Source organism: Tautonia sociabilis, from assembly GCF_003977685.1.
GTDB lineage: Bacteria > Planctomycetota > Planctomycetia > Isosphaerales > Isosphaeraceae > Tautonia > Tautonia sociabilis.
The window spans coordinates 1-114945 of the sequence record NZ_RYZH01000003.1 but is presented as its reverse complement, the minus strand read 5'-3'; the positions used below and the strand labels follow the sequence as shown (position 1 = coordinate 114945).

Here is a 114945-nt window from a genome sequence, read left to right as displayed (position 1 = left end):
CGGCCTGGAGGTCCTCGACACACTGATCATGCGGTCGCTCATCGACCAGGCGATCAAGACCCGCGGCATCTCCGTCACCGCCGCCGAGATCGACTCGGAGATCGACCGCGACGCCGCCCGGGCCGGCATCGACCGCGAAAACTTCCTCCGCGCCCTGGCCCGGGAGCGGAACCTCAGCCCCAGACAGTACGCCGAGTACATCGCCTTCCCCGGCGTCGCCCTGCGCAAACTGGCGGAGCCCAGCGTCCAGGTCACCGAGGAAGACCTCGAGCGTGCCTTCGAGGCCTACTTCGGCCCCAAGCTGGTCGTCCGGATGATCATGGTCGACTCGCTGGCCAAGGCCAAGGACGTCTGGAACCAGGTGAAGGCCAACCCCGGCGGCTTCGCCACGATCGCCCGAAACCTGTCGCTGGACAAAGACTCCGCCCCGCTCGGCGGCCTGCTCTCCCAGCCGATCTCCCGATACTCCGAACCGCTGCAGGTCTCCGACGCGGCCTTCGCCCAGCTCGTCGACGGCGACCCCGACGACAAGGACCCCTCGCACAAGCCCAAGGACGGCGACTTCACCGGCCCAATCCAGGTGAACGAAACCGCCTGGGTGATCTTCCAGCGCGAGCGGCTGGAGCCCGGCCAGGACGTCGACCGGCAGGATCCGAAGCTGATCGAGCAGATGACCGCCTCGATCTTCGAGGCCAAGCTCCAGGAGCGGATGAAGACCGTCATGGAGGACCTCTTCCTCCAGGCGGCCGTCGAGAATCACCTCACCGGCCAGATCAAGCTCTCCGGCCAGGAGCAGTCGCAAGCCGCGGTGAAGGACGAGGAAGTCAACCGCGTCCGCATGTCGAAGCCCGAGCAGGAGATCCCCCCCTCCCGCGCCGAGGAGAAGCTCCGGGCCATCCAGCAGGCCCAGGACGATCCCGCGGGCACCGGCATCGAGCGCCCCGTCGGCGCCCCCGAGCCCCCCAAGCTCCCGTCGCGCGGCGAACAGCCCAAGGAGTCCGATTCCCCCAAGTGATCGTCGGCGACTTCTCCGGACTCGATCCCCGGGAGGCCGGAGCGGGCATCCGCCCCGCTCCGGCCTCCTCGCATTTCCCCCCGCCTCGGCCCGGCCCGCTCCCCCCTCCTCGATCGTCGGGCCTGTGTCATCCCGGAGGGCGGCGACGGAGTCGGACACGACCGACCACGACGCGACCTGGCCCCGATCCGAGCCAGCTCGGCGCGAGGGGGACCGGGGGACCATCGGACGCCAGGGCAAGAGATCAGATCAGCGGGTCCGAACCATGGCGGCCGAGGTCGCCATGTCCTCCAGCGAGAGCCTCGAGGAGGGCGGCCGATAGGCCGGCAGGGCGACCAATCGGGCCGAGTCGTCATCGGCTCGGCCACGGTCGAGGAGCGGGAGCAGGGCGTCGGCAAGAGATTCCGAGAGCGAGGAGGCGCCGAGGCCGTCCAGGTGCGTCGGGTCGCGGAACGCGGCATCGGGGAAGCCGGCGGAGCGTCCGTCGACGACGACGACGTTGGGGTGGGCGTCGAGCACCTCGGCAACGAACGCGTCGAACGCTTCAGTCAGCCCGAGCGAGCGGCGGCGATCGGTCCAGTCGGCCCGGCTCGGCGGCAGGAGCCAGGCGACCGTGATCCCAAGGCGATCGGCCAGCGAGCAGAGCCGATGGACCGCCTGAGCATTGATCGGATGCGGCCGCCACCCTCGGGATCGAGGGGTGGCCCCAGAGTCGATGAAAGCCGTCGAGGAGGGAACTCGTTCCCCGGGCGTCGCGACCTGCGCGCCGAGGTTGCGCCGCCAGTTGCGGTCGAGGGCCCGGAGCTCGGGCAGAATCGGCCGCTCACGGCCTCCAAGAGCGGCGACGATCCGCTCTCGGATCGCCTCGCGGTCCCTCCAGGAGGGGAGAATCATCCCCAGGCCGACCCGGAGGACGAAATCAAGGTCGCCGCTGCGGCGGGCCAGGCCAAGCCAGTCGCCGGGCCCGAGCAGCTCCGGCCACTCGGAGACGCGCTCGCGGGGGGAGACGGCCAGCAGATTCTCGTCGAAGTTGACGACCAGGAGGCTCGGCTTTGCCCCTGCCCGGAGGGCCTTCTCCAGCAGAATGACCGTGGCCGAGGCTGGCGCCCCGGGGACCGCCAGGTTGTACGCCGGAAGGCCGATCCGATCCTCGAGCACCACCGGCAGGACCCCGAGCTTCATTCGGCTGTCGCCCAGACAGAGCACCCTCGCCCCGATCACCGCGGGCTCCGCCGCCGCCTCGGCGCCGAACTGCCAGGCCAGACCCGTCTTGGTCTGCCGGTCGATCGGCCGATCGGCCCGGCTCGCCTCAATCGCCACCACGAGGATGAGCGCGCCAAGCAGCCCCAGAGGGATCGTCGATCGAGTCTGGTCGGGGGCCATCCTGAGGTCCTCCAATCGACGGCGGGCGGACCGCAATCGCGGCTCAGAACTGGAAATAGATGAACTGGCCCCCGCCGAACTCGCCTCCCAGCACGATTCCGTAGAAGAGGGCCGTGTAGGCGACGCTCCTCACATACCAAGGGGCCCGGAGCAGGATCTCCGGATCCCCCGAGGCATACTGGACCGCCTGCACCAGAAGCAGGGGCAGCACGCAGGCCAGCACCGGGGCGAGGTACGTCGCGGGGGGCAGCGACGGGCCGGAGAGAATCGCACCGAGCATCCCGGCCGCCTGGGCGGTCGAGTCGGCTCGGAACAGCAGCCAACCGAGACAGACAAGGTGGAACGTCCCGACGATACAGGCGGCCTTCCAGCAGTTCCGGGCGAACGGATCGGCCGGCCGCAGCCGCTCCAGCGTCGGATCGAGCAACCGCTGGCCGACGAGCAAGATCCCCTGGTATGCCCCCCAGGCCACGAAGGTCCACGCCGCGCCGTGCCAGAGCCCGCCGAGCATCATCGTGAGCATCAGGTTCCGGCACGTCAGCGCGACCGTCCCCCGGATTGTCAGGATCGCCGAACACGCGATCAGGAGGCCGACTCCCATCGCGATCCCCAGGACGGAGAACCCTTCGACGGAGGGCCCCGACGCCTCCCCAATCGCCAGGATCACCCCGCCCCCAAGGCACGCGACCAGGCCAGCGAGCAGAGCGTTCCCGATCGCGACGGCCCGTCCTCCCCGGCTGCCGCCGAGGGGAATGTACAGGTAATCCCGCAACCACTGGGAGAGGCTGATGTGCCAGCGCCTCCAGAACTCCCCAGGGCTGGCGGAGAAATACGGTAGGTTGAAATTCAAGGCGAGCTCGAACCCGAGACAGCGGGCGACACCGCGGGCGATGTCGGTGTATCCCGAGAAGTCGCCGTAGATCTGGAACGCGAAGGCGTAGACCGCCAGCAAGGCCAGGCCCCCGTCGATCGTCTCCCAGCGACCGAACAGGTCATCGACAATCGGCGCCAGGTTGTCGGCGATCACCACCTTCTTCGCCAGGCCCCAGGCAATGAGGTAGGCCCCTCGGTAGAGTTGCTCCAGGTCGAACCGCCTCGGCCGGGAAACCTGCGGCAACAGCGTCCTCGGCTGCATGATCGGCCCGGCGACGAGGTGGGGGAAGAAGGAGACGAAAACGGCGAAGCTGAGGAAGTCTCGGGTCGGCTCGATCTCCCGGCGGTAGACGTCGATGACGTAGGCCATCGACTGAAAGGTGTAAAAGGAGATCCCGATCGGCAGCAGCACGCCGAGCGTGGGCGGCGAGGCCTCGATCCCCAGCCGATCGAGGAGCAGCGCCAGGCTCCCGACAAAGAAGTCGCAGTACTTGAAGAAGCCGAGCATGCCGAGGTTGGCGATCATGCTCAGCGCGAGCAGCATCCTCCGCGTCCTGGGAACCTTGACGCGATGGACCAGCAGGCCGCATCCATAGTCGACGACCGTCGACAGCACCAGCAGGCCGAGGAACCGCCAGTCCCAGCAGGCGTAGAAGACATACCCGGCCCCCAGCAGCAACGCGTTCTGGGCCCGGAGCCGACGCCGAAGCACCCAGTAGAGGACGAAGACGACGGCGAAGAACTCGGCAAATGCCAGCGAGTTGAAGACCATCGGCTCCCCCGCCGTCTCGCGATCGCAGGCCCATCGCCGCGCCGGGGCCCGGTCGCATCAGGCGGGATTCTCGGGGCGGAGAGGCTCGCGGCGGCCCGGTCCTTCGGGCCGGCGATGGGGCCTCGACGTTGTGTCAGATCCGCCCGGGATGGTCAAGGCAAAGCGATCGGCCATCCCGGCCGCGGCTTCGACTTGAGAAATTGGACTTGCCGGCGAAATCCCGGTAGTCTCGTGGAGACCTCGTCAAGGCCGGGACCCGATCCCATCCAACCGGATCGGCGGCCTGGCTCGATCCGACTCGATCTCGCCCCCCGCCGGAGGAACGACCGACCATGCTGCCGCTGCTCGCCCAGGAGGTCTCGGGAGGCCTCGGGGGCACGGCGATCGCCCTGCTTGTCATCGGGGCCATCGTCGTCGTCCTGATCTTCCTGGCCGTCGGGACGTATAACAAGCTTGTCCAGCTGCGCAACCGGTACAAGAATGCCTACGCCCAGATCGACGTCCAGTTGAAGCGGCGTTACGACCTGATCCCCAATCTCGTCGAGACCGCCAAGGGCTACATGAGCCACGAGCGCGAGACGCTCGAGGCCGTCATCAACGCCCGAAACGCTGCCGTGACCGCCAGCAACCAGGTGGCCGCCAACCCCGGCGACCCCGACGCGATGAAGCGGCTCAACAGCGCCGAGTCGGAGCTGGGCTCCGTCTCCGCCGGCACCGGCGTCCTCGGCCGCCTGTTCGCGCTGTCGGAGGCGTATCCCGACCTGAAGGCCAACACGAACATGCTGGCGTTGCAGGAGGAGCTGACCAGCACCGAGAACAAGGTCGCCTTCTCCCGGCAGGCGTACAATGACGCGGTGATGACCTACAATACCGCCCGGGAGGTCTTCCCCGCCGTCATCTTCGCCGGCATGTTCGGCTTCGGACCGGCCCAGTTCTTTGAACTCGAATCCCCCAAGGAGCGCGAGGCGCCCCGCGTGTCGTTCTCCTGACCTCGATCCGGTCGGCGAACGTCGGCCGGCGACCGGCCCGAGGGCGTCGCCGGCCGTCCCCATCCTCATTACTCTCCTGACCCGCCGATCTCCGACCGCATTCGGCCGAATCTCTCCCATGGATTTCTTCGAGCATCAGGAGGTCGCCCGACGCAAGACGGGCCTCCTCGTCTTCTACTTCATCCTGGCGGTGATCGCGATCATCGCGGCCGTCTACCTGGCCATCGCCGGCATTCTGCTCGGCCTCGGCGGCGAGGAGAGCGGGGTGGCCCCGTCATCGGGTCCGGTGCTCTGGGACCCGGGGTTGTTCGGGATCGTGGCCGTCGGCGTCTCGGCGCTAGTGGGGGGCGGGAGCCTGTTCAAGATCGCCTCGCTCTCCAGGGGAGGGCACACGGTGGCCGAGCTCCTCGGCGGCCGGCTCGTCCACCCCGACACCCGGGACCCAGACGAGCGCCGCCTGCTCAACGTCGTCGAGGAGATGGCGATCGCCTCGGGGACTCCCGTGCCTCCGGTCTACCTGCTCGACAAGGAGCGAGGGATCAACGCCTTCGCCGCGGGATTCTCCCCGGAGGACGCGGTGATCGGCGTCACCCGGGGCTGCGTCCGCACCCTCTCCCGGGACGAGCTGCAGGGCGTGATGGCGCACGAGTTCAGCCACATCCTCAACGGGGACATGCGCCTGAACATCCGGCTCATGGGCGTCCTGTTCGGCATCCTGCTGATCGGGATCACCGGCTGGATCATCTTCCGGTCGACCCTCTATAGCGGCATGCGCGCCTCGGACGACCGCAAGGGGGGGAACCCCCTCCCGCTGATCGGCCTGGCCCTGTACGTCATCGGGTACGTCGGCGTCTTCTTCGGAAGGCTGATCCAGGCCGCCGTCTCCCGGCAGCGCGAGTACCTGGCCGACGCCTCCGCGGTGCAGTTCACCCGGAACCCCGAGGGAATCGCCGGAGCCTTGAAGAAAATCGGCGCCCTGGCCGAAGGATCGAAGCTCGAGGATCCCGAGGCCGGCGAGGCCGCCCACATGTACTTCGGCGACGGCGTCGGTGGCGCCTGGTTGAGCCTGCTCGCCACCCACCCTCCGCTGACCGACCGCATCCGTCGGATCGACCCGCAGTTCGACGGCGATTTCTCCAAGGTTTCGCTCGAGCCTCCCTCGCAGGCGAGGGTCGATCGGGCTGGGTTCTCGCCCCCGAACGCTCCCGCCCAGGAGCGAATGCGATTCGATCCGGTGGAGGCGATCACCCGGATCGGCACCGTCGACCCGCAGCGGCTCGCCTACGCCGCCGGGCTGCTCGAATCGCTCCCGGATCCCGTCCAGCGGCTGACCCGGGACCCGTACAGCGCTCGGGCCCTGGTCTACGCGCTGCTGCTCGACCCGAACGATCGCATCCGGGAGGCACAGCTCCGCTCCCTGGCCGAGCACGCCGACCCGAAGGTCTTCGAGGAGACGCGCAAGGCCATTCCGAAGGTCGCCGGCATCGACCCGGCCGCCCGGCTCCCCCTGGTGGAGCTGGCGATCCCAAGCCTCCGTCAGTTGTCGGCGGACCAGTTTCGCGATTTCCAGCGGAACATTCGAGCGCTGATGGAAGCCGACCGGTCGATCAGCCTCTTCGAGTTCGCCCTGCTCCGGCTGCTGATGCGACACCTTGGCTCCCAGTTCGGCGGCAAGGCGGCCCCGAGCATCCGGTACCGATCTCCCGAGGCGATCGCCCGGCCGACGGCCGTGCTGCTCTCGGCGATCTCGCGGGTCGGCCAGGTCGAAGGAGCGCCCAACGGCGAAGTCCGATCGGCCTTCAACGTTGGAGCCCGAGCCCTCAAGTGGGAGGGGATCCGGCTCTCCCCCGAGCCGGACGCCGGGCTGGAGGAGATCGGCCAGGCACTGGACGTCCTCGCCCAGGCGAGCCCGACACTCAAGCGCGACGTCCTGCGGGGATGCGCGTCGGCCGTGGCCGCCGACGGACGGATCACGGTCCAGGAAGGGGAATTGCTCCGAGCGATCGCCGACTCGCTCGGCAGCCCGATGCCGCCGATCCTGGGTGACTCCTCCTGAGCCGGGACGGATCCGGGACGGTCCTTGCGCCCAGACCGATCGCCGATCATGCTGGCGGCATCGAACCGCGCCGGGCTGGACCTCGAAGCCCGAAGCCGCCTTTCGAGAGTCACCTCCTCCCGAGTCGACGGCATGGACCCGATCCCCCGGCTTCCTTCGTCTCCCGGTCCCCCGGGAATCGACGGGGGGGCGCCTTCGCCCGCCTCGCATGCGCCGTCCCGGGGGGAGACGAGGCTGGGAGGAGCCGAGGCCGATCGCGACCTGCTCTTCGGCATCCTCGCCGCCCGAGAGGGGTACGTCGACCAGATGGAGCTGCTCGACGCCTTCGAGTGCTGGATCGCCGATCCGAGACGGTCGATCGCCGAGATCCTCCATGATCGGGGCCGGATCGACGACCGGCAGCGGGAGGCGATCGAGGCCCTCGTCAACGGCCTCGGCGACGATCTGGTTTCGGTCGTCGACCGTTGGATCGCCGACCCGGAGCGGTCGATCACCCGGGTATTCGAGGGGCGCCTGCAGCCCTCCCCGGGAGGCGAGACGACGGCCCTGCCCGTCGCCGACCGGGTCGACACCGCCCCCGAGCGCGACCCCGACCCGACTCCCGCGATCCCCTCCGATGCCGGCCAGGACGGCTCGACAACTCGGCCAGACGACCAGCCGCTCCCGGCTTCCTTGGATCGGCGGGGCCTGGGCTCTCGGGAGCTGGAGCTAGCCCAGCGCTACATCATCATCTGCCCGCTGGCCCGGGGGGGGCTGGGGATGATCTGGGTGGCAATCGACCTGGAACTGGACCGGGCGGTCGCCCTCAAGGAGATCCGGGCCGAGGCGAGCGAGGGGGCGTCGGCCCGGGCTCGGTTCCTCCGAGAAGCGGCGATCACCGGGACGCTCGAACACCCGGGAATCGTGCCAATCTACGGCGTCGGCCTGGCCGACGACGGCCGCCCCTTCTACGCGATGCGACTGGTCCGGGGCGAGAGCCTGCGGGATGCGATCGCCGCCGATCGCAAGGGGGACCGGCGCAAGAGCTGGGCCGCCGCGACCCGGGGCCGGGAGCTCATCCGGCGGTTCACCCTCGCCTGCGAGGCGGTCGCCTACGCCCACAGCCGGGGGATCGTCCACCGCGACCTCAAGCCGGCCAACATCATGCTCGGGGCCTTCGGCGAGACGCTGGTAGTCGACTGGGGACTGGCCAAGCCCTGGCGGGACCGATCGCGGCTCCTCACCCCCGACCCGGCCGACCGCGACCGCCGCCCGCCATCGAAGGATCACCCGACGCTGACCGCGGTCGGCTCCGCGCTCGGGACTCCGGGCTTTATGAGCCCTGAGCAGGCAAGCGGGCGGTCGGGGGTGGTCGGGCCGAGAAGCGATGTGTATAGCCTGGGGGCGACGCTCTTCACCATTCTCACCGGAACGCCCCCGCCGGGAGCCAGCGACGCCCCCGCTGGCACCTCCCCGGCTGGAGTAGGCGGCCCCCCCCTCCCCCGGGACTGGACCCCCGACGTGCCCCGGAAACTCGAGGCGATCTGCCAGAAGGCGATGGCCCAGGCTCCGGCGGACCGCTACGAGTCAGCCGAGGCGATGGCCAGGGACCTCCGGCGATGGCTCGACGACGAGCCGGTCTCGGCCCTTCCCGAGTCCTGGGCGGACCGGATCGCCCGAGGGGCCCGCCGCCATCGCCCGGCGGTGCTGGCCTCCGTCACGGCACTGGTGCTGGTTGCCCTGGTGTCGGTGCTCTCGGCGGTCGCCATCGGCCGAAGCCTGAGGGAAACGCGCCTGCTGTCCGCCCGCCTGGCCCTCGACGGGGCGATCGACCGATGCCGGGCCGGAGAGGTCCAGGCCGGCCTGTTCGAGCTGACCCGGGCCCTGGAACTCGCCCGGGAGGCCCGGGATCGTCCCCTGCAGCTCGCCTGCCGGGCAAACCTGTCGAGCTGGCTGCCCCGCTCCGGCCGCCTCCGAGGGGACCTGGGGCATCCTCGTCCCGGCGGCGAGATCCGGTCGCTCGCCTACAGCCCCGACGGCCGATCGCTCGCGACCGCCAGCCTCGACGGCTCGGCACGGCTCTGGGACACCCGGACCGGCGCGCCGAGGGCGAACCTGGAGCACCCGGCCGCGGTCGGGGCGATCGCCTTCGCCCCCGACGGGACGCTCGTGGTCACCGCCTGCGACGACGGCTTCGCCCGGCTCTGGAGCGTCTCCGACGGTTCGCCGGTTGGCAAGCCCATGCCGGCTCCCGGGGGCATCTCGGCGACTCGGGCGGCCTTCAGCCCCGACGGCGAGACGATCGCCGTGGCGGGAGCCGGGGGCATCGTCCTCTTCGACGCGGAAACCGGCTCGGCGCTCGGCGAGCCCTCCTCGGTCGGCGTCGCGGTCGACGCGCTGGCGTTCTCCCCCGACGGGCTCCGGGTCGCCACCGGGGGAGCCGACGGGGTGGTCCGGGTCTGGGACTCCTCGAACGGCCTCCCGCTCGGGGCGGTGGCCGGGCACTCCGATCACATCGCCTCCCTGTCCTACTCTCCCGACGGTCGGCTGTTGCTCTCGGCCAGCTGGGACGGCTCGGCGCGGCTCTGGGACGCCGGGACGCTCTCCCCGACCTGCCCACCGATCACCCATCCGCAGGGGATCCTCTCCGCCTGCTTCTCCCCCGACGGGCGGACGGTGCTGACCGGCAGTATCGATACGACGGCCCGGCTCTGGCACGCCGAGACCGGACGAGCTCGCTCCGGCCCGCTCCGGCACGGGGGCTGGGTGTTCGCCGTGGCCTTCCACCCGACCGAACCCCTGGCCTTCACCGCGTCGGCCGACGGGAACGTAAGGAGCTGGGAGACCGCCTCCGGTCGGCAGCTCCCGTCGGCCTTGCCCCACGACGACGTGATCGTCTCCATGGCGATCGCCCCCGACGGCCGGTCCCTGGCTTCCGGCGGGACCGACAATCGCGCCCGGCTCTGGGAGCTGCCGGATCCGGGCCCGCCCCCCGCCGTCTTCTCCCCTGGTGGGAATCGGGGTCCTCGGGCCTTTGCCCTCGGGGGAACCGTCTTGATGGTCGGGGTCGGTGAGGAACTCCAGCGGCGAGACTCCCGGACAGGCCTGCCGCTCGAACCCTCGATCGTCCTGCCGGACAGGGTGACGTCCCTGGCCGTCTCCGAGGACGGCAGCCGGTTCGTGGTCGGCGACGCCTCCGGGACCATCCTCACCGGCAACGCGAGGACCGGCCTCCTGAGCGACTGGTCGGCGTCCCAGTCGGGCCGAGTCACGGCCCTGGCGTTCTCCGAGCGCGCCCGGCTGGTGCTCTCGGGGGACGATCGGGGAGGGGCGACCCTCTGGTCCCTCGACGACGAGGGAGGCGCCACGGGACGTCGGATCGAGGCCCACACCGAGACGATCCTCTCGGCGGCGATCAGTCCAGACGGCCGGATTCTGCTGACGACCAGTCGGGACAAGACCGCCCGCCGCTGGAACATCCAGACGCTGGAAGAGGTCGGCCCCCGCCTGACGCACCACGGCTGGATCCGGGACGCGGCCTTCAGCCCCGACGGCCTCCTGATCGCCACCGCGGGAGGAGAGCGGATCGTCCGCCTCTGGGACGCCCGGACCGGTGAGCCCGCCGGCGCGCCGATGCCCAACGCCGGGGTGCCAATGACCCTGGCCTTCTCCCCCGACGGTCAAACCCTGCTCGTCGGCTGCGAGAACGCGGAGGCCGAGGTCTGGCACGTCGCCACCAGCACCCCCGTGGGCCCCCCACTGCTTGGAGAGCTCGCCGTCACGGCCGTCGCCTACTCCCCCGACGGCCGGTCAATTCTCGTCGCCTCGAACGCCGACCGGATCGATCGGGGCGCCCTCCCCCCTCCCCTGTCCGGGGCTCCCGATGCGATCCGCCGCCTGCTCGCGAGGCGGACCGGGAAACCCGACGCAACCCCCCCGTGAGGCAATCGCTCCGGCCGCAGGAGCCAAGGTGCGGGCAAGGGGCGATGCGGGCAGGACGATCGGTGATCCGGAAACCAACCGCGCTCCAGGGGCACTGGATCCTCGGTCGATCGCCCTGCCCCGCACCATCGCCCCGAGGTCCTCAGCGGCCCAGGACCAGGCGGCCCGCCTTAAGGACGCCGCCCTGAAGCACGGCCAGGAACCGGGAGCGGTCCTGGAGAATGGCAATATCGGCGAGGACGTCGCCGTCGACGACGAGCACATCTCCCAGCTTGCCGGCCTGCAGGGTGCCGAACTCGTCACCCCGGCCCATGAGTTCGGCGCCGGTCTTTGTCGAACATTTGATTACGTCGAGGGGCCGAAGTCCGACATGGAGACGAAGAACTCTAGCTCCCAGGGGCCGCCCGTCTTGCCTCTTGATCGATCCCCGCCCCGGTCGTCGTCTCTGAAGCCCCCAGCCGATCCCTTCCGTCGGAGCCGACTCTCACCAAAGGGCCGAGCCATCCGGGTTGGGATCGGGGGAGTCCGAACCCGGACGGCTCATTCGGCGGCGATCGAGGAGCAGACGTCCACCGGGAGCCCGGCCGGAGGAGCGATCGCGTCGAGATCCCAGAGCCGGACGGTGTGATCAAGGCTCCCGGAAACGAGCGATCGGCCGTCCGGCATCGCCTGGAGCGAGGTCACCGTCGCGGAGTGCTCCCGGACACTCCCCGAGGGGAGGAGCGTCCGGGCATCGGCGATCGTGATGGAGCCGCAGGAGTCCCCCATTGCCAGCTCTCCCCGGCCCGGCAGAGCCACGAGGGAGTAGATCGTGTGCGACCGCTCCACCTCGGCGCGGGGAGAGTCCAGGGACGAGCGATCCCAGCGGCGGATCAGACGGTCGGAGCCGGCGGTGTAGAGTGAGGTCCCGTCCTCCGAGAATGCCAGGGCCGTCACGGCGATCCGGTGGGCTCGCTCCCGCAGCAGAGACTCGCCAGTGCGGCGGTCCCACACGCCGATCCCCCCCGCGTCGTTGTCCGGCCAGGTGGCGAAGGCGATGTACCTGCCGTCGGGGGATGATGCGAGCAGGCACGCCGAGTCCCGCAGCGCCAGGCGATCGAGCACGGCGCCCGAGTCCGGGTCGGCCAGGACCAGTTCCCGATCCGAGGTCCCGATCGCGAGCCGGCCGTCGGCGAGGAATTCCAGGCGGTCGCCTCGGACGCCGTCAAGGATCGCCGGAGGAGCCTCGTCGGCAGTCCCCCAGAACCAGATCGGGCCGCCGGGACGGTCGCAGATCGCCAGTATCGCACCGCTGGGGGACCAATCCATCGCCAGCGGGCTCGCCCCAAGCTCGACATCCATCGGGAGGGTCCGAAGCCTCCCGGACTCGGAGACGATCACCTGGTCGGCGGAGGCCGCCGCCAGGTTGGTGCCGTCGAGAGAAACCCGGACAAGCCGAACCGGTTCCCGGGCGCCAACCAGCATCCGGGACCTCGACTTCGAGGGCTCCGAGGGATCGGACGCCACGACCCAGATCAGCACGCATCCCGCCGCGCCGAGCACCAGCACCGGATTCGTCCAGCAACGGCCGATCCAGCCCGCCTCGCTGCCCCTCCCAGCCGGAGCGCTCCCCCTCGATCGATTCGCCATTGCAAAACTCCCCGGTTCGGCACCATCGCGCAGGCGCAACAGCCTCTCCTCAAGCGTTGCGCCGGGGGCACACCGGCCCCGGGGCCAGCGGCGACCCAGGGCTCCGATCGCCTCTGCCCGAGATGAGACGGCCTGGCACCCAGGCCGGGTCAGGCGATCGGGAGGGCCATCCGGCCGCTTCGGAAACCGAGACACCTCTTGCCTGGATGTCACACTCCGGGCGAACCGAAGACCGTGGTTGTCGTCCCTGGCCGGTTGGGAAGTCGGGCCAGATCGGGGACGGTTCGGATGCTCCGGGTGGCCTCTCGAGGACCGCCTTCGAGATCAATCTCGGGGGGGCCGGCGGAGCCGAGCCGCCCTCGATCGAGGAGGTCGAGGGAGGGCCTCGTTCCCCCTATAGACGCAGATCCTCTCGGTTTTCACAAGAATTCTTTCCCGAATCTTCACAATCTCGAGGCGAACTCATCGGGCCGATCGGCCCGTCGGATCACTCGGCGAGCACGCAACCCCCAGATCGGCCAGGGGAACCGGACCCGGGGACCTGCACTCGCCCGATTCCGAACGAGCCAGGTCGAGCGTCCGGATCCCGCAGCATGAGGATCGCGGGGTGGCCGAGCGGCGAGTCGTGGGAGGGCGGTCAGTACGAGTCGGCCGAAACGATCTCCCCGCCGTTCCGAGTCCCGAGAGGGCGCCAGATCTGGACCGAGATCGAGTCCTTGATAAAGCGGACCGAGCCGTCGGCAAAAAGGACGTGGACGCCTCCGGGGTGGAAGCTGCGGGCGGCGCCGTCCAGGGCCAGGAGGTCCCAGATGGCGTTGGTGCGGTCTCCGAACGGGCTTCCGGTGCGGCAGTCGGGCAAAAGGTCGTTGGGCACGCGATGGTGCGAGTACATCGTGTGGTTCGGCGCCCCGTAGATCCAGCGGTTCCCCCGAGCCCGGGGCACGCCGGGATGCAGCGGGGCGCACGTCTGCTCGTAGCTGACCAGCGGGACGTCGGTCAACTCGATCACCCAGTTGGTGCGGAAGCCCTGGCCCCGGGACAGTTCGCTGAGCAGCGCGGTCTGCGAGGTGCCGTCTCGGATATCGGCGAACCGGACGCGGGAGTTCTCGAAGAGCAGGCCGGAGTTGTCCCGCACGGAATGGCGGGTACCGGCATTCATCTGGTAATTGATGGGGGCCTGGGCCTCTTCATCGAAGTCGGACGTGGTGTCGCTCGGGCAGAGGAAGGTGGCCACCCGGGTGCGCCGGGCGGTGTCATTCTCCAGCAGCCCAATCCCCCGATCGGCGTTCAGGTTGAAGTTGATCGAGTCGAAGAGCGGCCCCTGATCCAGCTGGGGCAAGACCTGGGCGAACGCCGAGTAGACCAGGCCCAGGCCCTCGACCCGGCTTCGGACGCGGCCCGGAGGAAGGGTCTGGTGCAGGTCGTGGTAATTGTGCATCGCCAGGCCGAGCTGCTTCAGGTTGTTGACACACCCCGTGCGCCGGGCGGCCTCCCGGGCGCTCTGCACGGCCGGCAGCAGCAGGGCGATCAGCACCCCGATGATGGCGATCACCACGAGCAATTCGATCAGCGTGAAGCCTCGGCGCCTCATGAATCCCACTCCAGGGGCTGTCGCGTCGTTGGTCCGTTGAGGGTGCCGGGTTGCAGAGGAGAGGGGTGGCGGGGGATCACGAGGGAGCCATCAGCCATGCGCACAAGGAAGCCACTCCACTTTACCTGACCAGCACGGATTTTCCAATCGCGTTTCGAACCGAGGAGTGAACCGAGTCCGGTGGTCGCGATTGACAGGCCCGGGCCAGTCGCCTAGATTCCGCCGGTCCCCGGTTCCCCCCGCGACGACGAGCGGAAAGGACGCCGCCGATGCCCATGCATCGCCTTTCGAGGGCCCTGGCCTGTGTGTCGATCGCCGCGGTTCTGGCCGTCGGTTGCTCGCTGGTCAAGCCGGGTGCCGAGCCCGACGCCGCCCTCTCCTCGATCGGCACGGGCATGGACAAGGAGCAGTTGGCCGAGCTGCTGGCGCCCCCCCGGATCGCGCTCAAGGTGATGATCGCCACCCGGCCGATCGATGAGCCAGCGCTGCGGGACCTGGCCTGGTCGGTGGCCGATGAGCACGTGATCGACCCCGATCGCCGGCTCCGACTGGAGGCCAACGGCCTGCGCGTCGCGGTCGTCGACGGCACGCTGCCTCCGGAAGTCGAGGAGATCCTCAGCCCCGACGCCCCCCAGGGGGAGCGGATCGACCCGATCTACATCGCGGTCCCCGAGGGGCACGCGACGCCGATCCAGCTCGGCCCCGACGAGCCAGTCGAGCGCAAGACCCTCTTCCTGAGCCTTGGCGGTGGCGCCGTGGGCCGAGATTATGAGAACCCGAGGCCCGCGATCCGAGTCTCGGCCTCCCGATCCGGCGGCTCGGTTTCGCTGCGGATCGTCCCGGAGATCCACCACGGAGCCGAGCAGATCCGCTTCGCCCCGGCGGAGAACGTCGGCCCGTTCGAGCCCGAGCAGTTCGTCATGCGGGAGGGCCAACAGGAAGAGAGCTTCCGGGACCTCGCCGCCTCGATCTCGCTCTCCCCGGGGCAGATCCTGATGATTGGCTGCTGGCCCGACCGTCCCGGGAGCCTCGGCCACTTCCTCTTCACCAAGAACGAGCCCAAGAGCGACCGCCAGCTCCAGAGCGTCGTCTTCCTGTGGGCCTCCCCCACCGGAGCCACCGAGATCCCCTGGGTCGGGCCGATCGCTCCGCCGAACTCCCTGCGCGAGGTCGAGCCCAGCGAGCTGGGCGTCGATCGCCCCTGACCGGAGCCGGGGCCCGGTTGTTCCGAGCGGGGATCTCGCCGCATCTGGTCGGGAACGACTCCCGGTCTGGCGGAGCATCGCGTCCCTCGCCTCGGACGGGCACCGGCCCTCGTCCCCTGCATCGTCTTCGGTCCCCAGTCTCCCGATCACTGGCCGGCTGGCCGACCGGCACTCCTCTTGCGAACCCGATTCCCGGAAACCTCCTCCATGGAATGGACCTCCAGCCCGACACCATCCGGACCGGACGACCTGGTGTTTCACCCTCGTCGTTGGCGGCTGCATGGCGCGCACGGGAGGGGGATCGGCCCGCACCGGAAGGTCCCCGGCTCTCCTCCCGGATCGACCTCGAGCCCGAGGAGCTTCCCGATGGACGACGCCCCGCCCCCTCGGGCCGACTCGACTCGGTTCGCGATCGGATCGGTCTCCTCTCAATTCGTCGAGCTTGATGGCTCGGAGGGCGAGGGAGGAGGGCAGATCCTCCGGACGGCGCTGAGCCTGTCGATGCTCACCGGAAGGCCATTCCGGATCGTCCGGATCCGGGCCAACCGGGACCGGCCCGGCCTGAGGCCCCAGCACCTCGCCGCCGTCCGGGCCGCCTCGAGGCTCTCCGGGGCCGAGGTCGAGGGGGCGGCGGTCGGCTCCACGGCCTTGACCTTCTGTCCCCTTCCCTTCCGGCCCGAGGACCAGGCGATCGACATCGGCACCGCCGGCGCCACGAGCCTGGTGCTGCACACGCTGGCCCTTCCGATCGCCCTGGCCGCCGACCGCCCGGTTCGCCTCTGCCTTGACGGCGGCACCTTCAACGAGAAGGCGCCGTCGTATCCGTACCTGGAGTTCACCTGGCGGAAGCACCTCAGCCGCCTGGGTCTGGACGTGGCGCTGGCGATGCCGTCGAGCGGGTTCTACCCGAGGGGGGGCGGCCGCCTGGAGGCCTGGATCGAGCCTGGCCGTCCCCGGCCGTTCGTGGCCGACCGCCGAGGAACGCTGGTCCGCATCTCCGGCGTGGCTGGTTCTTGCAGACTCGGCCATCGCCGGGTGGCCGACCGTCTGCGCGATCGCGCCCTCGAGCTGCTCGACCGGGCCGGCCTCGGGGTCGAGCCAACAATCACCCTGGCCGACTGGCCCGGCCTCTTCCCGGGTGCCGCCCTGGCGCTGGTCGCCGAGCACGACGGCCCGGCCGCTCCCGCCACGTTCGTCGGCCTGGGAGAGCGAGGCAAGCCCGCCGAGCGGGTGGCGGAGGAGGCCGTCGCCGAGTTGCTCGAGTTCCTCCACTCCCCCGGCGCCGGCGCCGTGGACCCCCACGCCGCCGATCAGATCCTGCTCCCCCTCGCCCTGGCCGAAGGGCGGAGCATCTTCACCGCCTCCAAGGCCACCGAGCACCTCCGCACCAACGCCCGAACGATCTCCCGATTCCTCGACGTCCCCATCCGCATCGAGGAGGAGGACCCCGGCCCGACCCGAGTCATCATCGGCTGAGCCCGGCCAGCGCTCCGCCCGAAGCACGCTCGCTCTCCAATCAGGTAAAGAGAACGTGAACGGGCCGGCAGAGGCCGAGAACGGTTGAGCAACCGCATCGAGGTTGCCGGAGTACTCATCCGTTGGGTCTGCCAGCTCTCCCATCTCCAGAAATCCCCTGGGCTTCTGAGGGTCCGAAGCCCAGGCAGAATTCGCCGATCGCTGGCCTATCAATCGGCGATCCGGCGCGATCGGCTTGATCGGCGAGATCGACCTGTTCCGCGGACGCCCCAGGACGGGTGGGATGCCGCCGAGCTTCCGAGGTGACAAGCATCACGACACCATCCGCCCCCCCTCGGAGACGCGGCCCGGTTTCCTTGATCCACGGCCCAGGATGGCTGACCCACCGAGCATCCTCCTCGATCATCAGACGATCCGTCTGGAGAAGCAAGGTCCCGTTAGAAGGGCAGTCCCAGGCGACGGAGCAGCGCCCGCATCTGGTAGCCGGCCCGATGAGCCTCTTCCAGCCGACGTTCCAGGTCGGCGATCTTCGAGCCGGCTTCGTCAAGATCCTTCGTTGTCGCATCCCGGGCCGAGGCCAGCGTCTTGATCTCGCCGAGCAGGGCGTCGGAACGCCCCCGTTCGTCGGCGACTTCCTTCCTGGCGCCGGCCAGCTCGGCCCGCAACGACTCCTCGGTGGCCTTGGCCTGCGTGCTCACCCGCTCCAGATCCGCTCGCGTCGCGGCCAGCTCGGCAGCGATCGCGTCTCGCTCGGAGCTTATCCGATCGAGTTCCCGGCCCAGTTCGGTTGCCCGAGCCGCCTCGGCTTCCCCCCTGCGGAGCGAGGCCTCCAACTCTCCGGCCAGGCGGTCGACCTCGCGTTGGTAGTGGGCCTCGGCCTCGGCCCGGTTGCGCTCCAGCGCCGCGGCAAAGGTCTCGAGGTGGTCGAGTCGACGCGAGAGTTCCGCCCCGGCGGAGACCGCCTCGTCCCGGTCCCGCCGGGCGGCGTCCAGTTCGGCGCCGATCGCGTCGATTTTCGAGCGAGACACCCTCCGCTCCCGATCCGACTCGGCGCGCAGGGCCTCGATCGCCGCCGCATGCTCGGACTCGGCCCGCTCCCGATCGGCTTGGAGGGCGTCGCGTTCGGCGGCCCACCGGCCGCGATCGGCCTCCCAATCGGCCCGGAGCGCATCGCGTTCGGCCTCCAGCCGCTGACGGTCGTCGGCTGCCCCCGCTCGGATCGCTTCGAGCTCCCGGGCGACCCGGTCCCGCTCGGCGACCGCTCGGTCCCGCTCGGCGACCGCCCGGTCCCGCTCCTCCTCCCGCTCGCGAAGGCTCCTCGCCGCCTGCCGGTCGGCCTCCTCACGCTCCCGGGCCAAGCGATCCGCCTCCTCGCGTCGCCGACCCCGCTCCGCCTCGGCCTCGGCCAGTCGTGCCTTCGCCTCCTTCAGCTCCTCCCGGAGCGAGACCGTTTCGTCCGATAGGACCCCGGACTGGCCGCCCTCGGCCGCTCCCAGTCCGGGGAAGCGATCCGGGAGCGGGATCTCGTACATCGACGCCCCTTCGGCCATCGTCGGGCTCGTGGACCGCGAAGGTGAAGGCGACGGCTCACCGGGAAGGTCGATCGTCGCCTCGCAATACTTGCACTGAACCCGGCGGCCCGCGTACTCCCGCCGGATCCGGAGCAGGCGTTCGCACCCCGGGCAAGTCATCTGAACATGGGTCGTCGTCGACATGCGTTTGGCCCCGAGTCAACGAGCCGATCCCTGCCCCCTCCCCTCGGCCCGTCCCCGCGCCGCGATCCACGATCAAATCAGGCTAACTCGCCCCATCCATCGTGTCAAAACGCAGGAGAGCGGCCGATCGAGCCTGAGATGGGCGGTCCTCCGGACGGTGCGGATGCCACAACGAGGGGGGGAAAAGACGGGGGAAGGGGATCCGTCAGTCGCCGTGCTTTTCGCGGAGGCGGCCGGAAAGGCGGAGGATGAGCTGGGCCCTTTCGAACTGTTCGACCCACTCGGCGGTGGCGGTCGCGAGCTCCGCTTCGGCGGGCGGGACCAACCCGGTCGGGCACGTGAGGCCGAGCTGGGAGGCCGCGAGGGCTCGGTATCGGGAGAGGGTGCGGTCGCCGAATCGGCAGACCTCGAAGAAATCCTCGCTGAGGAAGACGACGGTGGGCACGCGGCGGCCCCCGTTGATACGAAGGGCGTCGCTCAGCTCGGGCAGGGCGTCGCGGTCGAGGAAGCGGAGGCCGATGGACCGGGGGTTGGCCCGGGCGATGTGGTCGAGGATCGGGCCTTGAGTGACGCAGTCGCCACACCAAGTGCCGGCCAGACAGAGGACGGGCATCCGCCGGACGAAGCCGCCGATGAGCTCTCGTTGCGGGCCAGTCAGCGCCACCCGATCGTGGACCCTCCGCCACTTGGCTCGTTCGGCTTCCGAGCCGTACCGGTCGAGGAAGTCGTCGTAGGAGAGGGCCCCGTCGAAGGCACGTTCCCAATCGATCATCAAAAAGTCGCTCCCAAGGCCTCGTCGCGGTCGAGCGGACGGATGTGTCGTTTCCCACCCCGATCGGAGCCGGCTTCACCGAATGGTAGGCGGAGAGGTGCCGGGCTCAAGGGGCTGGTCCGCCAGCCCTCGGGGGATCGGTGCCGCGGGGTTGGGCGGCCGCGCCGCGAGGTGGCCGGCCCGCTGGAACAAGAGAAGGCGGATGGATCAGGAGTCGTCGATCCTGGTCGATCGGGAGCATCGCGTCGCCTCGGGTTCCGCTCGATGGGCGTCGTCGGCCGGCGGGAGGAGCCCGCTCAATCCCGGGTCATCGCCTCGTCCAGGTTCAGGACGGCCGAGGCAACCAGCGACCAGGCGGCCAGCTCAACCAGATCCGGCCCCGGGGCGATCCGGTTCGCTTCCAGGGGCGCCACCATCGCGGCCGCTCGCCCCGGGTCGACCGCCAGCCGGGCCTAGCTCGGCTTGACAGCCAGGTAGGAACGGTAGTCGTCTTCGCCCACCCAGTCCGGCACGAGCGGCTCGTTCCACCCTGAGACGTGGCCGGCGAACCAGTGGCGGTCCTCCTCGCCCGGGCTGCCCTCGCCGCCGAAGCAGGAGCGAGCCAGATCGGCGACGAGGAGGCCAACCGAGGCCCCTTCCGTCAAGGATTGCCGGATCCGGCCCCGATAGCGACCCGGTACCAACCGCCAGAGCCTCGAACGTTCGAGTCGATTCAGCGCGTGGATGCGGGACATCGTCTCGATGGGGGGGGCAACATTGGTCGAAGCGGGGAAAGCGCCGTGGAAGCACTCAGGAGAGAGGCCAATCAGATCCATGAAATCGTGATAGAGTCTTGGGTTCCCTTTCACCTTGTCGAAGAGTCGGATCTGGACACGATCCCGACCGAAGACCGCCGCCCAGGTCTGGACAATCCTCAAGTAGTTGCAGAGGAACGATTCCCGCTCGACCAGCTCTCGAAAGGTCCCCGGATATCGCTGGTGCCGGATGCGGTGTTTGTACTGCGAGGCGATGAAGTCGAACGGGTTCCGGAGGTAGACGACCACGTCGACGGGCTCGTCCCCAAGGAGCTCCCGGACGCGAGGGACGTCCTCGGGTCCCAGGAGGCTGAAGTCCTCGGAGCTGATGACGGCGAGCCTCGCCCCGCTCCGGGAGATTTCCTGGAGGATCTCGTCCCAGCAGGCGGGGTCCTTGCGGGGCTGGCCGTGCAACGCCCGAACCGATTGGGGGAGGTCGCAATGCTGGCCGACCGTGCCGGGGTAGAGGATCCCGAGCTCGGCGAGGTGGGCCCGGTTCGAGGCGAGAAAGGTCTGGAGGGAGGTGGTCCCCGTCTTGTGCATCCCGATGTGTAGCAGGATCTGAGGCATCTCGCTCCGCTCGCGCCCTTCGCGCCCACGATGATTGGACTGAGAGGTGAACTCGGCCCGGACGGGGGCGTCGCTCCGGACTCCCGATCGGTCTTGATTGTAACCCCACGGGGGAACGCCCCGCCATTGAAGGTCCGTCCCGTCGTGATGCCTGATGGCGACGGCCGCCGAAGACGTCCGCCGGTCAGGCCCAGACGCTCCGGTCCAACGACCGGTAGCCGACCGCCTCGGCCACGTGCTGCGGCTCGATGGTGGCGGTCCCCTCCAGGTCGGCCAGGGTCCGGGCCACGCGGAGGACCTTGTCGTGGGCCCGGGCCGAGAGGCCGAGCTCCTCCATCGCCCCCTTGAGCAAGGCGGACGACTCCGGCTTCAAGGCGCAGTGCTGCCGGACCTGCCTCGGGGTCATCCGGCCGTTGACCCCCGGCGGACCGCCGCCGAAGCGCTCGGCCTGGCGGGCTCGGGCCGCGAGCACCTGCTCCAGGAACTCGGCCGAGGTCGGGCCGGGGGGCGCCTCGGCCAACTGGGCGAACGGCACCGCGGGGACGTGGATGTGCAGGTCGATCCGGTCCAGCAGCGGGCCGCTGATCTTCCCCAGATACCGCTCCACCTGAGGCGGCGAGCAACTGCAGGCCTTCCTCGGGTCCCCCCGATAGCCGCAGGGGCACGGGTTCATGGCCGCCACCAGGACGAAGTCGGCCGGGAAGGTCACGCTCCGCAGGGCCCGGCTGATCGTCACCCGCCCTTCCTCGAGCGGCTGGCGCAGCACCTCCAGCGTCTTGCGGTTGAACTCCGGCAACTCGTCCAGGAACAGGACCCCCTTGTGCGACAGGCTGATCTCCCCCGGCTGGGGGGTGCTCCCGCCGCCCACCAGGCCGGCGTCACTGACCGAGTGATGCGGCGATCGGAACGGACGGACCCCCAGCAGCGGCTGGCGGCCGAGCAGACCCATCGCGCTGTAAATGCGGGTCGTCTCCAGGCTTTCGGCCGGGGTGAGCGGCGGCATGATCGTCGGCAAGCGGCGGGCGAGCAGCGTCTTGCCCGTCCCCGGCGGCCCGATCATGAGCAGGTTGTGAGCCCCGGCGGCGGCGATCAGCAGCGCCCGCTTGGCGGCGTCCTGCCCCTTCACGTCGGAGAAGTCTTCTTCGTAATGGGCGAGGCGGCGGAAGACCTCGTCCACATCGACGGCCGTCGGCTCGGCATCGAGCGCGCCGGAGAGGAAGCCGACGGCCTCGGCCAGACTGCCGATCGGGTAGACGTCCAGCCCGTCAACCACGGCCGCCTCGGCCGCGTTGGCGGAGGGGACCAGCAGCCCTTGCTTCCCCTCGGCCCGGGCACGGAGGGCCATCGCCAGGGCCCCCTTGATCGGTCGGGTTTCTCCCGTCAGCGCCAGCTCTCCCACCACCGCGAAGGCGCCCGGGCGCTCCAGCGCCACCTGACCGCTGCCCAGCAGCAGGCCCAGCGCGATCGGTAGGTCGAAGCCGCCGGCGTCTTTTTTCAGGTCGGCGGGAGCCAGGTTGATCACGACCCGATCAGACGGCCGCCGGTATCCCGAGTTCACCAGCGCCCGCTCGACCCGGTGCGTGCTCTCCCGCACCGCCGCTTCCGCCAGACCGACGAGAACAGTCTTCGGCACCGGCGAGGCCGAAACATCGACCTCAACCTCGACCGGCTCCGCATCGATCCCGATCAGCGTGTACGAATCGAGCTTGGCGAGCATGGCGGCCCCCCGCCGGGACGGCCCGGCCCCCTCGCCGCCGGCCGTCGATCGATGCCCGGATGGTAGCACCCGGATCGGCCAATTCAAGAGCCCTTCCCCTCCTCGGCGCGATCGGCGCGGGTTTCTCTGGGTTTCTCGGTTTCTGCGTCGCCGATTCATCGGTTTCCGGTACGGTCATGGGGCACTCCATCCCCACAGCCCTCCATTGACCATGCCAATGCGAGGGCACAACCATTGATGATCTTGCCATCATCTCGATCTTGAGGCCGCCGTGAGGCCTTCACCCTGATCGAATTGCTCGTGGTGATCGCCATCATCGGGGTCCTCATCGCCCTGCCCCTGCCGTCCGATCAGATCGCCCGAGAGGCGGCCCGCCGCGCCCAGTGTCAGAACAACCTGAAGCAGATCGGCCTCGCGCTGCACGGGTTCCACGACGTCAACGGGTATTTCCCGCCGTCGATCGCCATTCCCACGAATTTCCTCGACGAGCCGACCCGGGCGGCCTTGCACCCGGCGCAGCTCTACGAGCTCCCGCTGGGGTTCGGGGCCTCCTGGATGCAGCAGGGTTCCGTCTCGAACGGGCTCGTCCACTCCTAGACGCCGTTCATCCTCCCGCTCCTGGAGCGGCAGCAGACGTTCAACGCCTTCAACCTCGGTCTGAGCTCGGTGGGTCAGGCCGGCCAGGGGATCAACCACGGCAATCACACCGCGATCACCACCGTGATCCACGCCTTCCTCTGCCCCTCCTCGGCCCGCTCGGAGACGATCCAGACGGACGGCCACCACACCAACCTGCTGACCAACCAGCGGATCGATGGCTGGCACGCCGCCGTCTCCGACTACTCGGTCAACGACGGCATCTCCCGGAGCGTCTGGCAGGCTGGTTTCGCCGCCCCCCCCGGGGACCTGGGGGCCGCCCACTTACGGCGACATCCAGGGGATCATGTTCCTGAACAAACCGAGGCGGATCTCCGAGGTCCGGGACGGCCTCTCCCACACCTTCCTTATCTCCGAGGACGCCGGCCGCCCTGAGCTCTGGGTTCGCGGCAAGAACGTCGCGGTCGCCGACCCGGACCGCAAGCCCGAGGGCGCCGGCTGGGCCGACTACGAGTCGGAGTACTACACCCACGGCACCTCCGACGACCGAAGCTGCCACACCAACTGCAATAACGACAACGAGGACTACAGCTTCCACCCTGGAGGCGCCCACAAGCTGTTCGCCGACGGCTCGGTCCACTTCATCAAGGAGACGATGAGCATGCGGGACTTCGCCCGCCTCCACTCATTCAATGGCGGCGAGGTCATCTCCGCCGACCAGTACTGAGGCCCGGCCCCCGCCGGCCGGGACGAACGCCCCGGGCGGGGGCCGGCCGATCAGGCCCGACCCCCGCTGCATCCCCGATTCTCCTCCCAAACGATGAAACGCATCCTCCTCGCCCTCGGAGTCGTCCTCCCGATGCTGCTCCCCTCCTCGTGCGGGCCCCCGGAAGGCCAGTTGCCGACCTACCGGACGACCGGCTCGGTCCTGCTCCGGGGCCAGCCGGCCGTCGGCGCCGATGTCGTCCTTCACCCGCGGTTCGAGGACGACGACGATGCCGCCCCCCCCAGCGTTGCCGTCAAGGACGAAGGCACCTTCACCCTCTCCAACTACGGCGAGGGGGACGGCGCCCCGGCCGGCCCGTACAAGGTCGCCATCCTCCCCCCCGCCGACTTCGACGAGGGGATCTCCCTCCAGATCACCTGGGAGGAGGGGCCCGATCCGGTCTACGAGAAGGCGCGGAATTCCGACACCTCGGGGCTGACCGTCACTATCGAGGCGGGCCGAAACGAGCTGCCCCCCTTCGAGCTGGACGGGACGGGGGAGCCGTCGCCGGGGCCTCCGCCGGTTTGATAGAGTGGGACGGCGTCCCCTCCCCCGTCGAGGCTCCGACGATGCCCTGGATCCCCCACGTCATGATCCTGGACGACGACCCAAGGGTGCTCGAGTCGCTCGTCCCTGGGTTCGTCATGGAACTGGGCCGCGGCCTCTCCCAGAGCCGGGAGGTCGCCGCCGCCCTCCGCCGGGGAGCCTCCCGGGACGACGCCCGGGGGCCGGTGCGGGTCCGCGTCTCGGCCCACGGCTTCGAGAGCGATCGGGTCAGGTCCTATGCCGCCCGGCCTCCGTTCGAGGTTCACCTGCATCTGGTCCGGGAGCGAGGGGGGACGTTCGACCTGGCCCGCCGGCTCCTGAACCAGCAGCCGTTCGCCGCCGTCGTTTCCGACCAGCGCTTCTCCGACGACGCCGGCGGCCAGCGCGCCGGGCAGTACTTCGTCGCCGAGGCGGCCCGCATCCACCCTGAGGTTCAGGGACTGCTCTACTCCGCCTATCCCCGGCCCGACGACTTCCCCGCCGACCGGTTCATCCGCAAGGGGGCCGGCGGCCCGAAGGGTGCCGACGACCTGGCCGAGCAGGTTGTTCGGGCCATCGAGCGCCACCTGGCCGATCACTCGGCGAGGGCCTTCGCCGCGGCGATCGGCGACCGCGGCCTGGTTTACCAGTCTGACGCCTTCGGCGAGGTTCTCGCCCAGCTCTTCGACCTCGCTCGGCTCATCGGCTCCGGAGACGCCCCCCCCTCGGCCCGCTCCCGACGCCCGCTCCCCTGCCTGCTGATCGACGGCGAAAGCGGGACCGGCAAGCGCGGCCTGGCCGAAGTCTTCCACGCCGCCTCCGACCGGCGATCCGCGCCGCTGGTCGTCGCCTCTTGCAGCGAATTGACCAACGAAACCCTGCTCCGCAGCATCCTGTTTGGCCACAAGCGCGGCGCCTTCACCGACGCCCGCGAGGACCGCCCCGGCCTCGTCACCGCCGCAGGCAAGGGGGTGCTGCTGCTCGACGACGTCCACCGCCTTCCCGCCCCCTGCTCGGCCATCCTGCACTCGTTCCTGGAAGACGGGGAATACGGCCGGCTCGGCGAGGAGGAGGTCCGCCGCCGGGCCGAGTGCGCCGTGGTGCTGACGGTCGAAACCGGCCCCTGGCGCGAGCGCCGACAGTCTGGGGAGCTTCCCGTGGCCTTCCTCGCCCGGGTGGAGCGGCTGCTCGTGACGGTGCCCCCGCTCCGGGATCGACCCGACGACATCGAGGCGCAGGCCAGGTGGCTCACCCGCACCCTCTCCGCCGAGCTGGGGGCCGACATCGCCCTGGACGATGACGCCGTCTCCCGGCTCCGGGGGCTTCCGTTCGACGAGAGCAACAGTCGAGAGCTGCGCAACCTCATCGAGCGCGCCGTCTATCGCCACTATCGCGAGGCCGATCTGCTCTGCTGGGAGCATCTGGCCCCGTTCGTCTCCCCGATCGACCGGACCGCCGCCCTCTCCCCCCCGGCCTCTCCGGTCGATCGCAAGATCGCCGCCCCGCCGCCCTCGCCCGCCTCGGCCCCCAACGACTGGCAGCGCCGGCTCCGAGCCCTCGCGGCCAAGATCCTCGCCAAGGGGGCCGACCTCCCCCCCGAGGAGGCTCGCCTCGCCGCCGACGCCCTCTTCGACGAGATCTTCCCCCTCGCCTGGGACGCCATCCAGGCCAGCCGACACGCCCAGGCCGGCCGTCCCCCCCTGCCCTTGCCCCTCTGGGAGGACCTCTGGCGGTGCTTCGCCGTCAGTTGGCTGGGCGGCCCGTCCCCGGCCGAGAAGGAACTGGGAATCCCCGCCAACACGCTCCGCCAGTGGATCAACGACCGCGAGTCCCGATGACCCTCCCGGCCCCCCAGTCGCGGCCGTTCGGCTCGGATTGACAGCCCGAAACCGGGGCCTTTAGAATACGCGCCGATTTGAGACGAAAGTCGCTTCGAACACGCCGACTTGCGATCTCCTCCCCTCGCGAGGCACCCTCCTTCGAGACTCCCACACCACCGGGGAACCCTCAATGGCCGTTCGTGTTGGCATCAATGGTTTCGGTCGCATCGGCCGCCTGGTCTTCCGCGTCATGGCCGAGCGGCCCAAGGACTTCGAGATCGTCGCGATCAATGATCTCTCCGACGCCAAGCAGCTGGCGACCCTGCTGAAGTACGACAGCGTTCACGGCCGCTACCCGGGCCAGGTCGAGGCCGCCGAGAAGGCCATCGTGGTCGACGGCAAGGAGATCCCCGTCCTCGCCGAGAAGGACCCGGCCAACCTGCCCTGGAAGCGCCTGGGCTGCCAGATCGCGTTGGAGTCGACCGGCTTCTTCACCAACCGGGACGGCCTGCAGAAGCACATCGACGCCGGTGCCGATCGCGTCGTTCTCAGCGCCCCGGCCAAGGACAAGCTCGACCTGACCGTCGTGCTCGGGGTCAACGACGACCAGCTCAAGCCCGAGCACAAGATTCTCTCCAACGCTTCCTGCACGACCAACTGCCTGGCCCCGCTGGCGAAGGTGCTGCACTCCTCCTTCGGCATTGAGAAGGGGCTGATGACCACCGTCCACGCCTACACCAACGATCAACGGGTGGCGGACCAGATTCACAAGGATCCCTACCGGGCCCGCGCCGCGGCGATCAACACCATCCCCACGACGACCGGCGCCGCCAAGGCCGTGGGCGAGGTCATCCCCGAGCTCAACGGGAAGCTCACCGGCATCTCTCTCCGCGTCCCCGTGCCGACCGGCTCCATCGTCGACCTGACGACCGTGATGAGCCGGAACGTGACCGCCGAGGAGGTGAACAACGCGTTGAAGGAGGCCGCCTCGAAGGCCCCCTTCCAGGGGATCATCTCCTACGTCACCGACCCGATCGTCTCCAGCGACATCATCCACGACCCCCACTCCTGCGTCTTCGTCCCCTCCTGGACCCAGGTCATGCAGGGCAACCTCCTGAAGACCTGCGCCTGGTACGACAACGAGTGGGGCTACTCCTGCCGGACCGCCGAGCTGATCGCCAAGCTGGCGACCCTCTGATCGGGACGCCTGCCCGAAGACCTCGTCACGACGCCCGGCCCGCCCCCTGGGAGGCCGGGCGTCGGTCCATCACGGCCGGCCCCGCTCCCTCGAACCATCGACTCCCACCCTCGAATTCGCACCGACCGACAGAAGGACTCCCGCCTTGGCGAAGCAGACGATCAAGGACCTGGACTTCCACGGCAAGAAGGCGCTGGTCCGGGTCGATTTCAACGTGCCCCTGACCAAGGACGGCGACGTCTCCGACGACCGCCGCATCCGGGCGGCCCTGCCGACCCTCAACCACATCCTGGAACAAGGCGGCGCACTGATCCTCGTCAGCCACCTCGGCCGCCCCAGCGGCGATCCCACCGCCGACGCCCCCTTCACGATGGACAAGGTCGCCGCCCGGCTCCAGGAGCTGATCGGCCGCCCCGTCCAGAAGGCCGACGACACGGTCGGACCCGACGCCCAGGCCAAGTGCTCCGCGCTGAAGCCCGGCGAGATCGTCGTGCTGGAGAACGTCCGGTTCAACACGGGGGAGAAGAAGGGCGACCCCGAGTTCGCCCGGGCCCTCGCCTCCCTGGCCGATTGCTACGTCAACGACGCCTTCGGCACCTGCCACCGGAACGAGGCCTCGATGGTCGCCGTGCCCGAGCAGTTCCCTCCCGACCGGCGGGCGATCGGCTTCCTCGTCGAGAAGGAGCTGACCATCCTCGACCAGCTCCTCGGCAAGCCGAAGCCCCCCATGGTCGCCGTGATGGGCGGGGCGAAGGTGTCCGACAAGATCGGCGTCATCGAGAACCTGCTCAAGAAGGTGGACACGCTGCTCATCGGCGGCGCCATGACCTACACCTTCCTCAAGGCCCAGGGGCACGAGATCGGCAAGAGCCGCTGCGAAGACGACCGGCTCGACGTCGCCCGACGCCTGCTGGACCTGGGAGGCGGCAAGATCAAGCTGCCCGAGGACCACCTCGTCACCACCTCGATCGACCCGAAGGAAGCCAAGACCTCCGTCGTCGAGGGCTCGGACCTGCCCGAGGGGCAAATCGGCATCGACATCGGCCCAAAGACGGCCGCGGCCTACGCCGAGATCATCAAGAACGCCGGCACCGTCGTCTGGAACGGCCCGATGGGCAAGTTCGAGGACGAGCCCTTCCGCGCCGGCACGCTCAAGGTCGCCGAGGCGATGGCCTCGTCTCCGGCCGTCACCGCCGTCGGCGGTGGCGAGACGGCCGAGGCGGTCGAGCAGTTCGGCCTGGCCGACAAGGTCTCCCACGTCTCGACCGGCGGCGGCGCCTTCCTCGAGGCGCTCGAAGGCAAGGCCTTCAAGTCCCTGGACGTCATCCCCGACCGCTCCTGAACGGCCCGCCCCTACCCCCGCGACTCGACTCCCTCCCGGGCGATTGAAAGTCCGCGATGCCTCTCGATCGCCCGGGAGCGATCGGAGCAACGGCCGATCGATTCATCCACCCGCCTCGAGTTGCCGAATGATTCGGTGGGCTCTCTCGCCCCCTCCGGCCAGGAGATTTCGCGCCTGGAGCCCCCGGGCGGGAGATCGGCCCACGCCCGACATCCCCCAGACCTCGACTCCCCTGAGTCGAGCCGCCTGCTGAGTCCAGCCAATCGCGTGGATTGTGCAACCGAGGGGTCTTGGATGGATTCCGAGGGATCGGGTCGGAAGGCAGTCCTCCCGACCAAAGTCGGATCCTCTAGACCTGGGAGATCGGCGGTGGTATAGAGATACGATCGACCTGGGGCCGGCGACCGGCCCCGCGTCGGTCATCGGACCGGACCGGGAGGGGCGGCCGACCGTCGCACCTTCCCGAGGTCTCCCGAGGTGATCCGATGCCGAGCGAGCGAACCGAGCGACTGCGGGCCTGGGATGGCGCGACCGCGCCGCTGATCACGCCGTCGCTGCTCGATTGTGACTTCGCGGAGGTCGGCCGGGAGATCGCCAGGCTGGAGGCGGCCGGGGTCGCCGCCCTGCACCTGGACGTCATGGATGGTCACTTCGTCCCGAACCTGAGCTATGGTCCCCCCGTGGTGGCCGACTGGCGCGCCGTGACCGACCTGCCCTTCGACGCTCACCTGATGATTTCCAACCCGGCCGAGTACCTCGACGCGTTCGTCGATGCCGGGGCCGACAGCCTCCTGGTCCACGCCGAGGTCGTGCGCAAGCCGGCCGACCTGCTCCGCCAGATCCGGGACCGGGGCTGCCGCGCCGGCCTGGTGATCAATCCGCCGACCCCCTGGACGGCCGTCGAGCCCTACCTCGACCAGCTCGATTCGGTGCTGGTCATGAGTGTGATGCCGGGATTCGGCGGCCAGCGGTTCCAGGAGACCGTCCTGGAAAAAGTGCGGGCGATCCGGGCGGCCCGGCCAGGCCTCCGGATCGCCATCGACGGCGGCATCAATGCGAGGACGGCCGACCAGGCGACCGAGGCCGGCGCGACCCAGTTGGTCGTCGGCTCGGCGACCTACCGGGCCGATGGCAATTACGCGGCGTCCCTGGGCGAGGTGGCCGAGGCGGCGCGTCGCGGGCTCCAGCGAGGAGGGGCCGCCCCCGGAAGGGCGGGGGCCCCGCCAGCCGTATGACGCAGGTGCTCCTGATTCGGCCCGGCGCCACCTCCTACGATGAGCAGAACCGGGTCCAAGGCATCCTGGATGTTCCCCTCAGCGACCGCGGCCGCGCCGAGGTCGCTGAGCTGGCCGACCGCCTGGCCAGCAACGACGTCGCCATCGCCGCCCTCTACTGCGGCCCCGGCGAGAGCGTCGTTCGCACGGCCGAGACCGTCTCCCGCGCCCTGGGCCTCCGCGTCCGCCGGCTGGAGGACCTGAGAAACCTCGACCAGGGACTCTGGCAGGGGCTCCAGATCGAGGAGATCCGACGCCGCAACAACAAGCTCTTCCGCCAGTGGCAGGAGGACCCCCGCACCGTCTGCCCCCCCCGGGGAGAGACGGTCGAATCGGCCCAGGCCCGGATCGCCGCCGCCCTGAAGCCGATCCTGAGGCGGCACCGCGACGAGGCCATCGGCCTGGTGGTGGCCGAGCCGATCGCCCGGCTCGTCTCCTGCTACCTCCGCCGCGACGCCAACGTCCAGCTGCTCGACCCGGTTCCCACGGGCGACTTCGAGCGGATCGAGGTCGCGGCCGAGGTCGCCCGCAACGGCGCCCCCCCCTGACCCGGGCCGGCCCCTCGTTCTCGACGGGACCCCCGGGCCTCCCGCCCCCTCCCCCCGCGAGCCCCAGACCGATGGAACAGCTCTCCTCCCCGCACGCCGACGTCCGGACCCCCGACCCGGCGGCCGGCCCACCCGCCGGAGCGACCTTGCCCATGGCCGCAAACCGCAGCGCCCCGACGGATCACGTGCCGCTGCCGCACGCGTCCAAAAAGGTCCCCGAAGGGGTCTGGATGCGCTGTGATGGCTGTTCGGCCACCCTCTTCCGCAAGGAGGTCGAGCGCAACCGCAACGTCTGCCCCCAGTGCGACCACCACTTCACCCGCGCCGCCCGGGACCGGATCGCCGACCTGCTCGACCCGGACACCTTCGAGGAGTGGTACGCCGACCTCCGACCCGCCGACCCCCTCTCCTTTAACGACCGCCGGCCCTACCCCGACCGCGTCGCCGCCGAGCAGCAACGCACCGGACTGAACGAGGCCGCCCTCGTCGGTCAGGGGTTCATCAAGGGAATCCGGCTGGTCTTTGGCATCACCGACTCCGGCTTCATCATGGGCAGCATGGGCTCGGTCGTCGGCGAGAAGCTGACCCGCGCCATCGAGGAGGCCACCCGCCTCCGCCTCCCCCTGGTGATCGTCTCCGGCTCCGGCGGCGGCGCCCGCATGCACGAGGGAATCTTCTCCCTGATGCAGATGGCCAAGACCTCCGCCGCCCTGGCCCGCTACCACGCCGCCGGAGGGTTCTTCATCAGCGTGCTGACCCACCCGACGATGGGGGGCGTGGCCGCCAGCTTCGCCAGCCTCGGCGACGTGATCCTCGCCGAGCCCAGGGCCCTGATCGGTTTCGCCGGGCCGAAGGTCATCCAGCAGACCGTTCGCGTGAAGCTCCCAGAGGGCTTCCAGCGCAGCGAGTTCCTGCTCGAGCACGGGTTCATCGATCGGATCGTCCACCGCAAAGACCTGCGGAGCACGCTCGCCCAGCTGCTCAACTACGTGACGCCCTGATCGCCTCCCCGCCCCATCTCCCCAGGGACGAGGCCCGGGCGGATCAGATCCCGGGGCTCCCCTCCGACCGAGCCCCCGGACAGACCCGTCACCGAACGATCCAGGGAGGGATCGGCCGATGCTCGACACCCCCAGGGAGCCGGCCCGCCGGCGAGGTCCGACGCCGCATCGACGCTTCCGCCAGCCGCTCCAGACGGAGGGAGGGACGCCTCGGGCCTCTCCCCAGGTCGGGGTCGGGGACGTGATCGCAACCGGGCTCTGGCTGGGGATCGTCGCCGGGCTCCTGGAGCTGGCGACGATCTTGGTCCAGGGGGCGTGCTTCCCGGTCGTCTCGGCGGAGTCGCTGCGGACCAATCATCACAAAGGCTGGATGATCCCGGCGGCCGACCTCGCGACGATCGGCCTCCTCGGGCTGCTGCTGGCCCCGGCCGCAGGGCTTCGGGGGCGATGGGCCGGCCGGCTCGCGCTGTTCCTGCTCTCCTGGGCAGCCGTCCTGGGCCCGATGCTCGCCATCGTCGGTCTGCACCCGGTCGGGGCGGCCGCCCTTGCGCTGGGAATCGCCTCCAGGGCCTCCGGGAGGATCGGCCGACTGGTCTCGAGAAACCGGAGACGAGCGTGGGTCGGCCTGGCAGGGGCGGCCTTCGGGCTGGGGTGGCTCGGGTTCGGGGAATATCGCCGCGTCGTCCGGGCCGAGGAGAAGGCGCTGGCCGCCTTGCCGGAGGCCATCCCCGGAGCGCCCAACGTCCTGCTGCTGGTTCTGGACACGGTTCGGGCCGAGAACCTCTCGCTCTACGGATACGACCGGCCGACCTCTCCCCACCTGGAGCGGCTCGCCGCGTCCGGGATCACCTTCGAGGAGGCGAGGGCGCCGGCCCCCTGGACCCTGCCGACCCACGCAAGCCTGTTCACGGGGCGATGGCCCCACGAGCTCTCGGTCGGCTCCCATTCCCCGCTCGACGGCCGTGATCCCACCCTGGCCGAATTCTTCTCGGAACTCGGCTACTCGACCGGCGGATTCGTTGCGAACACCTACTTTTGCAACGCTCGGTTCGGGCTCGACCGAGGATTCTCCCGCTATGAGGACTTCGAGGAGAACGCGCGGGTCGACCCGATCGAGGCCCTCGGCAACACCGCGATCGGACGTCGGCTCGTCTCGGCCGGACGGTCCCTCGGCCTGGTCACCCGCCCCCCCTTCGGTCCCCGAAAAGACGCCTCCCGGATCAACCGAGACCTGCTCCGCTGGATCGACTCCCGAGCCGGAGACGGTCGGCCGTTCTTCGCCTTCCTCAATTACTTCGACGCGCACGCCCCCTATCAGCCCCCGGCGGAATTCGCGTCAAGGTTCGGGGTCGAGGCCGGCTCGCCGGAGAGGCTCGACCCGAACGACCTTCGGGCGCTCAACCCCCTGGACCCCGATCCCGAGCAGCTTGACCGGCTCCTCCGCCGCTCCGACGCGCTGCGGGACTCCTATGACGCCTGCATCGCCTCGATCGACGCCCAGATCGGCCGGCTCTGTGATGAACTGGCCTCCCGGGGGCTGCTCGACGATTCGTGGCTGGTGATCACCTCCGACCACGGTGAGCACTTCGGCGAACATCTGCTCTTCGGCCACGGCGGCGACCTCTACCGAGAGGCGATTCACGTCCCCCTGCTGCTCGTTCCTCCGGCCTCGTGGGACGGCCCCCGGGGGATCCGGGTCGTCCGGCCGGTGAGCCTCCGTGACGTGCCGGCGACGATCGCGGCCCTCTCGGCTCCCGGGAGACAGGCCCCCTTCCCCGGCTGGTCGCTCTCCTGGACCTGGAACGACGGCTCGACCGAACCCTCCTCCGATGTCTTCGCCGAGGTCGACCTCGGCGTCCGGGGGGAGGAGGCCCGCGGCCACGCCCCCGCCCTCCAGGGAGGGCTGCGCGCGCTGGTCTCCGGCGGGTTCACCTACATCCGGTCGGGCGACGGCGACGAGGAGTTGTTCGCCCTCGACGATCGCGAGGAGGCCGAGAACCTGGCCGGTTCCCCCGACCTGGCCGGCCAGCTCGACGCGATGCGATCGCGACTCGATCGCCTCTCGGGGGAAGGGGGATGAGGGATGCGACGGTAGGGGGAGCACGGCGACCGGAAAACCATTCAAGTTGGTGCGCTGCTCCCTCCGATCAAACCGAACGGGCCCGGCTGACAGGCGCCGATGATCGATCGGCCGCCCCCGGCCGGGAGGGCCTGTCGAGACGATCGCTCCGAGGGGGGACGGATCGTGATGAATGTCTTGCTGCTGGGCTATCTCGGCCCCGACACGATGCTCCCGGTGGCCTCGGCGTTCGCGACCGTCGTCGGCGTCGCCATGATGCTGGGCCGGAACTCGACCCGGTTCGTCCGGCTCGCGGTGGTGTCGATCGTCCGGAGCGTGCGCGGCCGGTCGGTTCGCAACCCACGCTGAGCCTCGGAACAACCTGGGGACGCCTCCGAAACGCTTGACACCGTCGGAGGGAGCGGCCGACGATGGGGGCTAGTCCCCGCCCCCTCTCTCGAAGGTCGCCCTCGATGTCCTCTTCCCCCACCCCCCGGGCCGTCCTGTTCGATTTCGATGGTGTGATCGCCGACACCGAGAACGTCCACATCGCCTCCTGGGAGCGGACGTTCGCCGCGATGGGCCTCGAGGTGACTCCCGAGCAGTGCGCCCGGGCGGTGGAGATCGATGACCGCGACTTCCTCGCCGAGATCCTCGAATCCAAGAGGATCGAGGGCGGGGCCATCGACGGCTGGGTCGGCCGGAAGCAGGCGCTGGCCGCGGCGATGCTCCGGGACGAGCCGAGGCTTTACGCCGGCGTGGCTCCCCTCGTGCGCGGCCTGGCCGGGGAGGCGAGGCTGGCGGTCGTCTCCTCGGCGAGGCGAGCCGACGTGGAGGTCGTTCTCGACGCCGGGGGGATCACCGAAGCGTTCTCGGTGATCGTCGCCAAGGAAGACGTCTCCGCCACGAAGCCGAACCCGGAGCCGTACCGGACGGCGCTGGAGCGGCTCGGGATTTCGGCGGCCGAGGCGGTGGCGCTGGAGGACTCGGCGGCCGGACTGGCCTCGGCCCGGTCGGCGGGGATCCGGTGCGTCGCGGTCGGCCACCGGCACCCGAGGGGAGTCTGGGTGGGCGACTCCCCGTTCCTGGACGACCTGACCGACGAGCGGGCGACCCGCAAGGCGCTGGGATTCGACGCCCCGTAGAACGATCCTCCCCGGGCTCGGTTTAGCGCGACCGGAACCAGTCGACGAAGGCGCGAAGGCCGACCTCGAACGGAGTGGACGGCTCGTAGCCCAGCTCGGATCGTGCCCTGCTGATATCGGCGTAAGTCTGCCGGACGTCTCCTGGCTGCTCGGGCTGGGGGTCGATGACCGTCTCCTTGCCGAGGGCCCGGCCAAGGGCGGCGATCATGTCGCGCAGGGCGATCGGCTCCGAGTGGCCGAGGTTGTACAGGTGGTGCGACCGGCAGCGCTCGACGGCCCGGACGACGCCATCAACGATGTCGCCGACGAATGTGTAGTCGCGCCGGGTGGTCCCATCCCCGAACATCGGGATGGGGCGGCCGCGCTCGATCAGATCGGCGAACGTGTGGATCGCCAGGTCGGGCCGGTTGCGCGGGCCGTAGGCGGTGAAGAAACGGAGCCCGGTGACGGGGAGGCCGTGGATGTGGTGGAAGGCATGCGCCATGAGCTCGCAGGCCTTCTTGGTGGCGGCATAGGGGCTGATCGGCGAGTCGACGCGGTCGTCTTCCCGGAAGGGAGCGTCGGGCCGGTCTCCGTAGACGCTCGAGCTGGAGGCGTAGATGAACCGAGGCATCGGGTCGAGCCTCCGGGCGGCCTCCAGCAGGTAGGTCGTGGCCGACACGTTGACCTCGGTGTACAGCCCCGGCTGCTCGATACTCGGCCGCACCCCGGCCCGGGCGGCGAGGTGGATGATCGCCTCCGGCCCCACCTCGGCGACGAGTCGGGCGACCCCCTCCGCGTCCCGCAGATCCAGCTCGACCAGCCGAAAACCGGGATGCCGGCGGGCGTCCTCCAGGTTCCGACGCTTCTGGTCTGGGTCGTAGTATGGGTCGAAATTGTCGACGCCGACGACCTCAACCCCCTCAATCAGCAGGCGGTCGACCAGGTGCGATCCGATGAACCCGGCGGCGCCGGTGACGAGCATGCGGGACATCGTCGGCCTTCCTCTTCGGCACTCGATCAGGGCGAACCGACCACGAGTTCCCAGTGTAATCGACCGTCCCGGCCGTCGAGGTCGAAGTGCATGCCCTGCGGGGTCCGCTTGCCGGGGATCTCGGCGATTCGGCGACCGGCCTCGTCGAGGGCGAAGAGCGAGGCAGGCCCCTCGCGCGTCCAGGAAACCGTCGCCCGGATCGGCTCGACCCGGAGCGGAGGACGGCCCGGGTCGGCGACCTCTCGCCGCCAGTGGTCGACCCACTCCAGGCCGGTCGGCTGCACCCGAGCGACGGCGGAGACGAGGATCCGATCAGCCTCGGCGAGCGTCCCTGCCCCCACCGAGGAAGCGACGATCGCTCCGACGGGCATGCGGGAACGAAGCCCCAACCCATCCCGGGAAACCTGGGCCTCGTCGATCGCCCCGGCCACTCCGATCGTGCGCCTGGTGTCGATCATCAGTCGGCCCAGGCGACGGTCCCAGGAACCGGGAGGCGTTCCCGGGGAGGCCTCCGAGCCGTCCTCCCCCCGGAAGAGTGCCGAGGCGTGAGGCAGCATCGCGAAGACCTGGGGATTGCCATTGATGACCTCGGGGATGAGGAAGACGTCCTGGCCCCCTCCGGTGCCGGAGGCGGCGGCTCCCCAGACCTCGGGGAACCGCCCGATCCCCCGGCGGACCAGCGCGTCCCAGCCGGAGGCGCGCCCCTGGACCGCGGCGAAGAGGAGGTCCGGCCCCTCCCAGGGGAGGGCCCAGGCCCCCTCCGTATAGTGGGCGTACTGGCCGACAACGTAAGGCCGGTCTCGGTCCCGCTTCTCCTCGGCCAGGGCGACCAGTTCGGCCGAAGGCCTCCGCAGCAGCGACCGGAGGTCGGGGGCGGCAAACCGGGGAATCGGCCAGAAGAGGCGGTCATCGATCAGATCGAGCCCCTCGGCCCGCTGGGCGGCGGCGAACTCGGGCTCGCGTCGGAAGTGGGACGAGCCGGCGATCGGCACCCGCAAGCCGATCTCCCGGAGCCGGGCCGCCATCGCCGACCACTGCTCCGCCTCGGTCACCTGCCAGAAGGCCCGGCCGGCCCCCCGACGAGCGGCCCGGGAGCGCTCCCGCAGCGCCTCGGCCTGTCTCGGAGGGAGGGCGTCGGGCTGATCGATCAGGTCGAACAGGGAGTGCTCGCCGGCAAGGGTGACCCAGGCGAGCACCGGGTCGTCCTTAAGAGCCAGGCCCGTCTCAGGGTTGACGTGGGTCAGCAACGCCTCGGCGAAGCGGAGGGTGCGGTCCCGGATGTTCGGGTCGAAGGCCGCCGCCGGCCCGCCGCCGGGGGGAAGTGCTCGGAAGTCGGCAATTGAGTCGTTGGCCCGGAATCGGGCCTGACTGAGCAGGCCCAGCGCGATCGAGATCCCCCTCGCCTTCAACGCCGCGACAAAATGGTCGAAGTCGGCCAGGACGAGTGGATCGAGGGTGCTCGTGTCGTCGACCGTGTCGTCCAGCAGGCTGCTGCCAGGGCCGAGCGGGGTGTCCAGGTCGCCGAGGTAGACCAGGTTGACGCCGGACCTCGCCAGGCGATCGGCCAGAGCGTCGGTGCGGTCGGCCTGGGCGAACATCACCGGGGGGAAGAGATAGATCCCGAAGAACCGGGCGGGCGAGCCGTCTTCGAAACGCAGGCGCCCCCCCTCGGCCGAGACGAAGCCGTGCGAGCCAGCCGGAGTGTCGAGCAGGACGGAGGCGTCGAGGGCGGAACCGGCCTCGACCGCCTCGGCGGGCTCATACGGAGGCCAGGAGTCGCCGCCTCCCTCGACGTGGAACGGGGTCCAGGAGCGGAGCCCGGCAACGCGAGCCTCCCCGACCACCTCGACATCATCCACCCGAACCGCGCCCAACCGGTCGAGCTTCTCCAGTTGCAACACCGCTCGAACGGCGGCGGGGGGGACCGGGATCGTCGCTCGGTCGACACGCCACCCGAAGGAGCCGGCCCACCGGACGGCCCGGGCCGCGGACGGGCCGGGAATCGGCTGGCCGTCGTCTCCCAGGAAGAAGACGACCGCCTGAGCGCCCCCCGCTCCTCGGAGGCCCTCCCCCCGGGCCGCGATCGAGATCGACAGCCGATCCATCCCCCCGACCGGCACTCCCAGCGGGGCCAGGGCACGGTCTCCGGCGTCGGAGAGCTCGAGGGCGGAGTCGGAGGCGCGGCCGGGGTGGACCCGGCGGGTCTGGCCTTCCAGGAGCCAGTAGTCCGGGTCGAGCCCGCCCAGCTCCAGGTTTCCGTTCACCACGAGGTTCGTCGAGGACGCCCCGCCCACGGGCACTTCCTCGATCGTCAGCCCGTCGACATCGAGCGTCCCGGTGCCGCCAAGCAGGCCGACGGTCATCAGCACGTCTCGGGTGTCCGGGGGGACGGGGATCCGAGCCACCCAGTGGACCCATCGGCCGTCGGGCAGGTCGGTGAAGGGGCCGAGGCTCCCCCGGGCGGTCGAGCGGAGGTCGGCATCGAGCAGGTCGAGCAGCACACTCGGCTCCTCGCCGAGCCGCTCCCCCGGCAGCAGGGGATCGCCGACGCGACGGACCCAGAGGCCGAGGATCAAGGCCTCCGTCTGCCTCCCATCCACACCGAATCCCCGGCTGATCCGGGCCGGGCGAGACGGAAGATCGGCCTCGAACCGGAGCAAGGTCGGGCCGACCACGCCCCCCTCGGGCACGAGTGCGGCATCCCGGAGGTTGTACCAGCCGTCCGGGACGCCGTCGCCGTCCTCATCGGCCTCGAAGTCGATCAGCGGAGGAGGGCCGGGACGGACGATCAGCGCGTCGGGCCGCTGGGCCCCGGCGGACACGACAAGCATCAGGCCGACCAGCGGGCCGACGAGGCTCCGGGGAGGAGGAAGCGTCCGCGTCACGGGACCCGGGGCTCCGGCGCGTCTCCCTTGGCCCGGCGCTCGGCGGCCTCGCGCTGGGCCTTGCCGGTCATGGGGACGAATAAGGTCGGCCGCACGGGCCCGCCTTCGAGCTGGCCCCCCTTCTTGTCGAAGACGTAGACCTTCTGGTCAAACCGGGAGCCAATCGGGATGACCATCCTCCCCCCTTCCTTGAGCTGCTCGACCAGCGGCGGCGGGATCGCCTCCGGCGCGCAGGTGACGATGATCTTGTCGAACGGCGCCGCCTCGGGCCAACCGAGGTAGCCGTCGCCGGGCCGGCTGTGAATGTTGTCGTACCCGAGGTCGCGGATGACCTCCGCCGCCCGGGCCGCCAGCGGCTCGTGGATCTCGACCGAGTACACCTCGGCGACAAGCTGCCCCAGGATCGACGCCTGGTAGCCGGAGCCGGTGCCGACCTCGTAGACCGTGTCGGTTTCCTTCGGCTCGAGCACCTCGGTCATGAAGGCGACGTCAAAGGGCGGGGTGATCGTCTGTCCCTCGCCGATCGGGATCGACTCGTCCTCGTAGGAAAGCCGCTGGTACTCCTCCGGCACGAAGCGGTGCCGGGGGACGGTGCGGAAGGCCTCCAGGACGCGCTCGTCCTTGATCCCCCGCTCGACCAGATGCCGCTGGACCATCCGGGCCCTGGCGGCGGCGAACGGGTCGTCCTCGGCCTCGGGCGCCTCCTGGGCCGCCGGGCAGGGGAGCGGGGCCGCCATCCCGAGAACCGCGGCCGCGAGCGTCGCGGCGAGCATCGATCGCATGGGCATCACCCCCGGGCCGTCCGGCTCCTCCGAGTGGATCGCCCCATTGTACGGCGAGGCCGACGATCCGTGAAGCATCGCTCCGGGGCCGCTCAGGCGACGATCGCCCGGAGCACGTTCCCAAAAACATCGGTCAGTCGGCGGTCCAACCCGTTGTAATCGTACGTCAGCCGTGTGTGGTCGAAACCCAGCAGGTGCAACGCCGTCGCGTAGAAGTCCCAGACGGTGACGGGGTCGACCTCGGCGCGACGGCCGAACGGGTCGGTGGCGCCGAAGCTAGTGCCGCCTCGGACGCCGGCCCCCATCATCCAGCAGGTGAAGCCGTCGGGGTTGTGGTCGCGGCCGGTGGTCCCCTGCTGATGGGTCGGCATCCGGCCGAACTCGGTGGTCCAGAGAACGAGCGTCTCGTCGAGCAGCCCTCGGGCCTTCAGGTCGGACAGCAAGGCGGCGGTCGGCTGGTCGAAGATCGGGGCGTGGCGCTCGTAGTCGGGCTTGAGGGTGCGGTGGGCGTCCCAGTTGAGCAGCCCGTCGACCCCCGAGGCCCGGCTGGCGCAGTACAGGTTCACGTAGCGGACGCCGCGCTCCAGCAAGCGGCGGGCGAGCAAACAGTTGCGGGCGTAGGCGGCCTTCAGCGGGTTGGGGTCGTCGGTGCCATAGAGGCGGTGGATCGACGAGGGCTCGGAGCCAAGGTCGGCGACCTTCGGGGCCGAAACCTGCATCTTCCCGGCCAGCTCGTAGGCGGCGATGCGGGCCCGCAGCTCCTCGTCGCCCGGGTGGGCCTCCGCGTGGCGGCCGTTGAGCAGCCAGAGGAAGTCGAGCGTGTCGGCCTCCTCCTCGGCGGTGATCCCTTCCGGACGCTCGAGGTTGCGGATCGGCTGGTGGTCGGCCAGCACGATCGCCTGGTGCCGGGCCGGAAGGAACCCGTTGGACCAGTTCGCCTTGCCGTTGGGAGGCTCGCCGCGGATATCGGGCAAGGCGACGTAGGCCGGCAGGTCGTCCGCCTCCCGGCCGAGTGCGTAGCTCAGCCAGGCTCCGGCGGAGGGGAACCCTTCGGTGGCGTGCCCCGTGTTCATGAAAACGCACCCCGGCCCGTGGGTGTTCGTCTTCGAGGTCATCGAGTGGATGAAGGCGATGTCGTCGACGTGCCGGGCCATGTGCGGCAGCAGCGTCGAGATCGCCTTGCCGCTCTCGCCTCGGCGGACGAACGGCCAGGGGCTGCGCATGAGGTTGCCGTTCTTGCCCTGGAAGGAGACAAGCCCCTCCTCCCCGGGCAGGGGCTCGCCGTGCCGACGCTCCAGTTCGGGCTTGTGCTCCCAGAGGTCGACGTGCGACGCCGCCCCCGGACAGAAAATCTGCAAGACCCGCTTCGCCTTCGCCGGGAAGTGCGTCATCCCCCGACCGGGAACCCACTCGGCGGCGCCTGACTCCTTGGAGGCCCCGTGGAGGTCGTCGGCCAGCAGTCCCGCCAGGCCGATGCCTGCCAGCCCGGAGAACACGTCCCCGAGCAGCCCGCGCCGGGAGAGCACTCGGGCCAGCAGGGGATGTTCGGAGTCGGCGTCTCGAGGGGGGCTCATCGGGGCACCTCCGGGATCGAATCGTCCCGGCTCGACGTTGGGGAGGACCGCCGAGGGAAACGACTCGGCCCGGTCCGGTTATCCGACACAACGGCCCCGGAGGGCGACGGTCAATCGACGGAGATCAGCTCATTGGCGTTCAACAACGCCCGGCAGAAAGCGTCGAGCCCCCGACGCTCGATCAGCCCGACGGCCCCCTCGTGCTCGGCGTCGTCCGGCGCTCGAGAGAAGGCCAGAGCGAAGGCCAGGCGCACCTGATCGGCCGGATCGTCGCCGGCCTGTCGGCGAAGCCGGGAGGCGAGGGCGTCGGCCATGTCGAGCGTGAATCGGTGGTTCAGCAGCGTGAGGGCCTGGAGCGGTGTGGTGGTGGAGGCTCGGTTCGGGGCGGCGGCGGCGGGGTCGGGGCAGTCGAAGTCGGTGAGCAGGTCGACCCGCATCGCCCGGGCGTTCTGGTGGTAGACGGCGCGGCGGTAGGTCTCAGGCCCGGGAGCGTCGAGCGGGACATACGTGGCGACGTTGTCTTCCAGGTAGCGGTAGAGCCGGAATCCGGGGCCTCCCATCCGGTGGTCGAGCACGTCGGCGATGCTCAGGATGGCGTCCCGGATCTCCTCCCCGGTCAGCCGGCGAGGCGGGAACCGCCAGAGCAATCGGGAGTCGCCGTCAATCGAGGCGGCCTCGGCCCGATAGGACGACGATTGCTGATACGCCTGCGAATTCATGATCAGCCGGTGCATCGGCTTCAGCCGCCAGCCGTTCGCGAGGACCTGGCGGGCGAGCCAGTCGAGTAGTTCGGGATGGGAGGGCGTGCCTCCCATCGCGCCGAAGTCGCTGGGGGTGGCGACGATGCCGGTGCCAACGTGGTCGTGCCAGAGCCGGTTGGCGAGCACCCGGGGGGTGAGCGGGTTGTCCTCGGCGGTGATCCAGCGGGCCAGGGCGAGCCGGCGCTGTCCCTCGGGAGCGTCGGCGGGGAGCGCGAAGGCGGAGTCGAGCCCCGAAAGCGCCGAGAGGCTGGAGGCGGTGACCGGCTCCCCCTTCCGCTGCGGGTCTCCTCCCAGGAAGACGTGGGAGGGCTCCGCCGGCTGGTGGAACTGGCCCACCCACCACTCGGGCAAGGGCTCGACGGCGGCCAGCTCGGCATTCACCCGGCCGACCTCGGCGCTCAGCCTCTCAAGGAGGGCGATCTCCTCCTCGGTGGCCTCGCGGTCGAAGAGGCGCTTCTGCCGGTGAGCCTCATTCACGGGTCTCCGGTCGTGAGAGCTGGCAACCTGGGTCCACGAGTCTCCGTCAAGAGAAACCTCGATGCGATATTCGCCCACAAAGGTCGCCTCGCCCAGTTGGCCGGCAGCGCCGGAGCGGTCGCTGCTCAACCAGACGCGGGCGATCGTCTCGGGCCGGGCGAATTCGACCGTCAGGGTGGTTCCCCCCGAGATCCATCGGGAGCCGAATCGGCCGTCGATGGTCAGGTCGGCGCTGTAGGCATCGGCGAAATCCTCGGCGACCCGGCTCGGCCCGCTCGCCTTGCCGCCGAGGGAAGCGAGGGCGACATTCCTCGGCGCATCGCCGACGGTCCACGCCTCGAACTCCTCCAGCCGGGCGCCGACAGCCCGATCCGGGTCGGTGTCCAGCCCCTCGACGACGAGGCGGACGAAGCGGGCCTCGACCGGCTCGAACGCCTCCTCGGTGCCGGTGCGATCGACGGGCGGGCGGGTCCAGCCGGCCTCGATGGCGGCGGCGTTGGCCTCGGCGCGGGATCGGATCGCCTCGCGGAGGGAGGCGATCTCGGCGTTCAGGCGGTCGCGATCGGCGACGAGGGGGGCACGCCGCTCCTCGTGACGACGTCGGCGTTCCTCGTCGGCGATGACCCGGCTGCCGTGGCGGACGCCGGCCAGGGCGTCGGAGAAGGCGTAGTAGTCGCGCTGGAGGATCGGGTCGAACTTGTGGTCGTGACAGCGGGCGCAGCCAATCGTCAGGCCGAGGAACGCCTCGCCGGTCGCCCGGATCATGTCGTCCAGCGTGTTCGCCCGGATCTGGGCGGCCTGGACCGGGTCCTGGTTGCCGACGTTATCATACGGGCCGCACACCAGAAACGCGGTGCCGACGGCCGTCTCGGGGTCGTCCGGAGCGATCACGTCGCCGGCCAGGTGCTCCAGGACCATTCGATCGAAGGGCTTGTCCTCATTGAGCGATCGGATGACGGCGTCCCGGAACGGCCAGACGTTGTTGATCAGGACGTTGCGCTCGAATCCGTTGCTCTCGCCGAACCGGACGACGTCAAGCCAGTGCCGTCCCCAGTGCTCGCCGTAGTGGGGAGAGCCGAGCAGGCGGTCGACCAGCCGAGCGAAGGCGTCGGGCCGGTCGTCGCGCAGGAACGCCTCGACCTCCTCGGGAGTCGGCGGCAATCCCGTCAGGTCGAACGTCGCGCGTCGGATCAGGGTCCGCTTGTCGGCCGGAGGGGAAGGCGAGAGGCCCGATTCCTGCAACCTGGCGAAGATGAACCGGTCGATCGGGTTGGTGCGCCATGCCTCGGGGATTCCCTCGGGGTCGGGAGGCTCGACGTTGGCGATCGGCCGGAAGGACCACCACGTCGCCTCCTCGTCGGCCGAGAGGGTTGTTCCCTCGGGCCAGGCCGCGCCTTCGGCGATCCAGCGGCGAAGCGTCTCGACCTGATCAGGGGAGAGCGGTTCCCCCTTGAGCGGCATCCGGGGAGGCTCCCCCTCGGCCTCGGGGACGACAAGGGCGATCAGCTCGCTTTCGGTCGGGAGGCCGGGCCGGACGTAATCCAGGTCGAACAGGTCGTCGGCCGTCGCCAGGCTGATGTCTCCCTTGCGGTTCTCTGTCGAGTGGCAGGAGAGGCAGTGCCGTTCGAGGATCGGGGCGACCTCGCGATCGAAGTCGACGTCCTCGGCCTCGACCCCGGCCGGGGAAAGGATCGGGGCCAGGGCAACGGCCAGCAGGGCGGGGCGGACGATCGGGGCCAGCATCGGCAGTGCTCCTCCGCCTTCGGGGAGTCGGAACTCGGAGGTGGGCTCAGGGGGTCGACTCGGGGAGCAGCTCGAGCACGGCCAAGACCGGCCGGTGATCCGAGGCCGAGGGCTCGCCCACCACGCTCACCTCGACGACCCGCCATCGTCCCTCAGGAGCCACGAGGATCTGGTCGACGGCCGCCCGGGGCGCGTCGGCGGGGACCGTCGGCAGGGGGCGTTGGGAGGTCGGCGTCCATCGGCTCTCCAACACGTCGAGCGGCCCGGAGCCCGGCGCCGCGTTCAGGTCCCCCGCGAGGACGGCGGGCGGAGCCCCCTCGGCGTCGGCCAGGGCGACGAGTCGATCGGCGGCCGCCAGTCGGTCCCGGTCGTCTTGGCGGTGATCGAGCTGCGTGCTGATCAGCCGGAAGCTCGGCCCCCGTTCGGGAGCGATCGTCACCTCCAGCGCCCCGCGCGGCTCGCCGCCCCCGGAGGACGGGAGCGTGTGATTCTCGGCCCCGGCAATCGGAAACCGGGAGAGCACCGCGTTGCCAAACTCTCCCCCGAAGATCTCCAGGTTCCCGCCGAAGGCGTGCTCCAGCCCCAGGCGACCGGCCAGCAGCCTCGCCTGGTCGAGCCTCCCGGTTCGGGCCATCCCCCGGTCGACCTCCTGGAGCGCGACCACGTCCGGCTCCGCCTCCCGGATCGCCTCGGTGATCCGGGTCAGGTCGACCCGGGAATCGGTCCCCTCACCGTGGTTGATGTTGAAACTCAGGACCCGGATCTGGGTCGGCCCCTGCGCCCGGAGCGTCGGCAGGCCGAAAATCAGGGCCAGGATGCAGGAAACCACGAACACGGGGCGACGGGGCGTCGCGAGCACGGTGGACCTCCGGGAACTCGACCGAGTTCAACCGATCTTCCGGGAGGGATCCGGCCGGTGTCAAGGTTCGAGAGGACCCGAGGGAGCGGCCGTCTCGACGTCAGTCGAGGCTCGCCAGGCGAACCGGCTGCCGCTTGCGTCCCCATCGGCCGGGCTCGGGCTCAATCACCCCGGCGCAGGGGGACGAGCAGCAGGGGCATCGGCCGTCCTCGGTCAGGTTCCAGTGGGTCAGCTCGAACCAGTCCCGGCCGATCAGCCGGGTGCCGCACGAGGGGCAGAAGGTGCTGTCGCAGTCGGGATCGTGGACATTCCCGACATACGCGTACCGGACCCCGTTCCGCATCGCGATCTCCCGAGCCCGGCGAAGGGTGGCCGGGGCAGTGGCGGGAATGTCCCTCATGCGATAGTCCGGGTGGAAGGCGGAGAAGTGCAGGGGAACGTCTGGCCCCAGGCGGTCGACGACCCATCGGGTCATGGCGTCAAGCTCGGCGTCGGAGTCGTTCTGCCCCGGAATGAGCAGGGTGGTCAGCTCGAACCAGACGTCAGTCTCTCGCCGGAGGTATTCAAGCGTCTCGAGGACGGGCTGGAGGTGCCCGGCGGCGATCTCGCGATAGAATCGCTCGGTGAAGGCCTTCAGGTCGACGTTCGCCGCATCCATGTGGCGGTAGAACTCGGCCCGAGGCTCGGGACACACCTCACCGGCGGTGACGGCCACGGCCCGAATGCCTCGGGACCGGCAAGCCCGGGCCACGTCGATCGCGTACTCGTGGAAGATCACCGGATCGTTGTACGTGAACGCGACACTCCGGCACCCCAGCCGGGAGGCCGTCTCGGCGATCCGCTCGGGGGAGGCCTCGTCGGCCAGCGTGTCGGCTTCTCGAGACTTGCTGATATCCCAGTTCTGACAGAACTTACACCCGAGATTGCACCCGGCCGTGCCGAACGAGAGCACTGGAGTGCCGGGCAGGAAGTGGTAGAGCGGCTTCTTTTCGATCGGGTCAACGCAGAAACCGCTCGATCGGCCATACGTGGTGAGCACGATCTGATCGTTCTGCCGAGCCCGGACGAAGCAGAAGCCGCGCTGGCCCTCGTGCAGCTTGCAGAAGCGAGGGCAGAGATCGCACTGGATGCGGCCATCGTCCAGGGCATGCCAGTAGGTCGTCGGCGCGATCGATGAATCCAAGCTCATGCTCATCCTTGTCGCCCTGGGGAATCGGACGGAGAGACATCCTCGCGGCCGGGCTTGGGGAGTGCCGGCCCTCTGTACAATAGTACGAGCGCGGCCCCCGTCGGATCCCCCCGATTCCCGAGTCGCGAAAGGACCGCCGCCATGATCCTCCGCCCCGCTGCCGTCGCCGGGCGTTTCTACCCGGCCGAGCCCGATCGGCTCCGAAGGGTTGTCTCGGAGCTGATCGGCCCGCCGGACAACGACGGGCGGCCCCCTCCCAAGGCGCTGATCGTCCCCCATGCGGGCTTTGTCTACTCCGGGGCGGTGGCCGGCCTGGCCTTCGCCCGGCTCGCTCGGGCCCGAGGCATCGTGCGTCGCGTTGTCTTGCTCGGGACGGCCCATTCCCCCGTCATCGGACTGACGACGACCGGGGCCGACGGGTTTGAGACTCCCCTGGGGATCGTCCCCGTCGATCGGGAGGCGATCGCCTTGGTGTCCGACTTGCCCCAGGTGGTCGTCGACGATCGGTCACACCGCGACGATCATGCGCTGGAGGTCGAGCTGCCCTTCCTCCAGGAGGCGCTGGATCGGTTCGCGATCGTCCCCTTGCTCGTCGGGCGCTGCGATCCGAAGGAGGTCGCCGAGGTTCTCGATCGGCTCTGGGGAGGGGACGAGACGCTCATCGTGGTCAGCTCGGATCTGAGCCATCACCACCCCGACTCCGAGTGCCGACGGCTCGACCGTCAGACGGCCGACGCGATCGAGGCCCTCGAACCCGATCGCCTCGACCGGGGCTCCGCCTGTGGCCACCGAGCGATCGCCGGCCTGCTGATCGCCTGCCGAGGCCGGGGCCTGCGCGTGCGGACCCTCGCCCTCCGCCATTCCGGCGACGCGGGAGGTCCCTCCGATCGGGTGGTCGGCTACGGCGCCTTCGTGATCGATCGAGAGGCCGGCCCGTCCCCATGACGCGGTCCCCGTCCGGCCGTCCCCGATCCAGGAGCGACGGCCTCGGCAGACGAGCACTCGACCCTCTCCCATCGATCCCCCGGCCGTTCGAGCCATCCGGGATCAGTCGAGGCGACCGGCCGCTGAGAGCGCCTTGATGGCGTTGACGGCCAGGCGGTCAACCGTCTCGTTCTCCGGGTGGCCGCGGTGGCCGAAGACGTGCTCGACGCGGACATCATGGACGCCGACGAGTTCGTCGATCCGGCGCCAGAGGTCCTCGTTCGAGACGGGCTTGAGCTGACCACGCTCTTTCCGCTTCCAGCCGTTGCGCTTCCAGTTGGGCATCCATTCCGTGATGCCCTTGGCAAGGTACTGGCTATCGGTGACCAGTTCGACCGTGCAATGGCGGGTCAGGCTCTCCAGCCCCCGGATGGCGCCCATCAACTCCATGCGGTTGTTGGTCGTCCGGGGTTCGGCCCCGGAGTCGCAGCGGATGGAGCCGGTTGCGGGATGCTTGAGCATGAAGCCCCATCCGCCGGGGCCGGGATTGCCGCTGCAGGCACCATCGGTGAAGAGTTGAACGAGGTCGGGAGGGGCGTCGGGGACGGCGGACTCCTGGTTCGCGGTCGCGATGACCACATTCTCCGAGGTCAGTTCGAAGGGGAGCATCCGTCTCCTCGCGCCGGGCCGGTGGGGTCGAGTGATCCGACGGCCCGATCACGCCCGGGCCGGATGGTCCCGAGCATACCCAAGGCACCTTGGAGCGGACAGGCCGACCCGGCGGCTTTCCCCGTCACCGACGTCCCCCTCCATTCGATCAACGGCACTTGCGCACCACACCCACGAGCACGCCGAGGATGTTGACGTTGGTCCGGAAGATCGGCTCCATGCTGCGATTGGCTGGTTGGAGCCGGATGCGGTTCTTCTCCTTGTAGTAGATCTTCAGAGTGGCCTCACCGTCCTCGTCGCGGACGGCGACGATATCACCATTTTGGGCTGTTTCGGCCCGCTTGATGATGACGAAATCGCCGTCATCGATGTGCTTCTCGATCATGCTGTCGCCGGAGACGCGAAGGGCGAACTTGTCGTCGTCCCCTTCCCAGTCGTCGAAGTCGAGAACCTCGTCGGCCTGCTCGATCGCCTCGATCGGAGCACCGGCGGCGATGCGGCCGAGCAGGCGGATGCCGCCGCCTCCCTTGGAAGCGGTGGGAGGCTCCTGGAGGAGCTGGATGGCCCGGGACATGTTCGGCTCCCGGGAGATCAGCCCCTTCTTTTGGAGGGCCTTGAGGTGGCACATCACCCCGTTGGGACTCTTGATGTCGAACGCCTCGCCGATCTCGCGAACGGTCGGTCCGTAGCCTCGGCCGTGGATCTTGTCTCGGATGAAGTTGTAAATCTCGCGTTGGCGGGTGGTGAGCGAGTCGAGATCGGCCATCGGTCTTGCCTCCACGTCGATGGGTCGCGTCCTGCCGGGGGCGGTTTGCCGGGGCCGTCGGACCCTCCGTGCGCCCGGGCCCGGGGTGCCCCCTCCGGGTGGGAGGCGGGGCGACCACGACACGGACGATCACCAACTGACCCTTTGAATGGCAAGTGTACAACGGTCGTCTAGCGCACGCGAGAACATTTTCCGGATTTTTTCGCCGGCAGCGGCGCTGGCTCGACTGGATCCCGACGCCGCGATCCGGCAGGATCGGGGGTCGAATCGATCCAATCGCGCCGAGAGCGTCGTAGGAGCCGCCCGAATCATGGCCGAGGCCCAGGTCCGAGTCTTGGCGATCCACGCCCACCCCGACGATGTCGAGTTCCAGTGCGCCGGCACCCTCGCCCTGCTCGGCCGAGCCGGCTGCCACCTGACGATCGCCACCATGGCCCCCGGGGATTGCGGCTCGGTTGAGCACGACGCCGAGGCGATCGCCGCCATCCGACGGCGGGAGGCCAAGGAGGCCGCCGACCTGATCGGCGCCGATTACCACTGCCTCGAGTTCCGGGACCTCGCCATCTTCAGCGACGATCCCTCCCGCCGTCGTGTGGTCGAGTTCCTCCGCCGGACTCGCCCCGACGTGATCCTCACCGCTCCTCCCGCCGACTACCTGGCCGACCACGAGGCCACGCACCTCCTCGTCCGGGATGCCTGCTTCATCGCCCCGATCCCCAACTACGCGACCCGACAGTGGGACCCCGCCCCTCCCCTGGAGCGGATCCCGGCCCTCTACCTGGTCGATCCGCTCGAGGGGAAGGACCGGGAGGGGAACCCGGTTCCCCCCGAGTTCTGGGTCGATGTCTCCGAGGTCTGGGACCTGAAGCGTCGGATGCTCTCCTGTCACGAGAGCCAGCGGAACTGGCTGCTCCGGCAACACGGGATCGACGAGTACCTGGTCAGCCAGGAGCACTGGTCGTCGCACCGAGGGAGCGAGATCGGCGTGGCCTTTGCCGAGGGCTTCCGGCAGTACAAGGGGCATCCCTATCCTCAGGAGAACCGCCTCCTGGAGCTGCTCGGCCAGGATGGCCGAGGCGGCCGTCGCTAACCGACCCGACCGACCGAGGATGCCGGCGGGGTCAGGTCCGCCGACGGCCCCCCTTGGCCTCGGGGGCGGCGGTCCAGGGATCCTCGGGCCAGGAGTGGCGGGGGTAGCGGTTGCGGAGATCCTTGCGGACCTGGTGGTAGGTCGTCGTCCAGAAACTGGCCAGGTCGTCAGTCACCTGGACCGGGCGGAAGTTCGGGCCGAGCAGGTGGAGCAGGACCGGAACCCGGCCCCGGGCCAGCCGGGGCGTCTCGGTCCAGCCGAAGAGTTCTTGCAGGCGGACGGCGAGCACGGGAGGGCCGTCTCCCTCGTAGGAGACGCGGTGTCGGCTGCCGCTGGGGACCTCGATCGCCTCCGGCGCCTCCTCGTCGAGTAGCCGGAGCTGTTCCGGCATCAGCCTCCCTTGAAGCATCGGCACCAGGGAGGACCGCCGGACCTCCTCCTCGGACCGCTTGCCGAGGCAGGCGAAGTGGAGGGCCTCGGCCAGCTCCTCGGGATCGAAGGCGGGGAACCCGGCCTCGGGCAGCCATCGGCGAAGGAAGCCGACCCGGCTCAGCCACCGCGATGCCGCCTCATCCGCCTGAAAGACGTCCTCCGCTCTCGGGGAAAGCGCATCGGCCAAGGCCTCGGCCGCCCGAGCCGAGTCGACCGAGCCGGTCGCCGCCTCCCTCAGCGCGAGGTCGCGGTATGACTCCACCGCCAGGCCGACGACCCTCCCCCGGGCCTCGTCAAAGCGGACGACCTCCTCCCGGCGAACGGCCCCCGGGAACAGCTCCAGCAGCCAGGAAGGGTCGACGGCGCTGGCGATCCGCACCCGGAGCTCCAGCCGACCGGCCCCCCGCCGGTCCTCCCGGGCGTCGATCGCGAGGAACAGCTCCCCCTCCCTCACGACCGACTCGGGATCCAGCCGCACCCCCCGGCCGCCGACCATCCGGCCGCTCGGGTCCCCGATCCCTCGACGACGGGCCACCCGATCGGGGAAGGCCAGGACGAGCGCCTTGAGCAGCGCCTCTTCGGGGTCGTCGGACGCTCCTGCCCCGAGTCGCGCCGGCCTCCGGTCGGCGATCCGCAGCAGGTCGTCCCGGACCCGGGAGACGGTCCGAGCCGCCTTCGGGTCGATCCTCGGGTCGATCCGGGAGGGCGAAAAGCCGGCCCGCTCCGCCTCCCGAAGCAGGTCGATCCGGACGAGCAGGTCGGACCGGGAATGGACGTCGGGAGATCGGCCCCGGGAATCCCGGCCTCGACCCAGAAGGTCCTTCTCCGAGAGCATCGCGGCGGCGGTCGCCCCCAGTTCGGCGATCCCGGCCTCCTGGGAGGCGATCAGCAGTCGGGAGAGCCTCGGGTGGATGGGAAGCGCCCGCATCGCCTCGCCGATCGGGGTCACTCGGCCGGTCCCGGGTTCGACGGCGCCAAGCTGCTCGAGCAGGGAGCCGGCCGCCTCGATCCGATCCGGCTCCGGGGCCTCGAACCAGGGGAACCGCTTCGGGTCGGCGACTCCCCAGGCATGCAGCGTCAGGACGGTCGACGCCAGGTCGACGCGGCGGACCTCCGGCGGGTCGAAGGGGGCCAGCCCTCGGGTCTCTCGCTCGCTCCAGAGCCGGATGCAGCGCCCCGGGGCCGTCCGTCCCGCCCGGCCAGCCCGTTGCTCGGCCGAGGCCCGGCTGATCCTCCCCAGCTCCAGACGGTCAAGCCCTCGGCTCGGGTCGGACGAGGCGAACCGAGCGTAGCCGCCATCAATCACCGTCCGGATGCCGTCGATCGTGAGCGAGGTCTCGGCGATGTTCGTCGCCAGCACAACCTTGCGGCGGTCGCTCGGCCGCAGCGCGCGATCCTGCTCCCCGCTCGGGAGCAACCCGTGAAGCGGAAGGACCACCACGTCCCCCCTCCCCGACACCGGCTCCAGCAGCCGGGCGGTCCGCCGGATCTCCTCCGCCCCCGGGAGAAAGACGAGCACATCCCCGGGATCCTCGGGGCCCCGCAGGACGTCGAGCACCGCCTCGGCGGCTCGATCGGGCAAGGGAGCGCCGTCGGAGGCCCGGTATTCGATGGCGACGGGGAACGTCCTCCCCTCCACCCGGAGCACCGGCGCCCCCAGGAACCGGGAAACCGGCTCGGCGTCCAGCGTGGCCGACATGACCACGAGGATCAGGTCGTCCCGCAACGCCTCCCGGACCTCCCTCAGCAAGGCGACCGCCAGGTCCGAGTGCACGCTCCGCTCGTGGAACTCGTCGAGCACCACGGCACCGACCCCGGCCAGGCCCGGGTCGTCGAGCAGTTGCCGGGTGAGGACCCCCTCGGTCGCCACAACAAGCCGGGTCCTCGGCCCGACCCGGCGCTCGAAGCGGACGAGGTAGCCGACCTCCTCGCCAAGCTCCCCGCCACGCTCCTCGGCGATCCGAGTCGCGGTCGCCCTCGCGGCGACCCGACGGGGCTGGAGCACCACCACCCTCGGGTGCTCGGGCCCGAGCAACCCCGAGTCGAGCAAGGCTGGCGGCACCCGGGTCGTCTTGCCGGCCCCCGGCTCGGCGACGAGGACGAGGGAGCGATGATTCCGGATCGCGTCGACGACCTCGGGCAGCCTCGGGTCAATCGGCAGAGGGATCATTCGGGGAAGCGTCGCGGGGCGGGGAGGGCCGGGCTGGCGGCCCGGCCGGGGGCAGGCGCGGGGGGCCTTCCAGCGAGGCGATCAACCGTCGAAGCCCGTCATCATGCGGCTGGAGCTCCAGCGATCGCTTGAAGACCGGGAGCGCCAGGTCTGGGCGGTCGAGCTGGAGGTAACACTGGGCCAGCCCCCCGAGCGCCCCAATGTGGTACGGATTCAGCTCCAGCACCCGCCGGCAGTCGGCCGCGCTCTCCGCGTAGTTGCCCAACAAATAAGCAGCGACCGCTCGCTGATTGTACGCCTCGGCGAAGTTCGGGGCGCGGGCGATCAGTTCCGTGGCCGCCCGAGAGGCGGCGTCCAGCCGACCGTGACCGAGCAGGTCGATCACCGTCCGCAGCCGCTCGTTGTTCTCGGGGGAATCGGCCCGGAACCAGACGGACCAGAGGGCGTTCCGGGCCAGGTCGCGGACGACCGGGTCGGGATCGGCCAGCCGGGAGGCGAGCTCGGGATTGCACCCGAAGCCGCCGAGCTGTCCCAGGGCCGTCACGGCGGCGCGGCGGACCCGAACGTCGGGGGCGTGGACAAGGCGGCGAAGCGTCCCCTCCGTGTACCGGGGCTTGACCAGGTCCAGGAAGGTGTCGAGGTCGCCGTCTCGCTCGAGCCGATCGAAGTAATAGGCCAGCAAGGGCTGGCGTCCGGGCTCGTTCATGGTCGCGATCCCCTCCTCGGGAGGGTCGACGGCGACGGCGACCGCGAGAGACGACGGAGGAGGGCCGGCCAGGACGACGACCAGGGCGACAGCCGGGGCCATCCCGAGCGGGAGGCCGATCGGCGACGGGTCGGGGGTCATGACTCGGGCTCCATCGCGGGGTCGGGGCGGGTGGGGTCCACCGCGTTCGCCGTCGCGATCGAGTCTACCAGCCCCGGCGTTCTGGGGCCAAGGGATGGAATGAAGAGGGGGCGGGGGCCCCTCGACGCGCTCCGTGCGCCTCCCCCGCCCCCAGGAGCCGGCACCCCTCCCCAAAGGTACCGTCCCCGATGCGTCACGCCGGCCTGTGCCGACGTCTCCCGGGCGGCCGGAGCCTCCCGGGGCCGGGACGACCGACGTCCCCGGCGACAGAACCCTAGGCCACACCCAGGTCCTGTGTCAAATTCAAGCAGGGATCGATCCCGAGCCTTCAAACAGGGATCGATCCCGAGCCGTCCTCATCCAGCGCGATGTCCAGCGCCGGGGCCGAGTGCGTCAGCGCCCCGACGCTGATCCGGTCGACCCCCGCCCTCGCCACCTCCCCCACCGAGGCCAGGGAGATTCCCCCCGACGCCTCCAGCAGCACCCCCGGCGCCCGATCGTCCCGCCTCCGGACGGCCTCGGCCAGATCCTCCGGCCGGAAGTTGTCGAGCAGGATAATGTCCGGCCGGCACTCCAGCGCCCGATCGAGCTGGTCCAGCCGGTCGACCTCCACCTCGACCACCGTCCCCGGCGGGGCCAGCGACCGGCTCGAGGCGATCGCCCGCCCAATCGGGTCGTCCCCCGAGGCAAGCCAGGCCAGGTGGTTGTCCTTGATCAGCACGGCGTCAAACAGGCCGACCCGGTGGTTCCGCCCCCCTCCGCAGCGCACCGCGTACTTCTCCAGCATCCGCCAGCCCGGGGTCGTCTTGCGCGTGTCGAGAATCTCAGCCGAGGTCCCCTCGACGGCCTTCACGAACCGATGGGTCAGCGAGGCGATCCCAGAAAGCCGCTGGAGGAAGTTCAGCGCGGTTCGCTCCATCGCCAGAATCGCCCGCATCGACCCGGCCACCCGGGCGATTGAGTCGCCAGGACGGATCGGGTCGCCGTCGGAACGATCGTCCTCGAACCCCTCGGAGAGCCCGAAGCGGTCGGCCAGCATCCGGACGACCGGCAGCCCCGCGAGCACCCCCTCCTGGCGGGCGACAAACCGGGAGGAGCCGGTCGCGTCCTCGGGAATCGTCGCCTTGCCGGTCAGGTCGCCGAGATCGCCGAGATCCTCGGCCAGCGCCAGCTCGATCAGGGACTCGGCATTGGCCCGCTCGGGAGCTCCGAACAAGGGCCTGCTCGTCTGCTCGATCATGTCCGGCCGCTCCCTCGGGAGATCGATCGATCGGGACCCGTCCCGGCCGAGGGGACACGGTATCGGCCCGGGCCCCGGCCGGCAAGCGCCAGGCCCGGGCCAGGACGATCGATCAATCGATCGACGATCCGTCGCCGCCCAGGGTCCGCCCGGCTTCCTCCTCGCGTTTCCTGGTCATCGCGTCGAGCCGGTCGAAGATCTCGTCCATCGGCGGCACGTGATCCCATCGGGCCTCCTCGGTGCCGTCCAGATCGACGAGGATCAAGGCGAACTCCTCGGGGCCAACCCCGAATTCCGACCGGAGCTTCGCGAGGTCCTCCCTGTCGAGCAGCCGGTCCCCCGCCCGGCTGAAGCCGTCCCGGACAGCGGTGATCACGACAACGTCGCGGTCGTCCAGGGCCTCGTTCCAGCGACGAGTCTCGTTGGCCGCGTGTTGGTAGTTCGGGTCGGAGAGCGTGGTGGCGAAGACGAGGATCACCCGCTTCTCCCAGCGGTAGTTGAGCATAGAGAACTCGGCCATCGGGCCTTCCGACACGTCGATCGGCTCGACGTCGGGGATCGCCCAGCCGATCAGAACCGCGAGGAGAAACGGACTGGCGAGGATCAACAGGAGGCGAGACACGGCGGGGTCTCCAGGCGGGAGGGTCGATCAGGGAGGAACTAAGCCACGATCCCCCAAAGAGAGACTAGGCCAACATGCAACCATTGTGACCCGCTTGACTCGGAAGCCGTGGCGATCAACCCGGCTTCGCCCGGCCCCTCCCTCGCTTGCCCGCTCCCCGGCGCTTTGCGCCGACCGCCTGCGTCGAGGCCATCGGACGGCCCGGGCCTCCTTCCGCCTCCGATCGGAGCTGGAGGATCCGGTCGCGCAACGCCGCCGCCCGTTCGAACTCCAGCGCCTCGGCGGCCTTGAGCATCTCCCCTTCCAGTTCGTTGAGGTACTCCTCGGTGATCGCCTCCCGCTCGTCCTTGCCGACGGCCTTGCGCGCGATGGCCTTGGCCTGGATCTCCTCCTCGATGCCGCGCCGGATCGCCTTGCGGATCGTCTCAGGGGTGATCCCGTGCTCTTGATTATAGGCGAGCTGCTTCTCCCGGCGGCGGTTCGTCTCGTCGATCGCCTTCTGCATCGACCGGGTGACGGTGTCGGCGTACAGGACGACCTCGGCGTTCACGTTCCGGGCGGCGCGGCCGATCGTCTGGATGAGGGAGGTTTCGCTCCGGAGAAAGCCCTCCTTGTCGGCGTCGAGGATGCAGACCATCGATACCTCCGGCAGGTCGAGCCCCTCGCGCAGCAGGTTGACGCCGACCAGGGCGTCGAAGGCCCCCTCGCGCAGCTCCCGGAGAATCTCGACGCGTTCAAAGGCGTCCAGTTCCGAATGCAGCCACTTGGTCCGCATCCCCTGCTCCTTCAGGTATCGGGAGAGGTCCTCCGAGAGCCGCTTGGTCAGGGTGGTGATGAGCACCCGCTCTCCCCGCTCGGCCCGTCTCCTCACCTCTTCCAGCAGGGCGGGGACCTGCCCCCGGGCGGGCTCGACCCGGATCACCGGGTCGACCAGCCCGGTCGGCCGGATGACCTGCTCGACGACCTCGCCGCCGGACATGTTCACCTCGTAGTCCGCCGGAGTGGCCGAGACATAAATGCGGGGACCAAGCTTCTTCTCCCACTCGTCGAAGCGCAACGGGCGGTTGTCCAGGGCGCTGGGCAGTCGGAAGCCGTGCTCGACCAGCGTGCTCTTACGGCTGAAATCCCCGGCGAACATCCCTCGAACCTGGGGGATGGTGACGTGGGACTCGTCGATGAACATCAGCGCGTCTTTGGGGAAGAAGTCGAGCAGCGTGTTCGGCGTCTCCCCCGCCTTGCGGCCGGAGAGGTGCCGGCTGTAGTTCTCGATCCCCTGGCAGTAGCCGACCTCCAGCAGCATCTCGATGTCGTATCGCGTCCGGGCCGAGAGGCGCTGGGCTTCCAGCAGCTTGCCCTGCTCCTTAAGCTGCGTGAGTCTCTGGTCCAGCTCCTCCTTGATCGCGTCGACCGCCCCCTTGATTCGCTCCTCCGGCAGCACGAAGTGGCGGGCCGGGTAGATGTAGAGATCCTGACGCTTCTCGATCACCTTGCCCGAGACCGGGTCGATCTCGGCCAGCGACTCCACCTCGTCCCCGAACAGCTCGATGCGGACGGCGGTTTCCTCGTATGCCGGCCAGACCTCGACCACATCGCCTCGGACCCGGAACTTCCCGCGCTCGAAGGCCACATCGTTGCGGTCGTACTGGATGTCGACCAGCTTCATCAGCACCTCGTCCCGGTCGACCTCGTCGCCGAGCCTCAGGTGGACCATCATCTTCCGATAGTCGTCCGGCGATCCCAGGCCGTAGATCGAAGACACCGAGGAGACGACGATCGTGTCCCGGCGGCTGACCAGCGCGCTGGTCGCCGCCAGGCGAAGGCGCTCGATCTCCTCGTTGATCGACGAGTCCTTCTCGATGTAGATGTCCCGCTGGGGGATGTACGCCTCGGGCTGGTAGTAGTCGTAGTAGCTGACGAAGTAGCGGACAGCGTTGTGGGGGAAGAAGTCGCGGAACTCGGCGTAGAGCTGCGCCGCGAGCGTCTTGTTGTGCGAGAGGATCAACGCCGGCCTCCCCAGCCGGGCGATGACGTTGGCCATCGTGAAGGTCTTGCCCGAGCCGGTGACACCCAGGAGCGTCTGGTGCGCCTTCCCCTCGAGGACTCCCCGGACCAGGGCCTCGATGGCCGCCGGCTGGTCGCCGGCCGGGGGGAACGGGCATTCGAGCTGAAACTCCGACATGGCGGCCTCGGCTGGGGGGGAGGGTCGTGGGGAGAGGGTCGGGTGAGGTCAGGGGGTTGGGTCCGGAGCCGGCTCCTTCCCGGCCGGATCCCCGGCCCGGGAGAACGGCCGGATCCCCTCGATCGTCGCCGGGCCGATCCCCTTCACCCGGTCGGCCAGGTCCTCGAGCGAGTCAAACGGCCGCTCCGAGCGGGCCTCGACGATCCGATCGACCCGAGTCGGGCCGAGTCCCGGCAGGGCGAGCAGCACCGCCGCCGGCGCCGAGTTCACGTCGGCCTCCACCGAGGCCGGCGGCGGGGAGGAGGGGGGTTCCTCCGAGGCGACTCCCACCAGCAGCGCGACCGCCCCGATCGCCGCCGTCGCGGCGAGCAGGAGGCGCTGGTCTCGTCCCCATCCCCAGAGGGGCGGCGTTCCCGCGGCCATCGCGTCTCGGGCCTCCCGACCGTCCCCGGGGGCGGACGGCCCCCTGGGAGGATGATCGACAGAGATACAGTCTACCGGGGGCTCGGCCGGCGGCTCAAGCCGATCCGGACGCGCGGATCGGGCGGGGGGACTCAAGATCAAATGCCGGTCGGGCCGATCCTTCCGTTGGAAACGCTCGGCCGGCCCGATTCGGGTTGACCGGGGACCGCGGCCTCCACCGGCGCCGCGGATTTTTCTCACAGCCGGAGCGGCCTCGGTTCGATAATCGGTACGAGCCGAGGTCGAGAGACGGCCGCCCGGCCCTCCCGTCGGGGGAACCTGGCGGGTCGGCGGCGGGGACGGTCCCGGCGCCGGAGTCGGAGGGGTGGAGGGCCCCCCGAACGGATGGCGACTGATCCCAAGGAGGGGAAGACACGATGACCCGTACCGCGCGGCACCGGGGCCCGCACACCCCGCGATGGGTTCGCGGACTGCTGTCGGGTGCCCTGTTCCTGGCGCTGTCCGCCGGCGTCGGCGGCTGCGGCATCCCGTATGTCTACCGCAACATCGCGCCGCTGCACCCGACCGGGTGGTCCTTCGCCTGGCCGATCCTGCCCTCGCAGTCGCAGCGGCTCGAGGAGGATATCGCCAAGGAGGAGATGGATCGCGTCCCGATCCTGGACCCCGTCCCCGGCGATTTCGCCCCGCCCCCGTGCCTTGACCCGCCCAGCGAGGCGGAGATCTGGGCCAAGATCCCCAAGTTCCGGGCCGGCATGGACCCGTTCTACACAGTCCAGCGCAACAACGCCCGGTTCGTGATCGAAAAGATCGGCGAGTCGGTCGACCCCTGCAAGGTCTACCCCTTGGCCGGCCCCTGCCAGCTGATCCACTGCCACTACAAGTGCACCGTCTACTTTGACGAGATGTACTGGTCCGACTATCCCATCCCCTTCCACAACCGAGACTCCCGCGTCGAGGTCGTCTACATCGACAAGGACTACCTCCGACGTTGCGGCGGGCCTCCCCAGGCCACGGTCCCCGGCGGCGGCTGATCCGCCGGCCGCAGGCCTGATTCGGAGCGGGGGCCTTCCCTGCCCCCCGCTCGCTTCCTTCCTTCCTGAACTCCCCGGGTGTCGGGCCGACTTGGTGGCGGCCCGGCAACCGGGGTTGTTTGGATTCCGGCCTCCTCGAACCGCCTTCAGCCCAACCGCCTCAGTCCTGGTCGCCGAAGAATGGGAACAGCGTCGCCAGCTCCTCCCGGCTCGGCTGCGAGCCGTACTCGCACACCTCGAACGCCTCGGCCGTCTTCACCTCCTGTGCCGCCTCGTCGCCGACCCACTCGGCCAGCGTCTCCCGGAAGCGGTTGGCGACGGCCCCGTAGCGGCGAAGGGCCCGCTCCCTCGTCCATTCCAGGCGAGCTTCGGGAGAGTCGGGCACCTCGTTGAGGTAGCCGAAGAGCCAGGGGTTCCACTCGTAGAACTGCGAGGCCAGGGCGTCAATGCAGGCCACCTTCTGGTCGAAGACCTCATCGATCGGCACCACCACGTCCGGCTCGAAGGGGTTGGGCTTCTGGAACGAGTCCTCGCTGTACATGAACACGGGGTTCTTCCTCAGCGCGGGGACGTCGGGGCAAAAGTTGGGCACGATGACCATGAAGGCCGCGTCCTGCACGAGGATCCCGGTGTAGCGGTGGTCCGGGTGGTAGTCGTTCGGGCGGTGGGAGATCACCAGGTCGGCTTCCCACTCCCGGATCAGCCGGGTGATCGTCCGGCGGTTCTCCAGCGTGGGCAGGATCTCACCGTCGTGGATATCGAGCACCTCGGTTTCGATGCCGAGAATCTCGGCACAGCGCTTCACCTCGGCGGCTCGGCGTCGGGCGAGCGTGCCGCCGGCCATCTCATGGTGGCCGATGTCGCCGTTGGTCGTGGCGACGAACTTGACCTTGTGGCCCAGCTTCGCCCACCGGGCGGCCGTGCCGCCGGCCTCCAGCTCGCAGTCATCCGGATGGGCGCCGAAGACGATGATCCGCAGCGGCCGGTCGGGAGCCTCGGCTTGGTCCTGCCCGAGGGCCGGCAGGGCGACGGCCCACGCAAGGCCGAGCGACAGGGTTGCGGCGAGTCGAGGGAATCGAGCAATCATCGGTGTGTCCTCCTGGGTTGAGCGCGATCGGTCGCGACGACCGGTTCTATCGCGAAGGACCGGCCCGGTCGAGCACCCGGCGACAGGGGCCTCCCGCGCCGGTACACTGGGCCTGGGCCGGTCCGCCGGCAGCCCCGCCCCTCCGCTCGGCGGCGGCCCGGGGCGGCCCGGCCACGGTCGAGGCCGCCCCGGCTCGGTTCGGTTCGGTTCGGTTCAGTTCGACAAGGCCGGGGGGACTCGCCCGGAGGAGGCACCGTGACGATCCGGTTCTCGCCATCCCCTCCGACGCGGCGGCTCGTCGTCGCGATCGCCCTCCTCGCTTCCCTCTCCCGAGGGGAGGCGAGCGGTTTCCCCCAGGACGACGGGCCCGGTCCCGAGGTCGCCGAGCGCCCCGACGGCCGCCGGCTGACCGGCCGCCTCGTCTCCCGAGACGACGGCCAGATCGCCTTCGAGCCTGATTCGGGAGACGCCCCCCTCCCCATCGACCGCCTCTTCCGGGTCGAACGTCGGCCGGAAGCCCCGCCACCCGGCCCTGCTCCCAATCCCCAGCCCTTCATCCTTGAGCTCGGGGCCAACCAGCGCCTCTCCGGGCAGCTCCTGACGATCGACGAAACAACCATCCGCCTGTCCCTCGGCGACCGGGGAGACGAGGTTGCGGTCAACCGCCTCGGGGCCTCCGCGCTCCGTCAGCGCCCTGGAGAGGCCCGAGTCCTCGCTGAAGGCTTCGAGCAGAACGCCGACCCCGACCACTGGACGCTCCGGCCCGGCGCCGAGGTCCGTCTTCTCCCCGACGGCGGCGGGCACGTCCTCTCCCTCGACCCCGAAGGAGCCGAGGCCCGGCTCCGACTGCCCGCCCGGATCGACTCGGGCCGGGTCGAACTGGATTTCCCGTGGGCGGCCTCCCCCGTACCGGGGCGCCGATGGGTGGTCGACCTGATCTTCGACGGCCCGAACGGAGAGGAGATCACCCGGGTCGTCCTTGGCTGGGCCGATCCCTTCCCGTCGGTCGAATCTCGGGGGGGGCCGGAGATTCTCGTGCAGCCGCTCACACTGGAGGCAGGCACCCACCGGCTCTCGGCCCGGTTCGGGCCGGAACGGACGCTCCTAGCCATCGACGGTGACGAGCTCGGTCGGGGCAAGGGGCCGAATGGCCCGCTCGTCGCCCTCCGCCTCCTCTCCGAGGCGAGTCGGGATGCCGGGCCGGCCGCTGGCCTCTCGGCCGAGGTCGACAACGTGCTCGCCGTCCGGTTCTTCTCGCCGGCCACCAGCGTCGAGGTCGACCCCGATCAGGATGAGGTCCGGCTGGTCTCCGGCGACCAGCTCTGGGGAGAGCTCGTCTCCGCCGGCCCCGACTCCGTCACGCTCCTCGCCCTCGACCGGCCGATCTCCCTCCCCTGGTCCCAGATCGCCGGGCTCTCCTTCCGCCGCGCTCCCCAGCCAGGAGAACCCGTCTCGGGCACGATCATCCGGGTCGAGTGGGCATCCGGGGACCCGGATTCCCTCCCCGACCGGATCGAGGGCACTCTCGCCGGGCTCGACGACGCTTCGATCCGGGTCGCCACCCCCTACGGCGGGATCATCCCCATCCCCCGGAACCTCCTCCGACGGCTGGAGGTCCTCGGCCGGGGCCGCGTCCTCGTCATCGACCCGCACCCCCGGCACCTGGGCGACCAGCCCATGCCCGAACTCGACCCGGTCATGCCCGATGGCGACCGTCTCGAGCGCCGCTTCCGCCTCGACGACCTTCCCAGGCGCCCCGCCGAGCTCGTCATCGATGCCGTTCAGGTCGAGGGCGACTTCGACTCCGGCCGGTTCGTCGAGGAGCTGCGGAACGGTTTCCTCCGCACCCGGGTCGCCCTGAACGGCGAGCGCTTCGACGATCTCAACCGCCACGTCCGAGACGCCAACCGCTCCCCGACCCGGCTCCGGCTTCCCCTGCCCGACGGCTTGCTCCGACCGGGAGACAACACCCTCGAGTTCGACCAGCTCGGCCTTGAGCAAGAGCCCGAGTACCGGGACGACCTGGGCCTGCTCCGGATCGCCCTGGAATGGCCCGACGATCCAGCAGCGTGGCCCTGAGGCCCCTGCCTGCCGGATCGAAGGCAACCGCAGGAATGTGAGCGTTCGCTCCCGGCCCGTCGGCATGGCCGAACCGCCAGGCGGCGATTGCGAGCGTCAGCAGGCCGCCCGAGGTCAGAATCGCCCGGGTCGCCTGATCCTCCCGGTTTCGAGGGGAGCCGAACGCCGGGCAATCGGCCCGGTTCGGCCCCCTCCAACCGATCGGATCCGATCCGATCGGTCAGTTGTCTCCCCGGAACGAGTCGAGATAGCTCTGGACGTGCTGCTCGATGTGGCGGGGGACCTTCTGGTTGGAGAGCGCCTCGGCCTGGGCGGCGACGTTGGCCTCGATGGTGGCCTGGGCCTCGATGATGCTCTCGCCGACAGTCTGGGCGTTGGGGGGGCCGAACCCCTCCTGGACCGCTTTCCCTCGGCCGAGCTGCTGCCGGACCTTGGTGTTGAAGGTGCTCGTGTCGTCGGCGGCGATCGGCCGATCGCCCTGGCCTCGGCCCTGTCCCAAGCCGCCGCCGCCGTCTCCCATGCCCATGCCCTGGCCGAAGGCGTTCATGCCGCTGAGGCGGTCGCCAATCTGGTTCAGGCCATCGCCCCCGGTCATCCCATCCTTGGCCGCCTGGATGTCGGCCATGGCCGAGTCGAGCAGTTCCAGCTCGGCCAGGTCGTCGGCCATCTGCTGAAGCTGGTCCTGGCTCATCCCCAGGGCCTGGGCGGCCTGCTGCATGTCTCCCTGGGCCATCTGCCGCTGAGCCTGGCCGAGCTGCTGGGCGAGCTGCTGGAGCTTCTTCAGGTCCTCGGCCTGGTCGTTGAGCCTGGCCATCTGCTGCTCGAACTGCTCCTGGCTAATCGCGCCTCGGTCGAGGGCCTCCTGGAGCTGCTTCTTCCGCTCCTCGAGGTTGGCGAGCTGCTCAAGCTGCTCCTTCATCTCGGCAAGCTGCTGCTTCAGTTCCTCTTTCTCCTGGTCGGACATCGTGCCGGAGAGCAACGTGTCGCGCAGCTCCTTCACCTTCTCGGCCGCCTGCTGGAAGTCCCCCTTGGCCAGCTCCCGGGCGAACTCGTCGGCCGGGCCGTCGGAGGTCATCTGGTCGAGCTGGCGGAGCTTCTCGCTGACCTGCCGCGAGTCACCCACCTGCTTCTGCCGTTCCTGGAGGGCGTTGGTCAGCTTGTTCAGCGTGATCAGCGCCTGTTCCTTCTCGGCGGGAGGAGCCTTGGCCAGCTCCTCGGCGGCCTTCTCGATCTCGACGAGCAGCTTATCGCTCTCGGCATACTTGCTGTCGTCGATCTTTTCCCGGGCCTCGGCGATCCGCTTGTTCAGCGCATCGGCCTGTCGGGCGATCTCCTCCAGTTGCTCGGGCTCCAGCGCCGCGTTCGACTTGGCGGTCGCCCGGGTCAGCTCCGGCACGAACAGCAGGCCGACGGCGATCAGCCCCGGCACAATCGGCACCCAGGCGGCCCGGGGCAGCCTCGGGCCGAACTTCGAGGAGATGTCGAGCGACCCGAGCTGCTTCTTCGTGTCCTCGATCAGCGCCCGGCCGGCCGGCGACTCGCGAAGAGAATCCGGCAAAGTCAGCGCCGTGCCGAGCCGCTCGTTCAGGTGGAAGGCCCGGTCGATCGCCACCGCCGCGTCGAGCCGGCTCGGACCGCTGAGCAAGGCGATCAGCATCGCCAGCAGCAGCCCCGCCCCGACGGCCGCCGCGAAGGGGGCCCAATCCGGGAGCCGGGCCAGGGCCGGGGCCTCGACCACCTTCTCCAACCCGATCGCCACCGCCGCCAGCACCAGCGCTCCCCCCAGGCACCAGACCAGCGCCGACAGGAACCGCTGAAACCGCAACCGACGCCACACCTTGCCGATCGGCTTGTCGAAGTCGCGCAACGGTCCGCCCTCCTCGTCGCCAGGAGCCCCGGGGCCTTCCAACCCACCGCCTGACGAGTGTACGAGATCCGGCGGCCACATTCAAGTTGCCTCCCCGAAGGGATTCGGACTCGCACCGCCGCCGAGCCCGAGGCGCGCCGGCCTTGATCCTCCACGGTGCCATCGAGCATAATGGGACGCTTTACGTCCTCCGATCGGGCGACTCCCCCATTCCGGATTCCTGGCCATGAAGAAGAAGAACAAGCACCGCAAGAGTTACGCGTGGCGGAAGCGGGCCGACAGCTCCCCGGTGGCCAAGGGCCGCCGTCGGAAGCTCCACGGCCAGCGGAACCCGAGCAAGGCCCGGTTCGCGGGTGGCAAGAAGAAGGGCTGAGCCCTTCTCCCAGCCCGAGCCATCGCCCCGTTGGGGATCAACACGCGAGGGGCGGGGCCGACCCGATGCCAACCGGGTCGGCCCCGCCCCTCGCGTTCGTTGCCGCGCGATCGCGGATTGATCGTGGTTGTCGGCCGGGTCAGAACATGCCCAGCTCGTCCCGGGCGTCTTCCGACATCCGGTCGGGGGACCACGGAGGGCTCATGACGAGCTTCACGTTCGCCTTGGAGACGCCCTGAAGCGACTCGATGACCTCGGTCGCCTCCCGGAGGATCTGAGGGCCGGCGGGGCAGGCGGGGGTGGTGAGCGTCATCTCGACGTCGACCTCCCCCTCCCGGTTCCGCACGGCGTAGATCAGGCCGAGGTCGACGATGTTGATGCCGATCTCGGGGTCCTTGACCGCCTTCAAGGCGGTGAGGATCACCTCCTGGTCGGGCCCCGTCGCGTCGGCTTCGGTCGAGGGGATGGGTTCGTCGCTCATGGGGAGGCTCCGGCTGGGCAGGGATCCGGCGTCGTTCCAGAGAAGTCCCGGGGCGGGCTGGAGTCAATTTGCCTTGGAGTCGGACTCGGTGCGGGCAACCATCAGCTTCAGGCGGCGGAGGACGCCGGCCAGGCCGCTGGCGCGCTGCATGCCGAGCAGCTCGGCCATGCCGGTCCGCTGGATCAGGTCGTTGGGCACCGCCAGCACCTCCTCGACCGTCGCCCCGTCCAGCCCCTGGATCAGCAGGCAAACGAACCCCCGGACCGTGGGGGCCTCGGGGGGGACATCGGCGAAGATGCGGACCTTCGGCCCGTCGCGTTCGAGGAACAGGAAGACCGGGGACTGGCACTCCGGCACCCGGTGCGCCTCGTCCTTGAACCGGGAGAGGTGTTCGGGCAGCGGAGGCAGCTCGTTGGCCAGGTCAATGAGCAGCTCGATCCGTTCCTGGCGGTCGGCCTCCCGGAGTTCCTCGACAAGAGCATCGAGCGCGGCGGGCACGGCGGGGCTCCCTGGGGTCGATCGGGTCGGGGAGAGGAACGGTGCGGTGCGGTCCCGGACGGAGGGACCGAACCAAGGGTCAGCTCACTCGTTCCCCTTGGCGATCGGCACGCCGACGAGGTTGCCCCACTCGGTCCACGAGCCGTCGTAGTTGCGCACCTTCGGGTAGCCGAGCAGGTAGGTCAGCACGAACCAGGTCAGGCTCGACCGCTCGCCGATCCGGCAGTAGGCGACGATCTCGTCCTCTCGGTTCAGGCCACACTCGTCCTCGAAGATCGCCTTCAGCTCGTCGGCCGACTTGAACGTGCCGACCTCGTTCACCGCCCGGGACCAGGGGACGCTCTTGGCCCCCGGGATGTGACCGGTCCGGAGCGAGCCCTCCTGGGGGTAGTCCGGCATGTGTTGCAGCTCCCCGGTGTACTCACCGGGGCTTCGGACGTCGATCAGCTTCTTGCCGGCCTTCATGTGGGCGAGCACCTCGTCCCGGAAAATCCGGATCTGAGACGGGTCGCCGCCCTGCACGGTGTAATTGGTCCGGGGGTAGCTCGGGCACTCCTTGGTCAGCGGGCGGTTCTGGTCGATCCAGAGCTTCCGGCCGCCGTTCATGATCCGGCACTGGGGGTGCCCGAACAGCTTGAAGGCCCAGAAGGCGTAGCAGGCCCACCAGTTCGACTTGTCGCCGTAGAAGACGACGACGGTGTCGTTGGCGATGCCGCTCCGGGAGCAGATCTCCGCGAACTTCTCGGCGTCGATGTAGTCCCGGATGATCTGGTCCTGCAGGTCCCCTTGCCAGTCGATCTTCACGGCGCCGGGGACGTGGCCCATGTCGTAGAGCAGAACGTCCTCGTCGCTCTCCACAATGCGGACCTTCGGGTCGTTCGTGTGCTGTTCGACCCAGTCGGCGGAGACGAGGACCTCAGGGTGGGCGTAGTCGGCCATGGGGAGGGTTCCTCTGATTCGTGCCAGTCGCGATGCGGTGCGGAGGGGGAAGGGAGGGCCCCCGGAGTCAACCCGTCAGATCCCTCCCGCCTCGGCCGGAGCCAGCGCCGGGGCTCGGCCGTTTTCCAGCTTCTGGGCGACGGCCAGGGCGAGAGTGTCTCGCACCGGCTCGACGCTGATCCGGTCGTAGACGTCGGCGAAGAACCCCTCGACGATCAGCCGGGTGGCCGTCTCGGCGTCGACCCCGCGCGATCGGGCGTAGAAGACCATCTCCGGGTCGACCGGCCCGGCGGTCGCTCCGTGGGTGCAGCGGACCTCGTTGGCCTCGATCTCCAGCCCCGGGATCGAGTCGGCCCGGGCCTCGGGGTCGAGCACCAGGTTGTCGTTCTTCTGGTAGGCGTCGGTCTGCTGGGCGTCGGGCTCGACCTTGATCATGCCGCGCCAGACCATCCGAGACTTGCCCTTGAGGCCACTCTTATAGAGCAGGTCGCTCGTCGTGTTCGGAGCGATGTGGTCCTGACGGGTCAGGTACGTCAGGTTCTGCCGGCCGCTGGTGAAGATCACGCCGTTGACCTGGGCCCTCGCCCCCCGGCCGACCAGCGCCACCTCCTGATTCACCTTCGCCAGCCTCGAGCCGAGGCCGCCGACGGTCCACTGCAACACCGCGTCCTCGCCGACAACGGCCCGCTCTCGGCTGAAGTGCCAGGTGGCGTCGTCCCAGTTCTGGATGGTGACGAACCGCAGGCGGGAGCCCTTGCGGAGGATCAGCTCGACCCCGCCGACGTGCAGGCCCGGCGCCCGTCCCCGGTCGCCGCTGGCCGTCTCCTGGACGAGCGTGGCCTCGGCCCCCTCCTCCAGCACCACGATCGAGTGATTCAGATCCGTGTTCCCCTCGGCCGAAAGGCCGATCAGGTGGAACAGCGGCGTCTCCACCTTCACCCCCTTCGGCACATAGAGCAGCACGCCCCCCGTCCAGAAGGCGGCGTGCAAGGCGGCGAAGGCGTCGGCCCCGGGCTGATAGGCCCCGGTCATCAGCAGGTCCCGGAGCAACTCACCGTGCTCCTTGACCGCCGAGGCCAGGTCGACGAACACCGCCCCGCCGAGCTTGGCCGGGTCGGGGGCCTTGCTCGGGACGCCATCCACCTGAGCGATCCCGGTGCCATAGAGGGCGTCGAGCCCCCGGTACGCCGGCTCCAGCGCCTCCCGGGCCGCCTCGGACGGCTCGTGGGGGGCCGGCGGGGCGAACTGGTCGAGCCTCAGGGCTCGGATATCGGTTCGCCGCCACTCCTCATCCCGGAGGGTGGGCATCGGGGTCGTCTCGAACCGCTCGAACGCCGATCGGCGGCGGTCGACCAGCCAGGAGGGCTCCTCCCTCCCCCGGAGGAGCCGGTCGAGGGCGGTCTTGTCGAAGGCGCCGGTCACGGTCCCCGGGGTCGCGGCAGTGCTACTCATCGGCGATCGGTTCTCGGATGCGAAGGTGTTCGTGATGCGGGGCTCGGGGAATCGGCCCCCCCCTCGGGATCGGACGAGGATCATGACGTCGCCGACCTCCTGCCGGATCCGAGAGGCCGACCGGTGTGGCTGGGCTCGAATCACCTCCCCGGAGGCGCCGAAGCGCGGCGGGTCGGTGAGGAGCGTCCGGCGGATCGGCTCGATCGCGATCCGAGGCAGGCTCCGATCGCCAGCAGAACATGGGCCAGGGGGGGATAAGGGGCCAGAGGTTCCTAGAGGCTCCGATCGGGGGGGGAGGCGGTCTCCCCCCGATCGAATCCGGAGGATCGGGGAGGCAGGACCCGCCAGGGTCAGCCGACCGATCCTTCCATCTGGAGCTGGATCAGCTTGTTCATCTCGACGGCGTACTCCATCGGCAGCTCCTTGACGAGCGGCTCGATGAAGCCCGAGACGATCAGGGTGCTGGCCTCGGCCTCGGAGAGTCCTCGGCTCATCAGGTAGAAGAGCTGCTCCTCGCCGATCTTCGAGACGCTGGCCTCGTGGCCGAGCTTGACGTCGTCCTCGTCGATCTCGATGTACGGATACGTGTCCGACCGGCTGATCGGGTCGAGGATCAGGGCGTCGCAGACGACGTTCGACTTCGAGCCCTTGGCCCCGTCGAGCACCTTGAGCAGCCCCCGGTAACTGGACCGGCCGCCGTTCTTGCTGATCGACTTGGAGATGATCCGGCTGGAGGTGTAGGGCGCCTCGTGGACGACTTTGCCGCCGGCGTCCTGGTGCTGCCCCTTGCCGGCGAAGGCGATCGAGAGGATCTCGCCCCGGGCCCCCTTGCCCCGCATGTGGACGGCGGGGTACTTCATCGTCAGCCGGCTGCCGAGGTTGCCGTCGACCCACTCCATCAGGGCGTCCTCGTGGGCCACGGCGCGCTTGGTCACGAGGTTGTAGATATTATTGGCCCAGTTCTGGATGGTCGTGTACCGGCATCGGCCCCCCTTCTTGACGATGATCTCCACGACGGCCGAGTGCAGGCTCTCGGTCGAGTACATCGGGGCGGTGCAGCCCTCGACGTAGTGGACCTGGGCCCCCTCCTCGACGATGATCAGCGTCCGCTCGAACTGGCCCATGTTCTCGGCGTTGATCCGGAAGTAGGCCTGCAGCGGGATGTCCACCTTCACCCCGGCGGGGATGTAGACGAACGACCCTCCCGACCAGACCGCCGTGTTCAGCGCCGCGAATTTGTTGTCGTCGAGGGGGATGACCGTGCCGAAGTACTCCCGGACCAGATCCGGGTACTCCCGGACGGCCGTGTCGGTGTCGACGAACAGCACCCCCTGCTTTTGCAGATCCTCGCGGAGGCTGTGGTAGACGACCTCCGACTCGTACTGGGCGCCGACGCCGGCCAGGAACTTCTTCTCGGCCTCGGGGATGCCGAGCTTGTCGAAGGTCCGCTTGATGTCGGCCGGCACGTCGTCCCACGACTTGCCCTGCCGGTCGGCGGCCCTCATGTAGTAATAGATGTCGTCGTAATTCAGTTCCGAGAGATCCCCCCCCCAGGTGGGGGTCGGCTTCTGCCAGAAGACCTCCAGGGCCTTCAGGCGGTTCTGCCGCATCCAGTCGGGCTCCCCCTTCATCTCGGAGATCTGGTTGACGATCTCCGTGTCCAGCCCCTTGCGGCTCTTGAAGTGGTAGTTGGCGTCCGGATCCCGGAAGCCGTACTTGTCCTCGTCCTTGATGCCCTTGACCTGGGCGCTGAGGTCGGTCGACATCGTGCGTGGTCCTCCGCCTTCGGGCGGCTCGGTGGGGCCGGTTCGGGGTCCGTGTCTCGGGGCGGTCGGGTGACGGTGTCAGAAGGCCGAGGCCGCGGCGCCGGAGTGCTGCTCGAGCTCGTCCTCGTCCCTGGCCGCCTCGGGGTACTTGGCGCGGACCCAGTCGTAGCCCTCTCGCTCGAGCTGGTCGACCAGCTCCGGCCCGCCGTTCTCGACGATTCGGCCGCCGAAGAAGATGTGGACGAACTGGGGCTTGATGTAGGTGAGGATCCGCTGATAGTGCGTGATCACCAGGATCCCGGTTCCCTGCCGCTCGGCGACGCGGTTGACCCCCTCGGAGACGATCCGCACGGCGTCGATATCCAGGCCGCTGTCGGTCTCGTCGAGGATGGCGAAGGCCGGCTTGAGCATTGCCAGCTGGAGCACCTCGGCCCGCTTCTTCTCGCCGCCGGAGAACCCCTCATTCAGGTAGCGGCGGGCGAAATCGGGGTCCATGCCCAGCTCGTCCATCGCGGCGCGGAGCTCCTTGCGGAACTCTCGCATCGGGATCAGTTCCTCCCCCTCCTTGCGGTCGGGGTTGCGGACGTTGGTCACGGCGTGACGGAGGAAGTTGGCAACGCTGACGCCGGGGATCGACGTCGGGTACTGGAAGGCGAGGAACAGGCCGGCCTTGGCCCGCTCGTCGGCCTCCAGGCCCAGCAGGTCAACGCCGTCGAGGGTGGCCGACCCCTCGGTGATCTCGTAATTCGGGTGGCCCATCAGGGCGTAGCTCAGGGTGCTCTTGCCCGAGCCGTTGGGGCCCATCAGCGCGTGGACCTCACCCTGCCGGATCGTCAGGTCGACCCCCTTGAGGATCTCCTTACCGTCGATGGCCACGTGCAGGTTCTTGATCTCGAGAACTTTGCTCATCGTTCGGGGGCCTCGGTGCCACTCGCCTTGGGGGCCGGCCGGTGGGCCGGAGCGACCCGGCCGGGTCGGGTCGGCGCGGTTCGATACGGGACGGACAACGTGGGGGGTGGGCCTGGTGGGTTCGGGGAGGGCCGGCCCGGGTCAGCTCGCCCGGGCCGGAGACGGCTCGGGGGCCGGTTTGGCCTCGAAGTCGCAGGAGCGATAGCCGTCGAGCCGGCACTGGCTGAGTCGGAGGGACTGGCCGAGCACCTTCTCGAACATCTTCCGCTCCAGGGCACAGATCGCCCGATCGGCCTCGGCCAGCTCGAAGTAGGGGCAGGAATGCAGCTCAAGGACCGGCATCCGGTCCTGCCGACGGGCGACCTCCGTCTCGATCCCTCGGCCGTGCAGCACGGTGCCGAGCTGCTCGAGCCGCTCCTGCCAGCCCCGCCCCCGGACCTCGACCCGGTACAGCGCCGCCAGGCGGTCGGTAATCCGGGCAAAGAGCACGCGGCGGAGCTTGCGATCCTCGACGCTCCGCATCAGCTCCTCCCAGAGGACCACGGCCAGATCGGCGTAGTTCTGGCCGAGCCGGCGGTGGGCCTCGGCGCTGGCCTCGTAGACGTGCCGGGGTCGGCCCCGACCGCCGTGCTCGGCCCGGCGCTCGACGAGCCCGGCCCCAAGGAGGCGGGCCAACCGGTTCCGCACGGCCGTGGCCGTCACCCCCAGTCCGGCGGCCATCTCGGCGACCGTCATCGGCCCGCGGCGCCGGATCAGATCCAGCAGGGGACGATCCGAGCGGTCGGGGTCGAATCCGCGCTGTTCGATCGGTCCCTGCATCGCCAACACCTCCCCGGCCGTCGTCGCGAGGTCCATTGTAGAACCGCCTCCCGGCCATCGTCCACCCGATTTTTCGCCTTTTCCGCAAGAAATAGTGCGAAAAGTCCGCCCAGCGGCCGGAGACGATCCGGCGGGCCCCCTGGCGCGGGCCCGGAAGGACGCCCACCATGTTTATTCAGAAAGACAGCGGCGAGGTTCTCGGTTTTCCGCCGCATCATCCCCGGTCACCGACCGGGGATCGTGAAGAAAATGGACGACTCAGCTATGGATGGAGTGAGGGGTTCGCGTAAGAATGAAGCAGGCGAGGCGACCCGAAGCCTCCGCCAGGGACACCCGGTTCGTCGCCGAAGGTCGTCGACGAGCGGTCGGCCCACTGGCCCGCCGAGCCCCGGGGTGCCCTCCCTCCACCCTTGACAACGCCGGTTGGTATTTTAAGTTGACCACCTTGGGCCGCGGTTTGGCCAGTGGGCCAACCTCGGGCGAGCTCTGGGAGGCCCCCCCCGGGGTTGTATCGTGGCACGAAAGAAGACCTCGCATAGCCGCCTGAAGCTGAAGTCGTTGATCTCGCTCCGGTTGCGAGAAGTGCGCCAGGAGCTCTTCGGGGAGCACGGTGGCCCTGAGCTGGCGAGGCGGCTGAACTTGCCGGCGCGCACCTGGTACAACTACGAGACCGGGGTGACCGTCCCGGCCGAGGTCCTGCTCGCCTTCATCGATCAGACCGGCGTCAACCCGATCTGGCTGCTGAGCGGCAGCGGCCCGCGTTACCGTCGCGGCCTGGAGGACCAGGTCCTGGCCGATCTCACGCCCCAGGAGCTGATCCGCCGGGGCCTGGAGCGGCTCGAGCAGGGGCCCGCCCTCCGCTCCGGCGACTCGGGGGAGGACGGCTCGGCTGAATTCGTCTCGCTCGGGGTCGTCGCCGCCGAGGATCTCGCCTCCGAGTCCTCTCCCATCCGGGCGGTCGACTCGATCCGGATCTATCGCAAGTGGCTGCCCCATCCCAAGGCGACCGTCGCCCTCCGCGTCGAGGACGACGCCATGCACCCGATTCTGCCCGAGGGCTCGGTCGTCGCCATCGACCGGACGATTCGGGAGCCGAACGTCCTGGAGGGCCGGATCGTCGCTGCCCGGGTCGAGGGGAGAGCCGTCATCCGGTGGCTGGAGCTCAGCGGCCGGCACCTGATCCTCCGCCCCAACCGCCCCGGACCCGGCTCCCCGACGGTGGCGCTGGAGCCCTCGGTGATCGGGGAGGAGGCCGCGGTCGGGCCGATCCTGGGCAAGGTCGTCTGGTCCTGGAGCCGGTTCGCCTGAATCGGCGCCAGGAGCCGCCTGATCCTCGAGGCCCCGGCGGTAGCCGCTTGCGTTGGGAGGGCCGGCGCCCGATCCTGATCGCCGGCCCGCGTCCCCGCCGGCCCGGCCTTCGGGCGGCGACGCCCGCCGGCGGCGATCCGAGGCGACCCGGGCCCTTCCCTTCTCCGCTTTCGCCATGGCCCCCGCCCGCTCCTCGGGCCCGAGACGCCCCGAGACGCTGCTTCAGCAGTCGGCCGAGCCGGTCTTCCTGCTCTCCCCGTCCGGCCGCCTCCTCTACGTCAACCCCGCCTGGGAGGAGCTGACCGGTGCCTCCTGGGCCGAGCTGTCGCAGCGCGATTCCGACCCGGCCCCCGGCGGCGGCGTCAGCGAGAGCGGCACGAACGGCGAGCTGCTCGAGAGCTTCCGGCCCCCCCCCGAGGCGATCGCCGGCTCCCCGGCGTCGACCACCACCCTGATCCGGCGGGCCGACGGCCTTCGCCTCTGGCGACGCCTGGAATTCTGGCCCCACCGCGACCGAGCCGGGAGGCCCCTGTTCCTCCTGGGAGTCGCCCGCCCCGTCGACGACGCCCCAACCGCCCCCGAGTCCCCCGCCATGCGCCTCCGGGCCGACCTCTGGAGGCTCCGAGAGCGTCTGATCGACCGGATCGACTCCGACGCCCTCGTCGGCCGAGGTCCGGCCCACCGCCGCCTGCTGGAGCAGATCGAGGCCGCCTCGGCCGTCTCCCAGCCCATCCTGATCGTCGGCCCGCCGGGGTCGGGCAAGCGCCAGGTGGCCTGGGCGATCCACCGCCGGGCCGGGCCTCCCGACGCCCCGCTCGTGGCGATCGACTGCGAGGCGCTGCCCCCGGAATTCCTCGAGCGGGAGCTCTTCGGCCTCCCCGGCCCCGAGGGCCGAGGCCAATCCCCCATCCGGCTCTCCGGTCGAGCGGGGGGATCGCTCGTGCTCGGGGATTTGCTCGCCCTGCCCCGGGACCTCCAGCGCCTGCTTGTCGAGGCCCTCCGCGCCGAGGACCGCCCCGCCCCCCGGCTCCTGGTCACGACCTCGGGCGACCCGGAGGAGGCCCTCCGCGACGACCGCCTGATCCCCGAGCTGTACTTCGCCCTCACCACCCTCACCATCCGCCTGGCTCCGCTCCGAGAGCGTCTCGAGGAACTCCCGCTGCTCGCCCAGGACCTCCTGGAACGAGCCAACCGGCGCCGGATGACCCGACGCCTGGGCTTCCGGCCCGAGGCGATTGAGGTCCTGCTCCGGTACGACTGGCCCGGCAACCTGGACGAGCTGGCCCGCGTCGTCGACCTCGCGATCGACCGCTCCTCGGGGGACCTGATCGGCCCCGACGACCTACCGGCGACCATCCGGGGTCATCTCGGCTCGGCCTACCTCCCCCCCGCCGTTCCCGAGGAGCGATTGCCCCTGGACGAGACGCTCGAGCGGGTCGAGCGCCGGCTCATCGAGGGCGCCCTGAAAACGGCTCGAGGGAACAAGTCGCTGGCCGCCAAGATCCTCCACGTCTCCCGGACCCGGCTCCACCGCCGGATCCAGGAGCTTGGCCTCTCGGGAGACCCCGACGCCGAACCCTCCGACCTCGACGCCTCGGCCGACGCCTCCCCCGACTGATCAACCGACTGATCCCCCCCACTCCCTTGGCCTTCTCGGCCCCCGGGGCGTCTGCTAGCCTACGGCCGAGGGCGGATTGGACCCGCCCCGCGACCGTTGCAAGGAGGCGAGCGTCGCGATGCGGATCTTCATCTCCTGCGGCGAGCCGAGCGGCGACCTGCACGCCGCCAATCTCGTCCGAGCCCTCCGCAGGCGCCTGCCCGGCGCCGAGTTCGTCGGCTTCGGCGGCCCAAAGATGGAGGCCGCAGGAGCGACCCTGCTCTATCCGCTGGTCAATCTGGCCGTGATGTGGCTCGTCCAGGTGATCCTCAACCTGCACGTCTTCGTCCGCTTGCTGCTCCGGGCCGGCCGGTACTTCCGGGAGGAGCGGCCCGACGCCGTGGTCCTCATCGACAACCCCGGCTTCAACTGGGGGGTCGCCAAGCGGGCCAAGGCCGCCGGCATCCCGGTCATCTACTTCGTCCCCCCCCAGCTCTGGGCCTGGATGAGCTGGCGGGTGGCGAAGATGCGCAGGTACGTCGACCACGTCCTGTGTACCCTTCCCTTCGAGGAGCCCTGGTATCGAGCGCGAGGCGTCGAGGGAGCCCGGTACATCGGGCATCCTTACTTCGACGAGGTGGCCGGCCGATCGCTGGACGAGTCGTTCCTCCAGGAGCAGCGGGCCAGGGCCGGCCGGGTGGTCGCGCTGCTGCCCGGCTCCCGGACGCAGGAGGTCGAGCGGAACTTCCCGATGATGCTCCGGGCCGCCGCCCTCGTCGCGAAAGAGCGGCCCGACGCCCGGTTCCTCGTCGCCTGCTTGCACGACCGCCACCGGGATCTCTGCGCCTCGCTACTGGCCGCCGATCCCGAGGCAGCCGGTCTTCCGATCGAGCTGTGCTCCGGCCGCACTCCCGAGATCATCCGGCTGGCCGAGGCCTGCTGGGCGGTCTCCGGCTCCGTCAGCCTGGAGCTAATGGCCGAGGCGTTGCCAACCGTGGTCGTCTACAAGATGGGGGCCGCCCACCTCTGGCTGGCCCGGAAGATCGTCCAGGTCCGCTACATGTGCCTGGTCAACCTGCTCGCCGACGCCGAACTGATGCCCGAATTCGCCACCTCGGGCGACGTCTCCGCCGAGATGGCCCGCTACGCCCTCTCTTGGCTGGCCGATGAGGCCGACCGCCGCCGCGTGTCCGACTCGCTCGCCGCCCTCCGCGACCGAGTCGCCATCCCCGGGGCGATCGACCGAGCCGCCGACCGCATCGCCGAGATCGTCTCCGCCGGCCGCGTCGTCCCCCGGGGCCCTCACGCCCCCATCGGGCCTCGCCCGGCCCGGGACGAGTCGATCGACGCCGCCCGATGATCCGATGATCGCCGACCGCCCCGGTCGCCCCCCGGGATGTTCCCGGATCGGGTCGACCCGGGGCCGGCCGATCGGGGCCGATCACTCCCGGCCGTCTCTCCCGAGGACGCGGACCTCGACATCGAGCACGACCGTCGTGCCGGGGCCGACCGGCCCGGACCAGATTGGGGACGAGACCGACACCCCGGTCACGACGACCCTCGGGAGAGCCGTCCGCTGCCCGGCCTTCAGGATCCGGTCGATCAATCGCTCGACCTCGGCCGAGGAGCCCATCCCCTCTCCCCCCGCCAGCCGATCGAGCAGCACCGCTCGCAGGGCCGACCGCCTCGTCTTCTCCTCCACCCCCGATGCCCTGAGGCCGCGGTTGATGCGCTCGAGCAGCCCGGCGATCGCGTCGAGCCGGTTTCGGTCGATCGGAGGGACCTCGGGAGGATCCTCCGGAGACGGCTCGGGACTCCCCTCCCCGGCCTCGATCGCCACTCCCCGAGCGATCAGCGCCGAGAGGGTTGAGAGCCGGGCGCGATCCCCCTCGGAGATCGCCTCCCCTCGGGATGCTCGGTCGGCGTCGAGCCATCGCCTCCCGATCTCCTCGAGCCGATGGGTGATCTCCTCGACCCCCAGCCCCGGTTCCTCCCGGGCCAGCCGATCGCGCTCGATCCGGAGCCGACCGGCCAGCGTCCCGAACTCGTCCGGGCCGGCGCCCTCATTCGGCTCCCCCTTCCCGTCCCGAGCGACGCGACGGGCGAGGGCGACCGCGAATGCCCGTTCCTCAGCCGAGAGGTCATCCGTCGCGTTGGTCGGGCAGACGGCCCGGGCGAGCAGGTCCACCGCGAACCGCTCTAGCTCGGCGATCATCCGGGCGACATCGTCGTTGTTCATCGAAGACGTTCGGGCGGCGATCGCGGCTTCGATCACACGCTCGAACGGGACGACCCGAGGGGGGATGCCCCGTTCCGCTCCCGAATCGCCCTCGACAATCGGGGAGGGTTCCTCGAACCCGACCAGCACCAGGTCGACCAGCCGATCGGCCTCCTCGATGAGCCCATCCGGCAATTCGGGCGGCCCTCCCGGCGTGATTGCCTCGCCCGCCACGTTGGCGACGAGCCTCCGAGCCCGGTCCCGCAGGAAACGACGGAGATCCCTGCCCGATCGGGCCGCCGTCCCGTCCTCGATCAGGTCGTCTCGGCACTGTTCCAGGGTGCGGAGGATCAGCTCGAAGTAGCGCGGGTCAATCGCCCGGGTTGGCGCCTGTCCCTCCCCGGCTCGGGAGGAAAACGGAGCCACTCCGCTGATCAGGACGATCGCGACGAGGAACCAGGACCGCCGGACGCATTTCATCGCCGTGTCCTCCGAGGGGCTTGCCGGGGGGTGGTTCGCCGGGAACCGATCCGAGCTGGCCCGGGAACGTCGTCGAGATCACCACTTCCTCAGGGCGAGGACCCCGAACGATCCCAGCCCCGCCCGCAGCCGATGCCGGACGATCAGCACGTAGCGCCCCGGCTCCAGGTCGCATTCGATCCGGGCGTTCAGACCGTGCGGGCTGCTTCCCTCGCGGTCCGAGGCGACGACGTCCCGATCCGAGTCGAGCAGCGTCATCACCCAGAACTCCTCCCGGGCTCCCTCCGGCGTGAACGTCTCGATGACGTAGCGGCCGGGCTCCCGCACGAGGAGGCCGAAGGGGATCTCGGCCCCCCGGATGGGGATGCTCGCCGTGCTTGGCTCGCCGATCCGCAACGGGAGCACACCGGTCTCCTCGGGGCGATCGGGGGGGCTGGGGACCGTCGGGTCCTTCGGGTAGAGGGCGGCGATGGTGCGGCGGTCCTGCTCCGACAGCTCGTAGTTCAACTTCGTGGCCGAGACCGGCCCAGCGGCGATGATCGAGGGGGGGAAGGCATAGAGCATGATCGAGTCGGGGTCGAACTTCGAGGCGTTCGACAGCTCCTCGGCCCGCGCCGGTCGGATCACCTGCTCTCGAACGGTCCGCTCGTCCCAGCGCTGGGTCCTCCAGAAGTACTCGAACACCTCGGGCTCTTTGAACTTCAGACCGCCATTGGGGTTCTGGTGCTCGTGGATCAGCCCGAGCGCGTGGCCGAACTCGTGCAGGACGAGCCGGCGGACTTCCTTCGGCTCGGCCAGCACGTCGTCGGTGAATCCCAGCGTCATCGACGGCAAGCGTCGGTCGATCTGCGCCGATCCGGTGCCAAGGTACGAGTGGAAACTCCGGGTCGGCGGCATGGTGATCCGGATGTGGGCGTCGGCGTACCGCTCGATCCCCAGGAAGTTGAACCGGACGTTCGCCGACTCCTCCCACGCCCTGGCGTGCTGTCGCACGAGGGCCTGGACCGAAGCCTCGCCGTCGAGGAAGACCACGTTCAACTGCAAAGCCCCCCGCCGGGGACGGTCCCAGAGCGTGCTGGTCAACGCCCCGGCGCGGGCCTGGCCGCCTCGGGCCAGCTCGTCGAGGGGAAAATCGGCGGTGCAGGGCGCGGGGAACGCCGAGGGCGGTTCGGCTCCCATGGGTGCGGACTCCGGGCGGATCGAGACGGGGGGATTCCCGGCCCGATGCCGGGCCTCCCGTCGAGATCATCGGGCCCGGGCCCATTCCGACTCATGTTTTCTCATTTCCGCCCGACCACCCGCGATCCCGCCGGATCCTGCCCGGAGTCGGGCCGTTTCCTTGTCCGGGGCCGCCGGCTGCCCTTACAATAGAGGCCGGTCCAGGGACCTCGATCCAGCCCGATCGACCGGGAGCGCGACTTTGATGGACGACGGGAACGCCGGGAAGGCTGCCCCCAGCCCCTCCCGCACCCAACCGATGCAGCACGGCCACCGGCCGGCGGCCTCCGAGCAGGTGCCGAGCACCCTGGTGCCCGAAACCGGCTGGCACTTCCTCCACCTCTTCTACCGGATCGACCGCGGCGCCCTCTCCCGGCTCGACCCCGAGACCCGACGCCAGGGCCGAGAGGAGCTGCTGGCCGCCCTCGACCCGGGCTCCTCCCCCGCCATCGAGCAGCGTCAGTGCTTCGCCGTCCCCGGCCACAAGGCCGACTTCGGCCTGATGCTGGCCGGCCCGGATCTCCGCGCCATCCACGGCGTCCAGGTGGCGATCGAGGCCTCCCTCCTCGGTCCGGCCCTGGTCCCGAGCTACTCCTTTTACTCGATCACCGAGGTTTCCGAGTACGTCCCTGACGCCGAGCAGTATGCCGCCATCCTCCGGGATCGCGAGGGCCTGGACCCCGACAGCCCCTCCTACCGCGCCAAGGTCAACGCCTACGCCAACCGGCTGGGGCCGATGAACCGCCAGCGGCTCTACCCCGAGTTCCCCGACTGGCCCTGCTGCTGCTTCTACCCGATGAGCAAGATGCGCCAGGGGGAACAGAACTGGTATCTGTTGCCCTTCGAGCCCCGCTCCCAGATGATGGCCGAGCACGGCCGCAGCGGGATGAAGTTCGCCGGCAAGGTCTCCCAGGTCATCACCGCCTCCACCGGCCTGGACGACTGGGAGTGGGGCGTCACCCTCTGGGCACGCAACCCGACGTACCTGAAGGACATCGTCTACACCATGCGGTTCGACGAGAGCTCGGCCCGCTACGCCCTCTTCGGCGACTTCTACTTCGGCTTCCTCCTGCCCCCAGCGGAATTGCTGGAGGCGATCCGCCTGTGACCGCGATCCGTCCTCGGGAGCGACGCCCCCCCTCGACCCGATCCGATCGGCCGGTCCCCCCGCCGGCCGGGGAGGCCCGACCATGTGGACCTGCCGGAACTGCTCCGCCCAGTCCGAAGTCGCAGAGGAGGTCTGCCCCTCGTGCGGTTCGGTCGAGGTGGAGCTGACTGCCGCCGACGAGTTGGCAACCACCGTGGCCGGGACCGTCTTCGAGGACGGCTCGACGGAATTCGACCTGAGCTCCCTCCCCGACCCGGCGCCGGCGATCGTCGAGTGCTTCATCGCCGTCAGCGAGGCCGAGGCTTCGGCCGTCGCCAACCGGCTCCGGGACCTGGGCATTTCCGTCCAAGTCACTCACGACGCCGACGACCGCGGCGATCCCGTCCACCGGGTTCGCGTGCCGTTCGTCGACCTCGGCCGCGCCCTGGCCGTCGTCGACCTGCTTCACCGAAGACGCTGACCCGATCCGTCGGCCCGGGGCGTCCCGGAGCCGATCCGTCCCCCCGCACCGAGGCCCCCGACCGCTCGAGGCCCACCATGGACAACGAAGAGCTCACCCCGTGCTATCAGGCCCTCAGCCTGATGGAGGCCAAGTTCATCGCCGACCAGCTCAACGCCGAGGGCATCAAGGCCATCTCCGACGGGCAGGATATGCAGGACTTCCTCGGCCCCTGGGAGGGCAATCCCCGCGTCTACGTCCGCCGTGTCGACATCCCCCGCGCCGAGAAGTGGCTCGCCGAGTACGAGAAGAACCGCAAGCGACACGCCGACGAGGACGCCGCCCGAGGCCAGTGAGGCCGGTTGCCGGCCCCCTCCTCCCTCGTCGCGTTCCCCGCTCCCGGGGATCCCTCCCCGGAGCATGGGCCTGGGCTCCGGGTTCTCGACGAGGGAGCCTGCATCCGGTTCAGTTCTCCGGTTTGCCCGCCGCTTTCGACCGTTCGTACTCCGAGACGATCTCCCCCGGATTCGCGTCGAACAGGTCTTTGCACCCCGAGCAGCAGACGGAGTACGTCCTCCCCTCGAACGTCACCGGAATCGTCCCCCTCCCCCCGGTGACGATGCACTCTGGCGCCGACGTTCCGGTCGCGAACGGAACCCCCTGCCTGGTGTAGCCCACCTCCGCCAGCCGCACGACCGCGGCGACCCCCGGCCTCCTCCCTTCGAGCAGGATCAACAGCCTCGTCCCGTGCAGGGGAGTGATCGAGACGCGCGTGAGCCCCGGCCCCTCTGACTCCTCTTCGGCGTCGAGCCGCAGGCGGCCCTGCTCATCGATCCGGCCGGAGAATCGCCGCCGGCTGCCGTCCGGGAGCTCGGCATCCAGCAGAAACCGGCCCGGCTCCTCCCGATCGGGCCGCAACCGGACCGATCGGAGCATCTTGCCGTCTTCAACCTCCATCGCCAGCGCGGCCGATCGCGGCGACAGCGACCACTCCCAGGACGCCGACTCCCGCCAGGCCCCCTCGGCGCTCCCCCTTCGGGGCTGGCCGGTTCCCTTCCACTCCCCCACCAGGTCGGCGAACGGGGCCAGCGCCTTCTGATCGGCGACCCGGCCCCCCGACGGCTCCTCGGCCCTCGTCGCCGAGAGCGTCGCGGAGAGGGCCGACACGGCAAGGAACAGTGTGCGATGGCTCGACATGGGCGGTCCCCCGCCTCCGATCCGGGTCGGCGGCGAGGGCCCCTCGGTCATCGCCGCGATCAGGATTGCTGGAGCTGATTGATCTTGTTGTACAGCGTCTTCAGGCTGATGCCCAGCTCCTTGCTCGCGGCCGGCTTGTTGCCGTTGTGCTTCTCCAGCACGACTTGAATGTAATGCATTTCCAAGTCCCGGAGGGTCGGGTTCCCCTCGGGGATCGAAAAGTGCGGCCCCCCCATCGGCGAGGAGGAGGAGGCTCCCGGCGAGGAGGAGGCGGCCGCTGGCCGCCGGACCATGCCTTGGGTCGGCAGGTGCTCGGCCCGGATCGGGCCGCCGCCGGCGAGGATCGTGGCGCGCTCAATCGCGTTGGCCAGCTCCCGGACATTCCCCGGCCAGTCGTGCGCCAAGAGGGCGTCGATCGCCTCGTTCGTCAACTCCGGCATCGGCCCGGGGCGACGGCCGGCGTAGCGCTGCAGCATGTGCGCGGCCAGCAGCGGAATGTCCTCCTTGCGGTCCCGGAGCGGAGGCGAATGAATCTCGAACGTGTTGATCCGGAAGTACAGATCTTCTCGGAACTGGTCCTCGGCCACCATCTCGCGGAGGTCCCGGTTGGTGGCGCAGAGCACGCGAACGTCGGCCCGGAACGGCTCGTTCTCGCCGACCCGGCGGATCTCCCCCGATTCCAGGAAGCGCAGCAGCTTGACCTGCAGGCCCTTGGTCAGCTCCCCCACCTCGTCGAGAAAAAGGGTGCCGCCGTTGGCGACCTCGAACAGTCCCTTCCGGTTGGTCTCGGCGCCGGTGAAGGCCCCTTTGCGGTGGCCGAACAGCTCGCTCTCGATCAGGTTCTCCGGCAGGGCGCCGCAGTTGACCGGCACGAACGACTGGTCGGCCCGGAGGCTCCGCTCGTGCAGGGTGCGGGCGATCAGGTCCTTGCCGGTGCCCGTCTCGCCGAGGATGAGCACGGTGGCGTCGGTCGGGGCGACCGTGTCGATCAGCCGCCGGACCTCCCGCATCGCCGCCGACTCCCCGACGAGCGTCGGCGAGCCCCCCTCGGCCGCCTTCAGGCGGGTCTCCAGGGCGGCGGCCTTGTTGGCCATGTCTCGGCGTTCGGCGATCCGGTTGAGGACCACCTCCAGCTCGGCCCACTTGCAGGGCTTGGTCAGGTAGTCGAACGCCCCCAGGCGGAGGGCCTGCACGGCGGTGTCGACCGTCGCGTGGCCGGTCATCAGGATGACCTGCGTCTCGGGGCTGAGCTGCCGGAGCTTCTCCAGCACCTCGATGCCCGAGAGCCCCGGCATCTGGATATCCAGCAGGGCCGCATCGAACCGGCCCCGCTCCAGCGCCCGGATGGCCGACTGGCCGTCGGGGCACGCCGTGACCTCGTGACCGAGCCTCGGGAGCTCGCGCTCCATGAGGTCGCGCAGGTGCGCCTCGTCGTCGGCGAACAGGATCCGAAGTCCGCCGGGATGCGACTTGTCCATGGCCCGATGCTCCTCCCTAAGCGATCATCTCCCGGCCTCGTCGCCGGATCGGTCTCCGTCCGAGCCGTTCCGGCCGGCCGAGGGGGCCGACCTGGGCCGGTCCCCGGCGATCAGGTTGCTCATCCTTCGATCGAGGTCGCCGGAGTCGCCGAGACGTCGGCGCCCCCCGGCGACTCGCCCGGGACGCAACCCGGATGCCTCCCCCTCGCCGGCTCGGCCGCCCCCCGGTCCCGCCTCGGGGCGGGAGCCTGGTTGGGCAGCCGGACGATGAACGTCGAGCCGAGGCCCACTCCGGGGCTGTCGGCGGTGATCTCGCCGTGGTGCTGGCTGATGATCCGGTGCGAAATCGACAGGCCGAGCCCCGTCCCCTTCCCCCCCTTGCGCCGGGTGTAGAACGGCTCGAAGATGTTCTCCAGGACCTCCGGCTCCATCCCGCAGCCGTCGTCCTTGAACGTCAATTCGGCCTGGCCCGCGGCCATCCGAGCGTCGATCCGAAGGGTCCCGCCCGCCTCCATGCTGTCCAGCGCGTTGACCACCAGGTTCAGAACGACCTGCTTGATCTCCTGCGGGTCGACCAGGGCCACGACCGCCTCTCTCGGCTGGAAGACGATCGTCTTGTCCCGGTACTTGCCCATGTGTCTGATCATTTCGACCACCCCGTCGACCAGCTCGACGAGGTCGGTTCGCTGCCGCTGGATCTCGCCGCACCGGGAGAAGTCCAGCAGCTTCTCCGTGATCCGCTTGCAGCGGAACGACTCCTCCTGGATCATCCGCAGGTAGTCTCGGGCGACCCGAGCGTCGCCGCCGCCCTCGGGGTCATGGGAGCGGAGAATCGGGTCGAGCCTCATCTCCAGCGCCTCGGCGCAGAAGGCGATCGAGGCGAGCGGGTTGTTGATCTCGTGCGCCACTCCCGCCGCCAGGAACCCGACTCCCGCCAGCCGCTCCGACCGCACGAGCTGCCGGCTCCGCTCGTCCACCTGCCGCTCGAGGTCGGCGTAGCTGGCCCCGAGCCGGGCGATCATGTCGTTGAACGCCTCGGCCAGCGCCTGCATCTCATCGCCGGTGTCCAGGTCGATCGTGTAGTCGAACGACCCCCGGGCCACGTGCCGCACTCCCCGGTGCAGCAGCCGGATCGGGGCGAAGACCCAGCGGTGCACCAGCTTCGTCAGGCCGTAGAGCATCGCCAGCACGGCCAGCGACGCGGTCCAGACGATCACCCGGCTCGACTGGTAGTGCCGCTTGCTTGCCTCCAGCACCAGGAAGAAGTCGCTGTGGAGCTTGTCCGGTAGGCTGACGGCCGAGCCAATCAGGCGGTCCAACCGGGCCCGGGTCAGTGCGAAGGGCTCCCAGGGGCCGGCGTTGCGGAGGTCCGCCTCCGGGTGCCGGGCCATGTAGATCGGCGTCCGGGAGATGACTGGCCCAGGGGAGGGCTGGTCGGGGGCGAGCTCCGCCAGGATGCCGGCCAGGTCGTCGTCGATCAGAAAGGCGAGCGTGAACTCGTCCCGGCCGTCGGCGCGATTGCCCCGCTGGCTGTTGCGCTCCAGCTCGGCGTAATAGCGGGACAGCGCCTGCCGGGCATCCCGCAACCGAGAGAGCATCCGCTCCAGCCGGTCCTTGCGCCGAGCCTCCAGGTCGAGCATCGCGACCATCGGTCCCGAGGCCCTGCGGATCCCCGAATCGGACGGTACCGGGCCGGCTGGGGCCGCGTCCGTCGCCAGGGCGGCTCGCACCAGCTCGGCCCCGTTCGGGGGCACTCCCGGCGGCTCGATCGCCGTCGGAGCCGGCTTCACCGGCGTTGGCCGGATGGCCGGGAAGAGCTGCTCCAGCTCCCGGTCGTCCAGGTCCAGTTGCATGACCGCCTGGAGCAGGTCCTTCGACGCCCCCAGCTCCCGGAGCTGGTCGGTCAGCGTCAGATTGCTCCGGTGGAAGGCCCGGAGGCCGACGATGGAGCCCGCCAGCAGGGTGGTCATCATCGCGACCACCAGGCTCAGGCCGACGATCAGCTTGATCCGGATCGGCCAGCGCGGCATGGGGCGACCTCCGTGTCGGCCTCGATGCGAGCGGTCCGGAGGGCCTCTTCCCCTCTCCGCTCCGCTCCCTCCTTACCCGAAGGGCGCGGGACTCTACCACAAGACCGCGAGAGTGAGAAGCCGGGCACTCGGCTTTTCCTCGAGTCGGCCCCCCGGGATCGCCGATCCTTTGCGGATCAGCGCAGCGACTCCAGCGCCCCCGTGCTGATCGCCAGCCCGAGCGCGATCGTCAGGGCCAGGCCGATCGCCACCCGCAGCCGTCGCACGCGGGCCTGAAACCGCCGCTCGGCCTCGGGACGCCCCTCCAGCCCCCTCAGGAACGCGATCCGACGCGCGATGCTCCCGTGCCGCCAGGACGACGCCCGGGGCTCCAGGCCGTTGAGCATCGCCACGCTGGTCAGCGCCTCCACGAAGATCCCAATCCCCACCGGGCAGAGGGCCTCGGGGACCCCGGCCGGGGCCCCGAGCATCGCGTTCACGTCGGGGTGCGGCGGGCAATCCTCGAGCCCGCACGAAACCGCCCGGCAGCCGAAGATATCCGCCTGGCGCTCAAACCGGCGTGAGAGGAAGCCAAAGACCAGCAGGAAATACGCCGCCGCGAACCCGATCGCCACCGCCCCCTGCACGATCAGCTCAATCGTCGGGCTGTCCCCCCACACCCAGAGCGGCCGGCCGATCGCCAGATGCTCCTCGATCCCGCTGCCCAGCAGCGCCATCACCCCCATCGTCCCCAGGAAGAACAGGCCGAAGTAGTTCAGATGCCGGTGCGCGATGTGCCCGATCTCGTGACCGAAAACCGCCTCGATCTGCCGGGGGGAGAGGTGCTCCACCATCGCATCGGTCAGCAAGACGTACCGAAACCAGGGTAAGGCCCCCGTCACCCCCGCGTTGACCAGCGCTCCTCCGGTATCCCAGACGAGAATGTCGCTGTACCGGAAGCCGAACCGACGGGCGAGCCGTTCCAGGCGAGCCCGCAACGGGCCCGGAGGCAGCGACTTCGCCGGCCAGCTCAACCGGACGAACGCCGGAGAGAGGACCAGGATCATCCCCCCCAGCCCCGCATACTGCGCCAGTTGCGACCAGCTCCCGACCGATCCCGAGGGGACCAGGTACGCCCTCAGGTCCTGCACCAGCGCGAACAGCACCGCCACCGGCACGACCATGCCCAGCGCCTGCCTCGCCTTGAGCACCAGGTAGCCGCGCAATCTCGCATGGTGCATTCCCCGGAGCCCGGCAGCCTTGAGCATCCGCTCCGCCGGGTAGAGCCCGGACCAGATCGCCAGCAGCATCAGCAGGAAGGGGAGCAAGACCATCGCCTCATCGACGAGGATCCAGCCCTTGATCCCCAGGCAATCGGCCACGAACCTCGGCCAGCCCGCCCCGTGAACCGCCGCCCCGAAGGCGGCCACCGCGAGGATCTCCAGCCACTGCGAGACCCGGGCCAGGCGTCGGCGGTCCCGCAAGCTCGGCCCCCGGCGCGCCACCCGTCGAGCCATCAGGCCGCCGATCAGCGCCGAGGTCGTCCCCACCGCCGCGATCGCCGCCATCGTCAGCAAGACCCGGTCGGAGCCATCCAGCCCCCCCGAAGGTCCGACGCCCCCCTCGGCCGGAGAAACCGGCGACCAGAAGGCCACGAAGAGAGCGATCAGGGCGATCAGGGGCATCCGTCGAGGCCCTTGGCTTCGAGGGGAAACAAGGGGCCGCCCGGAACGTCCCGCCCGGCCCGGGAACCGAGCCGGATTGAGGAAGTCGCCGCGTCCGGGCCCGAGACGCGCCGAGGCCGAGCCGGCCGATCCCCCTGGCAGCGCGATCCGGGCCAGGCGCCGCCGGCTCGCCGGCCCCCGGACACGATCGCCCAGGACCCCAACCCCGCTCGACCGACTCCGACCGGAGAAGTCCGCCGAAGACCTCAGCGAGCGGGGAGGGCGCGGGTCATTCGATCCGGTTCGTCACGCCCGGCCCCTCTCCTCTGGCGAGGGGAGGCGCGATGCGATCCGGTCCCTCGGATCAATGCGGGCCGGCTCCTTCGATCACAAGCTGGATCGCCAACGGCTCCGGCTCTCCCCCTCCCTGGGGAGCGACGGGGAGTTCCAGGACCAGCCCCGTCCGCTCCTCGGCCTCGTCCGGGACGATCGCCGGGACCTCTCCCCCCTCGGGGGCCGGCAGCAGGAGGAAGATCGCCGGGTGGTTGGTGCCCGAGGGCCCGGTGCTGAGGGCCTGGAGGTCGTCCTGGGAGATCGGGCCGGCCTCGATGTCCTCGTCGGCCAGGGAGAGCAGCAGGTAATCCCGGTATTTGCTCACTCCCAGGTGATTGCCGTCCACCGGCTGGAGGCCGTACCGCATGGTGTACACGCCCGGCAGGATCGACTGGTCCTTGTAGTCGTAAGCCTCCTCGGACAGCCGCACCGCGCCGACGAGCTGACCGGCGGTGAGGAACGGGTAGAGGACCGAGCCAGAGGGGCCGCCAATCTCCGCCTGGGCGGGCACCGAGGCGCAGAGCCAGATGTCGAAGACCGGCTCGCCGTCGGCGTTCCGCACGCGGACGCCCCGCTCCTGGAGCGTCTCCCGGATCTCCCCGGCGAGCTCCTCCGGCGGGGCCTCGGCGAGCACCTCGGTCGAATACGGTCCCTCGGCCAAGGCGGAGGGCAGGGCCGGGAGCCCGATCAGGGCGGAGCCGATCGTCGAGGCGAAGATCGCGAACGTCGCACGCATGGGCGTTCGTTCCCTCTGGAAGGAATTGGTCGGGGAGGATGGGGGAGGGCGGGAGGAAGGGCCGGGAAGAGCGCGGGGCCCCGGAAACTCCGGCCGCCCGGCCGGCCCTCGTCGAGGCCCGTCCGGGCGGTCGGCTACGCTCGGGGACGGGGCGAGCCCGGCCCCGCTCCGGTCGGCTCAGTAGGCGAACCGGCCGACGAAGCTGCTCCGGGCGTTCGGAGCGGCCCAGGTGCTCTTCAGGCCGGCCCCCTGGAACGAATGACCGACGGTGTAGGCCGGCTGGACCTCGACCCCCTCCGACAGCGGCTCGTAGGCGATCACCTCATTACCGCAGATGCAGTCGTTGGCGTCGAGCGGCCGGGTGGCGATCTCGGCCAGGTCGGCGGCCGCGAATCGGGCCGGAGGGGCCATGGGCATCAGGTGCTGCTTGTGAGCCGGACCATGCGGCTCCATGTGGCAGTCTTCGTCGATGCTCAGGTCGATCGGTGAGACGACCACGTCGACCACGTTCTCCAGGCGGGCGCCGGCCAGCCGTCGGGCCATGGCGATCAGGGCCTGCCGCTGCTGGGGATCGGCCTTCTCGTCGACGATCAGCACCGAGGAGGCCAGCTCCGGGCGGTCCTCCGAGAAGGTCGAGGTGCCCCGGACGGCCGCCGCGACGGCCAGGCCGGACAGATCGACTCCCTCCCAGGAGCCTTCGGTCACCTTCCAGGCCATCACGGCCCGGTCGCCGACGATGAAGACCTCGGAGTTCGAGAAGCAGGGGCCGGTGAACACGTCGGCCGTCCGGGCCTCGAGGTAATCTCCCCGGACCTGGACCGCCTCTCCCGCGACGGCCGCCGAGCCGATGAGAACGCCGCAGAGGGCCAAAAGGATCATGCGCATCGCGAGGGACTCCTTCGCTCGGGTCAATTCGGGGGTGGGACTCGGTCGCGGAGGGTGGGTCGCCCAGTGCGGTCGATTATTAGGAAGCTCCGATGGTTGCGTCAAGCAAACAAACGGCGCGGGCCCAACGCCGAACGGCCCCCCGGCCCGGATCGGATCGGGCTCGAGGGGCCATCGCGACGGGCCGACGAAGCCGGGGGGAGGGGATTACTCGCCGCCGGCCACCATCCGCACCAAGCCGGAGACAACCGGCGTGTCTCCCTCGTAGGTGTTCAGGTTGCGCACCACGTCCATCGTGATGAAGGCCAGCACCATCATCAGCACGGTGGTCACGCTCAGCATGCCGACCCAGAGGCCGCCCCAGGGGGGGCCGCCGGCGTCGGACAGCAGAGAGGACTGCGGGCCCCCGCGACGGGCGGCGCCGGCCGGGACGGCGGCCGACGACGGGGCGCCCTCCTCGTCCCAGCTGGTGACCGACTCCATCTCCTCGGAGTCGGCAACCTCCGCCTTCATCGCTCCCTCGACCGCGTCCTCTTCCTCCAGCACCGCCGGACCCATCGCCGTGGCGGCGTTCTGGTCGACGTCCTCCTCGTCCAGGGCGAAGACCTCGGAGGCCGAGTCGCTCTCGTCCAGGTCGAAGTCGCTGTTGGCGTCCAGTTGCATCGTCTGGTCTTCGCCGCTCTCCAGGGCGTCGACCTCGAAGTCGGTGTCCTCGAAGATGTCCTTTTGCGACTGGTCGCGCACCGGCAGCGCGGTGGCCGACGGGTCGGGGACCAGGCCCGGCATGGCCGTGGCGGCCGGGTCGGCGGCCGGCCGGGGGGCCGGCTTCGGCTTCGGCGGGGCGGGCTTCGCGTCGTCGTCGTCCAGCGGGGCCAGCTCGATCGAGTCGGCGTCGTCCAGGCCTCCCATCTGCTGGAGGTTGATCCCCGAGTCGCTCGGCTTGCCCAGGTTCACCCCCGAGGTCGAAGGCTCGGCCCCGGTCACGTCCGAGTCGCTCGGCTTGGGCGCCACGGCCTCGAACTCGTCGCTGGCGTCCAGGGCCGTCAGCTCGAAGTCGCTGCCCGACTCCGGCTGCAACGCGTCGATCACGCTCGAGGGGGTCAGCTCGAAGTCGCTGTCCTCCTCCTCGGAGCTGGCCCCCTCCACCTCGGCCTTAATCTCGTCGGAGGAGCCGATCGGGGCGGGGCGCAGCGTCGTTTCGTCGCTGCCCGAGTCTCCCAGCTGGATGCCGCTGTCGCTGGCTCCCAGACTGCTGCCGAAGGTGGAACTGGACTGCTGCTCGTAGTCGAGGGTGCCGAACGACTCGAAGGTGTCCTCGTTCCCCTCCTGCACCAGCGTCACGTCGGAGTCGGCCGGGCCTCCCGGGGCCACGACGTCGACCTCTCCGGAAAGCGAGACGTCGGAGTCACTGGCCCCCTTCGGGCCCTCCGGCACCAGCCGGACGTCCGAGTCGCTCGGCCGCTTGCCGGGGGCCTCCATGCCGATGATGTGCGAGCTGGACCCGCCTCCCATCGGCAGCGAGGCGTCGTCCAGCAGGATGTCCGCGTCCGAGCCGCTCCCTTGCGCGGGGACGTCCTCCTGAGACACCGGCCCCAGATCGGATCGGGCCACGCCGAGCTGGAAGACCGAGTCGTCGATGTCCGCCTCGGCGCTCTCCAGGCTCGAGATGCCCGAGCTACTGGCGCCGGAGCCCTCGGGCACCAGATCGATGTCCGAGAGCGAGAGGTCCGGGTCGCTGCCCATGCCGCTGCGGCGGGCCAGCTCGTCGATGTCCGAGACGCGGAACCGCCACGAGCCGCTGTCGAGGAAGGCCCGCACCTCTCGGCGCTGGGCCTTCGACTTCAGCTCCTCGGGATCCATGCCGAGGGCCCGCGCGGCCTCCTCCAGGGTGTAGAACTGAGCCATAGGGACGTGCTCCTCGCTTCGCATTCGGCCGGGCGGCCGGGTCGAATCGATTCGGTGGAAGTCGGCGGTGCCGAGGTCCGGTGGAGGAGCATCGCGCCGCGATCGGGTCGCCAGCCACGAGCCCCTGGGATTATTGCCCCGAGACGCCCCTCGGGCGCGGCGCCGCGACCATCGCCTCGACGGCCGCGACCTCCGGGGGCAGGTTATTGTACTCTGAGAGCCGCAGGTCGGCCCCGAACTGACGGGCGGCCTCGAGCTTGATCGAGCCCCCCTTGAAGCCGTCGATCTTGTACACCGCCATCGCCTGGGACCGGGTGTCGATGAGCACCAGCCTCGTCCCCCCCGGATCCCCTGGAGCCGAGGTCGTCAGCGCCATCAGCCCGCCGCTTGCCGTCGGAGCAGCGCCCCCCTGGGCCTGGACCCCGCGCGCCGAGCCGGCCCCGAGCAACCAGGCCGCCGCCAGCCCCAGCACCAGTCCCGGCAACCCGAACCCCAGCACCGGACCGAGCCTCCTGCCCGGCGTCCGTTCGGTCTTCCCGATCGGAACCATGGTCACCTCCCTGCCATTGATCCGTCCCGAGGCCAGCCGCCCGGGCCGCCGACGGCACCCTCCCTTCCCGATTCGTTCGGGATCGCAGGACACCGACGCTCGCCGGGCCGTGACATGAGCCAACCCCCGGGGCCGAGACGATCGGGCCCGGAGCGACGCAACGACGCTCGCGACACCAGTCTATCACACCGCGGGGCGGTTCAGGGGATGCGAGACGGGGGAACGCGGCGGCCGGATCGGCCGCGAAGGGCGACGTGCGTCGATGATGCGGCATCTTCCTATTGTAGGGATCGTCCGGGCCGACGCAAGCCCACCCCCCCGGCGGACTTGCTCCGGGCACCGCCTCCCCCTGGAAAAATTGTTGGAGCTTTGCTTGAATCCGGGGTGCTGGTGGCGTTAGGGTGAAGCCAACTTCACACCGGCCCCTTCCCCCGATCGTCGGCCCCCCGGCACGCCCCTCCCCCCCTCGACTGGGGGCCAGCGGCCACCGGAGGGCCCCCTCGACCCACCTCCGATTCGGGAGCGACCCATGCAGCGACGACCGAACCCGGGACGCATGCTCGCCGGCCCCCTGGTCGCCCTGATCCTGGCCGGGGGTTCCCCCCTCGAGCCGGCCCGGGCCGACGACTCCGCCCCCGCCGACGCGATCGGGGCCCCGGCGAGCCTAGCCGTCGAGCCGGCCGAGTTCCTCCTCTCCGGTCGCCGCGCGACCGCCCAGCTCATCGCCTCCGCCACCGACCCCGACGGCTCCCTCCGCGACCTCACCCGCCTAGTCGAGTGGACCAGCCTCGATCCCTCGGTCGCCGTGGTCGACGCCCGAGGCCGAGTCACCCCGGTGGGAGACGGCGAGGCCCGCATCGTCGCCTCCGGCGGCAGCGTCCAGGCCGAGGCCCTGGTCCGGGTCGAGAAGATGGCCGAGCCCTCCCCGGTCAGCTTCCGGCACGACGTGATTCCCGCTCTGAGCCAGGCGAGCTGCAACATGGGGGCGTGCCACGGCACTCCCACCGGCAAGGGGGGCTTCCGCCTCAGCTTGCGCGGGTACCTCCCCGACGAGGATTACAAAACCCTCAGCCGAGAGATCGCCGGACGCCGCGTCGATCCCTTCGACCCCGACCGCAGCCTGATGCTCACCAAGCCCCTCGGCCTGATCGCTCACGAGGGCGGCCAGCGGCTCTTCCGAGACACCAAGACCTTCGAGTTCCTCCGCGACTGGATCGCCGAGGGCGTGAAGGACGACCCCTCCAGCCCCGCCGCCGTCTCTCTGGAGATCTCTCCCGGCGACCGCGTGCTGAACGCCCCGGCCCGCACCCAGCAGATCTCCGCCCGGGTTTCCTACGCCGACGGCTCGGTTCGCGACGTCACCCCGATCTGTTATTATGACTCCTCCAACACCGACATCGCCGAGGTCGACCCCTCCGGCTTCGTCACCTTCAAGAAGCGCGGCGAGGTGGCCATCATCGCCCATTACCTCGACCTCGTCGCCACCGTTCGCCTCACCCACCTGGTCGAGGTGCCCGGCTTCGCCGAGGTCCCCGTCCCGCGGGACAATCTCGTCGACCGTGCCGTCTTCGCCAAGCTCAACCGCATGCGGATCGCCCCCTCCGAGCCGAGCACCGACGAGGAGTTCATCCGCCGCGTCTACCTCGACACGATCGGCGTCCTCCCGACCCCCGAGGAGACGAAGGCCTTCCTCGACAACCCCTCCCCGACCCGCTACGAGGAGGTGGTCGAGCAGCTCATCGAGCGTCCCGAGTTCAACGACTTCTGGGCGCTGAAGTTCGCCGACGTGCTCCGGTCCAACTCCCGACTGATCAAGTCGAAGGGTGCCTACGCCTTCCACCGCTGGATCCGCTCCCAGCTTGAGCAGAACCGTCCCCTCGACGCCTTCGTCCGCGACCTGCTCACCGCCGACGGCTCCACCTTCGACAACCCCGCGGCCAACTACTACCGGATCAGCCGCACCCCCGAGGAGGCCGTCGAGACGACCGCCCAGCTCTTCCTCGGCGTTCGCATCCAGTGCGCCAAGTGCCACAACCATCCCTTCGAGCGCTGGACCCAGGACGACTACTACGGCTTCGCGGCCTTCTTCTCCCGGGTCCGCCAGAAGCAGGGGCTGCTTCCGGACGAGGAGATCATCTTCGCCACCGACTCGGGAGACGTCCGCCAGCCCCGCACCGGGCAGGTCATGCCCCCCAAGGCCCTCGGCGGTCCCGTCTTCGCCGACGACCAGTCCGAGGCCGATCGTCCGGACCGGCTCGCCGAGTGGCTCACCAGCGAGGACAACGACTTCTTCGCCAAGAGCACCGTCAACCGCATCTGGTACCACCTGATGGGCAAGGGAATCGTCGATCCCGTCGACGACTTCCGAGACTCCAACCCCGCCTCCAACGACGAGCTCCTCGACGGCCTCGCCGACGACTTCGTCGCCAGCGGCTACGACCTGAGGCACCTCGTCCGCACCATCCTCACCAGCCGCACCTACCGCCTCAGCGCCCGGGCCAACGAGTTGAACGCCGACGACGAGGTCTACTTCTCCCACGCCGTCACCAAGCTCCTGCCCGCCGAGGTCCTGCTCGACGCCATCTCCACCGTCACCGACGTGCCCACCTCCTTCTCCGGCCTGCCGGCCAACGCTCCGGCCATCACCATCCCCGACGGCCAGATGGACCATCCCTTCCTCAAGACCTTCGGCCGCCCGGCCCGAGAGCTCGCCTGCGAGTGCGAACGCGAGAGCGATTCGAACCTCTCCCAGGCCCTCCAGCTCATCGGCGGCGCCACCGTCCACGACAAGCTCCGCGCCGACGGCGGCCGCATGCACCGGCTCGCCGAATCGGGCAAGTCCTCCGCCGAGATCACCGCCGAGCTCTACGCCATCGCCCTCTCGCGACCCCCGACCGACACCGAGCTTCAGGCCGCCGTCGCCCACATCGACGGCTCCGAGGATCGCCGCCAGGCCATCGAGGACCTCGGCTGGGTCCTGATCAACTCCAAGGAATTCCTCTTCCGCCATTGATCGCCCCCTTCCCGGGCCCCTCCTGCCCGAGCGGCCCGGGGACAAGGGCTCCCCTTCCCACCGATCCCCTCCCCCGGGGGACGCGACCCGATCGGTCGCGTCCCCCGTTGGTTTACCCCGTCCGCCTCTACTCCGTCCCGGTTCGCGACCCCCGCCATCATCGGTTCCTCCGCTCGCCTCCGGTTCCCCTGCCGAGGCCCCCCGACGGTCCTTCGCCATCCGCCGTCCGCCGACATCCTCCCCCCATCGCTTCCGCTCCGCATTTCCCGCAGTTCCCTTCAAGTCCGCTCCCCTTCCCGTTCGATCCTCCACAACCGGCACCGCCGGCCGAATCGTGCGCCGCCGGCCGATCGCCCCCTTCCCGGGGGCCTTTCCTCCCCAGTGAGAGGCCGCCCCGGGCTCCCTCGGATCCAGGAGTCCGACGGACATGGAACGCCGAACCTCCCGACGCCGCCGGGGTCTTCCCCTGGCGCTCGAACCGCTCGAAGGTCGGCAGTTGCTCAGTGCGGCCCGGACGTTGCCCCCGGGCGCTGCCGCCGAGATCGCCTCCCAGTCCCTTCGCAACGCCCGACCGGCCCCGCAGTCTCCCAGCCCTCACACCACGCGCGTCTCGGTTTCGGCCGACCGCCCGATCGTCCCCTCGGGGGAGCCGGTCCGCCTGACGATCACCCAGGCGGTCGCCGGCCAGACCCCCGTCAACACGGGCCCGATGGGCAATTACGACGTCGTCATCTCCCGACGCGGCCGAGAGCTCTGGCGCTACAGCGACGACCGAGGGCCGATCCTGACCTCCCACGTCCTCGTGACGCTCCAGCCCGGCGAGTCCCGGCAGGCCACCGTCACCTGGGACGGCCGCTCCCGGGACGGTTCGATCGTCACCGGCCCGGTCGAGATCCGGGCCGAGGTCGACCGCGTCTCCTCCCCTCCCATCACCATTCAGCTCGCCGGCCCGTCGACTCCCTCGCCGACCTCCCCCCGCAACTCCCTCGTCCCCCGATCCCCGTCAGGTCGAGGAGCAAGCCAGCCGCGGGCTGCCGCCAACCGGGCCGAGCAACTCCGCCAGCGCCAGGCCCTCCAGGCCGCCGAGGCCCGCCGCCTCTCCTTCGATCAGCGGCCGGCCCGCCCCTCGCGGTCTCCCCTGGACCGCCCATTCCGCTGGCGAGGCTAGGTTCTGTCCGTTGCTTCGCCATCCTGCGAGCGGCGGCGGATCAAGGCCCTCGCGAGCAGGACCCCGAGGGGGATGTCGACGCCGCCAGGTCGTCGTTCCCTCCCCCTCCCGAGGTGCCAGCGGCGGGCGTATGGGCCTCGTGATCGGGGCGAACTCCTCGGCGGTCGGCTCGACTCGGCCGGTTGCGGCGGGATCCGAGGCCCTGAGCTCGTCGTCGTCACAACCTGCGAGTCACCACCGGAGGAATCGAATCGCGGCCTCCGCTCCGGAGCCGGGCCGATCAGGGACCTTGGCAAGGCCGGGGAGCGGCCGGAACCGGATCGTGGGGAACCCGGGGAGGAGGCCAGGGCGCCGGCCAGCCGGCCGTCGCTTTCTTGAGCCCGATGGCGTAGCCTCATGGGCGGAGGGTCCGTCCTTCCGATCGGCACCTTCCCGGGCCCCCAGGAGAGCGACCGCCCATGTCCATCGCCGCATCGACCCCCTGGAACAACCTGACCAGGCATGCCCGGGAGATCGCCGGGCTTCACCTCCGCGACCTGATCCAAGATGCGGACCGATGCCGCGCGATGACCGCCAAGGCCGAGGGGATCACCCTCGACTTCTCCCGCCAGAACGCCACGACCGAGACGTTCCAACTCCTGCTCGCCCTCGCCGAGGAAGCCAGGCTCCGCGACAAGATCCGGGCCATGTTCCGGGGAGACCGGATCAACTCGACCGAGGACCGCGCCGTCCTGCATGTCGCCCTCCGGGCCCCGAAGGGGGAATCGATCACCCTCGACGGCATTAACGTCGTCGACGAGGTCCACGACGTCCTCGACAAGATCCGAGCCTTCAGCGAGAAGGTCCGCTCCGGCTCCTGGACCGGGGCCACCGGCCGACCGCTCACCGATGTCGTCTCCATCGGCATCGGCGGCAGCTACCTCGGCCCCGAGTTCGTCCACGAGGCCTTCCGCACCGATCCCGAGTGCGCCCGATCCGCCGAGGGCCGCCGCCTCCGCTTCCTCGCCAACGTCGACCCGATCGACGTCGCCCGCAACCTCGAGGGGCTCAACCCCGAGACCACGCTCGTCGTCGTCGTCTCCAAGACGTTCACGACCGCCGAGACCATGCTCAACGCCAAGACGCTCCGCCAGTGGCTCGTCACGGCGCTTGGGCCCGACAGCGTCGCCAAGCACATGGTCGCCGTCAGCACCAACCTCGAAGCCGTCCAGGCGTTCGGCATCGACCCCGCCAACGCCTTCGGCTTCTGGAACTGGGTCGGCGGCCGTTACAGCGTCTGTAGCGCCGTCGGCGTTCTGCCGCTGGCCTTGCAGTACGGCATGGAGCACGTCGGGCACTTCCTCGACGGGGCCCACGCCATCGACCGCCACTTCCTCGACACCCCCACCGAGCGGAACATCCCGGCCATCCTCGGCCTGTTCGGGGTCTGGAACTCCACCTTCCTCGGCCGTCCCGACCGCGCCTTGCTCCCCTACTGCCAGGCGTTGCTGAAGCTCGCGCCGCACATCCAGCAGGTCGACATGGAGTCCAACGGCAAGCGGGTCGGCCTCGATGGTCAGCCGGTCCCCTTCCCCACCGGCGAGGTCGACTTCGGCGAGCCCGGCACCAACGGCCAGCACTCGTTCTATCAGCTCCTCCACCAGGGGCGCGTCGTCCCCGCCGACTTCATCGGCTTCACCAAGAGCCAGCGGCCGATGGACGTCCCGGGGGAGCCCGTCTCCAACCACGACGAGCTGATGGCCAACTTCTTCGCCCAGCCCGACGCCCTCGCGGTGGGGAAGACCGCCGAGGAGGTCGCCGCCGAAGGGGTGCCGGCCGACCTCGTCCCGCACAAGGTCTTCCCCGGCAATCGCCCCTCGAACGTCCTGCTCGTCGACGGCCGCCTCACCCCCGACGCCGTCGGCCGCATCCTCGCCGTCTACGAGCACCGCACCGCCGTCCAGGGCTTCCTCTGGGGAATCAACTCCTTCGACCAGTGGGGCGTCGAACTCGGCAAGGTCCTCGCCAAGCAGGTCCGCTCTCAGCTCGCTCGATCCCGCAAGGAGGGCGCCCCCATCGAGGGCTTCAACCCCTCGACGACCGCGCTGCTGAAGACCTATCTCGGGACCTGACCTGACCTGACCTGACCCGATCTTCCCGGAGCGACCACCCCGATGGGACTCGACCTGCTCGTTCTCTACGGCTCCGTCCGCTCCGACCGCCAGGGGATCCCGCGCCCTGCTCGCCGAGATCGGCACCCCGAGCATCCCGTCGATCCTTGCCGTCCCGAAGGTCCAGGACACCTTCGACGACGACGGAACCCCCCGAGACGAGGCCTGGCTCTCCCGGGCTTCCCGATTCCTCGACGAGCTGGAATGGTACGCCGAGGCCCTCCGGCACCGCCGGGCCTCGGGCGTTCCGTACTGATCGGCGCCGACGGCCCGACCGCGGGGTTCGGCCCGGCCCGGCTCTGGGTTCCCGGCGCGACCGTCGGCCCGTCGATGGTTTCCCGAGGAGACATCCGATGACCATCGGCAACGACCGAGACGCTCCCCTGCGTGCCCACCTCCTCGAACTCCTTGACGGCGGGGCCGCTCACCTCGGCTTCGAGGCCGCCGTCGCCGGCTTCCCGGTCGACCGCTCCGGCGATCGTCCCGCCGGGCTCCCCCATTCCCCCTGGGAACTGCTCGAACACCTCCGCATCTGTCAGCGCGACATCCTCGACTTCAGCCGGTCCGCCGAGTACCCCAAGCTCGACTGGCCCGCCGACTACTGGCCCCCGTCCCCTTCCCCGCCCGACGGCCGCTCCTGGGACCGCTCGATCGCCGCCTTCCGCCAGGATCTCCGGGCGATGCGCGACCTGGTCGCCGACCCCGCCACCGACCTGCTCGCTCCCCTGCCCTGGGGATCGGGCCAGTCGATCGTGCGAGAGGCCATGCTGCTGGCCGACCACAACGCCTACCACCTCGGCCAGCTCGTCGTCGTCCGCCGGCTGCTCGGCCTCTGGGACGACTCGTCCTCCCCAGCCTCCTCCCCTCCGGAAGACGAGGGTTGAGGATCGCCGCCTCGAGGCACTCGCTCTCCCCCGGCATCGGATCGGGACGAGGAGCGGGAGAGGCCCAGGACCGAGGGGCTCGGCCCTCCCGAGACGACTGAGGCCCGGCCCGGCCGCCGGGCTCAACCCCGGGGCCGGACGTTCTTCTTCCTCAGGATCCGAAGCGCCACCTCGGTTTCCGCCCTCACGCTCGGGTCCTCGTCCTCGCGGAGCCGATCCAGGTCAGCCAGCGCCTCGTCGCGTTCCGGGAGCCTCGGCCCCACCCGGCCGAGGAACCAGGCCCCCAGGCTGCGCACGAAGTTCAACTCGTCCCGCATCGCCGCCCGCAGGCCGGCCAGCGCCCTCGGGTCGTCGGGGTCCACCTTCGCCAGGGCCGAGGCCGACCAGACGCGGACGAAACTCGCCTCGTCCTTCTCGATCGCCTCCGCCAGCGCCGGGACCGAGACCTCCCGAGCCGCCGGCCCGATCATCCCCAGGGCGTGCGCCGCCAGCCTCCTCGTCAGCGGGTCCTCGCTCCGCAGCAATGCGACCCAGGACGAGGCGGGCACTCCCAGGTACTCGTTCCGCCCCGCGGAACCCGTCTCGAGGGTGGGATTGGACATCGCTCGCTCCGATCGAATCGGCCCCCCGCCGGGGGCGCCGGGGCGTCAGATCCCCCGGCCCAACCGGCGATCGAGGTTGAACGCGGCACTGATCAGCCCCATGTGCGTGAAGGCCTGGGGGAAGTTTCCCAGCGCCTCGCCCGCCGGGCCGGTCTCCTCGGCATAAAGGCCGACGTGGTTCGCATAGGTCAACATCTTCTCGAAAATGAACCGCGCCTCGTCCAGCCGGTTGGCCCGAGCCAGGGCCTCCACCAGCCAGAAGGTGCACATATTGAAGGTCCCCTCCTCCCCCTCCAGGCCGTCCGAGGCCGCCCGGCCGATTCCGTAGCGGTAAACCAGGCTGTCCGAGACCAGCTCGTCCATGATCCGGTCGATTGTCGACTGCATCCTCGGGTCGGTCGGCGCGATGAAGAACACCAGGGGCATGATCAGGTTCGCCGCGTCCAACTCCTCCGAGCCGAAGTGCTGGATGAACGCCCCCCTTCCGTCGTGCCAGCCCTCCTGCATGATCGTCTCGTAGATCTGGTCGCGGGCCTCCATGTACCGGGCGTGGTCCAGCGGCAGGCTGTGCTTGTGCGCCAGCCGGATCGCCCGGTCCAGCGCGACCCAGCATTGGAGCTTCGAGTACACGAAGTGGTGCCGCCCGCCCCGGACTTCCCAGATCCCCTCGTCGGCCCGGTTCCAGTGGGCGATCACCCAGTCGGTGAGCACCCGGATCGACTTCCAGAAGTCATACGAGATGCGGTCGCCGTACTTGTCGAACAGGTAGATCGAGTCGAGCACCTCGCCGTAGATATCCAGTTGGAGCTGGTCGGCCGCCGCGTTGCCGACCCGGATCGGACGGGAGCCCCGGTAGCCTTCCAGGTGGTACAGGTCCTCCTCCGGCAGCTCGTGGCGGCCGTCGATGCCGTACATGATCTGGAGCGGCCCGACCGAGGAGCCCTCCCCGCAACGGGCCTGGAGCCACTCCATGAACCGCCTCGCCTCCGACGTGAACCCCAGGCGGAGAAACGCGTAGACGGTGAACGCGGCGTCCCGGAGCCAGCAGTAGCGGTAGTCCCAGTTGCGGACGCCCCCCACCTCTTCCGGCAGGCTTGTCGTCGGCGCGGCCACGATCGCCCCGGTCGGCTCGAAGGTCAGCAGCTTCAGCACCAGGGCCGACCGGTGAACCATCTCCCGCCATCTCCCCCGGTAGGAGCACTGGCCGAGCCAGTCCCTCCAGAACTTCACCGTCCGGTGCAAGGCCGCCTCCCCCTGGAGCCGGGCCTCCAGCAGCTCGGGGCGGCTGGCGTCCTGCACCTGGCGGAGGATGAACGTGGTCATCTCCCCCGGGTCCAAGTCGAACTCGCAGGAGACGCCCCCGTCCCGAATGTGCAGCGGGAACCGGCTGATCAGCGAGAACGTGGCGCAGGGGGCCTCGAAGACCGCCCCCCTCGGGTCGAGCCGGACGGTGTGTGCCTCCCTCGCGAAGTTGAACGCCGGATGGCAGTCGAGCCGGAACCGGACCGAGCCCCGGATCGCCCGGACCACCCGGACGATCTGGTGCGTCTTGGCCGGCTCCCCCGGGTCCCGCACCGGCATGAAGTCGACGACCTCGCCGACCCCGGCCTCCCCCAGGAACCGGGTCACCAGGACGTTCGTGTCCGGCAGGTACATCTGCTTGTTCCGGTCCAGCCCCAGGGCGTGGATCCGGAACGAGCCCCCCTTCTTCGCGTCGAGGATCGCCGCGAAGACGCTCGGGGAGTCGAAGTGGGGCAGGCAACACCAGTCGATCGAGCCGTCGATCCCCACCAGGGCGATGGTGTGCATGTCCCCGATGATGCCGTACGACTCGATCGGCTTGTAGGTCATCGCTCCGACGCTCCGCCTGCCCGGGGCGGACGATGCGCGTCGCCCCGCCCCTCGGCGGGGACCACGGCGGGAGGCGTCGGCCACCGGGTCGGGTCCGGTCTCACCACCATCGGCGCGTCATGGTAGCACGAGGACCCGCCCGGCGAAATGTCCCGAATCCAGGGTCGGCGGAGGGAGCGTCCGGCGGGGAGGGGCCCGGGTCGGTTTCCGGGGGCGCCTCGAGCAGTCGAGGGCGCGGGGGAGACTCAGCGCTCCCGGTAGACGATCCGGCCCTTGGTGATGTCGTACGGCGTGATCTCGACCGTCACCCGGTCGCCGGGCACGATCCGGATGAAGTTCTTCCTCATCTTGCCGGCGATGTGCGCCAGCACGCGGTGGCCATTCTCCAGCTCCACCATGAACTGCGTGTTGGGCAGCGCCTCGACGATGCGCCCTTCGGTCCGTAACGGTTCCTCTTTGGCCACTCGGCCCTCCAGGGTGAGCCGGCCCCGGCACCGGCGGGATGCTGACCGGGGGTCGTTGGGGGTCGGGCCGCCGGGTCGGCCCGATCGATCGGGGGGAGTCGGCGGCCTGAGGGCGGTCGCAGATGCCCTCGGCGGGCCGAGCCCGAGTCAATCATCATTTTATCCGAAGCCGCCCGGCCCGCTAGTCGCTTTTCGAGGATCGCCGGCCCGACGGCTCGACCCCTCCTCAGGACGGCAGAAACGGCGGTGTCAGGCCCTCCACCTTCAAGGACACCCGGTGCACCGCGTCGACCGCCGTGATCGCCAGGCCCTTCCCGTCCCGGCCCCACCAGTTCAGGTTCGACGGCCGCTTCGGCAAGGCAAGAATCCCCAGCAGGTCGCCGTCCGAGCGGTACACCCAGATCCCCTGCGCCACCGCCACGTACACCCTTCCCTCCCGGTCCACCTTCAACCCATCCGGCCCCCCCTTCTCCTCGGGGTCCATCGTCGCGAAGATCCGGTCGCTGCCCGGCACCACAGCGCCTTCTCCGTCAATCTGGAAGGCCCGAACGTGGTCCTTCGCCGTATCGCAGACGTACAGCGTCTCCCCGTCCGGGGCGAAGGCCAGGCCGTTGGGCTTCTCGAACCCCTCCGAGACGACAAGCCGCAGCTCCCCCGAGGCCGACAGGGCGAACACCCCCTCGAACGGCAGCTCCTTCTGCTCCGGGCTGGGCACGCCGTAGGGCGGATCGGTGAAGAACAGCAGGCCGTCCGGCCGACAGACGATGTCGTTCGGGCTGTTCAGCCGACGGCCCTCGAACCGCTCGGCGACCGTCTCCACCCCCGAGCCGTCCGGGGCCATCCGGGAGACCCGTCGGCCGTTCTGCTCGCAGAAATACACCAAGCCGTCGGGGCCGAAGGTCTGCCCATTGGCCGCCCCGTTGCGCTCCCGGAGCACCCCGGCCGGCCCTCCTCCGGGAGGCAGCCGGTACGTCCGCTCGGCCTTGATGTCCTGCCAGAGCAGCGATCCGTCCGGCAGCCAGAGCGGCCCCTCGGTAAACTGGAAGCCCTCGGCGATCGTCTCCAGCGGGCCGTCGATCAGGTCGATCAGCCCCGAGTCGCGCAACACCGTCGCCCTGGCCATGTCCGATCCTCCGTCCTCGAGCGGGGGGAGGCCGCCGAATCAATTGAGGGAGATCCCCCGGGCGTCCCTCCGGCATGGTGACCGCCGCCGACCGGCCGGGCAAGCGCCCGCCGCCGGCCCTCTCCCCATCGGCCGTCGCCCCGAGGGGGCACGATGGTTGACGACCATCCTCGTTGTGATAGCGTGTACGATGGATGCTGGTCCGCCTGCCGGGCCGGGGAGATGCCGGGCCGTCGCCACCGCCCTCCCCATCGCGATGCCGAGGCCAGGCTCGAGGGGGTCGCCGCCGATGGATTCCGTGCCGCAGCCCGACGAGAAGGATACCCAGCGCGCCGAGGCGCTCTTCAAGTACGGCAACGATGCCGCCGCCAAGGGGAATCTCCCCTATGCGATCGACATGTACACGAACGCCCTGAAGATCGCCCCCCTTGAGGTCAAGTACCGCCAGGCCCTCCGGGCGGTCCAGCGCAAGAAGTTCCACAACGACCCGGCCAAGGTCGGCATGTTCGCCGGGGCCAAGCTCCAGCCGATCCGCCTGAAGATCAAGGCCTCCAAAAGTCGCAGCCACTGGGTCGAAGCGCTCGAGCACTGCGAGGAGGCCTTTCTCATCAACCCCTGGGACGTCGCCACCAGCCGGGACCTCGCCGAGGCCGCCGAGCAGCTCGGCTCCCGGCCGCTGGCCCGATGGGCGCTGGAGTCGGTCCAGGCCCAGGCCGCCGAGGACGTCTCCTTCTGGAAGCACATGGCCCACGTCTACGCCCTCTGCGAGGAGTTCCCTCGTGCCATCCTCTGCTGGGAGCGGATCAAGAAGATCTCCCCCGGCGACGAGGAGGCCACCCACCAGATCCACGCCCTCTCGGCCAGCGGCCTCATCCACGGTAGCGGCCTCCACGAGCAGATCCAGCGCGCCGAGCCCCCCGGCCGAGCCGGCCCCGAGCCCTCCGAGGAACCCGAGTCCGTCCGCCAGCGGCAAGCCCTCACGCCCGAGCAGCGCTTCGCGAACGAGGTCAAGAACGACCCCGCCCGGCCCGGTCCTTACCTCGAACTGGCCGAGCACTACCGCCAGCAGGATCGACTCGACGAGGCCCGAGACATCCTCGCCCGAGGCCTTCAGGCCCTTCCCGACCACCCCACCCTCCGAGACTCCTACGCCGAGGTCCAGATCGCCCGGCTCAGGAAGGCGATCGACGGCCTGAAGGCCCACCTGAGGGATCACCCCGACGACCTCGAGTCGAAGACCAGGCTGGAGAAGCTCTCCGCCAAGCTCTCCGACTACGAGCTCGCCGAGTACCGCCGTCGCGTCGCGGCCCGGCCCGACGACCCCCAGCTCCGCTTCGAGCTCGCCCGATGCCTGGCCGGCGCCGGCCAGCACGAGGCCGCCATCCCCGAGTTCCAGGCCGCCCGCTCCGCCCCGGGGTTGAAGGTCCAGGCCCTCGTCGGCGCCGGCGGCTCGTTCGAGGCCACCGGCGTCCCCAAGCTCGCCGAGCGCAGCTACGCCGAGGCCCTCAAGCTCGTCGATCCCGAAGACCAGGAGACGCTCAACGAGCTGCATTACCGCCTCGGCCGCGTCTCCGAGCAGCTCGGGAATCTCGAGGCCGCCGAGTCTCATTATAACGAGGTCGCCGCCAACAACTTCGGCTACCGGGACGTCGCCCAGCGCCTGCGGAGCTTGAACCAGCGGATGTCTTCGTGATACAATCCCCCCTTTGCCGGCCGGCCGCAGGACGGACGTCCGGACCCAGGCCCCCCTTTCCCCGACCGCCGGGACCCGATCGAGCGATGCCCAATACCGAATCCGCCAAGAAGCGCCTCCGCCAAAACGAGAAGCGCCGGCTCCGCAACCGGATCGCCAAGAAGATCATCAAGACCTACTCGAAGCGGACCCTCAAGGCCGCCTCCGAGGGGAACTTCGAGGCCGCCGAGGCCGATTTCCGCTTCGCCATCGCCAAGATCGACCGAGCCGGCGTCCGCCGCATCCTCCACCCCAACACCGCCGCCCGCCGCAAGAGCCGCCTGACCCGAGAGTACGACGCCCTGAAGAACGCCGCCGCCTCCTCCTCCTGACCTCGCCCCCCGGCCAGGCAGGGCAGGGCAGGACAGGATCATTCAAGAGAGTGCGGCGGGGCGGTTCGGCGCAACGCGACGCGAAGCGGAACGGTCGGAATGCCCTCCTTCTCGGCCGACTACCCTGAGATCGCTCGCACCCTGGCCGCCTCCCTCGGCGAGCCGAACCCCACCCGGGAGCGCCCGCCCTCATCGTTCCGAGAGTTCCTTCGCGTCTTTCTCGAGGAGCAGGCCGGCGGTCCCTCGATCGACCTGCTTGACCGCGCCGGCCTCTCGCTCGACCCAGGCCCCCTCGCCGAGGCCGACCCCACCGAGCTGCTCGACCTCCTCCGGGACGGCCGGCGCGCCCCTCCCCGGGGCCTCGGCCCTTCCCTCCAGCGCCTCGCTCGCTGGGTCGTCGATCGGGGAGGGTTCGACGCCCTGGACGGGATCGGCACCGACACCCTCCGAGACGAGCTTCGATCGCTCCGAGGAATCGGCCCCGCCACCGCCGACCGCCTCCTCCTCGAGGCCCTCGGCCGCCCGTCGGCCCCCGTCCGTCGCTCTGACTACCGCATCCTCGTCCGCCACGGCTGGCTCGACGAGTCCTCCGGCTACGACGAGGCCCGAGAGCTCCTCTGCTCGGTCTCCCCCGACGACCCGGCCGCCCTGTCCCAGCTCTCCTCCTGGTTGGGCGAATTAGCTCGATTCTGCCGGGTCGCCTCCCCCCAGTGCGACCGCTGCCCGTTGCGGCCCTTCCTTCCCCCCGGCGGGCCCATCGACCCGACCTGATCCCCCCGGTCCTCGCCCAGGATCGTCGTCGTCGAGCCGATCGCCCGGCCCGATCGACGGTTCGCCCGCATCCTGGATCCAACCGTTCCTGGGCTCCGACCCGGAAACCGAAACGGCGATCCAGGATCAGGTGTTGATCCCGAACCGCCACGCTCGGATCGGCGTCCGTCCGCGACGGCGGATCGGATCGAATCGGATCGGATCGGAACGCGGCGCTCGATTGATTCCCGGTGCGGCGCCGTCGGTTAGTTGCCCGAGCCGGGCAAGGTCTCGGGCTCGGGGGCCGGGGCGGGGGCCTCTCCGACGGGAGGCACGTCCAGACCGATCCCTTCCAGCAGGTCGTTCATCGTCCCCGGGGTCCCGTCCCCGCCCTGGAGCTTCTGGGCCTCGATGATGCGGGCCATCTGGTCGAGCTCCGAGAGCAGGTCGAGCGTTCGGTCTCGGACCCGATCCCGGTCGGCGTCGGGAACTCGGAACGAGAAGGTTCCCAGAGTGAACTCCGGCTCGAAGGTCACGTCGGTGTAGGAGATCTCGAACCGGCTGGCCTCTTCCTCCTGGGAGACGATCTCGCCGACCGGACGGCCGGTGGCCGGGTCGACCCGGGGGGCGTTGGTGTTCCGCACCGTCGGCCGGCGCTTGCCCAGCAGGATGACCTTGTAGGGCCAGCCCGTCTCCTTGTCGACCTGGACCTCAACCACGCTCGGAATGTAGGCCGGAGGGGTGGCCAGCGGGCCCAGGCCCAGCGCGTTCATGTCCTTCCAGTTCCCCCGGAGGATCCAGACGGGCCGGCCGTTGAGTTCCCCTTCCAGCTTCCGGTCGAACCGGACCGACTGCCGCAGCCCGTCGAGCATCCAGTAGGGGCCGGAGAGCCCCAGCCGCTGCTGGATGACGAAGTCGCGGTGGAACTTCTCAAACGGTTCGGCCTCGATCTTGTCGAGCACCTGGGGCAGATCGAGCCGGAAGTAGTACGTCTGGTCAAGGATCTGGGAGACGTCCCAGAGAGACTGGCCATCGCAGACCTGCCGCATCCGGCCCCGAGCCTGGGGGAGCCCCTGGACCTGGAGGTCGAGGCTGAAAGTGTACGGCCCTTGCTGGGCGTACTCCCCTTCGACCGAGAACCGCTGGCCGAGCATCTCGACCTCTTGCCGGATCGTCGCCCGGACCTGCTCGGTCGCCTTGACCTTCCGCATCGCCTCATCGAGCACCAGCTCGGCCTCGGTGGCAGGCTCAACAGGGGGAGGCAAGGGGGCCTTGCCGGGATCCTGGGCCAGAACGATGAGCGGCGCCAGCGCGGCCGCGAGCAGAGGAAGGACGATCCGTCGGTTCGACATGGCCGGCTCGTGCCGTTCTTTCTCAAGGGGCCGGAAAGGACTGTCCGATCATATCGCCAGGCGCCGGACGCGGCAAGTCCGGCCGGGACCGCCCGGCTCGGGCCGACTCCAGGGATGGAGCGGCCCGGTCGTCCCCGGGCCCGGGCGAAGGATCGCCCCGGCCTCCGGGATCGCCGGGGGGCTCGCCAGGCAGGGATGCCGGGCGACCCTCCGGCCGGCGGTCCCCCGCCGTCGGACGCGCCGCGACCGGCGAGCGACCTGGCCTCGCGGCCGAGTCGGTCCGCGGTCAGCCCGAGGAGGAGGCATTCACCCCCGCGTCGTTCTCCGGCCCGGCCCGCCCCGATCGCTCCGATCGCCCCGCCGATCGGCCGCCTTCGGGATCGTCGTCGGCCCCGAGGCGCCCGGGGGCGGGAGGTCATTTCAGGATGAAGACGCTCGGACTGCTGATGATGGCGGCGGCCGCCGCCGGGACCGTCGCGAAGGCCGACGGTCTCAACAAGCCGCATGCCCTGAACACCCTGTTCCGGCCCCACGTCGTCCACCACGGGCCGCCCCCGGCGAGCGGGCCGATCATGGCCCCGCCGGTCGACCCCGGCCTCGGCGCCGCCGCCTTCGGCGCCCCCCGGGCCTTCGCCAACACGACCAGCCAGGTCTTCTTCGTCGACCCGCCGAACATGCAGATCGGCTGGCAGACCCCGGGCCCCGACGGCTCCCCCACCTACCTGCCCGCCCAGCTCACCGTCCCGGCCCGATACAACTTCAAGCAGGGGTTCATCTACCGCCTGAAGCTCACCAACATCGCCGAGAACCCCGGCCTGACCCTCTACCCCACCATCGAGGTCGCCCCGAGCACCCCCCAGACCGACGCCTACCTGGCGCACAACCCGATCCCCGTGCAGTTCACCCAGGAAGACTTCGACCAGATCCGCGCCGGTAACTTCGTCACCAAGGTCGTCTACCTGCCCGATCCCAAGTTCCAGGAGCTGGCCGTCGCCGGCCTCTACGGCGCCGAGACGCTGGTCTCCACCCGCCTGGAGCCGGGCGTCGACCCGATCCTCGAGGCCGACAAGCGCGGCACGATCCTCATGGTCATCCGCTGCGGTGCGATCGACCTGGAGATGCCCGAGGCCGTCCCCGGCGGGGTGATCTACGACGCTCCGTCGGTCACCACCCCCTCCCCCGACGCGATGGTCCCCCCGGCCGCCCCGATGATGGCCCCCCCGGCCGAAGAGGTGCCGATGGAGGCCCCCGTCTCCCCGGCGGAACCGGGGATCCCCTCCACGTCGCTGATGCCCACCGAGCCGGGCATCTCGCCCGTCTCGGTGTCCTTCCCGACGTCCGACGCGGAGTCCCTCCCGCCGGTCGTCGGCGAGCAGCCCGCCCCCTGAGGCTGATCCGGGCCGCCGGGCCTCCCTTGTCGATCGTGGCCGGTCGCTCCTCCGAAGCGATCGGTCCCGATCCCCCGCCCACCTCCTCCGAGCCCCGGCGGGCCGCCCCGGGCCCCCCGCCGGGGCCTCGTCGCGCCCGAGGACTCGGGGCTCGTCGCCGACGATCCGGACCGTCCGGCCCTGGTCCTCGGCTCGATCGCCCCCTCGCTCTGCCCCTCGGCGCTCCGCTCCCGGATTCCCGGTCCCGATCGATCGCGGAGGACCGCCTTCGCTCGAGCCGGTCCGGACCTCCGGCGTCTCGCCTCCGGTCGCCCGAGCCGATCGCGCCGGGCCGCCCCGAGGCCGGGCCTCGGTCTTCCGAGTCGACGCTTCGATCCCCGGGGAGCCCCGATCTCCGGGCCCCGCCGCCGGGCCTCCCGCCCCGCCGCGACCGCAGTCCCCGGTACCCATCGCAGTCTCCTGTAGCAGAACGAGGGAGGGAACGACCCATGACGCCCGCTCGACGGACCGGCCCGGCGGCGACGGCGGCCCTGCTGCTGGCCGTCGCGCTGGGGAGCATGGCCCACCGGGCCGAGGCCCGGCAATTCCCCGACGGCGACCCGGTCGGCGTGGCCGAGTTGAACGCCGCTCCGCCCCCGGCCGCCCCGGCCTCCCCGGCCCCCGGGCCGATGCTGCCCCCGAACATCCAGGTCGTCCGGTTCACCGGCCCCCCTGGCCTGGTCATCGAGGTCCTGGAGCCCGCCCCGATCGGGGTGCCCATCCCCGAGGACCAGCGCGACGCCGGGGGCCTGACCGTCGGCCTGCAGGTTGGCGTCGGCTATCGCCTTCGGATCAGCAACCTGCCGAACCGGCCCGACGCCGAGTTCTTCCCCGTCGTCGAGGTCGTCGGCCACCTGCACCGGCCCCCCGACATCGACCCGGTCCGCTTCCCGATCCGGGTCGTCTTCGGCCTGGAGGATCTCGTCGACGTCGCCGATTCCGGACGGCTGGTCACCCAGGTCATCTACCTGGAGCCCCAGGACCAGGCCCTACCGATCTCCCTCCCCCCGGAGATGATCCCGACCACCACGATCGGCCCCGGCGAGGATCCGCTCCGGGTGGCCGGCGCCCTCGGAAGGGTCATGGCGATCGTCCGCCTCGGCGGCCGGACCCCCGACTTCGGCCAGCCCGTCGGCCTCGGCCTCGGCCTGGTCGCCGGCCCCTGCCCGTTCGAGCACGCCGAGGGAGGCGGTCGATGCGGCATGCCGATCTGCCCGCCGCTGGTTCCCGCCGACCCCACCAAGCCCCTCTTCCCCGGCGACGAGTACCTCTGCGACGGCGGCGACCACGCCTCCAAAGCCGGCGTCGGACCCGACGGCAACCTCCTCGGCGTCGAGCCCCAAGACGCCATGATCCGCTTCAACGCCGGCTCGAAGCCCCGGGTCTTGCCGACCAACACCGTCTGCCTCTACGCCCCCCGCTTCGCCGCCATTCGCAACAGCCTTGGCACGAATGAGAACACGGTGATCACCGTCCCCCGGGGCGCCGAGGCCCTCTCCCAACCGATGATCAAGGCCGAGTCTCGCCCCCCGATTCGGATCACCCAGACCCTTGCTGCCGACGCCTTGCGCGCTCGGCGTCGCGCCTCGGCCATCGAGTCGAGGACCCCGCCGGTCACCCACATCGAAATCCGAGTGCTCAACGAGTTCTCCGAGGTCGTCCTGATCGACGAGGCCGATCTCGTGCAGGGCCCGCAGGAGCAGAACGGGATCGTCCGGGCGATCACCTCCCAGAAGGACGTCGCCGCGGTCGGCATCAAGACCGCTGAGGGGCCGGTCGTCACCGGCATCGTCCAGGGAGCGGGCGAGACGGTCATGTCCTGGAAGCCCGGCGAGATAGCCGGCGTCGAGCCGCCCCCGGATCAGCCCGGCCTCGCCGTGGTCAAGGAGGTCGACACCGCCGTCGCCGAGCCCGGCCAGGTCCTGACCTACACGATCCGATGGCGGAACATGGGGAACGTCCCCATCTCCCACGTCTCGATCGTCGACAGCCTCCTGCCCCGGCTCGAATATGTTCCCAACAGCGCCCGGGGCCCCGCCGGGTCCGTCTTCACGGCCACTCAGGGGGGACTGGCGGTCGAGCGCGGCCAGGCCGAGGACGGCACGACCTTCTCGGCCTCGGAGAACGCCGCCGGCTCCACCGAGCTGCGCTGGGACCTCCCGGCGCCGCTCCTCCCCGGCCAGGAGGGGGCCGTCTCCTTCCAGGCCCGAGTCCGCTGAACCGGACCCGCGATCGGCCGGACCCTGCTCCCACGATCCCCCCGCCGAGCCCTGCCCGGCGGGGGATCGTGTCGTTCTTGGTTGGAGGGGCCCCGATCCCTGGCTCCCCGTCGTCGCATCGCCGAAGCATGCCGGGTCGAGGCGTTGAGGGTCGCAGTGGCCCCGCCCGGGAGGACCCGAGATCCGGCGGAGACGACGCCGGCTCCCCCAGGCCGATCGTCGGTCCTCCTCGAATTCCGGATCGACGTCCCCACTCCCCCCCACGCCCGAGGATCCGCCGTCGCTCCTTCTCCCTCGGGCCTCAGCCCCCGGGCGGTGACGACCTCACTCCGGGTTGGCCATCTGATGCTCCAGGCGCTCGATCCGGTGGCGAATCTTCTCGAACTCCAGCACGAGCTCCTGCACGTCGTGCTGCAGCTCCTTGATTTTGACCGCCAGCTCGGCCACCTCGACGCGAAGGTCGTCCCCTTGGGCACCGCCCCCGGAACCGGGCGAAGGCCTGGTCGTCATCGCAAGATCTCCCGTGGGATGTCCCGGCCCCGAGGGGGCGTCACCGCGATGCCCTCGACGATCGGCCGGCCGGCCGAGGGGCCCTGCCTTCAACCCTCGCGCGCCCGGGGGGCCGGATCAAGGGGAGAGCCGCTCGATCACCCAGCCCGGGCCCTCGCCGTCCCGGCGGTACCGGATCCGGTCGTGTAAGCGGCTCGGCCTCCCCTGCCAGAACTCGATCTGCTCCGGCCAGACGACGTACCCCCCCCAGTGCGGCGGCCGGGGCACGTCGTCGCCGAATCGTTCGGCGGCGTCCCGTAGGCGATCCTCCAGGACCCGGCGGTCGGCGACCACCTCACTCTGGTCCGACGCCCAGGCGCCCAACTTTGTCTCCGTGGGGCGGCTCCGGAAGTAAGCGTCCGATTCCTCCTCCGGGAGCCGATCCACCCGACCCTCGATCCGCACCTGCCGCTCCAGCTCGGGCCAGTGGAACAGCAGCGAGGCAAACGGGTTGGCCTCCAGCTCCCGGCCCTTGCGGCTCCGGTAGTTGGTGAAGAAGCGGAACCCCCGCGCGTCGACCCCACGCAGCAGGACCACCCGAGCCGAAGGCCTTCCCTCCGGCGAGCAGGTCGCCAGCGCCATCGCGTGCGGATCGGCCAGCCCGGCGCGCTCGGCGTCCGAGAACCAGGAGGCGAACTGCCGGATCGGGTCCCGGTCGACCTCCTCCTCCAACAAGGACCCCAGCGTGTATTCCCGTCTCGAGGAGATCGATTCCACCGTCGTCACGCTCCCGCAAGACCGTCGTAGACCGACGTGATTGCATCGACTTGCGCACCGGCATCGCTCCGGAGGCCGGACGAGTCTCACTCCGGCCTGCATTGTAGGACGGCGCTCGAGCGTCTCCCAGGCCCGTCGAGGGCCGCAACGCCACCTCAGGAGTCCGCGATGATCCTGAAGCTTCGCCACGGCGACCGGGCCTTTCTGATCGAGGTCCCGCCCGGCAGCCGGCTCAAGCGCAACGCGATCAACCTCCCCATGCTGATCATTCCCGGTCGCCGCCCCGGGGACACGGCGACCCTGCTCGCCGCCCCGGAGATCCTCCCCGCCGCCCGGCAGGGCTGCTTCGGCCTGGCCCTTCGGGGAGAGGACTCCTGCGCCGTGCCGTCCTCGGCCCCCCTGGCTCAGGCGGCCCGCTGAACGACCGTCCCGGCCAGCAGGTCATGCAGCGCCCGGTGCCGGTCGCTGAAGGCCGCCATCAGGAAGCCCACCCCGAAGGGGATCAGCGACAGCAGCTTCCCGAACGTCCGGCCCAGGGCCCGGGAGAAGCCGATCCGATCCCCCTGCTCGTCCGACACCCGCACCCCCAGCGCGAGCTTGCCCACGGTCGCCCCCCGCCTCGATCCCTCCATCCCGGCGAAGTACAGCACGATCGTCGCGAACGACGCCAGCGACGACACGGTCCTCAACCCCTCTCCCTCCAGCCCCAGGGCCTCCAGCCCCCGGGCGATCCCCACCGTCGCCGCCGCGAGGATCCCGTAGTCGATCGCCAGCGCCGCTCCCCTCCTCCACAGCCCCGCCGGGGCCCCGGCCGCCGACGATCCCCGCTCGGCCTTCTCCCGGGGAGAAGGCGAGGCATTCCCCCCGGCCCGCTCGGACGTCGTTGTGGCCATCGCCGTCGCTCCCCCGCGCTCCCGGACCTCTCGGCTCAATCCTCGGCCGACACGAGCACCTTGCCCGCCGCCTCCCGGCCCATCGCCACCGGACGCCCCCCCACCCGAACCACCAGCGCCCCCGACTCGCTCCGGTTCTCCACCACCAGGCCCTCGGCCCCGAGGTCCAGGCCGCACTCCGACAGGTAGCGCAGGAAGCTCGGATCCTGGTCCACCACCCGGGCCACCCGGAAGCGGGCCGTCGCCGCCAGCTCCGCCAGGGGACGGCCGCTGGGAGGCTCCCACGAGCCGTCGGCCCGGGGGATCGGGTCGCCGTGCGGGTCGACGCTCGGGTGGCCGAGGAAGGCGTCGATGCGGTCGATCAGGTGCTCGGAGACGGCGTGCTCCATGTGCTCGGCCTCCTCGTGCACCTCGTCCCAGGACATCCGGAGCGTCTCCGCCAGGAACAGCTCCAGCAGCCGATGCCTCCGGAGCACCGCCAGCGCCAGCCGCTCCCCCGGCACCGACAGCCTGACCCCCTCATACGGCGTGTACGACGCCAGGCCCGCCTCGGAGAGCGTCTTGAGCATCCCCGTCACCGTCCCCGGCGAGACCCCCAGCGCCTGCGCCAGCTCCCCGGTCGCCACCGCCCGATCCCGGTCGGCGCTGCAGGCGATCTGGAAGATCGTCTTCACGTAATTCTCGACCGTCAGGCTCGGCACCGCGCCCATCCCCCCGTCCCCGATCGCTCCCGACTCCCCGCCGCCGACATCCTACCCGACGACTCCTCCCCGGCTCGACCCCCCGTCCTCCCCCCGGAGATCACGAGTCCTCGCCCTGGTCCCGCTTCGACTCCTCCCCCAGCACCAGCCAGGCCGCCTTCAGGTAGGCCCCCTCCGGAGCCTCCAGTCCCACGGGATGATCCGGCGCCGCCCCGGTCATCGCCAGGAGCCGGGCCGATCGCCCCGCCCTCCTCCCGGCCGACCGCAGAATGCCCGAGAACTCCTCAACCGGCAACAGCCCCGAGCAGGAGCAGGTCAGCAGCAGCCCTCCCGGCTCCACCAGCCCCATCGCCAGCGTGTTCAGGTCGAGGTACTTCTTCCTCCCCTCGTCCATCTCCCGTCTCGAGCCGATCAGCTTCGGAGGGTCCAGCACCACCACCCCGAATCTCCTGCGGTTGACGCCCATCTGCCTCATGTACCCGAAGGCATCCGCGTGCACGAGGTTCATCCGCACCTGGTTCAGGTTGGCGTTCTCCCTCGCCATCGCCACGGCCTTCTCGTCCAGGTCCACCGCCGAGACCTCCTTCGCCCCGCCGTTGACCAACGCCGAGAGCCCAAACCCCCCCGAGTAGCAGCAGACATCCAGCACCGACCGGCCCTGGCAGTATCGCGCCAGCTCCTTCCGGTTGTCCCTCTGGTCGCAGAAGAAGCCCGTCTTGTGCCCCCCCTCGAACCGCACCCGGTAGCGGACGCCGTGCTCCCGAATCTCCACCTTCTCCGGCGCCCCCTCGGTCGCCACCGGCCTCCCCGAGAACTCCTCCGCCTGCGCGATCCGGTGATCGACGTGCACCCGGTACGCCGAGGCCCCCGCCTTCTCCCGAAGCCGGTCCATCAGCGGGCCGATCCGCTGGTAGATCCCCAGGCTGAACACCTCGGCCGAGAGCACCTCCCCAAAGCGGTCCACCACCAGGCCCGACAGCCCGTCCCCCTCGGCGTGCACCAGCCGGTAGGCATCGCTCACCGAGTCGAGCCCCAGGGTCTCCCGACGCAGCGAAACCGCCTCGTCGATCCTCCCCTCCCAGAACTCCGATCCGGGAGGCCGCTCCCCCCGGACGATCAGCCGCACCGGAATCTGAGACTTCCCGTTCCAGAGCCCAAACCCCAGCGGGACCCCGTCCCGGTCCACCACCCGGACCAGGTCCCCATCCGACGGCCTCGGCCCCGGCTCCGGCCCGATCACCATCTTCTTGAAGATCAACGGATGCCAGCCCGGCGACCTCACCCGAACCGTCGGGAGCGTCCCCTCCACCTCCAGCGACCGCGACGGCGCCTCCGCCACGCGACTCCTCCCCTGCTCCCCCATCGTCCACCACCCCTCTCCAACCACCCCCCCGCCGACGCTCGGCCCGGCCCGCACCCGAGCGCCATCACCCAGGCATCACCGCATCACTCCTCCTCATCCTCCTCCAGCCCGTCCAGCGCCCCCGGATCGTTCCTCACCAGCCTCCGAAGCCGGACCAGCAGCGCCGTCGCGTACCGCTGGACCGAGAGTTGCCGAGCCATCACCTCCTCGGTGGCCGCCTCCAGGGGGATCTCCCCCAGCTCCCGATAGGTGCGCGTCAGGCTCTCCCAGCCGGCCTTGAGCACCTTCTGGGCAAGTTCGGCGCGGGCTTCGCCCTCGGCCTCGCGGACGAGGACGAGCCCCTTGCGCACCTTCCTCATCGCCTGCTGGGCCTGCTGGAGTTGCCGCAAGGCCAGTCCGGGGGTCATCTTCTGGGCCATCGGAGGCTCGATCGCTCGGGGCTCGGGTTTTCCGCTACACAGGGGCCGCGTTCGGCGACTATTCTAATCGGATCGCGGGCCTTCCGTCCAAATCGACCCCTTCTTCCACCCCAAACCCGTCGGAGCCCTGCCGGATGAGCGAATTCGACCACGAAGACTCGGGCGGGACGTCCGTGGCCGAACCGATCGTCACCACGAAGACCGAACCCAAGACCCGCAAGCAGGCCGACGACCGTACCGAGGCCCGCCGCCAGCCCCCCTACAACGTCATCATCCTCAACGACGAGGAACACACCTTCGACTACGTCATCGAGCTCCTCTGCAAACTCTTCCGCCACTCCCTGGCCACCGCCCAGGAGCTCACCTGGCGGATCCACCTCACCGGCCGAGCCGTCGTCTTCACCACCCACAAGGAGCTCGCCGAGCTCAAGCGCGACCAGGTCCTCTCCTACGGCCCCGACCCCCGGATGAGCATCTCCAAGGGCCCCCTCGACTGCTACATCGAACCCGCCCCCGGCGGCTAATCCTCCCTCAGCCGTCGCTCCCGGTCGATCCCCCGTCGGCGCCAGAAACCGACTCGGCTCGAACCTCGGCAATCGAAGCGCTCCCGCCGACGGTGATCGACCCGATCCTCCCGCATTCCGTTCGGCCCGAACACCGCCCCCCCCCATCTTCTCCTTGCTCTTCCGTCCTAGCATCTTCCCCGCTCCCACCATCTCCCCCCATCTTCCTGGTCGCGGGCAACGCTTCGGTCCCCTCCCCCTGGTCCTTCGATGGGCGAACAAGGTGAGGCCCGGGCATCCAAGATCCCCTCACCGTTCCCCCATCCTCCCCCGATGATCCCGAGAGGAGGACCCCGCGCGCCGGACGCCTCGTCGGCATCCGGCCTCGGAATCGACCGCTTCCCGGGCGCCGACGATTGGGGGGGAACCTTGCGAGACGATCACTCGGAAGCACGATTCTCCTCTCCCTCGACCGAGTCGGGACCGGTCGTGCCGCCGGCGATCGGTCGGCGGGCGATCGCCGGCAAGCGCGGATCCGGCCGCATCGTGCCGGTGCGCGGAACGAACCCAACGGAACAACACAACCCAATCCAACAAAACAACCTAAGGAAAACCAACTTCGCGCACCAGATCGTGAGCGGGCACGACTCGATCGGGGTCAAGGCCGTCGGCCGCAGCGATCGGTTCGAGCGGGTCTTCCTCGGGGACCGAGGGGCCGGAGCAGCCCGTCGTCCCGGTGCGCCGGCGCGCGGAACGAACCCAACTGAAGACGGAAGTCGTTCCCCTGTCTCCCGTTACAAGAAGGAGGGGTTGCGTGCCGAGGGCACTGTCTCATCCGCCATCCTGTTGGGTTGACAGTTGTTGCGTCAATGCGGCGGGGTCGGCCTGCAGCAGCTCCCAGAAGTCGGCGGTCGGCAGCACCAGGCCCAGGACCTGGTAGGGGCAGCGG

Annotated in this window: 94 protein-coding genes and 1 pseudogene (1 of these 95 only partly in view); 41 read left to right on the top strand and 54 right to left on the bottom strand. The window is 70.1% G+C overall.

All coding sequences use genetic code 11. The features are described 5' to 3' along the window. Nucleotides 1-1015 carry the 3' portion of a SurA N-terminal domain-containing protein gene (locus TsocGM_RS02565; RefSeq protein ID WP_126723753.1) on the top strand. The gene continues 245 nt to the left of window position 1, outside the view, so 1015 of the gene's 1260 nt are visible here — the last part of the coding sequence; the start codon falls outside the window, past its left edge; the stop codon is at nt 1013-1015. Nucleotides 1016-1264: 249 nt separating this feature from the next. Here TsocGM_RS02565 and TsocGM_RS02560 read toward each other — a convergent pair whose 3' ends face one another. Further along, the gene (locus TsocGM_RS02560; protein WP_126723752.1) at nt 1265-2398 is read right to left on the bottom strand and encodes a hypothetical protein; all 1134 of its coding nucleotides are present in this window, start codon (nt 2396-2398) and stop codon (nt 1265-1267) included. Nucleotides 2399-2441: 43 nt separating this feature from the next. After that, nucleotides 2442-4043 carry an MBOAT family O-acyltransferase gene (locus tag TsocGM_RS26740; protein ID WP_233578197.1) on the bottom strand — a complete coding sequence of 534 codons (1602 nt, stop codon included), beginning with the start codon at nt 4041-4043 and terminating at the stop codon, nt 2442-2444. A 332-nt stretch (nt 4044-4375) separates the two neighbouring features. Here TsocGM_RS26740 and TsocGM_RS02550 point away from each other — a divergent pair, with 332 nt between their 5' ends. The 3 genes from TsocGM_RS02550 to TsocGM_RS02540 all read left to right on the top strand — a co-directional run bounded on the left by TsocGM_RS02550 (nt 4376) and on the right by TsocGM_RS02540 (nt 11009). After that, entirely contained in the window at nt 4376-5032 is a 657-nt protein-coding gene (locus TsocGM_RS02550) for a LemA family protein (protein ID WP_126723751.1), read from the top strand. 118 nt (nt 5033-5150) lie between these two features. Then, on the top strand, nt 5151-7088 hold the full coding sequence (locus TsocGM_RS02545) for a M48 family metallopeptidase (protein WP_126723750.1): 1938 nt from the start codon (nt 5151-5153) through the stop codon (nt 7086-7088). 48 nt (nt 7089-7136) lie between these two features. After that, entirely contained in the window at nt 7137-11009 is a 3873-nt protein-coding gene (locus TsocGM_RS02540; RefSeq protein ID WP_126723749.1) for a WD40 repeat domain-containing serine/threonine protein kinase, read from the top strand. A 142-nt stretch (nt 11010-11151) separates the two neighbouring features. Here TsocGM_RS02540 and TsocGM_RS26735 read toward each other — a convergent pair whose 3' ends face one another. The 3 genes from TsocGM_RS26735 to TsocGM_RS02525 form a co-directional block, all read right to left on the bottom strand. Further along, the gene (locus tag TsocGM_RS26735) at nt 11152-11322 is read right to left on the bottom strand and encodes a hypothetical protein (RefSeq protein WP_391731279.1); all 171 of its coding nucleotides are present in this window, start codon (nt 11320-11322) and stop codon (nt 11152-11154) included. Between the two features lie 227 nt (nt 11323-11549). Further along, the gene (locus tag TsocGM_RS02530) at nt 11550-12638 is read right to left on the bottom strand and encodes a WD40 repeat domain-containing protein (RefSeq protein ID WP_126723748.1); all 1089 of its coding nucleotides are present in this window, start codon (nt 12636-12638) and stop codon (nt 11550-11552) included. 637 nt (nt 12639-13275) lie between these two features. After that, a complete protein-coding gene (locus TsocGM_RS02525) occupies nt 13276-14229 on the bottom strand; it encodes a DUF1559 domain-containing protein (protein WP_126723747.1) in 954 nt (317 codons plus the stop codon). A gap of 269 nt (nt 14230-14498) precedes the next feature. Here TsocGM_RS02525 and TsocGM_RS02520 point away from each other — a divergent pair, with 269 nt between their 5' ends. After that, nucleotides 14499-15434, top strand: coding sequence for a hypothetical protein (locus TsocGM_RS02520; RefSeq protein ID WP_126723746.1), 936 nt, complete (start codon nt 14499-14501; stop codon nt 15432-15434). Between the two features lie 366 nt (nt 15435-15800). Continuing rightward, nucleotides 15801-16910 carry an RNA 3'-terminal phosphate cyclase gene (rtcA, locus tag TsocGM_RS02515; protein WP_126723745.1) on the top strand — a complete coding sequence of 370 codons (1110 nt, stop codon included), beginning with the start codon at nt 15801-15803 and terminating at the stop codon, nt 16908-16910. A 437-nt stretch (nt 16911-17347) separates the two neighbouring features. On the opposite strand, the gene TsocGM_RS02510 is transcribed toward rtcA, so the two are convergent. The 4 genes from TsocGM_RS02510 to TsocGM_RS02495 form a co-directional block, all read right to left on the bottom strand. Further along, a complete protein-coding gene (locus TsocGM_RS02510) occupies nt 17348-18625 on the bottom strand; it encodes a coiled-coil domain-containing protein (RefSeq protein ID WP_126723744.1) in 1278 nt (425 codons plus the stop codon). Nucleotides 18626-18830: 205 nt separating this feature from the next. Beyond that, on the bottom strand, nt 18831-19397 hold the full coding sequence (locus TsocGM_RS02505; RefSeq protein WP_233578196.1) for a thioredoxin family protein: 567 nt from the start codon (nt 19395-19397) through the stop codon (nt 18831-18833). A 452-nt stretch (nt 19398-19849) separates the two neighbouring features. Continuing rightward, a complete protein-coding gene (locus tag TsocGM_RS02500; RefSeq protein WP_126723743.1) occupies nt 19850-20761 on the bottom strand; it encodes a hypothetical protein in 912 nt (303 codons plus the stop codon). Nucleotides 20762-20945: 184 nt separating this feature from the next. After that, nucleotides 20946-22478 (bottom strand): YifB family Mg chelatase-like AAA ATPase, encoded by a 1533-nt coding sequence (locus TsocGM_RS02495; protein WP_126723742.1) that lies wholly within the window; start codon nt 22476-22478, stop codon nt 20946-20948. Nucleotides 22479-22763: 285 nt separating this feature from the next. Here TsocGM_RS02495 and TsocGM_RS28105 point away from each other — a divergent pair. From TsocGM_RS28105 to TsocGM_RS02430, 13 genes and pseudogenes are all read left to right on the top strand, one after another. Continuing rightward, nucleotides 22764-22937 (top strand): annotated as a pseudogene (locus TsocGM_RS28105) (DUF1559 family PulG-like putative transporter); the annotation flags it as partial. A 207-nt stretch (nt 22938-23144) separates the two neighbouring features. Further along, nucleotides 23145-23510, top strand: coding sequence for a hypothetical protein (locus tag TsocGM_RS02485; RefSeq protein ID WP_233578195.1), 366 nt, complete (start codon nt 23145-23147; stop codon nt 23508-23510). Continuing rightward, entirely contained in the window at nt 23422-23802 is a 381-nt protein-coding gene (locus TsocGM_RS02480; RefSeq protein WP_158633338.1) for a DUF1559 family PulG-like putative transporter, read from the top strand. Before TsocGM_RS02485 ends, TsocGM_RS02480 begins: the two co-directional genes overlap by 89 nt. Before the next feature lie 93 nt (nt 23803-23895). After that, the gene (locus TsocGM_RS02475) at nt 23896-24369 is read left to right on the top strand and encodes a hypothetical protein (protein ID WP_126723740.1); all 474 of its coding nucleotides are present in this window, start codon (nt 23896-23898) and stop codon (nt 24367-24369) included. Nucleotides 24370-24410: 41 nt separating this feature from the next. After that, on the top strand, nt 24411-26204 hold the full coding sequence (locus tag TsocGM_RS02470) for a sigma-54-dependent transcriptional regulator (RefSeq protein ID WP_126723739.1): 1794 nt from the start codon (nt 24411-24413) through the stop codon (nt 26202-26204). A gap of 172 nt (nt 26205-26376) precedes the next feature. Beyond that, on the top strand, nt 26377-27384 hold the full coding sequence (gene gap / locus TsocGM_RS02465; protein ID WP_126723738.1) for a type I glyceraldehyde-3-phosphate dehydrogenase: 1008 nt from the start codon (nt 26377-26379) through the stop codon (nt 27382-27384). A gap of 145 nt (nt 27385-27529) precedes the next feature. Next, the gene (locus TsocGM_RS02460; protein WP_126723737.1) at nt 27530-28726 is read left to right on the top strand and encodes a phosphoglycerate kinase; all 1197 of its coding nucleotides are present in this window, start codon (nt 27530-27532) and stop codon (nt 28724-28726) included. Nucleotides 28727-29211: 485 nt separating this feature from the next. Beyond that, entirely contained in the window at nt 29212-29961 is a 750-nt protein-coding gene (gene rpe / locus TsocGM_RS02455; RefSeq protein WP_126723736.1) for a ribulose-phosphate 3-epimerase, read from the top strand. Then, nucleotides 29958-30548 (top strand): histidine phosphatase family protein, encoded by a 591-nt coding sequence (locus tag TsocGM_RS02450; protein WP_126723735.1) that lies wholly within the window; start codon nt 29958-29960, stop codon nt 30546-30548. Before rpe ends, TsocGM_RS02450 begins: the two co-directional genes overlap by 4 nt. A gap of 152 nt (nt 30549-30700) precedes the next feature. After that, nucleotides 30701-31549 carry an acetyl-CoA carboxylase, carboxyltransferase subunit beta gene (accD, locus tag TsocGM_RS02445; protein WP_126723734.1) on the top strand — a complete coding sequence of 283 codons (849 nt, stop codon included), beginning with the start codon at nt 30701-30703 and terminating at the stop codon, nt 31547-31549. Between the two features lie 118 nt (nt 31550-31667). Then, nucleotides 31668-33629, top strand: a complete 1962-nt coding sequence (locus TsocGM_RS02440) for a sulfatase (protein WP_126723733.1) — start codon at nt 31668-31670, stop codon at nt 33627-33629. Nucleotides 33630-33797: 168 nt separating this feature from the next. Then, nucleotides 33798-33977, top strand: a complete 180-nt coding sequence (locus TsocGM_RS02435; protein WP_126723732.1) for a hypothetical protein — start codon at nt 33798-33800, stop codon at nt 33975-33977. A gap of 104 nt (nt 33978-34081) precedes the next feature. After that, nucleotides 34082-34753 carry an HAD family hydrolase gene (locus tag TsocGM_RS02430; protein ID WP_126723731.1) on the top strand — a complete coding sequence of 224 codons (672 nt, stop codon included), beginning with the start codon at nt 34082-34084 and terminating at the stop codon, nt 34751-34753. A gap of 22 nt (nt 34754-34775) precedes the next feature. Here TsocGM_RS02430 and TsocGM_RS02425 read toward each other — a convergent pair whose 3' ends face one another. From TsocGM_RS02425 to amrS, 7 genes are all read right to left on the bottom strand, one after another. Next, nucleotides 34776-35726, bottom strand: a complete 951-nt coding sequence (locus tag TsocGM_RS02425) for a GDP-mannose 4,6-dehydratase (protein WP_126723730.1) — start codon at nt 35724-35726, stop codon at nt 34776-34778. Nucleotides 35727-35752: 26 nt separating this feature from the next. Then, the gene (locus TsocGM_RS02420; RefSeq protein ID WP_126723729.1) at nt 35753-38611 is read right to left on the bottom strand and encodes a hypothetical protein; all 2859 of its coding nucleotides are present in this window, start codon (nt 38609-38611) and stop codon (nt 35753-35755) included. Further along, nucleotides 38608-39399, bottom strand: coding sequence for a protein-L-isoaspartate(D-aspartate) O-methyltransferase (locus TsocGM_RS02415; RefSeq protein ID WP_126723831.1), 792 nt, complete (start codon nt 39397-39399; stop codon nt 38608-38610). The genes TsocGM_RS02420 and TsocGM_RS02415 overlap by 4 nt, the downstream gene beginning before the upstream one ends. Before the next feature lie 86 nt (nt 39400-39485). Then, the gene (locus TsocGM_RS02410; protein WP_126723728.1) at nt 39486-40967 is read right to left on the bottom strand and encodes a DUF1501 domain-containing protein; all 1482 of its coding nucleotides are present in this window, start codon (nt 40965-40967) and stop codon (nt 39486-39488) included. A gap of 110 nt (nt 40968-41077) precedes the next feature. After that, the gene (locus tag TsocGM_RS02405) at nt 41078-43948 is read right to left on the bottom strand and encodes a DUF1553 domain-containing protein (RefSeq protein WP_126723727.1); all 2871 of its coding nucleotides are present in this window, start codon (nt 43946-43948) and stop codon (nt 41078-41080) included. Between the two features lie 46 nt (nt 43949-43994). Next, nucleotides 43995-44807, bottom strand: coding sequence for an endonuclease/exonuclease/phosphatase family protein (locus tag TsocGM_RS02400; RefSeq protein WP_126723726.1), 813 nt, complete (start codon nt 44805-44807; stop codon nt 43995-43997). A gap of 100 nt (nt 44808-44907) precedes the next feature. Then, nucleotides 44908-45996 (bottom strand): AmmeMemoRadiSam system radical SAM enzyme, encoded by a 1089-nt coding sequence (gene amrS / locus TsocGM_RS02395; protein ID WP_199756685.1) that lies wholly within the window; start codon nt 45994-45996, stop codon nt 44908-44910. 141 nt (nt 45997-46137) lie between these two features. Between amrS and amrB the strand changes: the two genes are divergently transcribed. Further along, complete coding sequence (amrB, locus tag TsocGM_RS02390; RefSeq protein WP_126723724.1) at nt 46138-46941, top strand: AmmeMemoRadiSam system protein B; 804 nt, start codon at nt 46138-46140, stop codon at nt 46939-46941. A gap of 102 nt (nt 46942-47043) precedes the next feature. On the opposite strand, the gene rnhA is transcribed toward amrB, so the two are convergent. Then, nucleotides 47044-47589: a ribonuclease HI gene (gene rnhA, locus TsocGM_RS02385; protein ID WP_126723723.1), complete on the bottom strand. Its 546-nt coding sequence runs from the start codon at nt 47587-47589 to the stop codon at nt 47044-47046. A gap of 148 nt (nt 47590-47737) precedes the next feature. Then, nucleotides 47738-48355: a transcriptional repressor LexA gene (gene lexA / locus TsocGM_RS02380; protein ID WP_126723722.1), complete on the bottom strand. Its 618-nt coding sequence runs from the start codon at nt 48353-48355 to the stop codon at nt 47738-47740. Nucleotides 48356-48665: 310 nt separating this feature from the next. On the opposite strand from lexA, the gene TsocGM_RS02375 reads away from it, so the two are divergent. Then, nucleotides 48666-49445, top strand: coding sequence for a PIG-L deacetylase family protein (locus tag TsocGM_RS02375; RefSeq protein WP_126723721.1), 780 nt, complete (start codon nt 48666-48668; stop codon nt 49443-49445). Nucleotides 49446-49476: 31 nt separating this feature from the next. On the opposite strand, the gene hrpB is transcribed toward TsocGM_RS02375, so the two are convergent. From hrpB to TsocGM_RS02345, 6 genes are all read right to left on the bottom strand, one after another. Next, nucleotides 49477-52047: an ATP-dependent helicase HrpB gene (gene hrpB, locus TsocGM_RS02370; protein WP_126723720.1), complete on the bottom strand. Its 2571-nt coding sequence runs from the start codon at nt 52045-52047 to the stop codon at nt 49477-49479. After that, nucleotides 52028-52894 carry a HEAT repeat domain-containing protein gene (locus TsocGM_RS02365; RefSeq protein WP_126723719.1) on the bottom strand — a complete coding sequence of 289 codons (867 nt, stop codon included), beginning with the start codon at nt 52892-52894 and terminating at the stop codon, nt 52028-52030. Before TsocGM_RS02365 ends, hrpB begins: the two co-directional genes overlap by 20 nt. 328 nt (nt 52895-53222) lie before the next feature. Continuing rightward, on the bottom strand, nt 53223-54134 hold the full coding sequence (gene nadC, locus TsocGM_RS02360) for a carboxylating nicotinate-nucleotide diphosphorylase (RefSeq protein WP_126723718.1): 912 nt from the start codon (nt 54132-54134) through the stop codon (nt 53223-53225). 112 nt (nt 54135-54246) lie between these two features. Further along, complete coding sequence (locus TsocGM_RS02355) at nt 54247-54756, bottom strand: DUF4174 domain-containing protein (protein ID WP_126723717.1); 510 nt, start codon at nt 54754-54756, stop codon at nt 54247-54249. A gap of 115 nt (nt 54757-54871) precedes the next feature. Further along, on the bottom strand, nt 54872-56935 hold the full coding sequence (uvrB, locus tag TsocGM_RS02350; RefSeq protein ID WP_126723716.1) for an excinuclease ABC subunit UvrB: 2064 nt from the start codon (nt 56933-56935) through the stop codon (nt 54872-54874). Nucleotides 56936-56983: 48 nt separating this feature from the next. Continuing rightward, complete coding sequence (locus TsocGM_RS02345; protein ID WP_126723715.1) at nt 56984-57358, bottom strand: ComEA family DNA-binding protein; 375 nt, start codon at nt 57356-57358, stop codon at nt 56984-56986. Between the two features lie 416 nt (nt 57359-57774). Between TsocGM_RS02345 and TsocGM_RS02340 the strand changes: the two genes are divergently transcribed. Next, entirely contained in the window at nt 57775-58389 is a 615-nt protein-coding gene (locus tag TsocGM_RS02340) for a hypothetical protein (protein ID WP_126723714.1), read from the top strand. 160 nt (nt 58390-58549) lie between these two features. On the opposite strand, the gene TsocGM_RS02335 is transcribed toward TsocGM_RS02340, so the two are convergent. After that, nucleotides 58550-59476, bottom strand: a complete 927-nt coding sequence (locus TsocGM_RS02335) for a PIG-L deacetylase family protein (protein WP_126723713.1) — start codon at nt 59474-59476, stop codon at nt 58550-58552. 255 nt (nt 59477-59731) lie between these two features. On the opposite strand from TsocGM_RS02335, the gene TsocGM_RS02330 reads away from it, so the two are divergent. Then, a complete protein-coding gene (locus tag TsocGM_RS02330) occupies nt 59732-61555 on the top strand; it encodes a hypothetical protein (RefSeq protein ID WP_126723712.1) in 1824 nt (607 codons plus the stop codon). A 220-nt stretch (nt 61556-61775) separates the two neighbouring features. Here the strand turns inward: TsocGM_RS02330 and TsocGM_RS02325 are convergent, their stop codons facing one another. Further along, nucleotides 61776-63422, bottom strand: a complete 1647-nt coding sequence (locus tag TsocGM_RS02325; protein WP_126723711.1) for a coiled-coil domain-containing protein — start codon at nt 63420-63422, stop codon at nt 61776-61778. A 226-nt stretch (nt 63423-63648) separates the two neighbouring features. On the opposite strand from TsocGM_RS02325, the gene TsocGM_RS26425 reads away from it, so the two are divergent. Then, nucleotides 63649-63795: a hypothetical protein gene (locus TsocGM_RS26425; RefSeq protein WP_199756684.1), complete on the top strand. Its 147-nt coding sequence runs from the start codon at nt 63649-63651 to the stop codon at nt 63793-63795. Between the two features lie 139 nt (nt 63796-63934). On the opposite strand, the gene TsocGM_RS02320 is transcribed toward TsocGM_RS26425, so the two are convergent. From TsocGM_RS02320 to TsocGM_RS02290, 7 genes are all read right to left on the bottom strand, one after another. Next, nucleotides 63935-64276 (bottom strand): metal-sulfur cluster assembly factor, encoded by a 342-nt coding sequence (locus tag TsocGM_RS02320; RefSeq protein WP_126723710.1) that lies wholly within the window; start codon nt 64274-64276, stop codon nt 63935-63937. Nucleotides 64277-64339: 63 nt separating this feature from the next. Next, the gene (locus TsocGM_RS02315) at nt 64340-64774 is read right to left on the bottom strand and encodes a SufE family protein (RefSeq protein WP_126723709.1); all 435 of its coding nucleotides are present in this window, start codon (nt 64772-64774) and stop codon (nt 64340-64342) included. Nucleotides 64775-64858: 84 nt separating this feature from the next. Continuing rightward, the gene (locus tag TsocGM_RS02310) at nt 64859-65713 is read right to left on the bottom strand and encodes a sulfurtransferase (RefSeq protein WP_126723708.1); all 855 of its coding nucleotides are present in this window, start codon (nt 65711-65713) and stop codon (nt 64859-64861) included. 75 nt (nt 65714-65788) lie between these two features. Further along, nucleotides 65789-67165, bottom strand: coding sequence for a Fe-S cluster assembly protein SufD (gene sufD, locus TsocGM_RS02305; RefSeq protein WP_126723707.1), 1377 nt, complete (start codon nt 67163-67165; stop codon nt 65789-65791). A 350-nt stretch (nt 67166-67515) separates the two neighbouring features. Further along, nucleotides 67516-68931, bottom strand: a complete 1416-nt coding sequence (sufB, locus tag TsocGM_RS02300; protein ID WP_126723706.1) for a Fe-S cluster assembly protein SufB — start codon at nt 68929-68931, stop codon at nt 67516-67518. Between the two features lie 78 nt (nt 68932-69009). Beyond that, nucleotides 69010-69840, bottom strand: coding sequence for a Fe-S cluster assembly ATPase SufC (sufC, locus tag TsocGM_RS02295; RefSeq protein ID WP_126723705.1), 831 nt, complete (start codon nt 69838-69840; stop codon nt 69010-69012). A 141-nt stretch (nt 69841-69981) separates the two neighbouring features. Beyond that, on the bottom strand, nt 69982-70695 hold the full coding sequence (locus TsocGM_RS02290) for a helix-turn-helix transcriptional regulator (protein ID WP_233578193.1): 714 nt from the start codon (nt 70693-70695) through the stop codon (nt 69982-69984). 477 nt (nt 70696-71172) lie between these two features. Here TsocGM_RS02290 and TsocGM_RS02285 point away from each other — a divergent pair, with 477 nt between their 5' ends. The 3 genes from TsocGM_RS02285 (at nt 71173) to lpxB (ending at nt 74924) form a co-directional block, all read left to right on the top strand. Then, nucleotides 71173-71967 carry a helix-turn-helix domain-containing protein gene (locus TsocGM_RS02285; RefSeq protein WP_126723704.1) on the top strand — a complete coding sequence of 265 codons (795 nt, stop codon included), beginning with the start codon at nt 71173-71175 and terminating at the stop codon, nt 71965-71967. Nucleotides 71968-72142: 175 nt separating this feature from the next. Then, complete coding sequence (locus tag TsocGM_RS02280; protein WP_126723703.1) at nt 72143-73585, top strand: sigma 54-interacting transcriptional regulator; 1443 nt, start codon at nt 72143-72145, stop codon at nt 73583-73585. Between the two features lie 118 nt (nt 73586-73703). Continuing rightward, nucleotides 73704-74924 carry a lipid-A-disaccharide synthase gene (lpxB, locus tag TsocGM_RS02275; protein WP_126723702.1) on the top strand — a complete coding sequence of 407 codons (1221 nt, stop codon included), beginning with the start codon at nt 73704-73706 and terminating at the stop codon, nt 74922-74924. A gap of 81 nt (nt 74925-75005) precedes the next feature. Here the strand turns inward: lpxB and TsocGM_RS02270 are convergent, their stop codons facing one another. After that, nucleotides 75006-76262 carry a hypothetical protein gene (locus TsocGM_RS02270; protein WP_126723701.1) on the bottom strand — a complete coding sequence of 419 codons (1257 nt, stop codon included), beginning with the start codon at nt 76260-76262 and terminating at the stop codon, nt 75006-75008. A 78-nt stretch (nt 76263-76340) separates the two neighbouring features. Beyond that, a complete protein-coding gene (locus TsocGM_RS02265) occupies nt 76341-77441 on the bottom strand; it encodes a zinc metalloprotease (protein WP_126723700.1) in 1101 nt (366 codons plus the stop codon). A 244-nt stretch (nt 77442-77685) separates the two neighbouring features. Here TsocGM_RS02265 and hemQ point away from each other — a divergent pair, with 244 nt between their 5' ends. The 3 genes from hemQ to TsocGM_RS02250 all read left to right on the top strand — a co-directional run bounded on the left by hemQ (nt 77686) and on the right by TsocGM_RS02250 (nt 79383). Continuing rightward, entirely contained in the window at nt 77686-78588 is a 903-nt protein-coding gene (hemQ, locus tag TsocGM_RS02260) for a hydrogen peroxide-dependent heme synthase (RefSeq protein ID WP_126723699.1), read from the top strand. Between the two features lie 82 nt (nt 78589-78670). Further along, nucleotides 78671-79048, top strand: a complete 378-nt coding sequence (locus tag TsocGM_RS02255; RefSeq protein WP_126723698.1) for an SPOR domain-containing protein — start codon at nt 78671-78673, stop codon at nt 79046-79048. A gap of 77 nt (nt 79049-79125) precedes the next feature. Continuing rightward, nucleotides 79126-79383, top strand: a complete 258-nt coding sequence (locus TsocGM_RS02250) for a hypothetical protein (protein ID WP_126723697.1) — start codon at nt 79126-79128, stop codon at nt 79381-79383. Nucleotides 79384-79492: 109 nt separating this feature from the next. Here the strand turns inward: TsocGM_RS02250 and TsocGM_RS02245 are convergent, their stop codons facing one another. The 8 genes from TsocGM_RS02245 to TsocGM_RS02210 form a co-directional block, all read right to left on the bottom strand. Further along, nucleotides 79493-80224 (bottom strand): hypothetical protein, encoded by a 732-nt coding sequence (locus TsocGM_RS02245; protein WP_126723696.1) that lies wholly within the window; start codon nt 80222-80224, stop codon nt 79493-79495. 59 nt (nt 80225-80283) lie between these two features. Further along, nucleotides 80284-81702 carry a sigma-54-dependent transcriptional regulator gene (locus TsocGM_RS02240; protein WP_126723695.1) on the bottom strand — a complete coding sequence of 473 codons (1419 nt, stop codon included), beginning with the start codon at nt 81700-81702 and terminating at the stop codon, nt 80284-80286. A 119-nt stretch (nt 81703-81821) separates the two neighbouring features. Beyond that, nucleotides 81822-83732 (bottom strand): sensor histidine kinase, encoded by a 1911-nt coding sequence (locus TsocGM_RS02235; protein WP_233578190.1) that lies wholly within the window; start codon nt 83730-83732, stop codon nt 81822-81824. Between the two features lie 176 nt (nt 83733-83908). Further along, nucleotides 83909-85396, bottom strand: coding sequence for a M48 family metallopeptidase (locus tag TsocGM_RS02230; RefSeq protein WP_126723694.1), 1488 nt, complete (start codon nt 85394-85396; stop codon nt 83909-83911). A 343-nt stretch (nt 85397-85739) separates the two neighbouring features. After that, the gene (locus TsocGM_RS02225) at nt 85740-86444 is read right to left on the bottom strand and encodes a hypothetical protein (RefSeq protein ID WP_126723693.1); all 705 of its coding nucleotides are present in this window, start codon (nt 86442-86444) and stop codon (nt 85740-85742) included. Between the two features lie 177 nt (nt 86445-86621). Next, nucleotides 86622-87329, bottom strand: coding sequence for a DUF1326 domain-containing protein (locus TsocGM_RS02220; RefSeq protein WP_126723692.1), 708 nt, complete (start codon nt 87327-87329; stop codon nt 86622-86624). Between the two features lie 207 nt (nt 87330-87536). After that, entirely contained in the window at nt 87537-89234 is a 1698-nt protein-coding gene (locus TsocGM_RS02215) for a helix-turn-helix domain-containing protein (protein ID WP_126723691.1), read from the bottom strand. 130 nt (nt 89235-89364) lie between these two features. Then, nucleotides 89365-89784 carry a hypothetical protein gene (locus tag TsocGM_RS02210; RefSeq protein WP_126723690.1) on the bottom strand — a complete coding sequence of 140 codons (420 nt, stop codon included), beginning with the start codon at nt 89782-89784 and terminating at the stop codon, nt 89365-89367. Between the two features lie 529 nt (nt 89785-90313). Between TsocGM_RS02210 and TsocGM_RS02205 the strand changes: the two genes are divergently transcribed. The 4 genes from TsocGM_RS02205 (at nt 90314) to TsocGM_RS02190 (ending at nt 96999) form a co-directional block, all read left to right on the top strand. Further along, nucleotides 90314-92797, top strand: a complete 2484-nt coding sequence (locus TsocGM_RS02205) for a DUF1549 domain-containing protein (RefSeq protein WP_233578188.1) — start codon at nt 90314-90316, stop codon at nt 92795-92797. Nucleotides 92798-93224: 427 nt separating this feature from the next. Further along, nucleotides 93225-93965 carry a BsuPI-related putative proteinase inhibitor gene (locus TsocGM_RS02200; RefSeq protein WP_126723689.1) on the top strand — a complete coding sequence of 247 codons (741 nt, stop codon included), beginning with the start codon at nt 93225-93227 and terminating at the stop codon, nt 93963-93965. A 458-nt stretch (nt 93966-94423) separates the two neighbouring features. After that, nucleotides 94424-96076 carry a glucose-6-phosphate isomerase gene (pgi, locus tag TsocGM_RS02195; RefSeq protein WP_126723688.1) on the top strand — a complete coding sequence of 551 codons (1653 nt, stop codon included), beginning with the start codon at nt 94424-94426 and terminating at the stop codon, nt 96074-96076. Nucleotides 96077-96468: 392 nt separating this feature from the next. Continuing rightward, the gene (locus TsocGM_RS02190; RefSeq protein WP_126723687.1) at nt 96469-96999 is read left to right on the top strand and encodes a DinB family protein; all 531 of its coding nucleotides are present in this window, start codon (nt 96469-96471) and stop codon (nt 96997-96999) included. A gap of 122 nt (nt 97000-97121) precedes the next feature. Here the strand turns inward: TsocGM_RS02190 and TsocGM_RS02185 are convergent, their stop codons facing one another. The 4 genes from TsocGM_RS02185 to TsocGM_RS02170 all read right to left on the bottom strand — a co-directional run bounded on the left by TsocGM_RS02185 (nt 97122) and on the right by TsocGM_RS02170 (nt 101039). After that, nucleotides 97122-97601, bottom strand: coding sequence for a HEAT repeat domain-containing protein (locus TsocGM_RS02185; RefSeq protein WP_126723686.1), 480 nt, complete (start codon nt 97599-97601; stop codon nt 97122-97124). 45 nt (nt 97602-97646) lie between these two features. Next, nucleotides 97647-99452, bottom strand: coding sequence for a glycoside hydrolase family 15 protein (locus tag TsocGM_RS02180; protein ID WP_126723685.1), 1806 nt, complete (start codon nt 99450-99452; stop codon nt 97647-97649). A 245-nt stretch (nt 99453-99697) separates the two neighbouring features. After that, nucleotides 99698-99916 (bottom strand): translation initiation factor IF-1, encoded by a 219-nt coding sequence (gene infA / locus TsocGM_RS02175; protein ID WP_126723684.1) that lies wholly within the window; start codon nt 99914-99916, stop codon nt 99698-99700. Nucleotides 99917-100142: 226 nt separating this feature from the next. After that, the gene (locus TsocGM_RS02170) at nt 100143-101039 is read right to left on the bottom strand and encodes an SMP-30/gluconolactonase/LRE family protein (RefSeq protein ID WP_126723683.1); all 897 of its coding nucleotides are present in this window, start codon (nt 101037-101039) and stop codon (nt 100143-100145) included. Between the two features lie 289 nt (nt 101040-101328). On the opposite strand from TsocGM_RS02170, the gene TsocGM_RS02165 reads away from it, so the two are divergent. From TsocGM_RS02165 to TsocGM_RS02155, 3 genes are all read left to right on the top strand, one after another. Further along, nucleotides 101329-102732 (top strand): tetratricopeptide repeat protein, encoded by a 1404-nt coding sequence (locus tag TsocGM_RS02165; protein WP_126723682.1) that lies wholly within the window; start codon nt 101329-101331, stop codon nt 102730-102732. Nucleotides 102733-102818: 86 nt separating this feature from the next. Then, nucleotides 102819-103103, top strand: coding sequence for a 30S ribosomal protein S20 (gene rpsT, locus TsocGM_RS02160; protein ID WP_126723681.1), 285 nt, complete (start codon nt 102819-102821; stop codon nt 103101-103103). 99 nt (nt 103104-103202) lie between these two features. Next, a complete protein-coding gene (locus tag TsocGM_RS02155; RefSeq protein WP_126723680.1) occupies nt 103203-103874 on the top strand; it encodes an endonuclease III in 672 nt (223 codons plus the stop codon). A gap of 245 nt (nt 103875-104119) precedes the next feature. On the opposite strand, the gene TsocGM_RS02150 is transcribed toward TsocGM_RS02155, so the two are convergent. Then, complete coding sequence (locus TsocGM_RS02150; protein WP_126723679.1) at nt 104120-105205, bottom strand: hypothetical protein; 1086 nt, start codon at nt 105203-105205, stop codon at nt 104120-104122. 425 nt (nt 105206-105630) lie between these two features. On the opposite strand from TsocGM_RS02150, the gene TsocGM_RS02145 reads away from it, so the two are divergent. Further along, complete coding sequence (locus tag TsocGM_RS02145) at nt 105631-106593, top strand: hypothetical protein (RefSeq protein WP_126723678.1); 963 nt, start codon at nt 105631-105633, stop codon at nt 106591-106593. Between the two features lie 488 nt (nt 106594-107081). Beyond that, nucleotides 107082-108851 carry a DUF11 domain-containing protein gene (locus TsocGM_RS02140; protein ID WP_126723677.1) on the top strand — a complete coding sequence of 590 codons (1770 nt, stop codon included), beginning with the start codon at nt 107082-107084 and terminating at the stop codon, nt 108849-108851. Between the two features lie 324 nt (nt 108852-109175). Here TsocGM_RS02140 and TsocGM_RS02135 read toward each other — a convergent pair whose 3' ends face one another. Continuing rightward, the gene (locus TsocGM_RS02135) at nt 109176-109361 is read right to left on the bottom strand and encodes a hypothetical protein (protein ID WP_126723676.1); all 186 of its coding nucleotides are present in this window, start codon (nt 109359-109361) and stop codon (nt 109176-109178) included. Nucleotides 109362-109478: 117 nt separating this feature from the next. After that, entirely contained in the window at nt 109479-110126 is a 648-nt protein-coding gene (gene pdxH / locus TsocGM_RS02130; RefSeq protein WP_126723675.1) for a pyridoxamine 5'-phosphate oxidase, read from the bottom strand. Between the two features lie 159 nt (nt 110127-110285). Between pdxH and TsocGM_RS02125 the strand changes: the two genes are divergently transcribed. Then, the gene (locus TsocGM_RS02125) at nt 110286-110537 is read left to right on the top strand and encodes a hypothetical protein (RefSeq protein WP_126723674.1); all 252 of its coding nucleotides are present in this window, start codon (nt 110286-110288) and stop codon (nt 110535-110537) included. On the opposite strand, the gene TsocGM_RS02120 is transcribed toward TsocGM_RS02125, so the two are convergent. The 4 genes from TsocGM_RS02120 to TsocGM_RS02105 all read right to left on the bottom strand — a co-directional run bounded on the left by TsocGM_RS02120 (nt 110522) and on the right by TsocGM_RS02105 (nt 113493). Further along, nucleotides 110522-111010, bottom strand: coding sequence for an RDD family protein (locus TsocGM_RS02120; RefSeq protein WP_126723673.1), 489 nt, complete (start codon nt 111008-111010; stop codon nt 110522-110524). The genes TsocGM_RS02125 and TsocGM_RS02120 overlap by 16 nt on opposite strands. A 35-nt stretch (nt 111011-111045) precedes the next feature. Beyond that, complete coding sequence (locus TsocGM_RS02115) at nt 111046-111720, bottom strand: metal-dependent transcriptional regulator (RefSeq protein ID WP_391731230.1); 675 nt, start codon at nt 111718-111720, stop codon at nt 111046-111048. 91 nt (nt 111721-111811) lie between these two features. After that, nucleotides 111812-113050, bottom strand: a complete 1239-nt coding sequence (locus TsocGM_RS02110) for a class I SAM-dependent rRNA methyltransferase (protein ID WP_233578182.1) — start codon at nt 113048-113050, stop codon at nt 111812-111814. A gap of 107 nt (nt 113051-113157) precedes the next feature. Further along, nucleotides 113158-113493: a hypothetical protein gene (locus TsocGM_RS02105; RefSeq protein WP_126723670.1), complete on the bottom strand. Its 336-nt coding sequence runs from the start codon at nt 113491-113493 to the stop codon at nt 113158-113160. A 134-nt stretch (nt 113494-113627) separates the two neighbouring features. Here TsocGM_RS02105 and TsocGM_RS02100 point away from each other — a divergent pair, with 134 nt between their 5' ends. Continuing rightward, on the top strand, nt 113628-114017 hold the full coding sequence (locus tag TsocGM_RS02100) for an ATP-dependent Clp protease adaptor ClpS (protein WP_126723669.1): 390 nt from the start codon (nt 113628-113630) through the stop codon (nt 114015-114017). Nucleotides 114018-114945: the final 928 nt, after the last annotated feature.

Bases quoted from the DNA above. Each gene is read 5' to 3' on its own strand.
- TsocGM_RS02560 (WP_126723752.1), bottom strand. From the start codon at position 2,398: ATGGCCCCCGACCAGACTCGATCGACGATCCCTCTGGGGCTGCTTGGC.
- TsocGM_RS26740 (WP_233578197.1), bottom strand. From the start codon at position 4,043: ATGGTCTTCAACTCGCTGGCATTTGCCGAGTTCTTCGCCGTCGTCTTC.
- TsocGM_RS02550 (WP_126723751.1), top strand. From the start codon at position 4,376: ATGCTGCCGCTGCTCGCCCAGGAGGTCTCGGGAGGCCTCGGGGGCACG.
- TsocGM_RS02545 (WP_126723750.1), top strand. From the start codon at position 5,151: ATGGATTTCTTCGAGCATCAGGAGGTCGCCCGACGCAAGACGGGCCTC.
- TsocGM_RS02540 (WP_126723749.1), top strand. From the start codon at position 7,137: ATGCTGGCGGCATCGAACCGCGCCGGGCTGGACCTCGAAGCCCGAAGC.
- TsocGM_RS26735 (WP_391731279.1), bottom strand. From the start codon at position 11,322: ATGGGCCGGGGTGACGAGTTCGGCACCCTGCAGGCCGGCAAGCTGGGA.
- TsocGM_RS02530 (WP_126723748.1), bottom strand. From the start codon at position 12,638: ATGGCGAATCGATCGAGGGGGAGCGCTCCGGCTGGGAGGGGCAGCGAG.
- TsocGM_RS02525 (WP_126723747.1), bottom strand. From the start codon at position 14,229: ATGAGGCGCCGAGGCTTCACGCTGATCGAATTGCTCGTGGTGATCGCC.
- TsocGM_RS02520 (WP_126723746.1), top strand. From the start codon at position 14,499: ATGCCCATGCATCGCCTTTCGAGGGCCCTGGCCTGTGTGTCGATCGCC.
- rtcA (WP_126723745.1), top strand. From the start codon at position 15,801: ATGGACGACGCCCCGCCCCCTCGGGCCGACTCGACTCGGTTCGCGATC.
- TsocGM_RS02510 (WP_126723744.1), bottom strand. From the start codon at position 18,625: ATGTCGACGACGACCCATGTTCAGATGACTTGCCCGGGGTGCGAACGC.
- TsocGM_RS02505 (WP_233578196.1), bottom strand. From the start codon at position 19,397: ATGATCGATTGGGAACGTGCCTTCGACGGGGCCCTCTCCTACGACGAC.
- TsocGM_RS02500 (WP_126723743.1), bottom strand. From the start codon at position 20,761: ATGCCTCAGATCCTGCTACACATCGGGATGCACAAGACGGGGACCACC.
- TsocGM_RS02495 (WP_126723742.1), bottom strand. From the start codon at position 22,478: ATGCTCGCCAAGCTCGATTCGTACACGCTGATCGGGATCGATGCGGAG.
- TsocGM_RS02480 (WP_158633338.1), top strand. From the start codon at position 23,422: ATGTTCCTGAACAAACCGAGGCGGATCTCCGAGGTCCGGGACGGCCTC.
- TsocGM_RS02475 (WP_126723740.1), top strand. From the start codon at position 23,896: ATGAAACGCATCCTCCTCGCCCTCGGAGTCGTCCTCCCGATGCTGCTC.
- TsocGM_RS02470 (WP_126723739.1), top strand. From the start codon at position 24,411: ATGCCCTGGATCCCCCACGTCATGATCCTGGACGACGACCCAAGGGTG.
- gap (WP_126723738.1), top strand. From the start codon at position 26,377: ATGGCCGTTCGTGTTGGCATCAATGGTTTCGGTCGCATCGGCCGCCTG.
- rpe (WP_126723736.1), top strand. From the start codon at position 29,212: ATGCCGAGCGAGCGAACCGAGCGACTGCGGGCCTGGGATGGCGCGACC.
- TsocGM_RS02450 (WP_126723735.1), top strand. From the start codon at position 29,958: ATGACGCAGGTGCTCCTGATTCGGCCCGGCGCCACCTCCTACGATGAG.
- accD (WP_126723734.1), top strand. From the start codon at position 30,701: ATGGCCGCAAACCGCAGCGCCCCGACGGATCACGTGCCGCTGCCGCAC.
- TsocGM_RS02440 (WP_126723733.1), top strand. From the start codon at position 31,668: ATGCTCGACACCCCCAGGGAGCCGGCCCGCCGGCGAGGTCCGACGCCG.
- TsocGM_RS02435 (WP_126723732.1), top strand. From the start codon at position 33,798: ATGAATGTCTTGCTGCTGGGCTATCTCGGCCCCGACACGATGCTCCCG.
- TsocGM_RS02430 (WP_126723731.1), top strand. From the start codon at position 34,082: ATGTCCTCTTCCCCCACCCCCCGGGCCGTCCTGTTCGATTTCGATGGT.
- TsocGM_RS02425 (WP_126723730.1), bottom strand. From the start codon at position 35,726: ATGTCCCGCATGCTCGTCACCGGCGCCGCCGGGTTCATCGGATCGCAC.
- TsocGM_RS02415 (WP_126723831.1), bottom strand. From the start codon at position 39,399: ATGCCCATGCGATCGATGCTCGCCGCGACGCTCGCGGCCGCGGTTCTC.
- TsocGM_RS02410 (WP_126723728.1), bottom strand. From the start codon at position 40,967: ATGAGCCCCCCTCGAGACGCCGACTCCGAACATCCCCTGCTGGCCCGA.
- TsocGM_RS02405 (WP_126723727.1), bottom strand. From the start codon at position 43,948: ATGCTGGCCCCGATCGTCCGCCCCGCCCTGCTGGCCGTTGCCCTGGCC.
- amrS (WP_199756685.1), bottom strand. From the start codon at position 45,996: ATGAGCTTGGATTCATCGATCGCGCCGACGACCTACTGGCATGCCCTG.
- amrB (WP_126723724.1), top strand. From the start codon at position 46,138: ATGATCCTCCGCCCCGCTGCCGTCGCCGGGCGTTTCTACCCGGCCGAG.
- rnhA (WP_126723723.1), bottom strand. From the start codon at position 47,589: ATGCTCCCCTTCGAACTGACCTCGGAGAATGTGGTCATCGCGACCGCG.
- lexA (WP_126723722.1), bottom strand. From the start codon at position 48,355: ATGGCCGATCTCGACTCGCTCACCACCCGCCAACGCGAGATTTACAAC.
- TsocGM_RS02375 (WP_126723721.1), top strand. From the start codon at position 48,666: ATGGCCGAGGCCCAGGTCCGAGTCTTGGCGATCCACGCCCACCCCGAC.
- hrpB (WP_126723720.1), bottom strand. From the start codon at position 52,047: ATGATCCCTCTGCCGATTGACCCGAGGCTGCCCGAGGTCGTCGACGCG.
- TsocGM_RS02365 (WP_126723719.1), bottom strand. From the start codon at position 52,894: ATGACCCCCGACCCGTCGCCGATCGGCCTCCCGCTCGGGATGGCCCCG.
- nadC (WP_126723718.1), bottom strand. From the start codon at position 54,134: ATGATCGAGCAGACGAGCAGGCCCTTGTTCGGAGCTCCCGAGCGGGCC.
- uvrB (WP_126723716.1), bottom strand. From the start codon at position 56,935: ATGTCGGAGTTTCAGCTCGAATGCCCGTTCCCCCCGGCCGGCGACCAG.
- TsocGM_RS02345 (WP_126723715.1), bottom strand. From the start codon at position 57,358: ATGGCCGCGGGAACGCCGCCCCTCTGGGGATGGGGACGAGACCAGCGC.
- TsocGM_RS02340 (WP_126723714.1), top strand. From the start codon at position 57,775: ATGACCCGTACCGCGCGGCACCGGGGCCCGCACACCCCGCGATGGGTT.
- TsocGM_RS02335 (WP_126723713.1), bottom strand. From the start codon at position 59,476: ATGATTGCTCGATTCCCTCGACTCGCCGCAACCCTGTCGCTCGGCCTT.
- TsocGM_RS26425 (WP_199756684.1), top strand. From the start codon at position 63,649: ATGAAGAAGAAGAACAAGCACCGCAAGAGTTACGCGTGGCGGAAGCGG.
- TsocGM_RS02320 (WP_126723710.1), bottom strand. From the start codon at position 64,276: ATGAGCGACGAACCCATCCCCTCGACCGAAGCCGACGCGACGGGGCCC.
- TsocGM_RS02310 (WP_126723708.1), bottom strand. From the start codon at position 65,713: ATGGCCGACTACGCCCACCCTGAGGTCCTCGTCTCCGCCGACTGGGTC.
- sufD (WP_126723707.1), bottom strand. From the start codon at position 67,165: ATGAGTAGCACTGCCGCGACCCCGGGGACCGTGACCGGCGCCTTCGAC.
- sufB (WP_126723706.1), bottom strand. From the start codon at position 68,931: ATGTCGACCGACCTCAGCGCCCAGGTCAAGGGCATCAAGGACGAGGAC.
- sufC (WP_126723705.1), bottom strand. From the start codon at position 69,840: ATGAGCAAAGTTCTCGAGATCAAGAACCTGCACGTGGCCATCGACGGT.
- TsocGM_RS02290 (WP_233578193.1), bottom strand. From the start codon at position 70,695: ATGGACCTCGCGACGACGGCCGGGGAGGTGTTGGCGATGCAGGGACCG.
- TsocGM_RS02280 (WP_126723703.1), top strand. From the start codon at position 72,143: ATGGCCCCCGCCCGCTCCTCGGGCCCGAGACGCCCCGAGACGCTGCTT.
- lpxB (WP_126723702.1), top strand. From the start codon at position 73,704: ATGCGGATCTTCATCTCCTGCGGCGAGCCGAGCGGCGACCTGCACGCC.
- TsocGM_RS02270 (WP_126723701.1), bottom strand. From the start codon at position 76,262: ATGAAATGCGTCCGGCGGTCCTGGTTCCTCGTCGCGATCGTCCTGATC.
- TsocGM_RS02265 (WP_126723700.1), bottom strand. From the start codon at position 77,441: ATGGGAGCCGAACCGCCCTCGGCGTTCCCCGCGCCCTGCACCGCCGAT.
- hemQ (WP_126723699.1), top strand. From the start codon at position 77,686: ATGGACGACGGGAACGCCGGGAAGGCTGCCCCCAGCCCCTCCCGCACC.
- TsocGM_RS02255 (WP_126723698.1), top strand. From the start codon at position 78,671: ATGTGGACCTGCCGGAACTGCTCCGCCCAGTCCGAAGTCGCAGAGGAG.
- TsocGM_RS02250 (WP_126723697.1), top strand. From the start codon at position 79,126: ATGGACAACGAAGAGCTCACCCCGTGCTATCAGGCCCTCAGCCTGATG.
- TsocGM_RS02245 (WP_126723696.1), bottom strand. From the start codon at position 80,224: ATGTCGAGCCATCGCACACTGTTCCTTGCCGTGTCGGCCCTCTCCGCG.
- TsocGM_RS02240 (WP_126723695.1), bottom strand. From the start codon at position 81,702: ATGGACAAGTCGCATCCCGGCGGACTTCGGATCCTGTTCGCCGACGAC.
- TsocGM_RS02235 (WP_233578190.1), bottom strand. From the start codon at position 83,732: ATGCCGCGCTGGCCGATCCGGATCAAGCTGATCGTCGGCCTGAGCCTG.
- TsocGM_RS02230 (WP_126723694.1), bottom strand. From the start codon at position 85,396: ATGCCCCTGATCGCCCTGATCGCTCTCTTCGTGGCCTTCTGGTCGCCG.
- TsocGM_RS02225 (WP_126723693.1), bottom strand. From the start codon at position 86,444: ATGCGTGCGACGTTCGCGATCTTCGCCTCGACGATCGGCTCCGCCCTG.
- TsocGM_RS02220 (WP_126723692.1), bottom strand. From the start codon at position 87,329: ATGCGCATGATCCTTTTGGCCCTCTGCGGCGTTCTCATCGGCTCGGCG.
- TsocGM_RS02215 (WP_126723691.1), bottom strand. From the start codon at position 89,234: ATGGCTCAGTTCTACACCCTGGAGGAGGCCGCGCGGGCCCTCGGCATG.
- TsocGM_RS02210 (WP_126723690.1), bottom strand. From the start codon at position 89,784: ATGGTTCCGATCGGGAAGACCGAACGGACGCCGGGCAGGAGGCTCGGT.
- TsocGM_RS02205 (WP_233578188.1), top strand. From the start codon at position 90,314: ATGCAGCGACGACCGAACCCGGGACGCATGCTCGCCGGCCCCCTGGTC.
- TsocGM_RS02200 (WP_126723689.1), top strand. From the start codon at position 93,225: ATGGAACGCCGAACCTCCCGACGCCGCCGGGGTCTTCCCCTGGCGCTC.
- pgi (WP_126723688.1), top strand. From the start codon at position 94,424: ATGTCCATCGCCGCATCGACCCCCTGGAACAACCTGACCAGGCATGCC.
- TsocGM_RS02190 (WP_126723687.1), top strand. From the start codon at position 96,469: ATGACCATCGGCAACGACCGAGACGCTCCCCTGCGTGCCCACCTCCTC.
- TsocGM_RS02185 (WP_126723686.1), bottom strand. From the start codon at position 97,601: ATGTCCAATCCCACCCTCGAGACGGGTTCCGCGGGGCGGAACGAGTAC.
- TsocGM_RS02180 (WP_126723685.1), bottom strand. From the start codon at position 99,452: ATGACCTACAAGCCGATCGAGTCGTACGGCATCATCGGGGACATGCAC.
- TsocGM_RS02170 (WP_126723683.1), bottom strand. From the start codon at position 101,039: ATGGCCAGGGCGACGGTGTTGCGCGACTCGGGGCTGATCGACCTGATC.
- TsocGM_RS02165 (WP_126723682.1), top strand. From the start codon at position 101,329: ATGGATTCCGTGCCGCAGCCCGACGAGAAGGATACCCAGCGCGCCGAG.
- rpsT (WP_126723681.1), top strand. From the start codon at position 102,819: ATGCCCAATACCGAATCCGCCAAGAAGCGCCTCCGCCAAAACGAGAAG.
- TsocGM_RS02155 (WP_126723680.1), top strand. From the start codon at position 103,203: ATGCCCTCCTTCTCGGCCGACTACCCTGAGATCGCTCGCACCCTGGCC.
- TsocGM_RS02150 (WP_126723679.1), bottom strand. From the start codon at position 105,205: ATGTCGAACCGACGGATCGTCCTTCCTCTGCTCGCGGCCGCGCTGGCG.
- TsocGM_RS02145 (WP_126723678.1), top strand. From the start codon at position 105,631: ATGAAGACGCTCGGACTGCTGATGATGGCGGCGGCCGCCGCCGGGACC.
- TsocGM_RS02140 (WP_126723677.1), top strand. From the start codon at position 107,082: ATGACGCCCGCTCGACGGACCGGCCCGGCGGCGACGGCGGCCCTGCTG.
- TsocGM_RS02135 (WP_126723676.1), bottom strand. From the start codon at position 109,361: ATGACGACCAGGCCTTCGCCCGGTTCCGGGGGCGGTGCCCAAGGGGAC.
- TsocGM_RS02125 (WP_126723674.1), top strand. From the start codon at position 110,286: ATGATCCTGAAGCTTCGCCACGGCGACCGGGCCTTTCTGATCGAGGTC.
- TsocGM_RS02120 (WP_126723673.1), bottom strand. From the start codon at position 111,010: ATGGCCACAACGACGTCCGAGCGGGCCGGGGGGAATGCCTCGCCTTCT.
- TsocGM_RS02115 (WP_391731230.1), bottom strand. From the start codon at position 111,720: ATGGGCGCGGTGCCGAGCCTGACGGTCGAGAATTACGTGAAGACGATC.
- TsocGM_RS02105 (WP_126723670.1), bottom strand. From the start codon at position 113,493: ATGGCCCAGAAGATGACCCCCGGACTGGCCTTGCGGCAACTCCAGCAG.
- TsocGM_RS02100 (WP_126723669.1), top strand. From the start codon at position 113,628: ATGAGCGAATTCGACCACGAAGACTCGGGCGGGACGTCCGTGGCCGAA.